Raw genomic sequence first — 115,343 nt, 5'->3', positions numbered from 1 at the left:
AAATTATTTGCTAATTTTTGTTGTTTGATATTTCTAAACATAAAATACGCCAACAAACTCATCAATAAAAAACCACCTATTAAACTATAAATAATTAATCGTTGTCTTTGATTACTTTCTTCGGATAATTTTTGATCTATATACGCCAAACTAATTTTACTTTCTGCCAATTCTTTGTCTTTTTCTAAACTAGAAATTCGGTTTTGATTGTCTGAAATTTTCTTAGAAAAACGTTTTACTTGCTGAATTTCTTGCTCTTTTTGTATGTAAGATTCATCTACCAATTGTACATAATCTTGGTAACTTTTTAATGCTTTGTCATAGTCACCAACCGTTGCATACACTTCAGATAATTTTCTAGTAGCATCTTTTTCTATAGTAATATCCTTTTTTTCATCCGCATCTTTTTTACTTTTTTCTAAAAACGGAATTGCATTTTGATAGTCTTCTTTTAAAATATAGGCGTTACCAATTTTATAGTTTATTTTTTGAGAAGTAATAGAATCTGGTTCATAATTTAACTTTTTTTCTGATGTTTTGTTTTTCTCAGCTTTTAAAAGACTTTCTTTTCGTAATTTAATTTCATCATCAAATTGATTTGATTTATTATAAAAATCGGCTACTTTTTCTTCTTCTTCTAAAGCTCTATTTACGTTTTCTTTTGTAGCTAGATCTAACGAGTTTTTAAACTGAATATTTGCTTGAGTAATATTTCCTTCGGATGCAAAAACAGTTGCCAACTTAGAGTTTAAATCTGTAATTTTTGGAGTTACTAAGTTTTCTTTAGCAATATTTAAAGATTGCTGATAATACTTTTTTGCCTCTGAATATTTTTTCAATGAAAAAACAACATCTCCCAAACCTTCTAAAACAAGAATCCGTTCATAATTACTCAGTTTTTGCTTTTCTAATTCAGCGTATGTTTTTTTACTTTCACTAAAATCTTTTAATAAAAACTGAGCATTAGCCAATGCGATCTTTGTTGCCGTATTTTCATTTATCTGAATAGAAAGTTTGTAATTATTTACAGCTAAATCATATTGTTTCCAATACAAATAAATATCTGCTAGTGTTTTATAAGAAACTGAATTTCGTTGCTTAGATTCCTTATTTTGTAACGTTTTTTCTACAAAAGACAAACTTAGATCGATGTCTTTTTTCTTATAAAAATTAGCTGAATCTAAATATTGATGATAATAATCTGGTGCTTTTATCGATTTCTCTTTTCGAGAACTTTTACTCATAATAAGTTCTCTTTGTGACTCCAAGCCTTCTACCAAAATTTTAATTTCTTCATCCGATTTTATCGTATAATAAACCGTTTCAAAATCCGGATTCGAAACTCTTAGTTGGTCTCCTACTCTAGCTTTAATTAAATAACAACTTCTAACTTCATCATAATTAAAATACTTTCCGCTTACAAAAACCTCTGCATTTTTAATATAGTCTCCAGAATCTTTATTTTCTACAACAACCTTTACATCGAATTGATTGGTTTGGAAATCTGTATTTATTTCTTGTGCAGAAACAGCTACAAATAAGCAGATAAAAAGTCCCGTTATGTAATTTTTTAAAATCATTCTGTTATTTAATACTGTAAACATACACACAAAAAAGCATCCAAAAAAATGGGAATTCCTTTAATATGTCCATTTTCTCAATTAAAAATAAAGTGTTACTCAATTTGTATTCTCATTCACTCAATCAAAAGGAGGTTTCACTCATTATCGGTTTTATAAGAAGAAAGTTGGTGTTAATATTGACCTATCAAACGCAACCAACCTTTTAATCATTTATAAAACCTAAAAACAAATCTATTATGAAAAATTCAGTATTAAAAGTCGTATCAGTGCTACTCTTATTTGTAACCACAAATTATTTTGCAACAGACAAACCATCAACAGAAAAAGTAGAAAAGCAAACCATTAAAGTTGCATTATTGCTAGACACCAGTAGCAGTATGGATGGATTGATAAACCAAGCAAAAGCACAACTTTGGGAAATTGTAAACGAGCTTTCTTATGCTAAATATGGCGTTCAGAAACCTAATTTAGAAATTGCTTTGTATGAATATGGTAATTCTAGATTATCCTCTAGAGAAGGGTATATAAAACAAGTACTACAGTTTAGTAACGATTTAGATGAAATTTCTGAAAAACTTTTCTCTTTAACCACAAATGGCGGAAACGAGTTTTGCGGACAAGTAATAAAGACGTCCTTAAACGAACTATCTTGGGGCGAAAATAAAAACGATTTAAAGCTAATTTTTATTGCTGGTAACGAACCTTTTACACAAGGAAAAATCAATTATAAAGAAGCTATTACAGATGCAAAAGAAAAAAATGTAATTATCAATACCATTTTTTGTGGTAATTATTCAAACGGAATTTCTGGAATGTGGAAAGATGGTGCTGATATAGGTGGTGGCGATTATATGACAATAAATCAGGATAAAAAAATTGTACATATTGTAACTCCTTATGATGACGATATTCTTATTCTAAACAAAAGATTAAACAAAACCTATATTTATTATGGCAACAAAGGATATTCTAAATTTTCTTCTCAGAAAGAACAAGATATGAATGCGGAGTCTTTAGACGAAGTGGTTATTGTAAAAAGAGCAGTTAGTAAAAGTTCTCGTTTGTATGATAACTCTAGTTGGGATTTGGTAGATGCTGATAAAAAACAGCAAGTAGATTATGGAAAAATTAAAAAAGACAAACTACCTAAAGATTTGCAAAATAAATCGGAAGCCGAAATAAAAAGTTATGTAAAAACCAAAGCTAAAGAACGTACCGAAATTCAGCAAAAAATTAAAGAACTAGATACTAAAAGAAGAAAATTTATTACTAAAAAACAAAAAGAAGGCACCAAAAAAGATGAATTGAATAACGTTATGATAAATGCCATTAAGAGACAAGCTAAATCTAAAAATTATTCTTGGTAAAAGGTAATACTGTAGTTATTTAGCGGAGCCACACAGAGCATTCCACAGAGATTCACAGGAAAAAAACAATGACTTTCTCTGTGAATCTTTGTGTAATAATTATTTTGTTTAGTTTAACAAAGAATTTTAGATAGTTATAGAAACCACCAAACCTTCATTACTCCTAACATTAAAAACAGTCTCGTCTTCAAAAATTAAATACTGTCCTTTTATTCCAACTAATTTACCTTTATAAGTTGGTGTTTTAATCAAGTTTAAACTTTTAGGCTTTTCTGGATATTTTATAACTGGAAAATTAATATGTGTTTCAGAATTATTTTCGATAAAGTATTCTTTTGCTTCTTCTGGTATAAATTCTTTTAATTTTTCTCGCCAAGCTACCAAATCCACATCTTCAATATCATTTTTTAGCATTTTACGCCAATTGGTTTTATCGGCTACATGGTCTTTTAAAGCAACCTCGGTAATACCTGCTAAATATCTATTGGGAGCTTCCAGAATTTCAATTGCTTCGTGTGCTCCTTGATCTATCCAACGTGTTGGCACTTGCGATTTTCTTGTTACGCCCACTTTTACATTGCTAGAATTTGCCAAATACACAATATGTGGCTTTAATTGTACCGCTTGTTCATACGCTAAATCTCTATCTTCTATCCCTAAATGTGCTTTGCTTAATTCCGGCTTCATAATCCAATCTGCGGCACTCGGAATTTCAAAAAAACAAGATTTACAAAAACCTTGTCGATAAATTTTCTTTTCTAAACCACAGTTTAAACATTCATAAGTTACAAAATTGATGGTTATTTCTTTATTTATTAACTGATTCATGTTTATAAAATCAGTTTTCATATCTAAATAATACTGAATTTGTTCTGCATTTTCAGTCATCATTTTTTTTAAAACTCCTTGGTAAATCATCGCACAAATTTTAGTATTTTTAAACTTTGGTTTTAAAACAGTACTTGTTCTAAAATCCTTTAAAACAAACTTACGATTTTCTATGGCTTTTCAAATTATCAATTCTATAATTTCTTGGTTTTTAAAGAAACGAAAACATCAAATAGAGTTATTTTTAAAATATCCTATTGATGTTCAAAATGAATTACTTCTAAAGCTTGTAAATTCTGCAAAAAACACAGAAATTGGTAAAAAATATAACTATGCCAACATAAAAAACCATAGAGATTTCACTAAAAATGTTCCTATTCAGAAATATGAAACTTTTGAACCATTAATAGAACGTTGTAGAAAAGGCGAACAAAATTTATTCTGGCCAACAGATATTAAATGGTTTGCAAAAAGTAGCGGAACCACCAACGCAAAAAGTAAATTTATACCTGTTTCTGATGAAGCTTTAGAGTATTGCCATATGAAAGCCGGTAAAGATATGTTGTGTTTATACATTAATAATAATGAAGACACACAACTTTTTACAGGTAAAGGATTGCGCCTAGGCGGAAGTTCGGATGTTTACCAAGACAACAATTCTTATTTTGGAGATTTATCTGCAATTATTATAGAAAACATGCCTTTTTGGGCAGATTTTAGCTCTGCTCCTAGTCAAGAAGTGGCTTTAATGAGTGACTGGGAAACAAAAATGGATGCCATTATTGATGAAACTATCGATGAAGATATTACAAGTTTAGCAGGTGTACCAAGTTGGATGTTGGTACTGCTAAACCGTATTTTAGAAAGAACTGGAAAAGAGCATATCTTAGAAGTTTGGCCTAACTTAGAAGTGTATTTTCATGGAGGTGTAAATTTTAATCCTTACAGAGAACAATACAAAAAAATCATTCCAAAAAAGAATTTTAAATATTACGAAATTTACAATGCCTCAGAAGGTTTCTTTGCGATTCAAGATAGAAATAACTCCAAAGAATTATTGCTAATGTTAGATTACGGAATCTTTTATGAATTTATTCCGATGAGTTCATATAAAGGAGAAAATTCTAAAACTATAACACTTTCTGATGTTAAAAAAGACATCGATTACGCTTTAATTATTACTACAAACGGAGGCTTGTGGCGTTATTTAATTGGTGATACCATTCGTTTTACCTCTTTAGAACCTTATCGAATTAAAATTACGGGACGCACAAAACATTATATAAATGTTTTTGGGGAAGAACTAAATATAGAAAATGTTGAAGATGCCTTAAAGCTAGCCTGTGAAAAAACAACAGCTACTATTTCTGATTATACCGTAGGTCCCATTTTTATGGAAGGTAAAGAAAAAGGTGGACATGAATGGATTATAGAATTCAGTAAAAAACCAAAATCTATTGGTTATTTTTCTGAAATACTAGACAATGCATTAAAATCTATTAATTCAGATTATGAAGCTAAACGCTATTTAAATATGACTTTAATGGCTCCAAAAGTGCACCAAGTAGAAGATGGTTTATTTTATAGTTGGTTAAAACAAAAAAACAAACTAGGAGGCCAACATAAAGTACCTAGATTATCTAATACAAGAGATTTTGTAGAAGAATTATTAGTCTTAAAAAATTCTTAATATTATTTTTCATTCTTAGCTGATAGGCATGATTTTTGATGATTAAATCAAAAAAATATCTATACCTAAAAACATAAAATGATTAAAAAAATTACTTTTATTTTTTTCCTTTTGTTTCTAAACTTTACTGCAAGTTCCCAAATTCTTACTATTCTAAACAAAGAGACTAAAGAACAATTAGAGCAAGTAACCATATTTAACAAGTTAACCAATGACTACGTTACTACTAATGGAAAAGGACAAGCGGATATTAGTGATTTTGAAAGCGCTGAAAAATTAGAAATTCGATTTTTAGGTTTTAAAACACAATTTAGAAGTTATCAAGCTTTAAAGAAAAATAACTTTATAGTAAAACTTACTCCAACTATTTTAAAAATAGATGAAATTGTTATTTCAGCTACAAGATGGAAACAAAAAACATCTGATTTAGCCTCTAAAGTTAGTGTTATATCGCCAAAGGCAATACAATTAATGAACACACAAACGGCAGCAGACTTACTTACTGTTTCTGGTAAAGTTTTTATGCAAAAAAGTCAACAAGGAGGAGGAAGCCCAATGATAAGAGGTTTTGCAACCAACAGATTATTATATACGATTGATGGAGTTCGAATGAATAACGCCATTTTTAGAGCGGGTAATCTTCAAAATGTAATTTCTTTAGACCCTTTTGCTATTGCAGAAACCGAAATAATTTTTGGGCCAGGTTCTGTAATCTATGGCAGTGATGCTATTGGAGCAGTAATGAGTTTTAAAACTTTATCTCCAAGTTTATCTTTAGATGATGAAACTCTAATTACAGGAAATGCGTTTACCCGATTTTCTTCTGCAAATGAAGAAAAAACCTATCATGCCGATTTTAATTTAGGCTATAAAAAATGGGCATTTGTTACCAGTTTGAGCTATAATGATTATGGCGATTTAAAAATGGGTAGTAATGGTCCGGATGAATATTTAAGAAATGTATATGTAGAAAGGCAAAATAATGAAGATATTGTAATTACTAATAAAAATCCAAAAATTCAAACGCCTACTGGTTACACACAAACCAACTTGATGCAAAAAGTGAGGTTTAAACCAAGTGAAAAATGGAACTTCGAATATGGTTTTCATCTATCGGAAACTTCTAGTTATTCTAGATATGATAGACATTTAATGACTAAAGACGGAAATCCTAAATATGGAGAATGGAGCTACGGCCCACAAAAATGGATGATGAATAATTTTGAAATCAACAAAAAAGGAAATAGTACTTTTTATGATGATGTTACTTTAAGACTAACCTATCAAAAATTTGATGAAAGTAGAATAAGTAGAGATTTTAATGACGATCAAAGAGAAACAAGAACAGAAAGAGTAGATGCTTATTCTACTAACCTCGATTTCTTTAAAAGTTTAAATAGAAAAAGTAAATTATTTTACGGAGCAGAATATGTTTATAATGACGTAAACTCTACAGGAGTTAATACAGATATTTCTACTAATATTTCTCAAGCTGGACCAAGTAGATATCCAGATTCTAATTGGTCTTCTTTAGGTTTTTATGTTTCTAACCAGTATAATTATTCTAAAAAATGGGTTTTACAATCTGGTTTGCGTTATAATTTTTACAGTTTAAATGCAACTTTCGATACTACTTTTTACGATTTTCCTTTTACAGATGCAAATATAAGTGATGGCGCTTTAACTGGTAGTTTAGGTTTGGTTTTTAGACCTGAAGATGATTGGTTATTAAGCACTAATTTCTCTACAGCTTTTCGCTCACCCAATGTAGATGACGTTGGTAAAGTTTTCGATTCGGAACCTGGTTCTGTTGTGGTACCAAACCCAGACTTAAAAGCAGAATATGCTTATAATATCGATGTTTCTGCAGTAAAAACATTTGGCGATTACTTAAAAATTGAACTTACCGGTTTTTATACTAATTTAAAAGATGCCATGGTACAAAGAGATTACACTTTAAATGGTGAAACTGAAATGATTTATGATGGTGAATTAAGTACAATACAAGCAATTCAAAATGCTGCTGTTGCTAATGTATATGGTTTTCAAACAGGCTTTGAGGCTGAATTAGGAAATGGAATTGGTTTATCTTCTACAATTAGTTATCAAAAAGGAGAAGAAGAATTAGACAACGGAGACACCAGTCCTTCTAGACATGCTGCTCCTTGGTTTGGTACCACACGTCTTACGTATAATGCTAGTAAGTTAAAAGCCCAATTATACGCAGATTATAGTGGCTCTGTTGCTTATGAAGATTTACCTGATAGTGAAAAAGCAAAAGATTATATCTACGCAATTGATAAAAACGGAAACCCATACTCTCCTTCTTATATAACATTAAACTTAAAAACGTCTTATAGATTTACTGATAATTTACTAATATCTACAGGATTAGAGAATATTACAGACAAGCGTTACAGACCTTATAGTTCTGGAATTGTTTCTCCCGGTAGAAATTTTGTAATTTCTTTAAAAGCTAATATTTAAAAGTATAGTAAACTATATTTTACGTTCTACTACGTAATCTATCATGGTGAAAAGAGACTTTTTATATTCAGATTCTGGATAGTTTTCTAAAATAGCTAATGCCTTATTTTTATAATCATTCATTTTAGCGGTGGTATATTCTATTCCTCCATTACCTTTAACAAAAGTAATTACCTCTTTAACTCGTTTTTTATCTTTATTGTGCTTTTTAATCGAATTGATTAACCATGCTTTTTCTTTTTTAGAACAAGTATTTAAGGTATGAATTAAAGGTAGCGTCATTTTCTGCTCTTTAATATCAATTCCTGTAGGTTTTCCAATTTTTTCATCAGAATAATCAAACAAATCATCTTTAATCTGGAAGGCAATACCAATATATTCTCCAAATTTCCGCATTTGTTGTACTGTATCATTATTAGCGCCAACAGAAGCTGCACCAATACCACAACAAGCAGCAATTAAAGTCGCTGTTTTTTTACGAATAATATCAAAATAAACATCTTGTGTAATGTCTAACTTTCTTGCTTTCTCTATTTGAAGTAATTCGCCCTCACTCATTTCTCGAACGGCAATAGAAATTAGTTTCAGCAAATCGAAATCTTCATTATCTATGGATAATAATAATCCTTTTGAGAGTAAAAAATCTCCAACCAGAACCGCAATTTTATTTTTCCAGAGTGCATTAACAGAGAAAAAACCTCTACGTCTATTGCTATCATCTACCACATCATCGTGCACCAAAGTTGCCGTATGTATTAGCTCTACTACAGAAGCACCTCTATAAGTTCTCTCATCAAAACCTCCATCAGAAACCATTTTTGCTACCAAAAAGACAAACATTGGTCGCATTTGTTTTCCCTTTCTACGAACAATATAATAGGTAATTCTGTTTAAGAGTGGAACCTTAGACAACATAGAATCTTTGAATTTTTCTTCAAAGAGTTCCATCTCATTCTTAATGGGAAGTTTTATAAGTTCTACTGGTTTCATTTTACGAAAAATAATTTCGAAGCAAAAATAATAGATTAATAATAAAAACACTGTTTTAAATAAAAAAACAATAATTTTACAACAAAATTCACCTATTTATTAAGACTAAAAAGACAATGAGAAAAGCATTTATCTATTTAATTATTTTATTTCTATTTCAAAACGTAATTTTTTCGCAAGAAACAATGCTTTGGAGAGATATTGACATTCAAAAATTTGGAAAAGAAACTATCTACAAAAATTTAAAAGGCGACAAATTAAAAGGTACATTTAAAATTGCTAAACGAGATGGATCTTATTCTAAAATTTCATTTACTGATGGAATCATTTTTAATAAGCGAATAAATTATGACAGTAATGGCAATTTAATTTCTGAAGTAAATTATAAAAATGGTCTTAAAGATGGAGATTTTACTACTTATTTTGAAGATAAATCTATAGAACAAAAAGGAAATTTCTCTTCTGGAAAAAAATCGGGAGAATGGATTACCTATAATAAAGAAGGAGAAAAAATAGCTAAAGAAAACTATAAAAATGATTTAAAAGATGGAATCTTTTGGAAAAAATCTAAATATAGAAGAAACACAGAAAAAAATATTATCAATCAAGAAGAATATCAAAATGATATTCCTAAAGGTACTTGGTTTAGTAAAATTGAAGGAAAAAACCTTCTTTTTGAAAAAAAATATACGACTCCAAAAACGTATACTTTTAAAGCATATCATACAAATGGAAATATAAAATATATCCAAAATTATAAAGAAGGTAAAAAGGATGGTTATTGGTTTGAAAAAAATGATGAAGGTATCTTAAAATGGGAAAAAACATATCTTTCTGAAGGAGACTATACAGAAAAAAGGTTTTATGACGATGGTACTTTACAATCTAAAAAAACTTATAAAGATAGACGTGTAGATGGTGAATATGTTCAATATAATAAAGAAGGAGAAAAAACAAAAGTAGAGTTTTTTAAAAATAACAAAAGACACGGCAAGTGGTTTAGACAGTATTCTAGAGGTAATGTTTACTTAGAAGAATATAATTTAGGAGAGCCTAGTGGAAATTGGTTTGAGAAAGATAAAGATGGAAACATTACCTACGAAAAATCTTACAAAGACCCTAAAAGTTATTCTTATAAGAGATATCATATAACAGGAAAATTAAAAGAATCTGGCACCTATGTAGACGGAAAATTAGAGGGAGATTATTTTAAATATAATGTTAACGAAATGATTTTGGTAAAGCGATTCTATGAAAAAGGGAACCCAATTAATTTAGAATCTTATTTCGAAAATGGAAATAAAAGAGAAATTATAAAAAGAATAGGGAAATCTGACAATGCTACTGTAGAAATATATAATAGTGATGGTATATTAATTAAAAGCGGTACTTTTTTTAAAAAATACAAGAATGGATTGTGGAAGTTTTTTGATTCTAAAAAAGGTAGATTATTAGAAGAGATTACGTACGAAAATAATTACAAACATGGACTTTACAAAAAGTATAACGCAGCAAATACCGTTTCTATAGAAGGTAATTACGCTAATAATGATAAAGATGGTATTTGGAAATATTATAGTTTGGCAGGAGATGTAACTCAAGAAATTCTTTATAAACTAGGCAAAAAAATATCAACAAAAACTTTTGATTAAATTTAGTTCTAAAAAAAGACAAGAAAATTAAATGTAGTTTATTGTATTTTTAGTTGGTAATTTTAAGCACGTAATAATTATAAATCGACCTATTTTTCTAGACAAATTAAACTTATTTAATAAGTTCTAACTTTTAAATTTCTATTATCTTCGAATTTAAAACTTACAAACTAAATTACTATGCAAGACATTAATTTTCCGGTTACTTTTGAATTTAAAATATCTACACTAGCCAATGATTTTACTGCAAAAGATAGCAGCGGAAAACCTATTGCTTATGTGCGTCAGAAAATGTTTAAACTTAAAGAAGACATTAGCATTTATGAAAACGACACAAAAGCTAAATTAAACTACAAGATTAAAGCGGATAAATGGTTAGATTTTTCTACCGCATATTCCTTCTATGACAAAAGTGATAAAGAGTTTGGAAAAGTAGCAAGAAAAGGATGGAAATCTCTTTGGAATGCTCATTATGAGATTATCGATCAGCATCAAAAAAAACAATACGTTATAAACGAGAAAAACCCTTGGGTAAAAGTTTTAGACTCTATGCTTGGTGAAATTCCTGTTTTAAGTTTTTTTACTGGGTATCTTTTTAACCCAACATATTTGGTAAAAAACCAACAAGGTAAAACTGTTGTAGAGCTTAAAAAATTAAAATCTTTCTTTGGTAAAAACTTTGAAGTTTCTAAAATAGGGGAACTTGATAGTGATGATGACGACAGAGTTATGTTGTCTTTAATGATGTTTGTTTTATTAGAAAGAAGAAGAGGTTAGACATAATATTTTAAAACATAAAAAAAGAGCTAAACAGATTATAATATCTATTTAGCTCTTTTTTATTTTATTTCTTAATGATATACTCTAAATAAAATATTAAGATTTATTTGCCAATTGCCCACAAGCTGCATCGATATCTTTACCTCTACTTCTTCTTACATTTACCGTAATATCATTCATTTCTAAATTAGAAATATAATTGTTAATTGCAGACGGACTTGCTTGTTGAAACTCTCCGTCATCAATTGGGTTGTATTCTATTAAGTTAATTTTACAAGGCACCGCTTTACAAAATGCTACCAAGGCTTTAATATCTTCTTTTCTATCATTAATGCCTCCCCAAACAATATATTCGTAGGTAATTGCTCTTCCTGTTTTTTCATACCAATATTCTAAAGATTCTTTTAAATCTTTTAAAGGAAAATTGACATTAAATGGCATAATAGAAGTTCTAACTTCATCTATTGCAGAGTGCAAAGAAACCGCTAAATTGAACTTAGCTTCTTCATCTGCCATCATTTTTATCATTTTTGGCACTCCAGAGGTAGAAACGGTAATTCTTTTAGATGACATGCCTAAACCTTCTGGAGATGTAATCATCTCTATAGATTTCATTACGTTTTTATAGTTCATAAGAGGTTCTCCCATACCCATAAAAACAATATTTGTTAGTTTTTTGTCATAATACAATCTACTTTGTTTATCAATTACCACAACCTGATCATAGATTTCATCTGGGTTTAGATTACGCATTCTTTTTAAACGTGAAGTTGCACAGAATAAACAATCTAAACTACACCCAACCTGACTAGAAACACAAGCTGTTGTTCTTTTTTCTGTAGGAATTAAAACTGACTCTACAATTAAACCATCGTGTAATTTAATTCCGTTTTTTATAGTTCCATCCTTACTTTTTTGCATAGAATCTACTTTGATATGGTTAATTACAAAGTTAGCTTCTAACATTTCTCTAGTTTCTTTAGAAATGTTTGTCATAGCCTCAAAGGTATGTAAAGACTTACTCCAAAGCCATTCATAAACTTGATTTCCCCTAAAGGCTTTGTCGCCATTTTCTACAAAAAAATCGCGTAATTGTTCTTTGGTTAAGGCTCTTATGTCTTTCTTTTTATCCAAGTTTTCTAGTTTTTAAAGTAACGTTGCAAAAATACAACATAATTTGAAGTAATTACTATTGTTAACTAATAGGCTGCGTTAGCGATTGAAGTGGCATCCTTTTTATAACCTTTTTAAATATGCGTCATTGCGAGGCACGAAGCAATCTCTTTCGGATAATGAGATTGCCACAGTTTACAAAAAAGTAAACTTCGCAATGACAGTTATAAAAAGATATAGTGTAAAGCGCGACCTTTTTAGGGAACGCCAAAAAAAAACTGACAATTGTAATAACTGTCAGTTTTAGTTTTTCAATTTATAATTGAATTATATAATTAACATAGCGTCTCCGTATGTAGAGAATCTATATTTTTCTTTAATTGCTACTTTATATGCTTCCATTACAAAATCATAGCCTCCAAAAGCGGCTGCTTGCATTAATAAGGTAGATTTTGGTGTATGAAAATTAGTAATCATTGCAGTTGCAATACTAAACTCATGAGGAGGGAAAATAAATTTATTTGTCCAACCTGTAAACCCTTTTAACTCACCTTTAGAAGAAACAGAAGATTCTATAGCTCTCATTACAGTTGTACCTACAGCACAAACTCTTCTTTTTTCTTTTTTAGCTTTGTTAATTTTATCTGCAGTTGCATCTGAAATATCAATTTGCTCAGAATCCATTTTATGCTTAGACAAATCTTCTACCTCTACGGGGCTAAAGGTACCTAAACCAACATGTAACGTAGTTTCTGCAAACTCAACTCCTTTAATTTCTAAACGTTTAATTAAATGTTTAGAAAAGTGTAAACCTGCAGTTGGCGCTGCTACTGCTCCTTCATGCTTTGCATAAATGGTTTGGTAACGTTCATCATCTAACGGTTCTACATCTCTACCAATTGCTTTTGGTAATGGAGTTTGACCTAATTCTAATAATTTTGCTCTAAACTCATCATAAGGTCCATCAAATAAGAAACGTAAAGTTCTTCCTCTAGATGTTGTATTGTCTATTACCTCAGCAACTAAACTATCATCATCACCAAAAAATAATTTGTTCCCGATTCTAATTTTTCTTGCTGGATCTACTAAAACATCCCACAATCTATTTTCTGCATTTAGTTCTCTTAATAAGAAAACTTCTATTCTTGCACCTGTTTTTTCTTTGTTACCATACATTCTTGCAGGAAAAACCTTGGTGTTATTTAACATCATAACATCACCTTCATCAAAGTAATCTATAACATCTTTAAATAACTTATGCTCTATAGTTTGTTCTTTTCTGTTTAAAACCATTAAACGAGACTCGTCTCTATGTTCAGCAGGATATTTTGCTAACAATTCTTCTGGCAATTCAAATTCAAAGTGCGATAATTTCATATATATATTTGCTTATAACCGCGCAAAGATACGATATCGGAATAGGCGTTGTCAAGTGTTTGACCGTTTATTTATAGTTTATCTATTTTAATACCAATTTGTTGCATGTCATCCCAAAACTTTTGATACGATTTTGTAACCACTTCTGCATTTAATATATTGATAGGAACTTTAAAAGCTAAAGGTGCAAATGCCATAGCCATTCTATGATCGTTATAGGTTTTTATAGAAATATTTGAGTTTATTTCTGATGAAACTTCTAAATGCAAACTTGTATCTGTTACAGAAATTGCAGCTCCTAAATTGGTTAACTCATCATGTAAAGCGACTAACCTGTCTGTTTCTTTTATTTTTAACGTGTGTAAACCTGTTAAATTACACGCAATATTTTCTGCAAAACAAGTTACTGCAATAGTTTGTGCAATATCTGGAGCATTTTTTAAATCTATTTCTAAAGTCGCTTTCTTAGTTTCTGTTATTTTTTTCAGGGTGATAAAATTCTCGCCGAAAATAGTTTCTACACCAAAATGTTGATAGATTTCTGCCAAACAAGAATCTCCTTGTAAGCTTTCTTTTTTATAGGCTGATAAAGAAATTTCTGATCCTATTTCTGCCAAAGCAGCAATAGAATAAAAGTAACTTGCAGACGACCAATCTGATTCTACTACAACGGTTTGTTTTTTGATTGCTTTTTTAGGCAATACTTTAATAAAGTTTCCTCGAAAGCTTGTTTCTATTCCTAATTGATTTAACAAACTCAAGGTCATGTTTATGTAAGGAACTGAGGTGATTTTACCGATTAACTCAATTTCTAATCCGTTTTCTAGTTTAGAAGCAATCAATAACATCGAAGAAATATACTGGCTACTTACGTTACCATTAATTTGTACTTTCTCTTTTGTAATTTTAGATCCTTTAATTCTAATTGGAGGATACCCTTCTTTAGCTTCGTAAGAAATAGTTGCTCCTAAATCTTGCAAAGCATTTACCAAGATTTCAATAGGTCTATTTTGCATTCTCTCAGAACCCGTAAGAACCACTTCTCTACCTTCCTTAACAGCAAAATAAGAAGTTAAAAAACGCATTGCGGTACCTGCATGACCAATATTTACAACTTCTTCTTTTGTAGAAAGTGCATGTTGCATGTGCACAGAATCGTCTGAATCTGATAAATTTTCTATAGAAAGTTCTGGAAATAAATTTTGAAGAATTAACAGCCTATTCGATTCACTTTTAGAACCCGAGATTGTTATTTTCTCATTAATCTTTTTATTATTTACAACATTTAATAATATATCCATCTCCGTGAGTTCTATAAATTGATTTTTTTAACAAAGTGCCAAAGTTACTACTCAAAAGAGTTTTAACAAAGCTTCTTTGCAAGAAAAAATTAGTCTCCCGCAGATTGCGTAGATTTAAGCAGATTTTTCTTTTCTGTGCTAATTAGCAAAATCTGCGGGAGAAATTACATACTAACTTTAAGAATCAATAGAAATATCACTCTTTAAATCCAATTCGATTGCATTTTCTAAATCTTGTAAATGTTGTTTCCTTACTTTTAACTTTGTTTCTGCATGTGCTTTCTTATTTAGTTTAGCAAACATACCTGCTACTTTAATTGCGGTTGGTAATAAATGACTTTCAGGTGCAATCATGTCTAAAAACCCAGCCTTTACAGCATCTTTAGGATTATAAATTTCAGCATTATTTACACTTCTATTTACATACACTTCAGACAATCTAGCTTTTGCAATTGCAATACCAGCATTATGCATGGTCATACCAATCATCACTTCATTTAATCCGATTTTAAAATCGCCTTCTACCCCAATTCTATAATCTGCAGAAAGCAATAAAAAGGCTCCTTTTGCAATGGCATGACCAGAACACGCAATAATAATAGGCTGCGAAAAAGACAACATTCGCAATGATAATTGAGACCCTTTTGTAACCAACTCTTTAGCTGCTTCTGGTGATTTTGTCATCACTTTTAAATCGAATCCTCCAGAGAAAATTCCGTTTCTACCTGTAAGAATTACTACTTTATTTTCTGTTGCTGCTTTGTCTAAACTCGCATTTAACCCTGCTATTACTCCATGAGAAATGGCATTTGCTTTTCCGTTATTTATCGTAATTAAAGCATAATTTTCTTCTGATTTATAATTGACAAATTCGTTCATTCTTTTGATTTTGAAACAAGTTACAATAAAATTTATAATTGAACATTAATTCTATTTTCAGGGCTCCTTTCAGGTCAGATTTTATGCTTACCTCTTTTTTAAAACTATCATTGCAAAATTTACTTTTTAGTAAACTGTAGCTATCTCATTTTAAGAAAGGGATTGCTTCGTACCTAGCAAAAACGACAATTAAAAAAGAATTTGCAGATTAAAATGTAAAGTAATTACGATTTCGATAAAATATTAAAGCATAAGTAATATCACTTGTAGCTATCTAGATACACTAACTACATTTTAAACGAACGGTTTTAGGTATACTAAAATTTTGTCTTACTAACATTCTCTAATTCATTAATTATTAGCTATTATTTGTTTATTTTTGCCGAATTAAACAATTTAAAGACTTCTTTAACCGTTTTACGAAACACAAAATATCATACTATCTTTCACTTAAGAAGTAGTAAAATATATGGATAAAATTAAAAAACTATTTTTTTCTTTTCAGCAAGGATTTTCTTTTCTTTTTCTACTAAAATGGACATTTATCTGCTTACTTATAGGCGCATTAACGGGTAGTACTTCTGCTGTTTTTTTGTGGTCTTTAGAATGGGCAACAAATTATAGAGAAGCAAACCAATGGATTATTTGGCTACTACCTGTTGGGGGTTTTATTATTGGTTTATCTTATCATTATTATGGAGAAAGTGTTGTAAAAGGAAACAACTTATTGTTAGAAGAATTTCATTCTCCTAAAAAAGTAATTCCTTTTAAAATGGCTCCTTTGGTTTTTTTAGGTACTGTACTTACTCATTTATTTGGTGGCTCTGCAGGTAGAGAGGGAACTGCTGTACAAGTTGGTGGAGCCATTGCAGATCAGTTTACAAAAGTTTTTAAACTCTCTGATTTAGATAGGAAAATTGTATTAATTGCGGGTATAAGTGCAGGTTTCTCCTCTGTCTTTGGAACTCCTTTGGCAGGTGCTATTTTTGCATTAGAAGTAATGGTGATTGGAAGAATAAAATTTGATGCCATTTTACCTAGCTTTCTTGCAGCTGTTTTTGCAAATTATTTTTGTGTTGTTTGGCAAATTTCTCATCACACACATTATACCATTTCTACCATTACTGCTTTAACTCCAGCAAGTATCTTATGGTCTTTATTAGCAGGTATAATTTTTGGGTTGGCAGGTATGTTGTTTTCTAAATCTACGCACTTTTGGGGTGTTTTATTTAAAAAGCAGGTTAAATATCCTCCGCTTCGCCCAGTAATTGGTGGTGTCATTTTAGCTGTAATTGTATTCCTTATGGGAACCACAAAATACATTGGACTAGGTGTACCAACTATTGTAGATGCTTTTCATATAGATATGAATTCTTATGATTTTTTATTAAAAATACTATTCACATCCTTTACTTTAGGAGCAGGATTTAAAGGAGGTGAAGTAACTCCGTTATTTTATATTGGTGCTACGCTAGGAAATGTTTTAATATGGTTTATACCTTTACCAATGGGCTTATTAGCAGGAATGGGATTTGTTGCAGTTTTTGCAGGCGCAACAAACACACCTATTGCTTGTACAATTATGGGAATTGAATTATTCGGAATAGAATCGGGAGTTTTTATTGCCTTGGCTTGTACAACCTCTTATTTATTTTCTGGACACTCCGGTATTTATAGCGCTCAAATTATTGGAAGCCCAAAAAATATGTTTTTTAACAACGAAAAAGGACTAACCCTTACTGAAATTGATAATCAACACAATAAAGATTAGTCCTTAAAAACTTATTAAAAGTAAATAAATTACAACTCTAACTCATCTACATCTATCCAATTTTTCTTTTGTACCACAATTCCTTTATCTAGAATAACAACTCCGGGATTTGCTCTAATTACAGTTTTTAAGGTAGTTTCATCACAGAATAAAAAATCAAACGGTAAGTTATATTTCTCTTTAGTCAGAATTAAATCGTCTGTAAATGATGCAGACACTCCGTAAACAGTATATCCTTTTTCTTTTGCCTTCGTAGCTGCTTCTTTAATTGCCGGAAACCCATCTTTATCTACTTTATCTAAGTTATAAATAATCACCAACATTACTTTTTCTTTCTTCAATAACTCAGGAGCTAAATCTGCTTGTTCATCTTCTAGCATAAAATCATGTACTGGCGGAATTTCTCCATCCTCTTTATACTTCATTCCCTCCGGAATACTTTTACCAATTGCATATGGTCTAAAATCTATAATAGGCAAATGCGTTAAAACATGTTGCACAATAAATAAGAAACCGGCCAATGATAAAAATGTAATTACTTTTGGAATTTTCCCAGCAAAAATAGGCTTTACGTGTTTTGCTCCTACTACTAAAATAAGTACCAATCCAATTAAAACTATATTTTTATAGAAGGTTCCCCAAGTAGATAATTTTACAGCATCTCCAAAACAACCACAATCGGTTACTTTATTATAATACGCAGAGTACCAAGTTAAAAACAGAAAAACGAGCATTAAAGCGAACAAACTAAAAATAGTGATTTTTGGTTTGTAACCAATTAAAATCATAACACCCAATAATATTTCTGCAACTATTAAAAGTATTGCAAATGGCAATGCATACGGAATTAAAAACTCCATATTTAAAACATCCGCAGAAAAATACTCTTGAAACTTATATTGAGAACCTATTGGATCTACCAATTTTACAAAGCCTGAAAACACAAATAAGGCTCCTACTAAAATTCTTGAAATTTGAACTACTATTTTTGAAATCATAATTTCTCTATTTTTAATTGATGTTGTTTATTTTCATTAATTGTTAAATAATAAATAGCAAAAAAAAGTCTTCTTGTAATACTTGCATACTCTTTTGGTGTAATCTTATAGAGAGATGAAGCTGCTACAGCAAAATTTATACTATTAGAAATATACGCGCTTTTATATGTTTCTTTAAAATACTCATCTTTACTGCTATTTTCTTTTAAAAATTGAAAATATTTTCCCAAAACATTTATATTATAATGTTCTTCTTTTATAAATTTAAAACCTTTAGAAACCCGGTTTTCTTTTGGTACAATTACCCAAATTTCTTTAAAGAATGAAGTGTCTATATTTTTATATAATTTTTGTTGATTGGTATAATTAATTTTTAGTTTACTTCTAGAATCATCCAAAAAATTCTTTACACTTTTTTTTGTAAAAGCTTGATAATTTTCTGGTTTAGTTAAACTATTATCTAAACAAATTTCGCTTTCAAAAAAATCAACAATTTTAACCAAATCTTTTAATTCATTGTCTGTAAAGAAATTTGATAACATTTCATCGGATTTCATTTCCTTATAAGTTGGAGATTCTTTTTCAGAACAACTTATAAAAAGTAAAATAGATAATAAGAAAACTAACTTTTTCATAAACTTACATTTAAAACTTCTCGATACAAATACTCACTTTTCAATAAAGGGATTACTTCGTTACTAGCAATGAAGAGAACTTTGTTACTTTTAACTTTTTTTACCCCAAATGAATCAATGCAAAAACTGCGTAATTAATCATGTCTTGGTAATTCGCATCAATTCCTTCAGAAACCAATGTTTTACCTTTATTATCTTCAATTTGCTTAACGCGTAATAATTTCTGTAAAATTAAATCTGTTAAACTAGAAACACGCATATCTCTCCAAGCCTCTCCATAATCATGATTTTTATTCATCATTAATTCTTTGGTAATTTTGGCATGTTTATCATACAAAACTGTGGCTTCTTCCGTATTTAAATCGGGGTTAGCAACTACTCCATTTTCTAACTGAATTAACGCCATTATAGAATAATTGATGATTCCTATAAATTCAGATTTCTCCCCTTCATCCACTTTTCTAACCTCATTTTCTTGTAATTGACGAATTCTTTGCGCCTTAATAAAAATCTGATCTGTTAAAGATGGTAACCGTAAAATTCGCCACGCAGAACCATAATCACTCATTTTTTTTATAAATAAACTCCTGCATTCTTCAATTACAGCATCGTATTGTTTAGATGTATCTTGCATTTTCTCTTGTTAAAAAGTATTTGTTCAAAAATACTAAATCCTATAGGCATTTCATTAATTTTACCAAAGAATTTTAAAACGTATAAAGTTGAAAAAAATTGTTGTTTTTTGTGGCTCAAGCTTAGGTTTTAACCCAATTTATAAAGAAGCCGCCGTAGCATTAGGAAATCATTTTGTAAACAACAAAATTGGTTTGGTATATGGAGGCGGTAAAATAGGAATGATGGGCGCCATTGCCGATACAATTCTAGCTCATAACGGCGAAGTTATTGGTGTAATTCCTAAATTATTAGAAAAAGAAGAAGTTGCTCACTCTGGTGTTGAAGAAATGATAGTTTGTAATACAATGAGCGAACGTAAAGTAATAATGAGCAAATTAGTAGACGCTTACATTGCATTACCAGGAGGTTTTGGCACCTTAGACGAGTTGTTTGAAGCACTTACTTTAGGACAACTACATATTGAACAAAAACCTGTAGGACTCTTAAATGTAAACGGTTTTTTTGATGCTGTTTTATTGCAATTAGATAAAATGATAGCAGAAGGTTTCTTAAAACAAACCAATAGAGACATGTTAATAATTGGTACTTCCGTAGAAGATTTAATGCAAAAAATAAACACTTACAAAGCACCAAAAATTAGTCACATAATAAATAAAGTAGTTAGTTAGCATGACGATAAATTGCAAAGGTACTTTAGTCGATTTAGCCACCCCAAAAGTGATGGGGATTTTAAATATTACTCCAGATTCTTTCTTTGACGGTGGTAAATATAAAAACGAATCAGATTTTCTAAATCAAACTAACAAAATGATATCTGATGGCGCTACTTTTATAGATGTAGGCGCCTATTCTTCTAGACCTGGTGCAAAACATATTTCCGAAGAAGAAGAATTACAAAGAATTGTTCCTGTAATTAATTTATTAGTTCAAAATTTTCCAGAAATCATTATTTCTGTAGATACATTTAGAAGTAAAGTTGCCCAAGAAACCATAAATGCGGGTGCAGCCATTATAAATGATATTTCGGGTGGTAAAATGGACGATACTATGTTTACCACCGTTGCAAATTTACAAGTTCCTTACATTTTAATGCACATGTTAGGTACGCCACAAAACATGCAACAAAACCCCGTTTATAAAGATGTAACTCAAGAAATCATTTCTTTTTTCGCAGCACAAATACACAAATTACATCAACTTAAATTAAACGATATTATTATAGATGTTGGTTTCGGGTTTGGTAAAACAAATGTCCATAATTTTGAAATCTTAAAGAATTTAGAACTTTTTAAAAGTTTAGATGCACCTATTTTAGCCGGAATTTCTCGTAAATCTATGTTGTATAAAACGTTAGATATTTCTGCACAAGAAGCCCTAAACGCAACAACCTCTGCCAATACAATTGCCTTATTAAATGGCGCAAATATTTTACGTGTACATGACGTAAAAGAAGCGGTAGAAGCTGTAAAATTGGTAAATCAGATTTCCTTTTAGAAGCTATTTCCTGCTTTCCACTATATCTTTTTTTAAAAAAAATAAAAAAAGGATGCCGTTTCAATCAGGGCTAGACATATTTACGAACAAACTTCCCAAACAAAAAGCAACGTATCATTTAAAAATAATCACTTTTTAGCAATTAAGAAATCTCATCAAGATTAAATTATTGAGATTCTTCTTCATGTTCCATAAAGAATAACATCCTTTCTAAAAATAAAATATTTGGCATTCTTTTTGTTAAATATATGTTAACGTCAAAAACCAATCTAGTCAAACTTTAATAAATCAATTCGAAATAACTCGAACTGAAAACCATTTATTAACTTTTAAAAACTAGAAATTATGAGTAGAAAAGAATCTCCAGAAATTAATGCGGGTTCCATGGCAGACATCGCCTTTTTATTATTAATCTTTTTCCTTGTTACCACAACAATGAGTGTAGATGCAGGAATATCGAGAAAAATTCCGCAAAAACAAGAAAACCCCACAGATTTAGACATCAATGAAAGAAATATATTAGAAATAAACATCAACAAACACAATGCATTATTAGTAGATGGAAAAATAATTGAAGTAAAAGAGTTAAAACAAATTGCGATTAACTTTATAGACAATGGAGGTGGACTTGATATTAATAAAAACACTTGCAGTTGGTGCACAGGAAAGCGAGACAAACTATCTTCAGATCATCCATCAAAAGCAATCATATCAATAAAAACAGATAGATTAACAAATTATGGAACCTATCTTTCTACCCTCGATATTATAAATTCGGCTTACGCACATTTACGAAATAAATTGGCTATTAAACTGTACAAAAGAAATTATAAGAATCTTTTAGAAGAGTTAAAAGCATCAAACAACTCCGATAATAATCTTTTAGAAAAAATTAAATTAATTAGAGAAAAATACCCTTTATTATTATGCGATGCAGAAATTAATATCTAACATTGACTTTTGCCAATTTATTAGTACTTTAGCCTAAAATCAGTCAATTTTCATGTTCGATTTTATTGAGTTTTCTTTATTAGATGTATTAGATATTTTATTAGTTGCAACACTACTATACTACATATACAAATTATTAAAAGGTACTGTTGCTATTAACATTGTTATTGGTATAGCCTTTATTTTCTTAATCTGGAAAATTACACAAGCCTTAAAAATGGAAATGTTAAGTGGTATATTAGGCTACTTACTTTCTGGTGGAGTTATTGCATTAATCATTGTTTTTCAGCAAGAAATACGTAAATTTTTATTAATGATTGGTACTACAAACTTTACCAACAAACGTAATTTTTTAAAACAATTAAAATTTTTACAAACAGATATTAGTTCAGAAATTGAAACAGAAACAATTTTAGAAGCTTGTAAAAATATGTCTAAAACAAAAACTGGTGCTCTAATTGTTATTGAACGCACCAATTCTTTAGACTTTCTAATAAATACTGGCGATAGCATGAATGCTTTAGTAAATGTAGCTATTTTAGAAAGTGTTTTCTATAAAAACAGCCCTTTACACGATGGAGCACTAATTATTAGGGATAATTATATTGTTGCTACAAGGGTAATTTTACCCGTTTCTGACAGTACAAAAATTCCTGCAAGATTTGGACTAAGACATAGAGCTGCAATTGGAGTTTCGGAAAAAACAGATGCTGTTTGCTTGTTAGTTTCTGAAGAAACAGGAGAAATTTCTTATATAAAAGATGGTGGTTTTGAATTGTATGCTGATTATAATGACCTCGATGAAAAGCTTAAAAAAGACTTAATGTAAAGGTATTTATATTATGAATAAATTACTTTGGAAATTTTCAGGAGCTATTTTAGGAGGATTTTTAGGATGGCTGATAAGCTATAGATTGAGCCTTTTACTTTTAGGAAATGATAATTCTGGGTTTATAGTAATTGTTATAATGGTGTTTATGGGCATCCTCCTTGGAACAATTCTCGGTTTTGTTATAGCTGGAGAAAAATTTAAAAAACATCAAAAAAAAGTATAAAAAAAAGGTCCTCAATATTGAGAACCTTTTTAAATTTTAAAAATAACTTTCCTTATTTAGAAGGAGCCATTTTAGATTGAATATTAGATAATACACTTTTGTATTTCATTAATTCACTTGCATCTAATTTAGATGCTAATTTTTTTCCTTCTGCTAATAAAGCAGCTCCTTTAGGTGCTAAAGCAGCAATTTTACCTAAATTACCGTTAGCAGCAATATAATCTTTTGCATAAGTAGCGTATTCAGTTAAGTTTTTTGTTACCGCTTCATTTGCAAAACTAGGAATAGTAATTCCCGCTAATGCAGAATCTTTAGCTCCAGAAACAGCTTCTTTTGCTCCTTCAACAGCACTTTCAGCACCTTCTACAACTGCATTTGCTGCATCAGTAGCTCCATCTTTAACTTTAGTAGCAGCTTCTTTTGCTCCATCAGCTACTGCGTTAGCAGCATCACTTGCTCCTTCTGCAACTACATTTGCTGCATCTTTTGCTTCATTTGCAACTGTACCAGCCGCTTCTGTTGTTGCATCTTTTAATTCTTTAGCTCCTTCAGTAGCTTTTTTACAAGAAGAAAACATTAATGCTCCAACTACGAAAATTGATAATACGATTTTTTTCATTTTTTTGATTTGTTTTGTTTGTACCACAAAGGTAAATCAAAAATATTGATTTTAAGAAGCTTTCTTGATGCTAAATTGTTTATCGTATAAGTTTTTATAATACCCATTATCTCTGTCTAACAACTCATTATGAGTTCCTTCTTCCACTATTAAACCTTTATCCATCACAATAATCTTATCCGCTTGTTTTATAGTAGCTAATCTATGTGCAATAACAATAGAAGTTCTCCCTTTTGTAATGGTTTCTGTGGCGTATTGAATCATTTGTTCTGCATGAGAATCAACCGAAGAAGTCGCTTCATCTAAAATTAAAATACTTGGTTTACTTACATAAGCCCTTAAAAAAGCAATTAATTGTCGTTGTCCAGAAGATAACATAGCTCCACGTTCTTTTACGTTATATTGATAACCTCCTGGAAGTGTCATAATAAAATCGTGAATACCAATTTGTTTTGCCGCTTTTTCTACTTCCTTTAAAGTGATGTTTTCATCCTTTAAAGTAATATTATTTAAAATTGAATCTGAAAACAAAAAGACATCCTGTAAAACTACCGCTACTTGATTTCTTAAACTCTCTAAAGCATATTCATTTATCGAAATATTATCAACACTAATAGTACCACTATCAATCTCATAAAAACGATTAATTAAGTTGATAATAGTCGATTTACCAGCACCTGTAGCACCTACAATAGCTACTGTTTGTCCTTTTTTAACATTTAAAGAGATGCCTTTTAACACTTCTTCTCCTTTTATATAGCTAAAATGAACATCTTTAAAACTAATATCTCCTTTCAGTTTTTCTGCTTTTTGTGTTCCGTTTTTAACAATACTACTTTGTGTATCTATCACTTTAAAAACACGTTCTCCAGAAACGATACCCATTTGTAATTGGTTAAATTTATCTGCAATCTGGCGTAACGGTCTAAATAACATTTGTGCCATTTGCACAAAAGCCATTACGGTACCAGGACCAGGAACAGACCCTCCAATAATTTGTTTACTACCAAACCAAACAATTAAACCAATACCAATTGATGATAAAATTTCTGCAATAGGAAAGAAAATAGAAAAATACCAAATGGTTTTTACATACGCTTCTTTATGTTTATTATTAATCTCTTTAAAATTTTTATACTCTATGTTTTCTCTGTTAAATAGCTGTACAATCTTCATTCCTGTAACACGTTCTTGCACAAATCCATTTAAATTTGCTACTTGATTTCTTACTTCTTGAAACGTTGCTTTTATAGCTTGCTGAAAAACTCTCGTTGCATAAATTAAAATTGGTAAAACAGCCAATGCAATTAATGCTAACTTCCAATTAAAATAAAACATTAAAGCCGCTATTGCAAACATCTGTAAAACATCACTTACAATTGTAAAAACACCACTACTAAAAAAGGCGGCAATAGTTTCTATATCAGAAACCACTCTTGTTACTAATTTACCTACAGAATTGGTATCAAAATAAGACATTTTAAATTGTAAAATATGCCGAAATGTTTTTGCTCTAATATCTCTAATAATATGTTGCCCAACCCAGTTAGCATAATAAATAAAAGTAAAACGTAGCAATACTTCTATTAGCACTACTCCAAACATTAAAAGTATATTGTTAATAAGACCTTGTGTGTCTTTTTCTGTGATATATTTATCTACCGTTTCTTTTATTAAATAAGGGTTTAACAAAGCTACAAAAGCTAATAAAATAGTAGAAGAAACAGCTATAAAAAAGTTTAATTTATAGCGTTTTGCAAAAGACATCAGTCTTAAAAAGATTTGTAAATCGAAAGCTTTTCCTGTTTTATCTGCCAAAACCTAATATTTAATATTTGTTAAAAACAACCCTTTTGCAGGAACTGATAAGCCCGCATTTCCTCTATTTTTACTCTCTATAATTTTTCTAAAATCGTCTTTTGTAATTTTCCCCAAACCAACATCTACCAAAGTACCCACAATGGCTCTCACCATATTTCTTAAAAAACGATTTGCCGTAATATAAAACACCAACTCCTTTCCGTTTTGTTTCCAAACAGCTTCGGTAACATCACAATTATAAGTATACACATCTGTCTTAACTTTAGAAAAAGTCTGAAAATCGGTATACTCCAATAATAATTTTGCGGCATCATTCATTAAATCGATATTTAAATCCTGTGAATGTATTTGCCAAGAAAAGTCTAATAAAAAAGGGTTTCTACCCAACCATATTTTGTATTCGTAACTTCTGCTAAGTGCTCCAAATCGTGCGTGCATTTCATCATCAACCGAAAACACATTATACACAACAATATCCATTGGTAGTAATGAATTTAACTTATGCGGAATATCTCCCTTCAGTTCTTTTTCGATATCGAAATGAGCAAACATTTGAGAAGCATGTACTCCAGTATCCGTTCTTCCTGCTCCAACAACTTCTATCTTTTCTTGAAGAATGGTACTAACAGCTTTGTTCAATTTTTCTTGTACAGAAATAACATCTGGTTGAATTTGCCAACCATGATAAATTTTTCCGTTATAAGAAAGTTCTATAAAATACCTCAAGAAAGTGTGTTTTTGTAGCTGTCAAAATTACGGAATTTATTTTGTTATGATTACATTTGAAGCTAATAGAGACGTTAATCTTTTCTTACAATTACTTTTGATGAAGAAAATCTTATTATTATCTGATACTCATAGTTTTATTGATGCTCAAATTTTAAAGTTTGTAAAACAAGCTGATGAAGTTTGGCATGCTGGCGATATTGGCAATTTAGAAGTTACCGACACCATCAAAAAACTAAAACCTTTACGTGCTGTTTTTGGTAATATTGATGGAGCCGAAGCAAGATCTGAATTTACATTAGATTTAAAGTTCGAAATTGAAAATGTTTCAGTTTGGATAACCCATATTGGCGGTTATCCTAATAGATATGATAAAAGAATACGTGAGGAAATAAAGTTAAATCCTCCAAAAATATTTATTTCAGGGCATTCACATATTCTAAAAGTACAATACGATAAAAAACTAAATTTATTGCACTTAAACCCAGGTGCCGCAGGAAACCATGGTTTTCATAAAGTAAGAACCATGTTACGTTTTGCTTTAGAAAACGGAGAAATAAAAAACATGGAAATTATAGAATTGGCTAAACGAGGTTAATTGCCTCTTTTTCTAAAATAGGCAATACTACTTTAATAACAGTACCGTTCTTTAGAGTAGAATCTATTAGAAAATCTCCTTTCATCATTTGTATTCTTGCTTCAATTTGATTTAAACCAAGACCGTCTTTATTGATGATTTTGTTTTTATCAAAACCAATGCCATCATCTGAAATTCTTAAATACAGTTTGCTATCTGCTTCATTTAAATGAATCATCGCTTTTTCAGCTTTACTGTGCTTTAAAATATTATTAACAAATTCTTGAATAATATTATATACTTTTATTTCAAAGTTTTGTTCATACCTCCTAGTTTCGCCTATTCTTGTATCAATCTTAATTTGAGAGTTAGAGTACTTATCTGCCATATCTTTTATAGCGTATTTTAACCCAAATTTTAACAAAACGGAAGAAACTAAAGTATGAGATAAGTCTCTAATTTTTTGAGAAGCTTCTGTAATAATCTCTTGAGTTTTATCTATCTCTATAGGAATTTCGCCATTTAACTGGCTTCTTGTAGCTTGTAAGTGAAGATTTGCTGATGATAATAAAGCACTAACACTATCGTGCAAAGTTTCTGCTATTTGTTTCCTTTCAGACTCTTTACCATCTATTGTAGCATTTAAAATTCTTACTTGCGATTCTGATCTTATCTTTTCTATATTTTGATGCTGGAGTAATTGGGTTTGAGAAAGTTGAAGCCCAAAATTCTTTTGTCTTAATTTATACACATTAACCCAAAACAATAAAGATAATATAATTACAAAAGCACTAATAACAATCGCCAAAAAAATCCTTTGATTTTTAAGACGTTTATTTTCTGCCTCTTTTAAAACTAATTTTTTAACAGTATCAACATCATATTCTGCATTAATTTTTTTTACGATACCTCTAAATTCAGTGTCTCTTAAACCATCTTTTATATCATAAGACATCTCTTGAAATTCATACGCTTTATAATCTTTTAATTTATACATAGACCAAGATAGATTGGCATATAAACTTGCTTTAAACCTTATAGCTTTCGCACTATTATCATTCCTTATTAATGCTAACCCCTCTAAATAAGTTTTTTTAGCTAACTTATAATCTTCTTGAATTAAATAGATACTCGCCAAATTTCCTAAGGCTGCAGCTTGATTTACTTTATCATTTTTCAATTTATGAATACTTATTGATTTATTTGCAAATTTTTCTGCTAAATCATATAAGGAATCATTGATGTAAAAAGCTGATAAATTACTATATACTTTCGCTTTCTCTTCTGAAAAATCATCACTTAACTCATTAATATCAATAATTTTACCATAAAAATACAAAGTACTATCTCTATACTTTTTTAAGAGCTCTTTATCTTTTAGGAGCTCCCTTTCTTTAAGCTTGTGATAAGAACTACCTAAACGAAGGTAATTTTGAATTAAAAATTTTTTATTAAAATTATTGTTATTAACATCTAATAAGAGAGAGTCTTTTAGAATATCATTTACATTAACTCTAAAATATTTGATACCATCTTTAAAGCCTAAGGTTTCATAAAAAATATTACCTATTAAAAAGTTTGTTTTATAAAATATTTTCCTATCCTTATTTTTTGACCTATCCAATAATATAAAAGCTTTTTTTAATGCTAAATCAAATTTTTTATCCTCATATAATTTGTTAACATTTCGAAAATTTTTAATTAAAAGACTATCATTTAATTGCATATAAAAAGAAGCTGTATGAAATACAGCTTCTTTTTTATTAGGTAGTGCCTTAAATACAACCGACAAAAAAAATATTAAAAATATCTTATTTAAAGTTTTCAATACTTCTTATATTATTATTACCTCAGGTCTTCTTTCTTTTGTATAAGAATAAGACTTAGAATTTGTTTTGGCAGCAGTAGTATTATCCTCTTTAAGAATATGATTTACAAAATCAATTTCTAGAGCTTCACCATCTATTTTATCAAAAACTTTAGAGAAAGTTGTTACATCTGTTTTTCCTTCTTCTAAATGAACTTCATAAATATTCAACTCATCATTATAAACAAAATCTACTTTTACTTTGCTGTTTACTGTAAAATCTAAAGTGTATGTTCCATCTTCATTTCCAGAAATACTATACTCAGAAAGCATATCTTCATTTTCATCTTTAGACAAAGAAGCATTTTTATCTTTAATAGTAATTTGGGGTTGATGACTAGAATTAGTATCTACAAAACCTACTTTAAGCTGATTTCCATCAATAGTAAGATCTTGCGTAACTTTACGGCTTAACAGATTCTCTGATGAATATAAATAAATATAATTTGTATTTGTAGTGTCATCAACAACGTTTTCCGTTTTTACATTACCATTTACGTTGTAATCTAAAAAATATCCTCCGTTAGCATCTCTATTAATCGTAAATGTTTTTAAAAGATCTAAAGATTGTTCTTCTTGTAAAAGTGTTTCGTTGGTAGAACAAGAAGAAAAAACTAGTACTACTGATACTAATAAGGCAAATAAGTTGAAATTTTTCATAATGTGAAGGGGGGATTAAGATTTAATACTTTGTTTAATTTAATTATTTTCGAGAACTATTATTATATTATTTAATTAGCTAAGGCAAGAATGTATGCAACAATTAGGGGTTCTAGGGGTTTAACTATAAAGCCTTTTAGGGGAATGATTTAAAAAAATCAAAGCTTATGAATAATTATTTTTTGGGGGATAAGAACTATACTATATTGTTTTTTACTGCATACATTGCCAAGCCTACTGCATTTTTTACATTTAATTTTTTTAACAAACTCTTTCTATACGTTTCTATTGTATTCTTACTCAGATGCATTATATCAGCCATTTCTATAGTGCTATGTTCCTGTGTAATCAATTTTAAAACATCCAATTCTCTTTCTGTTAAACTATCTAACAAAAATTTCCCTGGTACTTCTCCCTTAGGAACCATTTGACCAGATAAAGATTGTAACAATATCTTTTGAATATCATTACTAAAATATTGTTCTCCTTTAGCAACCGCTTTTATAGCATTTATAATATGCTCGCCAGCATTGTTTTTAGAAATATATCCCATACAACCAAGATTTAAAACTTCTTGAACAATTTTAAGATCATCATAACTAGACAATATTATAACCTTTTGGTCTACTCTCTTTTCTCTAAAATATTTTAACACTTCAAAACCATCTAAAACTGGCATGGTAATATCTAATACTAAAACATCTGCGGTGTTTTCTTTTTGACTAAACCAATCAATCACCTCTTGTCCTGTTAAAGAATATCCTTTTATTTCAATCTCTTTATCAGTTTTTATTACAGCGATGATACCTTCTATTAATATTTTATGGTCATCAGCTACATGAACGTATATCTTTTCTTTCATTTTTACATTACAAATTTAATTCACAAATTAAAACTATACAATACCCATTTACAGTGAAATTTTCACCTCCCTATTTTCAGTTAGACGCCTCACTGAAAACAGTGAGACACTTATTTTATGACATTGATTTTCAACACATTAGATCCTCGTAAGATTTTAATATATTCGTCTCTAAAAATACAAATTAAAAACTCAAATTAGATTTAAACTCTGAAAACATATAGAAAACAAAAAACCGAGAATTAAATTCTCGGTTTTTTTTCGCACTAAATATACTAATATGATAGGTTTATCGCAATCTATCTACAGATTTCACAAGATCTTCATCCTTTTTAATAGCCTTATTTGCCAAAACAATAAGCAAAACAACTAAAATCGGTAAGAACATCCCAATACCCTTCTCCGAAATCGAAACTTCTCCAGGTAAAGTTAGAGATACATAAATCAATAATCCTAATAAAAAAAGATTGATCAAAATAACTAAACGTCCTACAACAAACTGTAACTTTCTATTTTTAAATAAAAAAATTGTTACAAAAGAGACTATTGCAGAAAGCAAATATAACAAAGGAATTACTTTTAAAAGCATAGAATCTCTAAAAAATAAATCTAAAGCAAATATTTCTTCCTTAAGATTACTCCAAATATTGAATACAAATATCAACCCTCCAGAAACTGCGGTTGCTAATAATAAATATATACTCTGTATTCTTTGAATCATCTTAAAAAATAGGTTTACAAAAGTAGAACTTTCTTTTTTAAAAAGAAAACCTAAAACTTAAAAATTTTGTATATATTTGTAATATAGTAACCACCCAATAAATATTGTATAGTACTATATACAATACATAAACTCTAAAAAAAAATTATAATTAATCTTATCTAAGATAAGGTTTCCAATTTAACTTAACATATAACGAATGTTCGAAATCTCAGAACTAAAAGCAAAAACACTTGCTGATTTACAGGTAATTGCAAAATCTATTGGTCTATCAAAGACGAGTCAACTTAAAAAACTAGATTTAGTGTATCAAATATTAGATACACAAGCTGCAAACCCTGTAGATACTTCACCAACTGTAACTGAAGTAAAACCAAAAACAGAAAAACCTAAAAGAAAAAGAGTTTCTAAAGTTGCTACACCTGTAAAAACTAAAACCGAAATAGAAACACCAACACCTGCTGTAGAAACAAAAGAAGAACCAATAAAACAAGAAAAGGTACCTCAACGAAAACCTATTGCTAGAAAAACTGCGGCTAAAGAGACTCCAGCAAAGACAGAAAACAAAACGGAAGCAACTAAAGAAAGAGTTGTTAAACAGGTTGAGAAAAAAGAGCCTAAACCGGCTAATAATCAAAATAAACCACAAACAAATAAGCCACTACCAAAGAAAAACCCAAATCAAAATAGAGACAAGAACAACTCTAATAGAAATAATGGTAATAAATCTGGTAATCGTTATAAAGATCCAGATTTTGAATTTGATGGAATTATAGAAAGTGAAGGCGTATTAGAAATGATGCCTGATGGATATGGTTTTTTACGTTCTTCTGATTATAATTATTTATCATCTCCAGATGATATTTATGTTTCTCAATCTCAAATTAAATTATTTGGCTTAAAAACAGGTGATACCGTAAGAGGAAATGTTCGTCCACCTAAAGAAGGTGAAAAATATTTTCCTTTAATTAGAGTATCCAAAATAAACGGATTAAACCCTAACTTAGTTAGAGATCGTGTTTCTTTTGAGCATTTAACACCTTTATTTCCTCAAGAAAAATTCAATTTAGCAGAAAGAGGTAGTTCTTTATCAACAAGAATTATCGATTTATTTTCTCCTTTAGGAAAAGGACAAAGAGGTATGATTGTAGCACAACCTAAAACGGGTAAAACCATGTTATTAAAGGATGTGGCAAATGCAATTGCAGCTAATCACCCAGAAGTTTATCAAATAGTATTATTAATTGATGAGCGCCCGGAAGAGGTTACAGACATGAAACGTAATGTACGTGGAGAAGTTGTTGCTTCTACCTTTGATGAACCAGCAGACAAACACGTAAAAGTTGCCAACATTGTTTTAGAAAAAGCAAAACGTTTGGTAGAATGTGGGCATGATGTTGTTATTCTTTTAGATTCAATTACACGTTTGGCAAGAGCTTACAATACCGTTGCACCTGCATCTGGTAAAATACTTTCTGGTGGTATCGATGCAAACGCATTACACAAACCAAAACGTTTCTTTGGTGCAGCAAGAAACATAGAAAATGGTGGTTCTTTAACCATTATTGCAACAGCACTTACAGAAACTGGTTCTAAAATGGACGAAGTAATTTTCGAAGAATTTAAAGGAACAGGTAATATGGAACTTCAATTAGATAGAAATATTTCTAATAGACGTATTTATCCTGCTATCGATTTAATTAAATCTTCTACAAGACGAGATGATTTATTATTAGACGCTAAAACCGTACAAAGAATGTGGGTTTTACGTAAATATCTTGCAGACATGAACCCTATAGAAGCGATGGAATTTATTAATGACAAAATTAAATTCTCTAAAAATAATGATGAGTTTTTAATTTCTATGAATGGTTAGAAATAACAATTAGACATTAAAAAATACTTTACACAAAACCTTTTTGAGCAATCAAGAAGGTTTTTTTTATTGGAAGCTATTTTAACATTAGAATTTTTACCACTTCTTTTATGTTTTGTAGATTTATCAAAACTAATTCACCTTTATATGAAGAAACTTTTACTTTTATCATTTTTAAGTCTTTTTTTACTCAACTCTTGCAACTCTACCGTAAAAAAAGAAGCCAAAAAAGACACTTTTGTATCCGATAATTACTCAAAAAAAGAAGTAGATATTATAATGCGAGATGGTACAAAACTGCACACCACCATTTATTCTCCGAAAGATACTAGTAGAAAATACCCTATTTTAATGCAAAGAACACCTTATAGTTCTAAGCCTTACGGAGAAGGTAAAATGAAAACTAAAATTGGTCCTAATATTCATCTAATGAAAGAATTGAATATTGTAGTGTATCAAGATGTTCGTGGCCGTTGGATGAGTGAAGGTGTTTATGACAATATGCGCGCTTATATTCCTAATAAAACGGCAACACAATCTGACGAGGTTTCTGACACCTACGACACGATTGATTGGTTGGTAAAAAATGTAGAAAACAATAACGGAAATGTAGGTACTTGGGGAATATCATATCCTGGGCATTATGCTACAATTTCTACAATTGATGCGCATCCTGCCTTAAAAGCAGCTTCACCACAAGCGTGTATTGGCGATTTTTTCTTTGATGATTTTCATCATAATGGAGCTTTTATGCTAAGTTATTTTAGAGCAATTTCTTTATTTGGCACCTACAAAGACACGCCAACAGATACGGCTTGGTATTCGTTTCCTAAAATGGATTCCCAGGATCAATATCAATTTTTCTTAGATAAAGGGCCTTTAAAAAACTTAAACGAATATTTTCAGTATGATCGATTAGATGTTAAAACAGCTGAAAATAAAGATAGAATTGATGATTTTTTCTGGAAAGAAATTGTAGAACATCCAAATTATGATTCCGTTTGGCAAAGTAAAGGCATTATTCAGCATTTAGACAAAGTGCCTTCTACGGTTGCTACTATGATAGTTGCAGGAGAGTTTGATGCAGAAGATTTATATGGACCTTTATCTACTTATAAAGCCATAGAAAAAAACGAAAAAGACAATTATAACACCTTGGTTTTTGGACCTTGGGATCACGGAAAATGGGCTAGTTCTAAAGTTACAAGCTCTGTTGGAAATTATTATTTTGGAGATTCTATTTCTTTAAAATTTCAGTCTGATGTAGAAACAAAATTCTTTAATCACTTCTTAAAAGGAAAAGGCGACAAAAATTCTGGGTTACCAGAGGCTTATGTTTTTGATACTGGTAAAAAAGAATGGAAGTCTTACGATGCTTGGCCTCCTAAAAACGCATTTAAAGAAGATTGGTTTCTGTCTAAAAACCAGAAATTGACTTCAGACAAAAAATCAACAGAAAAAATAAATTTTATTAGTGATATTAAACATCCTGTTCCGTATTCCGAAGATATAAAAACGGTTTTTACGCCACGTAAATACATGACAGACGACCAACGTTTTGCGGCAAGAAGACCAGATGTTTTGGTTTTTGAAACGGATGTTTTAACCGAAGACTTTACTTTAGCCGGAGATATTTTAGCAAAATTAAAAGTAGCAACTACAGGTTCTGCAGCAGATTGGATTGTAAAAGTAATTGATGTTCATCCTGCGGATGCAGAAGAAAATAACGAAAAACTACAAGATCATTTAAAAATGAGCAATTATCATTTAATGGTTAGAAGTGAAGTTTTAAGAGGTAGATTCAGAAATAGTTTTGAACATCCAGAACCTTTTATACCAAACAAAAAAACCGATGTAAATATAAAATTACAAGATGTTTTTCACACGTTTAAAAAAGGACATAAAGTACAAATACAAGTTCAAAGCACTTGGTTTCCTTTAATAGATTTGAATCCGCAAACGTATGTAGACAATATTTACAAAGCAGACGAAAAAGATTTTAAAACACAAACACATATCGTTTTTACAGATTCTAGTATTGAGTTTACAGTATTAAAATAATCATTCTAAAATAAAACGTAAACAATCCATCAATAAAATTTGATGGATTGTTTACCTATAAATCTTCCTTTTTTAATACTCGTAAAAGATATCCTAAAATTAAAACGCCTACAAGCGCAAAAATTGTCATGGCAAACCAAGTGGTATCAAAACCATATTCAGCAACCATTTGCATACCAACATTATGACTAAAAATATGTGCTAAAGAAAATGAAATACTATACAAAGCCATATATTCTCCTTGATTTCCTTTTGCAGCACGTTCTATTGCAAAAGCATTCGAAAACGGAAAAGCAATCATCTCTCCAATAGAAATTAATAAAACTCCAATAATTAAAATACCAACCCAACCTGTTAAATTTAGAATAATAAAACTTAAGGCTACCAAAAAAAGTCCTGAAGCTATTAATTTAATTTTAGACATTTTTAAATCTTCCAACCATTTTATCAAAGGCATTTCTAACAAGAAAATAAAAAGTCCGCTTAACCCCATTAGCAAACCAATATCAAACTCTGATAAATGACGATTTTCACTATAATACAGAGGAATTGTAGAGAAAAACTGCATAAATACAAATCCAAAAATAAACATCGCTAAAAAGAAAATCCAAAAAGCTTTATCGTCATAAGCAGAAACAGGGTTTTCTACTTTTACCTCATCTTGTATTTTTGTTTTCTTAGGATGCAATACTTGTAGCAATAAAAAAGCGGCTAATACACAGGTAATTCCATCCATCCAAAATAAGCCTACATACCCAATACCTGTAATGATTAAACCTCCAATTGCGGGTCCTGCAGAAAAGCCTAAGTTAATTGCCAAACGAATTAAAGTTACAGAACGTGTTTTATTTTCTGGTTTACTATACGCACTTAAAGCAACAAACATGGCTGGTCTAAAAGCATCTGCAACTAGCATTACTGTAAAAATACCAAAGCAAAACTCATTAAAAGTTGCTGCATATTGCAGAAAAACAAATAGAATTCCCGTGAGCACAAGACTCACTAACATAACTTTGTAATAACCAATTTTGTCTGTTAATTTACCACCAATCCAAGTACCAACTACAGAACCTAACCCAAAGAAAGACATGATCCAACCAACATCTGCTAAAGAAAAATGAAGACTTTTTGTAAGATATAAGGATAAAAAAGGGATTACCATTGTACCAGATCTATTAACAAAAGTGATTAATGATAACCACCAAACTTCTTTAGAAAGCCCTCTAAAAGTGTTAATGTAATTGTTATATAATTTTATCATTTTGGTTTATGTTAATATTTAATCATTGAAATAAGTTCAGTATAATTACTACGAATCATTTTTTTTAAACATTGAAATACTAGTAAAAATATAAAAGTCCGACTGTGAAGTCGGACTTTTATAATTATTTGATTTTATATTGAAATCATCAAAACATATAAACATACCGACTACTGTGGTTTATCCACGATAACTTGGTAATATATGTTAAGACTCTGTTCATTTCTGTTTTTATTAATGATTCAAAACTACATAAAAATAATTGAATATTGTATTTTTGAATTGTAAATAAATTATAATGAAAAAAATAGTACTTATACTCTATGTAGCTTTTCTATTGATATCTTGTAATTCTCAAGGCAAACGCCCTTTAATAGGAAAAACTATATATCAACAAGAATTAAACGCTAGTTATAAAGACGCTTCAAAATCCCCCTTAAAAAAGAAAGATTTAAAGAATTTTAAAGGATTAAACTTCTTTGAGGTTGATTCTACTTTTATAGTAAAAGCGAATTTTATAAAAATAGAAAATGCGCCTACGTTTAAAATGGCAACTACCACAGATAGAAAACCATTATATAAAGAATATGGTTTACTAAACTTTGCTTTAAAAGGAATAAATTGTCAATTAACCATTTACCAAAGTCAAGATGATTTAGATGATGAAAAATATAAAGACTATTTGTTTTTACCTTTTACAGATGATACTTCTGGAGAAACATCTTATGGTGGTGGACGTTATATGGATGTAATGATCACAGATATTACGCCAGAATTTACTGTTATCTTAAATTTTAACAATACTTACAACCCTTATTGTGCCTATAACGACAAGTATTCTTGCCCTATTACACCAAGAAAAAATCATTTAGATTTAGAAATAAAAGCCGGAATAAAGGATTTTAAAAAACACTAAAATATTATACCATTTTTTTATTGGTCATATAAAAACCATAAACAGCACTAAAAACAACCTTAAACCCAAAAAAGTTTTTCCATTTATCATTTGCAAAATTGGTTTCCGAAACTTTAGCAAAATCGCCAGAAAACAAATCGCTAGAACTAGCTATTAATAAAGAAACTACTGTTACAATAACAAAAAAAGGAATGGCAACTTTTGCAAAATTAATCCAAAAAAGAGGCTGTTTTATTTTTTCTAATAAACTCATTATTTTAATTTTTGATTGTTGTGATGACGATCGTGATCACGTTTGGTTTTAATATCTAATTTCTTTTCAAAAGCATCTTGTAAATCAATTCCGGTTTGGTTTGCCAAACATAAAACCACGAACATAACATCTGCCAATTCTTCTCCCAAATCTTTATTTTTATCAGATTCTTTTTCACTTTGCTCTCCGTAGCGTCTTGCTATAATACGTGCAACTTCACCAACCTCTTCTGTAAGTTGTGCCATGTTGGTTAACTCGTTAAAATAACGAACTCCATGAGCTTTAATCCAATCGTCTACTTGTTTTTGTGCGTTTTCTATGTTCATTTTTTTTATTAAAAGATTGAAAAATTAAAGACTCAAAGGTATAGTTTCTAAATTTATTTGGTTTGTTTCTAATGGTAAAAAAACTAACCTCGCTTACTTCTGATAAAAGTCATTAAAACAGACGTTATATAATTATAGAAAGCGAAACCTTTTCTTTTACTTCAAAAACTCAGAAACCTCTGCATAAAACTGCTTCGGATTTTCTGCATGCAACCAATGACCTGCATTTTTAATTTCTACAATTCTAGAATTAGGAAAATGAGCTTCTATAATTGGTTTTTCCTCTTTTGTGATATACTCAGATTTTTCTCCTTTTAAAAACAATGTCTCCTTTTCGAAAACAGTAAAAGAAGGCAACGCTTCCCCAATCTCTGCATTATTTTCTGTTAACGATTCTAAATTAAACCTGAATGCTAATTGTCCTTTTTCTTTCCAATACACATTTTTTAACAAAAACTGACGCACACCAAAATCTGGAATTAATCCTGATAACTTTTTATCAACCAAAGTTCTAGTATTTTCTAAAGAAAAATCAATAGAATTTAATGCTGCCAAAATAGCATTATGATGTGGTTGATACATTCTTGGAGAAATATCAACAATAATTAATTTATCAACCAATTCTGGATACGTAACAGCGAACAACATTGCTGTTTTTCCGCCCATAGAATGCCCAATGATATCTACTTTTTCTAATTGATAGTGTTGTATATAATTATACAAATCTTCAACTAAAACCTCATAATTAAATTCATCTTCATGAAAACTACGTCCGTGATTTCTTTGGTCTATAAGGTGAACTTGATAATCTTTGGCAAACTGATTTCCTAACGTTTTCCAGTTATCTGACATTCCAAAATAGCCATGTAAGATTAATAATGGTTTTCCTTCTCCTTTTATTGTTGAATGTAATATTGGATTATTAGACATTTATATGAATTGATTATTATATAATTTGTCAGGTCAATCGTGTTCGAGACCTAAGTTTTATTCTTGAGATTTCTCAATCGCTAAAAAAGCTCATTTCGAAATGACACTGTGACTGAAAACGGCAAATGAATACCGTTAACTTACTTAAGTCGATGCAAATACATATTTACAACATTCTCTAAACCTAAATACAAACTTTCTGCAATAAGCGCGTGGCCTATAGAAACTTCTGCCAAATGAGGTATATTCTCTTTAAAGAATTTAATATTATCTAAACTTAAATCGTGCCCAGCATTAATACCTAAACCTAATTTGTTAGCTAAAACAGCCGCTTCTGTATATGGTTTTATAGCATCAAAATTCCCTAAATCACATTGAGTTGCAAAGTCTTCCGTATATAATTCAACTCTATCTGCACCCGTTTTTGCAGCTGCTTCTAGCAACTTAGCATCTGTATCTATAAAAATAGAAGTTCTAATTCCGTTTTGTTGAAATTCTCTAATAACTTCTTGTAAAAAAGATTGATGTGTAATAGTATCCCAACCCGCATTAGACGTAATAGCATCTAAAGCATCTGGCACCAAAGTAACCTGCGTTGGCTTTACTTCTAACACCAAATCCATAAAAGATTTTATCGGATTTCCTTCAATATTATACTCTGTAGTCACAATATTTTTTAAATCTCTTGCATCTTGATAACGTATATGTCTTTCGTCTGGTCTTGGGTGAATTGTGATTCCCTGAGCACCAAATTCTTCAATATCGCTGGCAACTTTTAATAAATTAGGCACATTTCCGCCACGAGAATTTCTTAAAGTTGCTATTTTATTAATATTTACACTTAACTTTGTCATTGTCTAAAATTAGGCTGCAAATATAATTTATTAAATCATTTTATCCTATATTCGTAAAGCATGAATATGAACGACTATATATTAGAAGAAATAAAACCACTTCGCTTAAAAGATGCTGTAAAAAGCGCTCAAAAAGTGTTTAAAAATTATCCTATAACACATTTTCCTGTTATTGAAAACAATAAGCTATTAGGTTCTTTTGCGGAAGATGACCTACAAACTATAGAAAATAATGAGGATGAATTAGTTGAACATGCTTATTTATTAAATTCTTTTTTTGCTGATGAAAAAGCAACTGTTTTAGAACTATTAAAAAATTTTGCAGACAATGACACCAACATCATTCCTGTTTTAAATGAATATAAAGATTATATTGGTTATTTTGATCTAAGAGACGTTTTAGATGTTTTTTCCACAAGCCCTTTTATGGTTGAAGAAAGCGAAACTTTAATTATAGAAAAATTGAGCAATGATTATTCTATGAGTCAAGTTGTACAAATTATTGAAGCTAGCGGCGGAAAATTATTAGGTTTGTATATCTCAGAAAAAAATACAGACACTATTCAAGTTACTATCAAAGTAATTTCAGATGAAATAAATGAAATTATGCAAACCTTTAGAAGATATGATTATAAAATTATATCTATGCATGAAAATGATATTTATTTAGAAGATTTAAAAAGTAGGTCTGAATATTTACAGAAATATTTAGAAATGTAAACCTTTTAAAAGGCTTTTACAAAAAAAACAAAAAGTGAAGAAAGCAGCAATTTACGGTCAGTCTTACGCCATTTCATCAGAAAAGGAAATTAAAACATTATTACACGTTTTAGAAAAAAAACAGATTGATTTTTATATAGAAAGTGAATTTTATACCCTTTTGGTAGAAAATAACGTTTTAAAAGATGTGTATAAATCTTTTGTTAGTTTTAACGATTTAGATAGTTCTTTTAATATTATGATTACCATTGGTGGAGACGGAACATTTTTACGTTCTGCAACACATATTAGAGATTTAGACATCCCTATTTTAGGTATAAATACGGGTAGATTAGGTTTTCTAGCTATTGTTCCCAAAGACCTTATTGAAGAAAGTATAGATCTTGTTATTAAAGGTGACTACACCCTTCAAGAAAGAACACTTGTATCTATAAGGACAGAACCAAAAACCAAGGATTTTGCAGAACTTAACTTTGCATTAAACGAAGTAACCATCGCTAAGAAAAACACCACTTCTATGATAGGTGTACAAACGTATTTAAATGGTGAATATTTAACTAATTATTGGGCCGATGGGTTAATTATTTCTACGCCAACAGGCTCTACGGGCTATTCCTTAAGTTGTAATGGACCTGTTATTTTACCAGATTCAAAAAATTTAGTTATCACACCTATTGCTCCTCATAATTTAAATGCGAGGCCTATGGTAATTTCTGATGAAACTAAAATAGAATTAAAAGTAGATTCTAGAGAAAAAAGCTTTTTAATCTCTTTAGATTCTAGAGTATCTAGTGTACCAAACAACACGACCATTTTTATAGAAAAAACCGATTTTACAATAAAAAGTATACTTCCAAAAAACCAATCTTTTTTAAAGACATTAAGAAGCAAACTTTTATGGGGAGAAGACATTAGAAACAAAACAAATGTTTAACAAACTCCTTACAATATTTCTTTAAAAAAGTTGTTATTCAAAAAAGACTATATATTAACTTTATAAAGCAATTTGAAATCTCTATATTTGCCCACTATTTTTAGAATGAAAAAAAGAATATTATTTTTCGTATTTGTAGGTTTTACCTCAATTTTCTTTGGCCAACTTCATGAAGTAGGCCTTACTATTGGCGGCACAAACTATGTTGGTGATATTGGTAAAAACTACTATTTCTACCCAAACAAACTAGCCGCAAGTGTTTTTTATAAATACAATTGGAACCCTAGAATTGCACTAAGAGCAAGCTATAGTCTTTTACCTATTTCTGGTAATGATGCAGATGCAGACACTGGTTTTAGAAGAGACAGATTAGACCCAACTGGAAAAACATACAAGTTTTCTAACACAATAAATGAATTAGCGGCAGGAATAGAATATAATTTTTACGAGTATGATTTATCTTCAGATGATAAAACATGGACACCTTACCTACTATTAGAATTGGCTGTATTTAATTATACAAACGTTAAGACATACTTACCAACAGGAAAAGTAGACAAATTAGGTAAGAAGACCTCTTTGGCTATTCCTTTCGGTTTTGGTTATAAGTCTAAATTATTTGGTACTTTAGCGTTTGCAATTGAAGCAAAATTTAGATATACTTTTGAAGACGATTTAGACTACCTTTCTACAGATACACCAAATGTAAATTTAGAAGGCACCGGAAATGATTGGTATATGTTTACAGGAGTTTCTTTAATCTACACCTTTGGTAGACCAGCTTGTTACACAAACGGATTATAAAAATTATGGACAAAAAACTACTTATTGACTTACAAAGAACACCAAAACATGTTGCCATAATAATGGATGGTAATGGGCGTTGGGCAAAAGGTAAAGGGATGAATAGAATTTTTGGACACAGAAACGCCTTAACAGCGGTTAGAGAATCTGTTAGTGCGGCATCTAACATCAATGTAAAAGCAATTACTCTTTATGCTTTTTCTACAGAAAACTGGAACCGTCCTAAATTAGAAGTAGACGCTTTAATGAGTTTACTAATCAATTCTTTAAAAAAAGAATTACCCGGTTTTATGAAAAATGGAGTTAAAGTAAACGCCATTGGTCTAATTACTAGTCTACCCCAAAAAGCTCAAAAAGTACTAGCTGATGTAATTTCTAAAACAAAAGACAATACAGATATTGTATTAACTTTTGCACTAAGCTATGGTTCTAGAGAAGAAATTGTTAATACTATTAAAAACATATCCAAAAAAGTTGTTAATAATGAGCTCAATATCGAAGAAATTGATGAAAATACTATAAATAACCATTTATATACGTTTAATTTGCCCGACGTTGACCTAATGATAAGAACTAGTGGAGAACAACGCATTAGTAATTTCTTATTATGGCAGATGGCATACGCCGAATTATATTTTACAGATATACTTTGGCCAGACTTTAGAGAAGAGCATTTTTACGATGCAATCATAGATTATCAGAATAGAGAACGAAGATTTGGAAAAACAAGCGAACAAATTACAGAATAAATTTTTTATGAAATTATTTTCTGCTACAATAATGCTAACGGCATTATTTTTTACTTTTAGTGCCAAAGCACAAAATGAAAAAGATAGTTTATCAATTGTAAAAAAAGATACTACTGCTACAAAAGATCTTTCCTTTGAAAAAGGGAAAGAATATATCTTAGGAGGCATGAGTGTTACAGGATTAAAAAAGTTTAGCGAAGAAACCGTAAGGGTTTTTACAGGCTTAAGAAATGGTCAACCCCTAAAACTTCCGGGAGACAAACTTACAAGTGCTATTAAAAAGTTGTACGAAAGTAAGCAATTTAGTAACGTAGACGTATACCTAGCCAAACTAGATGGAAATACCATATACCTTCAGTTTGATGTATTAGAATTACCTCAATTAAACAATGTAACCATTACAGGTATTAAAAAAGGAAAAGCCAAAGACCTTAAAAAAGATGCAGAGCTTAAAAAAGGTGCTATGGTAACAGATAACCTTATTGTTACCTCTAAAAATTACTTTACCAAAAAATATACAGATAAAGGATATCTTAAAACCAAAGTTAATTTAGATGTTAAAAAAGACACTAGTGATATTAACATTGTTAATATGGCAATTTTTATTGATAAAGGAAAAAAAATAAAAATTAAGGACATTATATTTAAAGGTAATAAAGCGCTTTCAAGTAAAAAACTTAGAAAAGCGATGAAAAATACCAAAGAAAAAATAATTGGTCGTTTTTGGAAAGGCTCTAAATACATCGAAGAAGATTTTCAAGAAGACTTAGAAAGTATTTTAGATAAATACAGCCGATTAGGCTATAGAGATGCACGTATTCTTAGTGATAAAATTAGTTGGAATGATGATAACACCATTAATATTAATTTAGATTTAGAAGAAGGTAGACAATACCGATTTGCAGAAATATTATTTGTAGGTAATAAAGAATATACGGCAGAACAACTTCAACAATATTTAAAAATTGAAAAAGGAGATGTTTATAACGGCGCTGTTTTAGAAGAACGTGTTAAAGGTGACGGTAGCCCAACATCTCAAGATATCTCTACTTTATACCAAGATAGTGGTTTTTTATTCTCTTCTGTGAATGCCGTAGAAACAAAAGTAAAAAATGATTCTATTACAGTAGAAATTAGAATTAGAGAAGATGAAAAAGCGCGAATCAGAAAAGTAACAGTTTCTGGTAATGAAAAAACAAATGACCACGTATTATTTAGAGAACTTAGAGTAAAACCAGGTGATTTATTTAGTAGAAGTGCCATTATTAGATCTATTAGAGAAATTGGTCAATTAGGGTTCTTTGACTCTAATGTTACTCCTGATGTAATACCAGATTATCAAAATAAAACAGCTGACATAGACTTTACGGTTGTAGAAAAAGGTGGAAGCCAAATAGAACTACAAGGTGGTTATGGTGGAGGTTCTTTTATAGGTACTTTAGGTTTATCTTTTAATAACTTTTCTATCAGAAATATTTTTAATAAGGAAGCTTACAAACCATTACCAATGGGAGATGGTCAAACATTATCTTTAAGACTACAAACCAGTAGAACATATAATACGTATAGTTTTTCTTTTACAGAACCATGGTTAGGTGGTAAAAAACCAAAATCATTATCATTTTCTGTATACTCATCTAATCAATATCAATTAGATTATACTACTTATGATGTAGACAAAAGCAAAAGTTTAGGTATAATTGGTGCTTCTGTAGGATTAGGACAACGATTAAAATGGCCGGATGATTATTTTCAATTATCTCAATCTATTAGTTATCAAGCATTAAAATCTAATGATTATAATTTTGGTTTGGCAGGTTTAAACTTAAACAACGGTACTCTTAATAATCTTTCTTATAATATTTCTTTAACAAGAAATTCTGCAGGACCAAGTTTAATATTTCCTACTTACGGATCTGAGTTTACAATTGGAGCAAAAGCCACATTTCCATATTCTTTAGTGAATAATAAAGACTATAATGATAGTAACTTAGATGCTATAGATAAATACAAGTGGTTAGAATACTATAAATTAAATTTTAAAGGAAAATGGTACACTTCTTTTACAGATAAATTGGTTTTAATGACCAATGCAGAAGGAGGATATTTAGGCTCTTACAACAAAGATCTAGGAGCAACACCAGTAGAACGTTATTTTGTGGGTGGAGATGGTATTGCAGCTTACCAATTAGACGGTAGAGAAACAGTTGGTTTAAGAGGTTATGAAAATAGCGGACTTTCTTCTAATTATGGTGGTACAATTTATAATAAATTTCAGTTAGAACTGCGCTACTCTATTACAGACGCTCCATCGGCATCTATTTATACTTTAGGATTCTTAGAAGCAGGTAATTCTTATGATACTTTTAAAGAATTTAATCCGTTTGACTTAAAACGTTCAGCAGGAGTTGGTGTAAGAATTTTTATGCCAGCATTTGGTTTATTAGGAATTGATTTTGCACATGGATTTGATCCATTGCCTGGGGAAACTGAAAAATCTGGTTGGCAAACACACTTTATAATTGGAAAACAATTCTAAAAAAACGATAGCTTTGTAAAGAAAAAGTTTTTTTGGCACGGTTTTTTCTAAATACATAATACAAATGAAAAAAATATTTTTATTAGTCTTTCTTACACTTAGTGTTAGTGTATCTTGGTCTCAGAGAAATCAATTAATTGCTTATATAGATATGGAGTATATTCTAGAAAATGTTCCAGAATATCTAGAAGCACAAAATACACTTGATGGCAAAGTTGCTAAATGGAGAAAAAAATTAGATGAACAAGCTAGACATATAGAAATCTTAAAAACAGATTTAGCAAATGAAAAAGCAATTCTTACAAAAGATTTAATTGAAGAAAAAGAAGAAGAAATTAGTTTAAAACAAATAGAATTAAGACGTCTAGAATCTTTATACTTTGGGCCAAATGGAGATATGTTTTCTGTAAGAAAACAATTGGTTAAGCCAATTCAAGATCAAGTTTACAATGCAATTCAAAGTATTTCTAAAAGAAAAAAATATGACTTTGTTTTTGATAAATCTACTGATTTAGTCATGCTATATTCAAATAAAAAATACGATATTAGCGACCTTGTTTTAGCCACAATAGACCGTAGTAGATTAATCGGTGAAAAATATAAAAAAAGACAAGAAAAAATGCTTACTCCTAAAAAGGAGTTAACAGATAGACAAAAAGAATTAATTAGCAAAAAAGAAGACGCACAAGCAAAGAAAATTGCTGATGTTGAAGCAAAAAAGAAGCTAATAGCAGAAAAAAGAGAAAAACTCTTACAACAACGAGAAGAAAAAAGAGAATTGTTAAGAGCTAAAAAAGAAGCTTTAAGAAAGAAAAAAGAAGCTCAAAAAGAAGAACAAGAATAAGAATAATAATTAAATCAAAACAAGAATGAAAAATTTAAAATCGTTACTATTAATCGCTGTATTTACTTTAGGACTAGCAGGTGTTGCAAATGCACAAAAAATAGGTCATATAGACTTTGAAAAATTAGTAGCAGAAATGCCTCAAACAAAAACCCTAAAATTAGACATGGAAAAGCTTGGTAAAACTTACCAAGATGAGATTACAGGAATGGAAAAGAAAATTGAAGCAACAAGACAAAAATATGTTGCCGAGTCTAAAGGTCAAACGAATGAAACGAATGACAAAAGAGCTCAAGAGCTTCAAGCTGAAGCTGCAAAAATTGAACAAGCAAGAAGATTTGCTTACCAAGACATGCAGAAAAAACAAAACGAAGGTTTACAACCAATTATACAAAAAGCACAAACAGCTATTGATGCTGTAGCAGCTTCTAAAGGTGTATTATATGTCTTAGATGCTTCTGTAGGAAAAGGTTTATTAGTTAAGAAAGGTGAAGATTTATACGGAGCTGTAAAAACTAAATTAGGTTTTTAATATAAACTAAATAAGATTACAAACTAAAACCTACTGAAATTTCAGTAGGTTTTTTTATTTTTACAAGTATATGGTAAAAGAAAACAAATTTCCTATTGGTATATTCGACTCTGGTGTGGGGGGCACATCGATTTGGAAAGAAGTTAACGCACTTTTACCCAAAGAGAATACTATTTACTTATCGGATAGTAAAAATGCTCCGTACGGAGAAAAAAGCAAGCAAGATATTATAGACCTATCTATTAAAAATACAAAATTTTTAATTCAACAAAACTGTAAAATAATTATTGTTGCATGCAATACAGCAACCACAAACGCCATTAAAGTTTTAAGAGAAAAATATAGCATTCCTTTTATAGGAATAGAACCGGCAATTAAAACCGCTGCTTTACAAACTAAAACAAATACAATTGGTATACTTGCCACCAAAGGAACTTTAAACAGTGAGTTATTTGAGAAAACAGCTCATTCTATCAATCAAAAAATTACACGTAAAGAGATTATAGGAACAGGCTTAGTAGACCTTATAGAAGGTGGTAAATTGCACTCTAAAGAAATGACTGCATTATTAACCTCTTATGTGCATCCTTTAATAAAGCAGAATGTAGACTGCTTGGTTTTAGGTTGTACACATTATCCTTATTTAATTCCTCAAATAAGAAAGCTTGTAGGTACCAAAATTCAAATTATAGATTCTGGTGAGGCTGTTGCCAGACAAACCAAAAATATTTTAGAAAAACATCAATTAATTAATAGCAGTACTAAAGAAAGCGTGCATCAATTTTTTATAAACAAAGATAAAGAAGTCTTAAAAATGTTGGTTTCAAACAAAGCCAAAAGAATAAAAATTACTGAAAAGGATTTTTAGAAACCAATAAACGAATTATTAATATTTGGAGTACTACGCCAAGTTTTATTTCGAGTCCACAAATTAATACCTAAAGTAATTTGATGAAAACCAGATTTTGTTAAAACTACATCACCTATTTGATTTGTATAGGTATAAGAAAACATGACATTTTTATAATTTAAACCAAATATAGGAGATATAAATTGCGAATTCCCAGCAACATCGGCTCCAAAAGTTACTCTATAAGACAATGCTAACCATAATTGATAATTATTAAGTGTTTTATATCCTTTTAAATTAAAATCTGATATTTTTTGGCCTGTGCCTTCCTTTAGTTGTAGCATAAAAGAAGGTTCTAATTGAAAATAATAATTTTTATCATAATAATATCCAACAGAAAAAACATAATTCCTTAAATTTAAAGGCTCAAGAACATTCAAATTATTTTTAGCTGTTAAAAATAAATTCTTCACAGTAAAATACGAAGAGAATCCACCTCTATGATAAGCAGCACTAAAGTCTGAATTATAATAACTAGTGCTTTCAATAATTGCAGCTACATCATCATTACCAAATGATCTTTGATCCGATTGATTTTGAATAAAAGAAAAAGACAATCCAAACGAGAGTTGTTCAAAATAATGACCATTATCATTTAAAGGTAAGTGATAAGCATAAGTAGCCTGAACCCCTTTTTGAGAATGATACCCATTTTTATCGTTAAATAAAACAAAACCATAGGCTGCATTTGTCTCTTCTCCAAACCTTGAATGAAAACTTATAGTTTGTAAAGCAGGTGCATCTGCTATACCAGACCATTGTTGTCTTGCTGTAAAACGTAATTTACTAGAATTACCAATACCTGCTGCAGATGGATGCACCAAATACACATTATCAGATAAATAATCTTGATAAATTGGCAATGTTTCTTGGGCAATATTCTTAAAAGAAAAAAATAAAGCAAATAGAGAACAAAATTTTAGATATTTTAATATCATTAATAAGGGATAATTACAAGTTATCAAATATATTCCTTTTCTTAAAACAAATACTTTATAATACAAATATTTAATAATGTAGTATATTATTTATGTTAAGAAAGCTAATCTTTATTATTACAATAAAGATAGTGATAAAAAAGGAACCTAGTGACAAGAACTATTTGCAGAGACAACATCTACTAAAGGAGCTGGAGATACATAAGGAATACCTAAACCTAAACCTCGTAATACAAATAAGACTCCTATAAAAACAACCACAATGGGTATTAATTTTTGTATTTTTTTTCTAAAATTCCCTTTTGTAAAATTTCCTAAGTATACAACTGAAGTCATTAAAGGAATTGTACCTAGACCAAATAAAAACATATATAAACTACCGAAAAAAGCATTTGTTGTTGCTAAAGCTCCAAAAACAGCCATATATACCAAGCCACAAGGTAAAAATCCATTTAAAAAGCCTATGGTAAAAAAGGTGTCATTTCTCTTCTTCTTCAATTCTTTACCTAAAGCATTCTTCACTTTAAAAATGACTTTATTAATACCTTTAGAAAAGTTTACTTTTGAAAAAAATTTAGGAAAGAGAACCATCAAAATCATACTAACACCAACGATTATAGATAACTGTTGTTGAAATCCGAAGAAATAAAATCCTTTACCAAGAAAACCGAATAACAATCCTATAAGACTGTAGCTAAATAATCGTCCAAAATGATAACTTAGTATTTGAAAAAAACCTTTGGTAGTGTTTTGTCTATCAATGGGCAACATAAAAGCTATGGGTCCACACATACCTACACAGTGAAAACTACCTAATAACCCAAATATTATTGCCGATAAAAACATTAATATTGTATTTCTTTTTTAATTAAGTATTCTTTATTGTTATATTTGAAAGATAAATTAATGTTCCAACGACCATCTAATAAACGTTTCTCAGGCACGAGCAAATATGTATTAGAGATTGAAATAGGTATTTCAAAATCTAATTGTTTATTAGACGGTCTATATAGGAACACTTTACCTTTAATTTTTTCTGGAGAAAATTCTTCTGGAAATGTTATTTTTAAACCTTCTTCTGATCTTTGAATAGTTATTTTGTCTTTTAATTCTAATGCATTTTTTTCTGCATTAATTTCATCTTGAAAACCTAATTCTTCTTGATAGTATTTTTCTGTAACCAAATCATAACTATATGTCTTATCGGTACTCATAGTAATAACCATGTATAAAATAAAACTCATAAAAGCTACAATTGCAATAACAATACCTGTTCCCCAATTAAATTTCATAATATTATAATTTTTATTTTATACTCTGTCTTCAGAAGTTTAGTTTATAATCATCCATGACGGAATGCAACTTTCTAAAAACTTCATTTATCGATAAAAAATAACCTGTAGATTTATTTATAGTTCTTTTTGGTATACTTTAATAATCGATAAAAAGTATTTTAAAACCTTGCAGTAAGCATATTTGTAAACATACTTACACTACTTATAACTTCTTGGTCCTAAAAAATTTGTTATGGTAGTTTCAATTAATTTATCACCACTATAAACACCAATTTCTAATTTAATTTTATCTTTTTCTAAGGTCGCTGAATTTATTTCTATAAATAAAGTACCTTCTGCTAAACCTTGTTTTGGCACCGCAAAATTATGATTAGAAACTAATTTTATGGTCCCTTTATGAGAAAGTAATTTATAACTTACATCATTTATATCTTTTGTTGTTTTATTAATTACTTTAAAGGTATAAACATTACTAATAATATTATTTTCTTTATGTTGATACAACTGTCCAGGCAACCTTAAAATTGTAGCTTCAACATCATTTCTTAAAAATAACATTCCTATTAAAATACCTATTAAAATAAATAAGACAGCAGAATATCCTTTAATTCTAGCGTTTAATTTAAAAGGCTTCTTTTTTTCGATGTTATCTTCACTTTCATATCTAATTAATCCTTTTGGCAAGCCAACACTATCCATTATATGATCGCATTCATCAATACAGGCAGTACAATTTACACACTCTAATTGTGTACCGTTTCTAATATCTATACCTGTTGGACAAACAACTACACATTGTTTACAATCTATACAATCTCCTTTACCTAAAGCTTCTCTATCCTCATTTTTCTTAAATTTAGATCTTCCCTCTTCTCTTTCTCCTCTCTTATAATCGTACGCAACATTTATCGTTTTGTTATCTAACAAAACACCTTGTAACCTACCATAAGGACAGGCTATAATACATACTTGTTCTCTAAACCAAGCAAAAATAAAATAGAAAACACAAGTAAAAATTGTTAATGAAATAAGTGTACTAATATTATCAAAAGGGTTCCCCGTAATGTAACTGATAAGTGTATCTCCACCAATTAAATACGCTAAGAACACATTGGCTATTATAAAAGAAACCACAAAGAAAATAAACCATTTTAAAAGTCTTTTTCTAATCTTTTCTGCATTCCAAGGTTGTTTATCCAAACGAATTTGTTTCCCTCTATCTCCATCAATCCAATATTCTATCTTTCTGAAAACCATTTCTAAAAAAATGGTTTGAGGACAAATCCATCCACAGAAAATACGTCCAAAAATTACTGTAAATAGAATGATAAATACAACACCCACAATCATTGAAATGACTAATAAGTGAAAATCTTGTGGCCAAAACGGAAATCCAAAAATATTAAATTTACGTTCTAAAATATTAAACAATAAAAACTGGTTCCCATTTATCTTAATAAAGGGTGCTGATAAAAGAAAAATTAACAGAAAATAACTTACGTACGATCTATATTTATAGAATTTACCGCTAGGCTTTTTAGGAAAAACCCAAGAACGTTTTCCAGATTTATCAATGGTACCAATACTATCTCTAAATTTTTCGCTTTCTGGAGTTTCCATATTTACTAATTAGCTTGTTCTAAAACCTGACCAACTTCTTCTGTTCCTGTACTTTCTTTTCCTTCTTTAAGTTCTGTATCTGGTTGTACTTCTGCCCCTTCATCTACCCATTTTTCTCCTTGAGGAGCTTTTGGGTTTGCTGGTGAAGTTCCTTGTAAAGAAAGTACATAACTACCAACTTTAGCAATATCTGCTGCTTTTAATGTTTTATTCCAAGCAATCATCCCTTTACCATCTCTACCTCCATTAGAAATAGTTGTAAAAACATTTTTTATTCCTCCTCCTAAAATCCAGTATTCATCTGTTAGATTTGGACCAATAGCCCCACCACCATCTGCTATATGACAAGATGCACAGTTTAATTTAAAAATTGCTTTACCTCTTCCAAGGTCTTTAGCATCTGTTAATAAAGTTACACTTTCTGCAGTAATTAAATCTGTTGCTGTAGACTTGTATTTTTTTAACGATATTTTTGCTTCTGCAACTGCTTTATTATATTCTACTATTTGGTCGTCTCCATCTAAAACCTCAAATCTCACCAAATATACTACAGCAAAGACAATTGATGCATAGAACAAATACACCCACCAAGGTGGTAAAGTATTATCTAGTTCTCTAATTCCATCATAATTATGATCTAAAATAATCTCTTCTTCACTTTCAATACCTTTAGTTCTTGTCCAAGATTGTAGTAACTTTTTAATCCAAGCATCACTTTCTTCAGGAACAATTCCTAGTTTTTCATTTTGTAATTCTGTTGCTTTATTAATGGCTATTACGTTTACCATTTCTTTTAAAACAACAACCAAAACAAAGCCTATAATTGCAATCCAAACTAAAGGATTCTCATAAACATTAAATGGTTTTTTGTACACCATAAACGACTTTGCAAGCGCTAAAAACGTAACAATTACAAAGATTATATATACCGTAGATTGAAAATATTTTTTCATTTTTTTTCTTTTTAATTATCTAAAGGTAAATTACTTACCTTATTTATATATTCTTTTTTTGCTGTAAAAACCCACCAAAACAAGACCATGAAGAAAGTGAAGAATATGATTAATGATATTAAAGGATATATTTCGACACCTGAAATAGTTACCATATAATTTTTTACAAATTTTAACATCGCCTTAGTTTTTAGTTATTTTTTGTTCGTCTTTCACTTTTATATCCGTACCTAAACGTTGTATGTATGCAATAACGGCAACAATCTCTCTATTTTTCATTTCTATAAAAGGTTCTCCATTCTCTTGAGCGTACTTTTTATCAGCTTCATAATTTTTTGCAAAATCTGGATCTGAGTGTAAGTTGTCCTCAATTTCTGTTCCTTGCGCTAACATACTTTGTTGGGCATTTGCTATTTCTTCTTCAGAATAAGGAACTCCTAAAGTAACCATCACTTTCATCTTACTTTCTATATCTCCTGTATAAAGTTTGTTAACAATTAACCATTTATAAGAAGGCATAATAGAACCTGGTGAAGTACTTTGAGGATCATACATGTGGTTTAAGTGCCAGCTATCAGAATATTTCCCTCCAATTCTATGTAAATCTGGTCCTGTACGTTTAGATCCCCATAAAAATGGATGATCATATACAAACTCACCTGCTTTAGAGTACTCTCCATAACGTTCTACCTCACTTCTAAAAGGTCTAATCATTTGAGAGTGACACCCTACACAACCTTCTCTAATATAAATATCACGTCCTTGTAATTCTAATGGTGTATAAGGTTTTACACTACTTATAGTAGGTATATTAGATTTTACTAATATTGTTGGAATAATTTGAACAGCTCCTCCAATTAAAATTGCAATCGTTGCATAAATTGTTAATTTGATTGGTTTTCTTTCCAACCAAGTATGCCAACCTTCTCCTTTAGTTCTATACGTAGGCACTGCAGATAATGGAGCTGCTTCTGCTAACTCATCTGTAACATCACTACCAGACTTAATCGTTCTAATTACGTTGTACAACATTATAAATGCTCCAATGATATACATACTTCCTCCAATAGCACGCATCCAATACATTGGTATAATTTCGTGTACAGTTTCTAAGAAGTTTCCATAAGTTAAAGATCCATCAGGATTAAATTGTTTCCACATAGAAGCTTGTACAAAACCTGCAACATACATTGGTAACGTATACATTATAATCCCTAAAGTACCAATCCAGAAATGCGCGTTTGCTAATGCTAAGGAATGTAATTTTGTTTTAAACAATCTTGGTATCATCCAATATAACATACCAAAAGTTAAGAAACCATTCCAAGCTAATGCACCAACGTGTACGTGAGCAATAATCCAATCACTATAATGTGCAATTGCGTTTACATTTTTTAAAGCCAACATTGGTCCTTCAAAAGTTGCCATACCGTATCCAGTAATTGCAACTACCATAAATTTTAAAACAGGGTCTGTTCTAACTTTATCCCAAGCTCCTCTTAATGTTAATAAACCGTTTATCATCCCTCCCCAAGAAGGTGCTAATAACATTATAGAAAACACAACTCCTAAGTTTTGTGCCCAAGATGGTAATGCTGTATATAATAAATGGTGAGGTCCTGCCCAGATATAAATAAAAATCAATGACCAAAAGTGAACAATTGATAATCTATATGAATATACAGGTCTGTTAGCTGCTTTTGGAACAAAGTAATACATTAAACCCAAAAAAGGTGTGGTTAAGAAAAATGCTACGGCATTATGTCCGTACCACCATTGCACCAATGCATCTTGTACCCCTGCATACACAGAATAAGATTTTAAAAAGGTAACAGGTAACGCTAAACTATTAAAAATATGCAATACTGCAACTGTTACAAATGTTGCTAAGTAAAACCAAATTGCCACGTATAAATGACGTTGTCTTCTTTGTAAGATGGTCCAAATCATATTGGCTCCAAATACAACCCAAACAACTGCAATGGCTATATCTATTGGCCACTCTAATTCGGCATATTCTTTAGATGAAGAATACCCTAAAGGTAAAGTAATGGCTGCTGCAACAATAATTAACTGCCAACCCCAAAAATTAAAGTTACTTAAAAAGTTACTTGCCATTCTTGCTTTTAACAATCTCTGAAGCGAATAATAAACCCCTGCAAAAATTGCATTACCTACAAAGGCAAAAATTACAGCATTGGTATGTAATGGTCTTAAACGCCCAAAACTTAACCAAGAAATTCCTTCTGTATAATAAGGGAACAAAAACATAAATGCGAGCATTAACCCCACAGAGAACCCCACTATTCCCCAGAATAACGTGGCATAGATAAATTTCTTTACGATCTTATTATCGTAATAAAATTGTTGCATTTCCATAATTTAATATTTAGTCTTTAGTTGATTTTTCTTTTTTATCTTTTACTAACTCATCATCAAACAACATGCGCACAGATGGCGTATAAGAATCGTCAAATTGCCCAGTTCTAACTGAATAAATAAATGCGATAAAAAATAAGATTGCTACTAGTATACTAATAGTTAGTAGTAGGTATATTACGCTCATATCTTGCCTGATAATAGATTTTCAAAAATAGTATTGGTCACTTTCTTAAAACATGACATTTATCATGTTTAACAAATATCTTAATTTTTTGTTAAATAGTCATAGAAAAAAGCTGTGTTTTTGGTTTATTTTTTAATAAATGCACATCAAAAGCCATACAAACGTTTCTAACATAGGGTCTTGCCTCTTCTGGGATGGATAAAGACTTTGACTTTACATCAATTTTAACCAATCCATCTTGCTCCATTTCTTCTAATAATCCTAAATGCATTTCAATATTATTGATTTTCATAGTTTTTTCTTCCCACGAAGTGGAAAAATGACACATAATATTTAAAATATGTTTTCTGATAACTCTATCTTCTTCAGATAATAAATGACCTCTAAAAATTGGAATCTCTCCTTCATTTACAATTTTTTGATATTCTTTTACCGTCTTAACATTTTGTGCAAACGCATACCAAGAATCGGAAATTGCAGACATCCCTAAACCAATCATTAACTGGGTTTTATTAGCGGTATAGCCCATAAAATTTCTATGTAATGTTTTGTTGATGGTTGCTTTATATAAACTATCTGTCTTTAAAGCAAAATGATCCATACCAATTTCTACATAGCCTAACTCTGCAAAAAGTTCTTTCCCTATTTCATACAAAGCTCTTTTTTCATCATCCTTAGGTAAATCATCTTCATTAAAACCTCTTTGTCCTACTCCTTTTACCCAAGGGACGTGTGCATAACTGTAAAATGAAATTCTATCTGGCTGTAATTCTTTTGTTTTGTTAATGCTATAAATGACGTTTTCTTTTGTTTGATGTGGTAACCCGAAAATTAAATCGTGACTTACAGAAGTATATCCAATTTCTCTAGACCATTTGGTAACTTGTGCTACGGCTTCAAAAGGCTGAATTCTATGAATTGCTTTCTGTACTTTTTCATTATAATCTTGTACACCAAAACTAACCCTAGTAAAACCTTCATCAAACAACGTTTGTAATTGTTCTTTGGTGGTATTATTTGGATGTCCTTCGAAACTAAACTCTGCTTTTGGATGCCTTTTTGCGATTTCAAAAATACCATCCATTAAATATTTTAAATTTTCTTTTGAGAAAAAAGTTGGAGTTCCGCCACCTAAATGCAATTCTTTTACAACAGGAATTTCATCTACTAACGCAACATATAATTTCCATTCTTTTAAAACCGTTTCTATGTATTCATCTTCTACTTCGTGACGTTTTGTAATGTGTTTATGACATGCACAAAATGTACACAAACTCTCACAGAAAGGCAAATGAATATAAATGCTAATTCCTTCTGATGAATTGCTTTCTTTAAAAGATGTTTGAAAAGATTGTATCCAATCTTGTTTGTCAATACCTTCCTTGTTCCAATAAGGTACCGTTGGATAACTGGTGTATCTTGGCCCAGGAATATTGTATTTTTGTACTAGTGATTTCATGTATTATCGTTTTGTCTGGTCTAGTGTGGTCAAGGCCTAATTAACTTCTAAAGAAATTGCCTTTAGCCCTTTCAATTATTTATTTTGAGTTCAGCAATACGCAAGGCAAAATTTTATTCTCCTAACTCTAAAGCAATTTCTATCATTTCTTTAAACGTCTGTTCTCTTTCTTCTGCAGTAGTTCTTTCTTTGGTAACCAAACTATCAGAAATAGTTAAAATAGACAAGGCATTTACATTGTGTTTTGCAGCAACGGTATACAAACCAGCAGTTTCCATCTCTACACACAAAACACCATAATCTGCCCATTCTTTATAACTATCAAACTCATCTGCATAAAACTCATCAGAACTTAAAATCCCTCCAGCTTTTACGGTTATATTTTTCTCTTTAGCCACTTCTATTGCTTTTTGAAATAACTTAAAACTTGCTGTTGGCGCATAATCTGCTCCGTTAAAACGGATGGTATTTAATCCCGAATTGGTAGAAGCCGCCATGGCTAAAACAATATCTCTAATTTTTACTTCCTTTTGATAAGAACCTGCAGAACCTACTCTAACTAAATTTTTAACTCCATATTCTGTAATTAATTCTGTAGCATAAATTAAAGTAGACGGAATTCCCATCCCTGTTCCCTGTACCGATATTTTTTTTCCTTTATATGTACCTGTAAAGCCCAACATTCCTCTTACATCATTGTATTGCTTAATATCTTTTAAAAAGGTATCTGCAATCCATTTTGCTCTCATAGGATCTCCTGGTAATAAAACCGTTTCTGCTATTTCTCCTTTTTTTGCTTCGATATGTACACTCATAATTATTTTATATTTTTTCCAATTAAATTAGTAGAAATAGTTGTAAAAACCACAATACTAATAGAACTTAAAGGCATTAAAATTGCCGCCATAACTGGTATTAGTTGCCCTGTTACAGCAAAATACAATCCTATTACATTATAGCATAAAGATAATATAAAACTGTATTTAATAACTTTTATAGCTTTTTTTGACGCACTTATATAGCTCCCAATTTTATTAAATTTTGATGCATCTAAAATTCCATCACAAGCAGGAGAAAACACATTAATATTTTCTGACAAAGCGATACCAACATCACTTTGTGCCAATGCCCCTGCATCATTTAAACCATCGCCAATCATGGCTACTTTTTTATTCTTTTTCTGAAAACCTGCAACAACCTTTAATTTATCTTCTGGTTTCTGATTGAATAACAAGTCTGTTCCTTTTGGTAAATTTTCTTCTAAATAAACTCTCTCTCCTTCATTATCTCCAGAAACTACTGCTAAATGATACATGGTTTTTAAAGAATCAAACAATGCTTTTACACCTTCTCTATATGAATTTTTAAATATGAATTTCCCTTTATAAACCTTATTAAAACTAACATAAACCGAGGTATCTAATATTGATTTATCTTCATTATTTTTAACAAAGGAAGACGAACCTAATTTTAAATTAACATCTTTATAACTCACCTCAATACCTTTTCCTAAGATTTCTTTATAATTAGAAATAGTGAGCACCTCAACCTCTCCTAAATCGTTATACAACGTTCTACTTAACGGATGATTAGAAGCTCTTAAAGAACTTTTTAAAATACTTTTTTCTTGATGATCTAATGGAGTTCCTTCATAAGAACTCGTATTTTCTTTATGTGTTGTAAGGGTACCTGTTTTATCAAAAATAATGGTATCTATTCCCGCCAATTGCTCTACAACCGTGGCATTTTTTAAATAAAATTTTTCCTTACCAAAAATACGCAGCATATTACCTAAAGCAAACGGAGCTGCCAAAGCAATTGCACAAGGACAAGCAATAATTAAAACCGCAGTAAATACATTTAGCGCCTTACTAGCATCAAAAAACAACCAATAGGATGTAGACAAAACAGCAACTAACAACACTATAATCGTAAAATTTTTACTAACGTTATCTGTAATGGTTTTAAAATGCGATTGATTATCTTTATTAAAAATATCATTACTCCACAATTGTGTTAAGTAACTTTGAGAAACGGAGGCTAAAACTTCCATTTCTAAAACTCCAGAAAGTTGTTTACCACCTGCAAATAATTTATCTCCAGACTTTTTAGACACTGGCACTGCTTCACCAGTAACAAAACTATAATCTATATCTGCTTTTCCATTAATGAGAATACCATCTGTAGGAATTAATTCTTGGTTTCTAATCAGTAATCTGTCCCCTTTTTCAATATCATAAATAGCAACATTCTCTTCCTTTCCTTCTTTAGACACCCGAGTAACAGCAATTGGAAAATAAGATTTATAATCGCGCTCAAAAGACAAGAAATTGTACGTTTTCTGCTGAAAAAACTTTCCTAATAATAAAAAGAATACCAAACCGGTTAAACTGTCAAAAAATCCTGTTCCTAAATCTAAAATAATTTCTGTAACACTTCTTATAAATAAAACCGAAATTCCGAGTGCAATAGGCACATCTATATTTAATATCCTAGAACGCAATCCTTTATAAGCAGATATATAATAATCTCGTCCAGCATAAAAAACAACAGGTAAAGAAAAAGCAAACATTAACCATCTAAAAACATGTTTGTATTTCTCTATCCAAAAACCATCTACTTCAAAATATTCTGGAAAAGAGAGAAACATTACGTTTCCAAAAGCAAAACCTGCAATACCTAATTTATATATTAAACTTCTATCTACTGATTTTTTTCCGCTTTCATAATCTTCTAAACTTATATACGGTTCATACCCAATAGAACTCATTAAAAGAACAATTTCTTTTAGAGAAGTTTCATCAGAATTAAAAGTAATTCGTACTTTTTTCTTTGGAAAATCTACTTGAGAAGAAGATACTTTAGGGTTTAATTTATGTAAGTTCTCTAATACCCATATACAAGAACTGCAGTGAATATGCGGAATATATAGTGTTACTATTTGCGTACTACCATCATTAAAATCTAATAATTTTTCCGCAATTTCTACGTTATCTAAAAAATCATATTTCCCTTGAATTTCAGTCGGAATTGCCCCAGGGTTGTCTTGAAAATTGTAATAACAAGTTAAATCATTCTCAGAAAAAATCTCATAAACAGTCTTACAACCATTACAACAGAAACTTTTACCATCAAATTCAATTAAATTATCATCACAAGAATCGCCACAGTGATAACATTGTGTAGATTTCATATTTACTCTTTTGCCTTTTGCAAATTTACAATAAGAATAGCACTTTAAAACATGATATATATCACTTTTTTAATATCTTTGACACCCCAATACCATTAGTCATTATGAGTAAATGTGAGCAATGTATTATTCGTCAACTTAATTCCTTAAAACACTTAACTAAAGAGGAATTGGTAAAGATGTCTAATTGTAAAACATCTAGAATTATAAAAAAAGGAGAAGCTATTTTTGAAGAAGGAGAACGCTTAAAAGGTATTTTCTGTATCAAAGATGGTGTTTGTAAGGTTTCTAAAATGAGTGAAAATGGTAGAAATCAAATTATTGGCTTAGTAACTAGAGGCGATTTATTAGGAGAAAGAAGTTTAATTTCTGATGAAGCCTCTAACCTTAAAGCAGTTGCTTTAAATGATATGGAAGTTTGTTTTATTCCTAAAGAAGAAATTCTAAAGGATTTATCTAAAAACTCAAACTTTACAATGAATGTGCTTAAAGACATGGCTCAAACCCTAAAACAAGCAGACAATGTTATTGTTGATATGGCTCAAAAAACCGTTAAACAACGTTTAGCAGAAACTCTTTTAAGACTGCACAGCAAATTTGGCACAAATGCCGAAAACACCATTAACATCCACCTTTCTAGAGAAGATATCGCTAATATTATAGGTACTGCAACAGAATCTGCAATTCGTTTGCTATCTGACTTAAAAAAGAAGAAAATTATTGAATTTAAAGGAAAAGATATTTCTATACTAGACAGTAGTGAATTAGATAAAATTGCTCAGGGATTTTAATATAGAAAGATACAATTTTCATATATAAAAAAAACACATCTATTGATGTGTTTTTTTTTGTGATTTATATTTTTTAAACATCATTCCTATCAAATATTATTTGTTTGAAACTTAAAAAAAATCACTAAACGAAAAAAGCACCTCATAAATGAAGTGCTTTTCGCGGTCTGGACGGGACTCGAACCCGCGACCCCCTGCGTGACAGGCAGGTATTCTAACCAGCTGAACTACCAGACCGTTGCTTTAAGCGGTTGCAAATATAACATCTTTTTTATAAAAAAAAAGCTTTATTTCTCTTTAAATGTAAAATTATTTACAACACAATCTTAAACACCACAATTGATGGACTTTATCTAAAAATTTATTTTTAAAACTCAAATAAAAAAAGTCTTTAAACGAAAAAAGCACCTCATAAATGAGGTGCTTTTCGCGGTCTGGACGGGACTCGAACCCGCGACCCCCTGCGTGACAGGCAGGTATTCTAACCAGCTGAACTACCAGACCGTTGCTTTAAGCGGTTGCAAATATAACATCTATTTTTAAATACACAAACATAAAATGAAAAAAATTATTTATTTTTTCTTCTACTAATTAAATAGGCGGTTAAAATGGCGTTATACCCTTTATGTATATCTACAGGTATATAATCAATCTTATACTGTAAACATTTATTTTTCAACTCGTTAAAATAACTTCCAACTAATTCCGTGTACTTTTCTCTAATATTTTCGGCATACACATTAATCTCCTCCCCCGTTTCAACATCTACAAATTTTTTCGGAGCATTGTCAAAATTGAAGTTAAATTCTGTTTCACCATCATAAGTATGAAACAAAACAACCTCATGTTTGTTAAATTTAAGGTGTTTTAGCGCTTCAAACAGTACTTCATGATCTTTATTTGGCTGAAACATATCAGTAAAAACAAAAATTAAAGAGCGTCTGTGTATTTTCTCCGCAATTTCATGCAAATACTTATACGTTTCTGTTGTAGATTTAGAATCTGAAACCATCAATTGCTCTAATTGATGTAATAACATCTTTCTATGGCGTTCACTCCCCTTTTCTGGAGCATAGTATTCATAAGTATCCGAATAAACACTTAAACCAACAGCATCTCGCTGTCTTTTTAAAATTTCCATTAAAGATGCTGCTGCAACCGCAGAGAAGCCTACTTTATTTAAACTCTCTACTGTCTGCTTTTTTACTATAGGATAATGCATAGAAGCAGAATTATCTATAATAATATGGCACCTTAAATTGGTTTCTTCTTCATATTTCTTTGTGTACAACTTTTCTGTCTTTGCAAACAACTTCCAATCTATATGGCGCGTACTTTCTCCTTTATTGTATAATTTATGCTCTGAAAACTCTACCGAAAACCCATGAAACGGACTTTTATGAATTCCGGTAATAAACCCCTCTACTACTTGTTTTGCAAGTATGTCTAAGTTTTTTATTTCTGATTTAACTTCTGAAAGATCTATCATAAGTATCTAAAATAAAAAAAGGTTTGACATTAGCCAAACCTTTTACGTTATCTTTTGTAAATTGATACTTATATAGCAGCATCAATTTTACCTGTATAAACATTTTTAGGTGCAACACCTACTTGTTTGTCTACTACTTCTCCGTTTTTAAAGATTAAAACAGTTGGTATGTTACGTACCCCGTATTTTGCTGCAAATTCTTGGTTAGCATCCACATCTACTTTACCTACAACAGCTTTCCCTTCATACTCAGTATGAATTTCATCAACAATTGGTCCTACCATTCTACATGGTCCACACCAAGCTGCCCAAAAATCTACTAATACTGGTTTGTCAGATTTTAATACTAATTCGTCAAAGTTTGCGTCTGTTATTTCTAATGCCATTTTTTATATTTTTAAATTGTTATTTCTGTATTGAGTTACAAAAGTAATCATTTTATTTACTTACTTGTTTTCTAAAAAATTACTTTTTCTTATTTGTCTATAAATAGTTGTTATGCTTACAAATAAAAAAGAGGGACACTAATTTCACTGATGCTTACAAATTACAAAAAACTTCACTTCTTTTTAAACGTATATTCGTGGAATTCGTATCTAAAATAACTTCGATGCAATTGCATGTATATTATCACTCTTACCCATAGAGTAATAGTGTAAAAATGGCACACCAGCTTCTTTTAACTCTTTAGATTGCTGAATTGCAAACTCAATACCAACCTGTCTTACGGCTTTATTATCTTTACAACTTTCTACAGCATCAATTAAATCTTCTGGCAAATCTATTTTAAAAACCTGAGGTAAAATTTGTAAATGTCTTTTTACTGCAAGTGGCTTAATTCCTGGTATAATTGGCACTGTAATGCCTATTTCTCTCGCTTTTTTAACAAACTCAAAATATTTATTATTATCAAAAAACATTTGAGTTACCACATAATCTGCTCCCGCATCTACCTTTTGCTTTAAACGTTTTAAATCTGTATTTAAAGACGGAGATTCCATGTGTTTTTCTGGATATCCTGCAACACCCACACAAAAATCATAATTATGCTCTACCAAAATATCATCATGCAAGTACTTTCCTTTATTTAAATCAGATATTTGCTGTACCAAATCGCTTGCAAAAGCATTACCACCTTCGGTTGCTTTAAAATAAGACTCATCTTTTCTAGCATCTCCTCTTAAGGCAACTACGTTATCCAAACCTAAATAATGGCAATCTACCAAAACATATTCTGTTTCTTCTTTGGTAAAACCTCCACACAATAAATGCGGAATTGCATCTACCTGATACTTATGCATAATAGACGCACAAATACCCACAGTTCCCGGTCGCATTCTGGTAATTCTCTTGTCTAAAAGTCCGTTTCCTTTGTTTACATAAACATACTCCTCTCTAGACGTAGTAACATCTATAAAAGGCGGATTAAACTCCATTAATGGATCTATATTATTATATAAATCTTGAATGTTTTTTCCTTTCTGTGGCGGAATTACCTCAAAAGAAAATAATGTTTTTCCGTTCGCTTTTTTAATATGATCTGTAACTTTCATAGAACCTAAATCCTAAAGAGGATTTTTATTTAATTAATTATAATATTTTTTTGGGCGTTACCACAAGGGTCGCGCTTTACACTATATCTTTTTGTTAAAAAAACAAAAAGGATGCCGTTTCAATCGCTAACGCAAAACTTACTCTTGCGTTAAAATAGAACTGTCAATAATACTTTTTTCTGAATATTTTTTACCCTTTTAAAGTTTGGCTAAAGCCAATATTCCTTTCATAAATTTTAACACAGGCTAAAGCCCATGGCAATTCAACAATAAAAAACAACTCTTTTCTTTATCCAAATTTATTTTCACCAACACTCTTTCTAACCAATTGGCTTCCATCTGAGTGTTCCTTCCCTTCGGGAAGGTTAGGATGGGCTACTTAGCTGCTTTTTTACATCTTCGTAATCTTCTTTGTATTCCCAATATATATACCTACCATCAACATAATCTGTTAAGACATATTTTTCGCTTAAAGATTTAATTCTAGAAACAGCAATTAATTTTTTACCAAATTTCTCTGCTGTAACCTGAGTCATGATCTCCTTGTTATTTTTATCATAACCATGAGAAATAACATAATTTCCTAAATGTAATTCTATAAAATCCATACTAGCCTCCCTTAATCCCTCCGAAGGAGGGAAACTATTGCGGGATATTTTTTTTATTAATATTTATTTTCCAATCAAAAAATAGTCTTCCAAAAAAATGGTTTCCATCCAACTGTTCCTTCCTTTAGGGAAGGTTAGGATGGGCTTTTTATTCTTCAGCTAAAATAGGATGCAACCATTTTCTAGCTTTCTCCTTTGTAATTCCTTTTCTTGTTGAATAATCTGTTACTTGATCATCTGTAATTTTACCCAAACCAAAATATTTCGATTCTTTATTTGCAAAATAATACCCAGAAACTGCTGCTCCTGGCCACATAGCCATACTTTCTGTTAAAGTAACACCTATCTTTTCTTCAACTTTAAGTAAATCCCAAATGGTTTCCTTTTCTAAATGATCTGGACACGCAGGATATCCTGGTGCAGGACGAATTCCGTTATAACTTTCCTTTATTAAATCGTCGTTTGTTAAACCTTCATCCGTATCAGCCCCCCAATGCTTGGTTCTAACTTGTTTATGCAAGTATTCTGCCATAGCTTCTGCAAAACGATCTGCAATTGCTTGCGCCATAATTGCATTGTAATCGTCTTCTTTTGCTCTATAACTTTCTGCTAATTCTTGTGCTCCAAAAATACCGACACAAAATGCGCCCATATAATCTGTTCTACCAGTTTCTTTTGGGGCTATAAAATCTGCCAAAGCATGATTCGGAATCCCTTCTCTTTTCTTTAATTGCTGACGTAAAGTTCTAAAAATAAATTCTTCTCCTCCTTTTTTCTTTACAGAAATATCATCGTCATTAATAGTGTTTGCTTCAAACAAACCAAAAATTGCTTTTGGTTTTAACAATTGCTTCGCAATAATATCTTTAATCATTGCTTGTGCTTCTTCGTACATAATTGTTGCTTGCTCACCAACAACTTTATCTGTTAAAATAGCTGGAAATTTACCATGTAAATCCCAACTTCTAAAAAACGGACTCCAATCTATAAAAGGTACTAATTCTTTTAAACTTAACTGTTCTAAAGTCTGAATTCCTAATTCATTAGGTTTTACAATCTTAGAAGTTTCCCAATCAATTTTATATTTACGCTTACGTGCCTCTTCTATAGAAATATATGATTTTTCTTTCCCTCGTTTTAAAAACTTAGTTCTAAATTCATCATAATCTTTCTTCATTTTAGCAACATACTCATGTGATGTTTTCTTATTTAATAAATCGCCAACAACAGTTACTGCTCTAGAAGCATCATTTACATGCACAACCGCATTGGTATATTGCGTATCTATCTTAACCGCTGTATGCGCTTTAGAAGTTGTTGCACCACCAATTAACAATGGCAACACAAAATTCTGACGTTGCATTTCTTTTGCCAAATACACCATTTCATCTAAAGAAGGTGTTATTAAACCAGACAAACCAATAGCATCTACACGCTCGCTAATTGCCATTTCAATAATCTTTTCTGGCGGAACCATGACTCCTAAATCTACAATTTCGTAGTTATTACAAGCCAAAACAACGCTTACAATATTTTTACCAATATCATGCACGTCTCCTTTTACAGTTGCCATTAAAATTTTACCAACAGGCTCTTGCTTGTCTCCTTTTTCGGCTTCAATAAAAGGGTTTAAATAACCTACCGCTTTTTTCATTACACGTGCAGATTTTACTACTTGTGGCAAAAACATTTTTCCTGCTCCAAATAAGTCTCCAACCACATTCATACCAATCATTAAATGACCTTCAATCACTTCAATTGGTGAGGTTGCTTCTTGTCTTGCTGTTTCTATATCTTCTAAAATAAAAGCGTCAATTCCTTTTACTAAAGCATGTGTAATTCTATCTTGTAAAGGGTTTTCTCTCCAAGATAAATCTACGGTTTTTTCTACTTTAGAACCTTTTACAGTATCAGCAAAATCTAACAAACGTTCTGTTGCATCTTCTCTTCTATCAAGAATTACATCTTCTACACGTTCTAATAGATCTTTTGGAATATTATCATACACTTCTAAAAGTGCAGGATTTACAATTCCCATATTCATACCTGCTTGAATAGCATAATACAAGAAAACTGAATGCATCGCTTCACGAACACCATCATTTCCTCTAAAAGAAAACGACACGTTACTTACACCTCCACTAACACTTGCGTTTGGTAAATTTTGTCTTACCCAACGGGTTGCTTCAATAAAATCGATAGCATTTCTTCTGTGCTCATCCATTCCTGTAGCAACAGGAAATATATTTAAATCGAAAATGATATCTTCACTAGGAAAACCAACCTCATCCACCAAAATATCATATGATTTTTTAGCAATTTCAATTCTACGATCATAGTTATCTGCCTGTCCTTCTGCATCAAAAGCCATTACAATTACAGCAGCACCATAACGTTTTATTTGTTTTGCTTCCCAAACAAACTTTTCTTTTCCTTCTTTTAGTGAAATTGAATTTACAACGCATTTTCCTTGCACAACCTGTAGACCTGCTTCTATGATTTCCCATTTAGAGCTATCAATCATAATTGGAACTCTACAAATATCTGGCTCTGCAGCAATTAAATTTAGAAAGCGCACCATGGCTTGTTTTCCGTCAATTAAACCATCATCAAAATTAATGTCGATAATTTGTGCGCCTCCATCTACTTGATGTCTTGCAATATCTAAGGCTTCATCAAATTGCTCGTTTTTTATCAATCGTAAAAACTTACGAGAACCTGCAACATTTGTACGCTCACCTACGTTTATAAAATTGCTATTTTCATTCAAGACTAGAGGTTCTAATCCTGATAAACGCATATATTTTGTTTGTTTCACTTTCATCTTCAGGCTATTTATTATCTAAAACAGTTGTTACTATTTTTGTGATTTCTTCCTTTTTAGGCAAATATAATTCATATTTACTTGCTAAAATTGTAGTATTGTTTTTTGGCAACGCATACTCTACCATTGTGTCGTTTTTATCGGTACAAAGGAGTATACCTATGGTATTATTCTCATCTTCTTGTTTTTCAGTTCTATCATAATAATTCACATACATTTGTAACTGACCAATATCTTGATGAGAAAGTTTTTGTGTTTTAATTTCTATGATTACAAAACATTTTAACAATCTATTGTAAAATACTAAATCTATAAAATACTCATCATCTTCTATTTGTATTCTTTTTTGTCTTGAAACAAAAGAAAAACCATTTCCTAACTCTAAAAGAAAAGCTTGTATATTAGTAATTAGTGCTTTTTCTAAATCTTTTTCGTAATAACTTTCTTGAGGCTTTAAACCTAAGAACTCTAAAATCATTGGATCTTTAATAATGTCTTTAGGGTGCTCTATTTCCACTTCCTTTTTAGCAACAGCCAACACTTTTTCTTTATCATTACTTAAAAGTAAACGTTCGTACAATTGACTATTTATTTGCCTTTCTAGTTGTCTGGCGCTCCAATTATTATTACAAGACTCTTCTATATAATATGTTCTTTTGTCCTCATTTTCTATACGAAATAGCAACTTGTATTGCGTCCAATTCAATTGCGAACGCAGTGCGTTCGTAATTGGAAAAACAGTATAAAACTGTCTACACAATTCTAATTGTCTAATAGAAAATCCGCTTCCAAAATCTTTTATCAGTTCTTCAGCGAGTGTTTTTATAAGATAAGCACCATAATCTGCACGCTCTTTTCCTTTTTGTTCTTCTTCAATTATATGTTGTCCAATATGCCAATACATCAAAACACGTTGTTGGTTTACAGACCTTATTGCGTTTTGCTGCGCGGTAACAATAAGTTCCTTTACAGAATGTATAAATGTTTTTGAAAGAAGTGACATTTTGTTATTGATTATTAGTTGTTAAACATAATGTTCTACAATAGGAAAAGGATCATAAAAATGATGTAATAATTCTTTCCATTCTTTATATTCATCAGATTTTCTAAACCCAATTTCGTGATCTTCAATTGTTTCCCAATTTACGAGTAAGATATATTTATCTTTTTGCTCTACACATTTTTTCAACTGATGAGAAACATATCCTTTTTTAGAAGAAATGATACTTTCTGCTTTCTCAAAACTAGCTTCAAAATCTTTAGACAGACCTTTCTTTATGTTTAAAACGGCTACTTCTAAAATCACCCTACTTATAATTTATTTTTAATAATTCTGCTTACGCAGGATTGATCTTTTTTTTATTTAAAACTATTTATTTACTACAAATTCTCTCGGTTTGTATTTTGCTGCAATTTTAGCAATCTCGCTTATATGAGCAGGACTTGTACCACAACATCCACCAATAATATTGATTAAATCTTTCTTTAAATACTCCTCTATTTGCTCACCCATTTCTTCTGCAGTTTCATCGTACTCACCAAAAGCATTTGGCAATCCTGCATTTGGATGTGCAGAAATAGCAAAATCTGTTTTATTGGCAATAGCTTGTAAGTGCGGTTGTAATAAATTGGCTCCTAAGGCACAATTAAATCCTACAGATAATAATGGAATATGAGACACAGAGATTAAAAAAGCTTCTGCAGTTTGCCCAGATAAAGTTCTACCTGAAGCATCTGTAATGGTACCACTTAACATGATTGGAATCTCAATTCCTCGTTCGTCTTTTACTTCTTCAATGGCAAATAAAGCTGCTTTTGCATTTAAAGTATCAAAAACCGTTTCTACAAGCAATATATCTACACCACCATCTATTAAAGCTTCTACTTGTTGTTTGTATGCAATTCTTAATTCATCAAAAGTAACGGCTCTATAACCAGGATCATTTACATCTGGAGACATGCTTGCCGTTCTATTTGTTGGACCAATAGAACCTGCTACAAAACGAGGTTTGTGTGGTTCTTTTGCTGTAAACTCATCGGCAACTTCTTTGGCAATTTTTGCAGATTGATAATTTAGTTCATAGACCAAATCTTCCATCTGATAATCTGCCATGGCAATTGTAGTACCAGAAAAAGTATTGGTTTCTATAATATCTGCACCAGCCTCAAAATATTTACCATGAATGGTTTTAATAGCTTCTGGTTGCGTAATAGATAATAAGTCGTTATTACCTTGTAAAGGTGTTGGATAGTCTTTAAAACGTTCTCCTCTAAAATCTTCTTCTGTAAATTTATAGGCTTGTAGCATGGTACCCATTGCACCATCTAAAACCAAAATTCTTTCTTGTAAAGCTTTATATATATTTGACATTCCTGAAAATTATTTTTTGCGTTATCAGGAAAAGAAGAATTGATACTTTTTCCGTTATCTCTCTGAGAGGTTCTGAAACTAGTTCAGAAAGAATCAGTAGAAATTAGCACCTTCTTTAAAGTTAAAGGGTTGCCAAGGCTTCCTCGGGTCTAATCCCTCAACCTTTCTTGATAACAATATTAAATAAATGAACTAAATTACGTTACAAAGTAACGAACTTTTTTCTTGTTTTTATAATTTATTCGTAGATATCTGATGATAAATAACGGTCTCCCCTATCGCAAATAATAGCAACAATAACACCTTTATCTATAGAATTAGCTACTTTTAAAGCGGTTGCAACAGATCCTCCAGAACTCATTCCTGCAAAGATGCCTTCTTCTTTTGCTAAACGAATGGTCATTTCTTTTGCTTCTTCTTCACTTACTTCAAATATTTGATCTATTTTTTTTCGTTTAAAAATAGCTGGCATATATTCTTCAGACCATTTTCTAATTCCAGGTATTTTAGCACCATCTTTAGGTTGTGCTCCTATAATGGTGATGTTTTCGTTTTGTGATTTTAAATAATCAGAAACTCCTGTAATGGTTCCAGTAGTTCCCATGGCAGAAACAAAATGAGTTACTTCCCCTTCTGTATCTCTCCAAATTTCTGGTCCCGTTGTATTAAAATGTGCTTTCGGATTATCAAAATTATCAAATTGATTTAAGCGAAAATATCCTTTTTTATATTTCAATTTTAAAGCATAGTCAATAGCTCCTTCAATCCCTTTATCTGCAGGAGTTAAAATAACTTTTGCTCCGTAAGCACGCATCGTTTTAACTCGCTCTATTGTAGAATTTTCTGGCATTGTAAGCACCATATTTACACCTAAAACTTTTGCCATTAAAGCCAATGCAATACCAGTGTTACCACTAGTTGCTTCTACCAAAGTATCTCCTTTTCTTATATTTTTTCTTTTGATGGCTTCAGAAATCATATAATAAGCAGCTCTATCTTTAACACTTCCACCAGGATTATTACCTTCTAGCTTTAACAATAAAGTTACCCCTTCTTTTTTAAAGATGTTTTGCACTTCTACAAGTGGTGTGTTTCCAACAAAATCTATGATACTTTTGGTCTTCATCTTAATTTCTTTTTTGAAAAATATTATTTTCTGATTGCACGGTTACCACCGAGTTTTCTGGAACTGATTCCGTAATACAAACATTGGCTCCAATTACAGAGTTTTTTCCTATTACCACGTCTCCACCTAATATGGTAGCATTTGCGTAAATAACAACACCACTTTCTATGGTGGGATGTCTTTTGGTAGATGCTAAACTTTTCTTTACTTGAATTCCGCCTAAAGTTACTCCTTGAAAAATCTGAACATTATCTTTAATAACAGTCGTTTCTCCAATAACAATACCCGTTGCGTGATCTATAAAAAACGAATCTCCAATTTCTGCTCCTGGGTGAATATCTGTACCGGTTTTACTGTGTGCAAATTCACTCATTATTCTTGGAAATACAGGAATACCTTGCTTTAATAATTGGTGACTTAAACGATATACAGCAATTGCGTAAAAACCTGGATATGCCAAGTAAATTTCTTCTAAACTTTTAGCAGCAGGATCATTTTTTTCTGCAGCAGTAGCATCTAAATCTAATTTCTGACGGATAGTAACAAAAGAACTTTCAAAATCATTCCAAAAATCTTCTCCATTTTCAACAGATAATCTTTCTAAAATTTTTAAAAACTTTAATCTTGTTTCTGCACCACTTTCAGACAAATGACGTTCATCAAACAAGTTATTAATTAACTGTTTGGTGAAAATTTCTACGGCATCTCTTAAACACATGCTGTAGTTTTTAAATGTAACTATTTGTGCTGTTTCTTTCATTCTTGCCGTTTACATTTCTGGTGCTAAAGTAACTTCTAACCCTTCCATTGCTGGCGTCATTTGTATCTGACAACCTAACCTACTATTATCTTCTACATTAAATGCTTCTGCTAACATAGCGTCTTCATCATCTGACATTTCTGGTAATTCGTTATCTGAATTTACATAACACTGACAAGAAGCACACATAGCCATTCCGCCACAAATACCAATAGTTCCTTCTTCTGCTAATTCGTAAGAACGAACTACTTCCATAAGGTTCATTGCCATGTCTGTAGGTGCTACAACTTCATGCATTACACCATTTCTATCAGTTATTTTAATGTTTATATCTACGCTCATTTTACATTTTTTACCAACGCCAAAAGTAATGAATTTGGTTGATTAGACCTCAAAGGTTTTAAAAAGCTTTGAGGTCTTTGTTAATCTCTTTATTAATATTGTCTACTAAATTAAGTAAACCTAACAATTATATACCTACAAGGTTTTTGAAATCTTGTCGATGAATGATTAATTTATCGCTTTTACAACTGCTTTTGGAGCTTCTTTTTTAGTTCCGTCAAATCCTTCTACACCACCAACGGTTGTGTATTTCATTACATATTTTTTATCTGGAAAAATTCTTTGATATGCACTCTGGCACATTAAAGTAGCTTCGTGGAACCCACATAAAATCAATTTTAATTTTCCTGGATAGGTGTTTACATCACCAATAGCATAGATTCCTGGAATATTTGTTTGATAGTCTAAAGCGTTATTTACTTTAATTGCATTTTTTTCAATCTCTAATCCCCAATTACCAATTGGACCTAATTTTGGAGACAAACCAAATAAAGGAATAAAATGATCTGTATCTACAATAAAAGCATCTTCACCTTTTTTCTCAACAGCAACACCTGTTACTTTATCTGTACCGATAATTCCTTTTACTTCCGCAGGAGTTATCATTCTAATTTTTCCTAAATTCTTTAATTCCTGCACTTTTTCTACAGAATCTAAAGCGCCTCTAAATTCATTTCTTCTGTGAATTAAAGTTACTTCAGACGCTACGTCTGATAAGAAAACAGCCCAATCTAAAGCAGAATCTCCACCTCCAGAAATGACTACTTTTTTGTCTCTATAGAATTCTGGTTCTTTAATGATATATTCTACTCCATTATCTTCATACTTCTCTAAGTTATCAATTTTTGGTTTTCTTGGTTCAAAAGAACCTAAACCACCTGCAATAGCAACAATTTTAGCATGGTGTTTTGTTCCTTTATTTGTAGTAACAATAAAAGTACCATCATCTTGCTTATCTATCGTTTCCGCTCTTTCACCTAAGGTAAAACCAGGCTCAAATTGCTTTGTTTGTTCTATTAATTTATGTGTTAAATCTCCGGCTAAAATCTCTGGATAAGCAGGAATATCATAAATTGGTTTCTTAGGATAAATCTCAGAACATTGCCCACCAGGTTGTGGTAATGCATCAATTAAATGACATTTTAATTTTAATAAACCAGCTTCAAAAACTGTAAATAACCCTGTTGGTCCTGCTCCAATAATAAGTATGTCTGTTGTAATCATTTTTTTGTTTTGCTTTTTGCTCTTGGCTTTTAGCTTTTCGCCAAAAGCGAATTACCAAAAGTTAATAGCCCTTTTATTTCTCTACCAAACTCTTTGTAAATTCGTTTAGCTTTTCTACTTTTTCCTCAAAGTTTCCTTTGATTGTTTTTCTATATTCGTTTAAATTCTTAACTAAATCATCTACGTTTTCAGGAATTACATCCTCAAAAAACTGACGTAATCTTTTAGCTGTTGTTGGCGATTTTCCGTTGGTAGAAATGGCTACTTTTACATTTCCTTTGGTAACAATGCCACCCATATAAAAATCACAAAAAGGAGGGTTATCAGCTACATTTACTAATATACTTCGCTTTCTACAGTGTTTATAAACCTTTTCGTTTACCTCTGGAAACTCTGTTGTTGCCACAACAATATGCTTTCCTTTTAAATACCGTTTATTATATTTTTCGTTGATCAGTTTTACGTTTCCCTTCTTTGCTAATGCACTTGTGCCTTCTCTAAACATAGGAGAAACCATTGTTACATTTGCATCTGGACTCGATTTTAATAAGAACGTCAATTTTTCTTCTGCTACAAAACCACCTCCAACAATTAATACTTGTAAGTTTTTTGTTTTTAAAAAAATAGGGTATAAATTATTTCTTTCCATAAACCTATCCTTTTAACACGTTTGCATACTGTTCTTGAATATCTAAGATTCTTTGACGATGTTTTACAACTTCACCTAAAACAATAATTGCAGGATTTTTTAAATCATTCTCTTCTACTATTTTTTCTATGGTATCAACCGTACCAATTCCTAATTTTTCTCTAGGTGTTGTTCCTCTTTGAATAATAGCAACAGGTAAATTATTTTTACCTTCTGCTTGAAATAATTTTACAATTTGAGGCAATTTGCTCATCCCCATTAAAACAACAATAGTAGCGTTAGACTTTGCAGCCAACTCTATATCATTAGAAATTTTATGATCTTTTGTGGTTCCTGTAATTACCCAAAAACTTTCTGCGCTACCGCGTTTTGTTAAGGGTATATTTTGATAAGCAGCTACTGCCAACGAAGATGAAATTCCTGGAACAACCGCAACCTCTAAACCTAAATTTGCGGCATATTCCATTTCCTCTGCACCTCTACCAAAAATAAATGGATCTCCACCTTTTAAGCGTACTACATGTCCGTTAGATTTTGCTCGCTCAACAATTAACTCATTAATTTGTTCTTGTTGATAAGTATAACACCCTCTACGTTTTCCTACAAAAACCTGTTCAGCTTCGGGGTTTATATACTCTAATAATTCTTCATTCACCAAAGCATCGTATAATACTACATCAGCAGCTTTTAAAACTTTAATAGCTTTTACTGTGATTAAGTCTATGTCTCCAGGACCGGCACCTACAACCGTTAATTTTGGTGTTTTTAAACTCATTTTATTCTTTTATAACTTACCCTGCAATAGCAGTTTCAGCATTTCTATAAGCCCTTACTTTCTGTAAAAACGTATTTGCATCGCTAATATACTTCTTTGCAAATTCTTCTGTTGGAGCAAATTTATTAATTTGATAAATTAAATCTGCAAAAGAACCTCCCAAATCTATTTTTTCTGAAGAAATAAATACTTCATCAAATTGAGAAATAATACTTGCATGCGTATTTGTTTTCTTATCTGCCGCTAATAATGATGCTTTAGCTGAGTTTACAATAGATTGGTATGCATAGTAAATAGCTCCTGAATATACTTTGTTTTCAAAAGCTTCATTTGCATTTTCAATTTTTTCATCACTTTCTAAAAATAAAGTCGCAATTAAATCGATCACAACACCTGCACATTCTCCAATTCCTATTTCTTTTAAATATTTCTCTTCTTCTCCCCAATCGATAAAATCTTCTTGAGTTAAATTAGTAACATCTTGCAAATCGTTTAATAAATCATAAAAATAACGTTCTCCGGTAACTTTATAATATTCTACAAAAGATTTTCCATTAGCATTTGCTTCAAAATCATTAAAGATTCTGCGTAATGCTTCTGGACCTCTTTTACTTGGCACTTTTACTACTTTATCTGCAAATAATGCATTTCCGTTTCCTAAATTTCCTCCACCTAATAAAACTTGTAACGCTGGCGCCACTAATTTATCTGGAGTTCTAACCGTCATTCCTTGAAAACCAATGTTTGCCATATTGTGCTGCCCACAAGCATTCATACAACCACTAATTTTTATAACTAGATCTTCGTTTTTTAAATACTGAGGATATTCTGCTTTTATAACTCGCTCTAATTCGTCTGCAATACCAGTACTACTTGCAATACCTAAGTTACATGTGTCAGTTCCAGGACAAGCAGTAATATCTACGGCCTTATTATAACCTGCTTCTACAAAACCTAATTTTTCTAATTCTTGATAGAAAAATGGAACTAAATCTTCTTTTACAAAAGGAATAACAATATTCTGACGCAAGGTTAAACGAACTTCACCTGCTGCATATTTATCAACTAAATCCGCTAATAAACGAGCTTTATCTGTATAAAAATCTCCTAATAAAACTTTAATTCCGATTGCAACATAACCTGCTTGCTTCTGAGGAATTAAGTTGGTAGATTTCCATAAATCAAATGCTTCTTGATTTTTTATCTCTACTTGAGGAGCATCAACAGAAACTGGAGTTGACGCAACATAACCATCAGCATCTATTGCAATCGATTTAAATTCAATGGCATTTTGTTCTTCTTCAATTAAATTTTTAAAAGCTTCTAAACCGATATCTTTTAGTAAGAATTTCATTCTTGCTTTGGCTCTACTTTTACGTTCACCATAACGATCAAAAACTCTTAAAATACCTTCCATTACTGGAATAATTTTATCTGAAGGCAAAAACTCATATAAAGTTTCTGCATGTCTAGGCTGAGAACCTAATCCTCCTGCAACCATCACTTTAAAACCTCTAACTCCGTTTTCTATTTTAGCAATATATCCGATATCATGTAAATAGGATAGGCCTGTATCTTCATCCGAAGAAGAAAAAGAAACCTTAAATTTACGTCCCATTTCTTGACAAATAGGGTTACGTAAAAAGAATTTAAAAACAGCATCTGCGTACGGAGAAACATCAAAAGGCTCGTTTACATCAATACCAGCAGTTTCTGAGGCAGTTACATTTCTTACAACATTACCACATGCTTCACGTATAGTAACTTCATCTTTTTCTAATTCTGCCCATAATTCTGGCGTTCTTTGTAAATCTACATAGTGAATTTGAATATCTTGACGCGTTGTAATATGTAATCTTCCTCTAGAATACTCATCTGAAACTTCAGAAATTCTACGTAATTGATTACTCATTACTTTACCGTAAGGCAATTTTATACGAATCATTTGAACGCCTTCTTGACGCTGACCGTAAACACCTCTTGCTAAACGTAAACTTCTAAATTTCTCTTCGTCTATTTCTAGATTATTGAATTTTGCAATTTTATCTGCTAAATCAATAATATCTCTTTCTACAACTTGGTTTTCTATTTCTGTTCTAAAACTTTGCATGATTTAATATTGATGGTTGGTAATGGCTGCTAGTTGGTTGGTAATTGGTTTATTTTATAAAACCTACACCTACTGTATTGTTGCTTTTAGGATCTATTAAAATAAATGATCCATTTGATTTGTTATTCTTATAAGAGTCAAAAGCTAATGGTTTACTTAACTTTATTTGTATGTCTCCTATTTGATTTAATACCAATTCTGATGGATTTTCTTCAATACCAGAAAAATCTGTTTTTATAATACTAGACAATTGTGTAATTTTTGCTTGTGCATCATTTACACCATGTTTTATATAATATTTTTGTGAAGCTTTTAAAGGCTCTTTATCCATCCAACAGATAGTTGCTGTTAATTCTTTAGCAATGGTTGGCTCTTCATTTACTTTTACCAACATATCTCCTCTACTTACATTTACGTTATCTTCTAACGTAATGGTAACAGAACTTCCTCTTTTTGCTTCTTGAAATTCTTTATCGAAAAAATTAATTGTTTTAATCTTAGATTTTGTTTGCGATGGTAACACTGCAACTTCATCTCCAACCGCTAAATCTCCTCCATACAATTTACCTGCGTAACCTCTAAAATCGTGGTATTCTTCTGTTTTTGGCCTGATAACTGTTTGTACAGGAAAACGGGTTTGAGAAGCATCATTAATATCTTCTACATCTAATTTCTCTAAGTGATGCATTAACGTTTCTCCTTTATACCAAGGTGTATTTTCAGATTTATGTACAACATTATCTCCTTGTAAAGCAGACATTGGAATAAACGTTAAATTCTGACCTTTATATTCACTTTTACTCGCTAAATACTCAATTTCATTTTTGATTGTATTGTATTTCTCTTCAGAAAAATCAACTAAATCCATTTTATTAATTGCAATTACAACATCTTTAATTCTCAATAAATTATTGATAAAAAAGTGTCTGTATGTTTGTTCTATAACTCCGTTTCTTGCATCAATTAAAACAATAGAAGCTTGTGCCGTAGAAGCACCAGTAACCATATTTCTTGTATACTCAATATGACCTGGAGTATCTGCAATAATGAAACTTTTTGATGGTGTAGAAAAATAAATATGTGCTACATCAATAGTAATTCCTTGTTCACGTTCTGCAACTAAACCATCAGTTGCTAAAGAGAAATCTAAATAGTCAAAACCTCTTTGTCTACTTTTTTCTTCTATCGCTTCTAATTTATCGTCTGTTAATGATTTTGTATCGTATAAAATACGACCAATTAAGGTACTCTTACCATCATCTACACTTCCTGCTGTTGCTATTTTTAATACTTTCATTTTTTATCAGCTGTTCGCTATTGGCCTTTGGCTTTTAGCTTAATTTGTATTCATTTTTAATACTTACAAAGCGATTAAATTTTGTAAGGTGTTTGCAAATAGTTGCGTTAGGGATTGAAACGACATCCTTTTTTTGTTTTTTCAAAAAAAGATATAGTGGAAAGCCCGTTAAAACGCCCAAAGTATTCTAAAAATACCCTTGTTGTTTACGTTTTTCCATTGCTGCTTCAGAACGTTTATCATCTATTCTTGCACCTCTTTCTGAAATGGAAGAATCTCTAATTTCTTCTACAACTTTTGCAATATCGACTGCGTCGGATAAAACTGCCGCTGTACAACTCATATCTCCTACAGTTCTAAAACGAACCATTCTTTCTTCTACAACTTCTTCTTCATCTCTAAAAACAACAGCATCATCTGCAGACCAAATCATTCCGTCTCTTACAAATATTTTTCTCTTATGTGCAAAATAGATTGATGGAATTTCGATGTTTTCTTGTTCTATATAAGACCAAACATCTAATTCTGTCCAGTTAGAAATTGGAAAAACACGTACATTTTGTCCTAAATCGATGCGTCCGTTTAACATATCGAAAACTTCTGGACGTTGGTTTTTTTCATCCCACTGACCAAAATCATCTCTTACAGAAAAAATTCTTTCTTTAGCTCTTGCTTTTTCCTCATCTCTTCTTGCTCCACCAATACAAGCATCAAAACCAAATTCTTCAATAGCGTCTAATAAAGTTTCTGTTTGCAACATATTTCTACTGGCATATCTACCAGTTTCTTCTTTTACTCTACCAGAATCTATATTGTCTTGTACATTTCTTACAATTAACTCAACACCTAATTCTTTTGCTAATCTGTCTCTAAATTCAATCGTTTCAGGAAAATTATGACCTGTATCGATGTGCATTAAAGGGAAAGGAATTTTTGCTGGATAAAATGCTTTTTGCGCTAAACGCACTAAAGTTATACTATCTTTTCCTCCAGAGAATAATAAAACAGGCTTTTCGAACTGCGCTACTACTTCTCTAAAAATATAAATTGCTTCACTTTCTAAAGCATCTACTTGTATTGTTGTATTACTCATAATTATCTTTTTAGATGTGTAAACCACATTCTCTGTTACTTTCTACTTTTGTTGGATCGAAATATGTAAACTCGTTTGGTAAATTTTGTTCTACTAAATAAGCATCTAATTGTTCATCTGTCCAATTATAAAAAGGACTCACTTTTACAATTCCATCCTTACTTACAGAAACAACATCGATACTATTTCTAAATGCAGTTTGACCTTTTCTTAAATTTGTAAACCAAACATCTGGTTGATGCTCTTTCATTGCTCTTGTAAACGGCTCTAGTTTTACCTGTTCTGTAAATAAAACATGTTTTGGATCTTCTATAGAAGGAACTCCTAAAACTACATTTCTGTGAGCAGCTGTTTGTTTTGGTGTATATAACTGAATGTTTAAATCCAGTTTTTTGATAATTTCTTCTGCATGCTTATAAGTCTGCATTGTATTATAACCGGTATCACACCAAATTACTTTGATATCTTTTTGCACATCCGTAACTGCTTTTAAAATAGCAACTTCATATGGTCTGAAGTTGGTAGTAATTACTGGATTTTTCGCAAAAGAAATAGCCCAAGCTATAATTTCTGCTGGACTTTTACCTTTTAATTCTCCGTTTATTTGTTCTAAGTCTAAACTCATTACTTTCCCCATTTTACTTTATTCCATACTCTCTCGTGTAAGAAGTATAAAACTAATTTTGTTAAAAAATCTACCGAAGCAATTGATGCTGCTAACGTAAACTCACCAGTTACATAATAAGATACCACTAAAGTATCTACAGTACCAACAACCCTCCAGCTTAGTGCTTTTAGCACACTTCGTAAAGGTTTTTCAGAAGACTTATCTTCTTCAAAACCTTTACTCTGTGCTTTTTTGCTAAAAATGATTTGGTCTAAAATCATAAAAAAAATTAATTCAAATAATTATCCTACTGCTTTAGTAGGGTATGCAAACATACTTCAAAACTTTCTAATAGGTCGAGAAAAATTGTTAATAATTTCTAAAACCCTACATAATTAGTAGATTAATAAAAAAAAGGTAAAAAATTTAAAGATATTTCACTACTACAAGGTTGTAGTACTAATATATTTTCAAAACACTTTAAAAACATATCATTTACCAAGTGAATTTAAAAATTATAATCATCTTATAAACCTCAAAAAGTAATGAATCACGGTATCAATTATAAAAAAACCAAGAAACCTATTTAGAATTTAAAAAACTGGTATAAGCAGTAAGAGTAACAGCATAATATATCATCCTATACATCTACAAAAAACAGTTGGCATTCATTGAGGAAAACCAATAATCGAATAAACTCTACAGATAATTAAATGACACTTTATAAACATTTACTAAAAAATACATTTGAATAAGCAGGGGAAAAACTTATTAAAAAAGGAGGAAAACACCGTTGTTATAAATTTAAAATAATCTTTAATTAGCAACTATGAAAAATCAAAATACTTCCAAATTGAAAAAACTGTTTTCTATCATCACCTTATGTTTTATGTTTTTTAATCAACATTCATTTGCACAAGACATTAAAGTGCAGCTCATGAGAGTAACTAACAGCAAAAATAATGATCACAGTAAACTACCTTATTGGAGAGATTCTGGTGTTAGCAAAACTGGCAGACAAGATACCTATATCTCAATAATAAGTGAACCTGCAAAAGACAAGGTTAAGAGAGTTGTTTTTATCGCTGCTGGTCAACAAAGCGATGACCCAACGGGTAGTGATGGATTAACCACGGGTAATTACGGAAATGGATACACAAATGTACTTACAGGACAACCAAACAATTATAAAGAAGGTCTTAGACATAGCGATAACTTAGAAACTACAAGTAACTTAAATAACTCATCATTAGCTTCTAAACTCATCAAATCAGGAGAATTCCCAGAAGAATCAACACTTTTTGTATTAGCTTTTGACGCAAGACTTGGTTACTTCCAATCCGAGAATGAAACAAAGCGCAGAGAGACTGCGTTCTTTAATTTACTAACTTCAAAATTTAACCCTTCAAATGTGGAAGTCATTGTCTTGTCGGGGCAAAGTAGAGGTGGTGCACTTGCATTTCGACTTGGCAGCCGTTTAAGAAGTAATTCCACCTACACTAATATACCATTAATTGTGCAAGGTTATGATCCTGTAGCCGCAAACCCCGTATTGGCAAAAACTCCAAATTTACTATTCAAACTTCCTAACCTGATATTTAAAAGACAAATTGAAGAATATCTTCCTATTAATAGCAAAAATGACAAACTTAAAAACCCTAACGATTATAACAATAAATATTGTTGGAAAGTAAATATGGATGTAACATTTCCAACAGAAAAAAGAGATAATTTAAAAGTGTATATTGTTCATTCTGGAGACAAAGTTAGTGGAATTATAAGCGAAAGTATTCGTGCATTTGCATGGAAAGAAGAAAATACAGATCTTGGTTGGTACAAACAACATTGGCTAAATTTTGGGCACGAAGAAATGGGTGGATGTAATTTTTTTAATAATAGTGATTGTCTCTTTAAAACTGTAGAGTCCGGTTATCAGCATATTATTTATTCAATACCTACATTTAAATATGAGTTAAAAGAGAAAATTTATTCCTATCATTCTAAGCCAGTAGTTGGATATTTTAATACTGATTTGGAAGAATTAAAACCCATAAAGAAAATTGAGGGTTTAAAATCTGCTAAAAAAACCACAATCAAAAATGTTCAAAATAGAACAATATCAACGAATAATAAAACAAAATTAAAAAGCCTTAAAAGTAACACTATTACCCAAACAAAACCACATAGTTTAACAAGAAAAAAATATTTAGATATTATCTATTACGGTAAATGCGGTAATGGTAGTGATTGTTGGAGGACACATTTAAACGATAAAAACGGGAAATTTAATATAACTTCTTATGGTGATGATATGTGGTTTCAAGGAGATAAACCAGTTAATGCACCAGTTGCTGGTGATTTCAATAAAGACGGCTATACTGATATTGCTTATTATGGTAAGTGTAATAATGGTAGTGATTGTTGGAGAGTACATTTAAATGATAAAAACGGAAAATTTACTGTTACTTCTTACGGCGGTGATATTTGGTTCAAAGGAGACAAACCTGTTAGTGCTCCAGTTGCTGGTGATTTCAATAAAGATGGCTATACTGATATTGCTTATTATGGTAAGTGTAATAATGGTGATGATTGTTGGAGAGTACATTTAAATAATAAAAATGGAAAATTTACTGTTACTTCTTACGGTGGTGATATGTGGTTTCAAGACAACAAACCTGTTAGTGCACCAGTTGCTGGTGATTTCAATAAAGATGGCTATACTGATATTGCTTACTATGGAAAATGCGGTAATGGTGATGATTGCTGGAGAGTACATTTAAATGATAAAAACGGAAAATTTACTGTTACTTCTTACGGTGGTGATATGTGGTTTAAAGATGACAAACCAATCAACGCTCCAGTAGCAGGTGATTTCAATAGAGATGGTTATACCGATATTGCTTACTATGGAAAATGCGGTAATGGTGATGATTGTTGGAGAGTAAATTTAAATGATAAAAACGGGAAATTTACTGTCACTTCTTATGGTAGTGATATGTGGTTTAAAGGAGAAGATCCTGTTAGTGCTCCAGTTGCTGGTGACTTTAACAGAGATGGTTATACTGACATTGCTTATTATGGAAAGTGTGGTAATGGTGATGATTGCTGGAGAGTACATTTAAATGATAAAAACGGGAAATTCACTATTACTTCTTACGGCGGTGATTTGTGGTTTAAAGAATGAAATAATTATATATAACCTAAGTAAAAAAAGTTATTCAGAATTGAAATTTAATAAAAAATCTCAGATCATTTATTGACCTGGGATTTTAATTATTTAACAGACCATATAAATATCAAAAACAAACTTAAGCCGTATATCATTAATAACAAATCTTCGTCTACTTACAAAAATACAGTTGAAATAGGTATTCTTGTTTCGATAAACAGAGAAAAATTAAGCGTTAACAAAAATAAAATAGCAAGAATTTACTTGTTTTATTTGAAGTTGCATAAATCTGCAAGTGTTGTATTTTTAAAAATCTGTAAAGAACTATCTCTTACTTTAGCCATTAATTTATGAACAGCACAAGCATTTTCATCAGGACAATCAGCACACTTTTCATAAAAATTTAAACTAACACAGGGAACCATAGAAATAGGACCATCTAAAATTCTCATAACTGTAGTCATTTGTATTTCTGCAGGTTCTTGTAGAAGATAATAACCTCCACCTTTTCCTTTTTTAGAGGCTAACAATCCGTTTTTACGTAGAATTAACAAAATACTTTCTAAAAATTTTAAAGAAATACTTTCACTTTTAGAAATTGTGGCAATAGAAACAGGTGTTTTATCTTCTTGTCTTGCCAAATAGGTAAGCGCCTTAATTCCGTATTTTGTTTTCTTTGATAGCATATAACAAAATTACATAATTTAATGTAATTACCATACTAAAATAGTAGGATAAACTTCTAAGAGTAAAAAAAAAGGATGAATTCAATAAATAAAATTACACAAATCTTTAATTGTTTTAATTTATTAAATGTTCATATGTATTCTCAAAGAGAACATTTGTTCCCCTAAAAATAGTTTAAGATATAGATATTTACATAAATCCAAAATTCTAAACGTATGATTAAAAAAATTACAATTCTTTTTTTTATTTCCTTTCTTATTTTAATAGGAATGAATAAAACAAATGCCCAAAGTAATATTAAATATGGAGATGATTATATCGTTTTTGAGGCAGAAGACACAAATACACCTCTTGGAAATAACTGGAAAGTTATAAAAGAAGGAGACACCAATTATTTAGATGAAGATTTTTACAATGTAAAAGCAAGTTCTCCTTCACCAATGAACAAAACTTATTTTCAATATACTGGACCTTGGCAAGGCGCTAATAGCGAATTAGAATATAATTTTACATGCCCTAAAACAGGAACATATCAACTAGCTATGCGCATGAGTTCTCCTTTAGAAGAATATACCGGAACTGGCAAAAAGTTTACAATACGTACACTTCCAGATGGAACTGAAGTAAAGTGGGAGCTAGCTGATGCCAGAAATGATATTTACGTAAAGATGGAAGGAAACTTTACCAGTGGTAATGCTAAACATACAGAATCTGATTTAAGAACTTTTCATAAAATGTTTGGTAGAGGACCTAATAGATGGGGAACTTGTATAAACCTAGAACACAATGGTAGTAATGGTGCTTTTTATAACTTTATAGAAGGTGAAACATATACTTTCTATTTAAAAGGAAGATCAAACAGTACTATTATAGATTATATCGCTTTTTATGACACCTCATACTTAGCACACAATATCAATAACCAAGGTCCGGATTTAGCCATTCAACTGCCAGAAGAAATTCGTCCTTACGAAACTCTTATAGCTTTAAGTTTAACCCCAAATCCAGGAAACGTTAGAGCCGGTACAAACACAACAAAATTAAACGTAATTACAACCCCTACAAATGCAAACAATAACGTAACATGGTCTTCTTCGAATGCTGCAATTATTTCTATTGATGCTAATGGAATATTAACTGCTAAAGGCAACGTAGCCGAAAAAGCTACAATAACTGCAACTAGCTTAGTTAACAATACATTAATAGCAACAAGTGAAATAACAATTATAGACTTTTTTGACGTAGATGTAGCATCGCTTAATGTTACACCATCAGCAGCTAATATTGTTGTTGGAGGAACTATAACTTTTACAACAGCAGTTCTACCAAATAATGCAGATGATAAGTCTATTACTTGGTCTAGTTTAAATGAAGAAATAGCAACAGTAGATCAAAATGGAGTAATTACAGCTCTTTCAGCTGGTATTGTAACTATTAGAGCAACTTCTAATGAGAATACTTCTATTTACGGAGAAGCTACGCTACAAATAGGAGAGAACATTCCGCAATCAATTGCTTTTGATGATATTGATAAATATAGAAATAGGACTTATAGAAGCGAAGGAACTATGGAGGTTACGCTAAACTATCATGCAGGTTCATTTAAAACAATTAAAGATCCAATAATTCTTAAATTAAGACATATTCATAAAGATAACGGCTGGAATATAGTGAAAGATATTACCTTAAACTTAGATGAAACAGTAGGTAAAGAATCAGGAACAATAACTGTTGACATTCCATTAACCGGTGTTACACCCACAGCAGATTTATCAACTGACGATTTTTATTATCTTTTTGTTAAAGCTACAAATAGCAATGGTGACAAAAAAACACAAGGAATAGAACCAATTATTATATTAGAAAAAACACTTTCAACTAAAGATATTTTATCTAGTACAATATTTAGAACATACCCTAACCCTACTAAAAATGCTGTGTTTATTGAAACTAATTTTGCTGAAAATTTATTTGCAAATATTTATAATATCAATTCTAAACTTGTAAAATCTAAAGAAATTTCAAAAATAGACAACAAGATAAATACATCTAACTTTAGACCTGGAGTCTACTTTATTCAATTAAAAAGCAAAAATAAAACGATTGCAACTAAAAAATTAATTATTTTAAAATAACCATCGCTTAAAAATGAAACATACAATAAATATCTTTTTCATCGTTTTTACATTCTATTTTTCTCCAATTTTTGGACAATCAAAAATTACAATAGATTATAAAACTAAACGATTTGTAGGAGAATCATCAAGCTTTAATAGAGACAAATATTTTAATATTCACTCTAAATTTAATAAACCAGACAAAGAACTTTCTGAGTTTATTAGTACGTATAATATTAGATCCGATTATAGAGGTTCTAGGGGATTAGGAAATCCTATTGCAAGAATAAAAAAGGGGAAGTTTCCGAAAATTAAAAAATTGCATAGCGGAATTAGAGATGTAAATGGCCATGTAGATTCTGGTAGAGCTAAATATGTTTTTTATCAAAAAGAAATAGATTATAGCCTTACGGATGTTACAGAATTTTCTAATAATGCCGCAGATTTTGCAGTTGATTATTATCGCTATCAGGAAGATAATGTACCTAAGTATTTTGAACCTTTTAATGAGCCAATGGTGCATGCAAATGATTTTTATCCAAAGAAAAACAATAAAAAATATGATAAAGAAAAGATTGATAAGATCATTACCAAAATGTGCGAATTTCATAGAGATTTAGGTAAAAAGGTACATGCTGCATCAGAATTAAAAAACATGAAAATAATGGGTTATGCTTCGGCTTTTCCCGAATTTGAAAGCAAAGACTTTTATGTTTGGAATACACGTTACAAAAAGTTTATTGACATAGCAGGTGAAGAAATGGACTTATTTTCTGTGCATCTTTATGATGGAAGTGGAAATGTTAACAATGCAGGTGGTCGTAGATCTGGCTCTAATTCAGAGGCCATTTTAGATCTAATTGAAGCATATAGCTATAAAAAACTACATGTTGTAAAACCAATTGCGGTAACAGAATTTGGCCGTTTGGTACAAGATCAACCTAATTTTCCAGATACACGTAATTTTGAACCTGTAGAAAATTCGCAAGCGGTACGTTCTCAAATTCACATGCTTATGAATTTTATTGAAAGAGGTGATGATATTGAACTTACCATACCTTTTTCTACTGGTAAAGTAAAACCTACTTTCCGTTTTTCTAAAGCTTCTTTATGGAATAAAACGGAATCTGGTGAGTGGGAATTTACCCCAAGAAAATACTATTTTGAAATATGGAAAGACGTAAAAGGAGATAGAGTTGCCTTTAATTCTGCAAATATTGATGTACAAACGCAAGCTTTTGTAGATGGAAAAAATTTATATGTGGTTTTAAATAATTTAAATGATGAAACGCAACAAGTAAATTTAGAAGTAGTGAATTCTAAAAATTTAAAAAATACGGAAATTAAGAGGTTAAATATTTTTAGAGATAAAGTACCAGAATTAACTATTGAAAAGCAAAAAGAGGCTCCAAAGAACATTAAGATTGCTTATGGAGAAACCATAGTTATTACCTATAACTTTAAAAAGAAAATTAAATTTGAGAATACGATACATAGTAAAAAATACTATACAGATACTTATTTAACAAATATTAAAGCAAATACATTTTCTAATTTTACTTTTAAGAATGTAAAAAAAGGTAAAGGAAAAGCTACATTAAGAATTAGTATTGGAAGAGATAAAAATGCATCGTTAATGCCAATTGTAGAGGTTAATGGAAAACCAGTAACTATAAATACGGATATTATTAGAGGCTACAATCAACATAATAGAAAACAGTTTTTTGGAACTTTAGAAATACCTGTTGATATTAATATCTTAAAAGAAGGTGAGAATAAAATTGCTGTAAAATTTACAGATAATGGTGGGCAAATTAGTTCTGCTATTCTTCAAGTTCAAACTTTAGAAAAATAAATCTTTAAACGAATAAAGTCAAACTCAAATTTTTATTACTGAGTTTGACTTTTTGTTTTTATTCAGCAAAAATATTAATCTGTAGTATGTGATTTTTCTAAAGCATAAAAAGTAGCTTGTACATAATCATCTGCATCTCCAGTGTTATTCTGATTATAAACTCCTGCTTTAAAATACATGTATTGTCCGCCATTATTATAACCGCTATTTAGCATATTTACGGTTTTAACAACATCTGCTTTACCTTCTCTTATAATTGTAACCGTTAGATCATCTCCAACAACTTTAATGGTATAGCTAAACTTTTCATTAAGTGCAATTCCATCAGAAGGATTTGAAGCAGAACTATCTTTAGAACCAATCATTTCATGCCATTGTTCAGTTCCACTTCCTTCTGCAGGTTCGTGTGCAAAATAAATAGAACCCAAAGTATTACCTGCTAATTTCCTATAATAAAGACGGATAGGTTCATCATCATTTGCATGAATTTGGCCAACAATAACACGTCCTTGTTGACCAGAATCACCTGTAGTTGTTACATGATTTACAGCAAGTGTTGCAGACATTTCTCCGTCATAACTTGCAGCGGCAGTTATATCTGCTTGCGGAGCAGTACTAAAAACCCAATTATTTTTATTAACTCCTTTGGTATCTATGCTTGTATTGGTTCCTCTTAACATTTCGCGAAACTCAACTCTAGTATAACTTGTACCTGTAGATGTTTTAAACCCATTAACCGGACACTTAAAAACCATTCCTCCATCATCTGCAGTATAAAAATATTTACTATTTTCATATTCGCTATTAATTTCGCTTACCGTAATTGTTTTTGCAGTTCCATTCCCTTTATTCTCTGGTATACTTAAATTCCAAGTAGCTAAATCAAAATTTTGTGAAGGTGCTTTACTTGCATCTAATTCTCCTGAAGTTTCTTCTCTAGCAGCTTGTGTAATTGTTAAAGATTCTGATAAATCACCGCTAACTACAGTAATAATGCCTGTACGCCTATTAAATGCGGTATTTGTAGCTACAGAAACCTGTATAGTTCTATTATTGGTTCCGCTTGTTGGTGTAATAGTAATCCAGCTATTATTATTACTCGTGTACCAATAGGCATTCGCAGTTACCTCAACGGTTTGTGTTTCTTGACTTGCAGAAAATTCAGAAAGCGTAGATAATGACAAAACATCTAATACCTCCTCTTTGGAATCTGCGGAGCTGCAAGAAAAAAAAGATAAAAATAATGAACCAAGAAACAATAATCTGAAAGAAATTTTCATAAAAATAATGACATTAATAATTGAATTTTTAAAAGTACAAAATTGGTTAACCAATTTAAGGTAATTTTAAATAAAATTATTATTTAATTAAATAAAGAGATTAAAACCAACTCTTTAAACAATTAAAATATCTATTATTAATTATTATCTAAAGCTTGTTTTAAATCAGCAATAATATCATCTGCATGTTCTAAACCAACAGAAACTCTTACCAAACCATTTGTAATACCAACTTCTAATCTATCTTCTTCAGACAAACGTCCGTGAGTTGTAGAAGATGGATGCGTAACAATAGTTCTTGTATCTCCTAAATTAGCAGACAATGAACACATTTTTATAGCATCTAAAAATTTTCTTCCGGCTTCAATTCCCCCTTTTATTTCGAAAGCAACAATGTTTCCACCTAATTTCATTTGGTTTTTAGCTACTTCATATTGAGGATGTGATTTTAAAAACGGATATTTTACAAACTCTACATTTTCATTATCTTCTAAAAACTGAGCAACTTTTAAAGCATTTTCGCAATGTTTTTCTACTCTTATTGATAGTGTTTCTAAACTTTTAGACAACACCCAAGCATTAAAAGGAGACATTGCTGGACCCGTATTTCTTGCAAACAAATAGATTTCTCTTAATAAATCTGCTCTACCAACCGTTACACCACCTAAAACTCTTCCTTGACCGTCAATTAATTTTGTTGCAGAATGAATTACTAAATCTGCACCAAATTTAATTGGCTGTTGTATATAAGGTGTAGCAAAGCAATTATCAACAATAAAAATAAGATTGTGTTTTTTAGCAATTTTCCCAATCAACTCTAAATCTAAAATATCTACAGCTGGGTTTGTTGGCGTTTCTATATAAAGAACTTTTGTATTTTCTTTAATCAAACTTTCAATTAAATCTACTTCATCAACTTTAAAATAAGAAGTTTCAATATTCCATTTTGGTAAATATTTAGTAAACATTCCATGTGTTGATCCAAAAACAGATCTACAAGAAACAATATGATCTCCAGCACTCAACAAAGCTGCAAATGATGAAAAAATAGCAGCCATTCCTGTAGCAAAAGCATACCCTGCCTCTGCTCCTTCCATTGCCACAATTTTGTCTACAAATTCTGTTGTATTTGGATTTGTAAAACGACTATATAAATTACGTTCTTTTTCTTCTGCGAAGGATGAACGCATGTCTTCTGCATCGTCAAAAACAAAACTAGAGGTTAAATATAAAGGTGTAGAATGTTCAGAAAACTGACTTCTTTCTGTTTGACTTCTAATTGCTTCTGTTTCGAAATGTTTGCTCATTGTAATTATTAGATTGTTAGACCGCTTTCGCTTTTAGAATCAAGAGCCAAGACAAAAATTGATAATTCTCTTATTTTTTCGTCTTGATTCTTGTCTCTTTTTAATATTGTTTCTTTTTTTAAATCGTGATTGACTGAAATACTGCCAACTGAAAACTGCTTACTATTATTTAATTATTATGTTTTGCTAATCTTAATATATCTCCAAAAACCCCTCTTGCAGTTACACTTGCTCCCGCTCCTGCTCCTTGAATTACAATTGGCTGTTCTCCGTAAGATTCTGTGTAAATTTCAAAAATTGCATCAGAACCTTTTAAAGAACCTAAAGGAGTACTTTTATCTGTAGAAACTAATTTTACTTCTAATTTCCCTTTATTTTGAGATAAATCTCCACTTAATTCACCAATATAACGTAAAACATGGTTTTCCTCTTGATTTTCTTTTAATTTTTGATATTCGTCATTCAATAATTCTAAATTCCCTAAGAAATCTTTAACAGAACCGTTTCTTAAATTCTCTGGAATTAAATTCTTAATTTCAACCTCATCAAACTCATTTTCTAATTCTAGTTCTCTTGCTAAAATTAATAATTTTCTAGCAACATCATTTCCTCCTAAATCTTCACGAGGATCTGGCTCTGTAAATCCTTTATCAATTGCTTCTTGCAAGGTTTTAGAAAAAGGAACATTTTCCGCAGAAAAAGTATTGAATAAATAACTCAAACTTCCAGAAAACACCCCTCTAATTTTGGTGATATTCTCTCCTGATTCATGTAATAAACGAATCGTATCAATTAATGGTAAACCTGCACCAACATTGGTTTCGTACAGATATTGTTTTTTATATTCTTTTAACTTCGCTCTTACTTCTTTGTAAAAATCGAACGATAATGTATTGGCTATTTTATTACAAGAAACCAAATCGAAACCAGCTTCTATAAACGGAATGTAATTACTTACAAAATTGACACTTGCGGTATTATCTACTGCAATTAGATTTTCGAAATGATTTGCTTTTGCAAAAGCGATGATATCATCTACAGTTACATTTTCTTCTCCGTTTTCTAATAGATTTTGTTTCCAATTTTTAGAAACCCCGTTTTTATTTAGCAATACTTTTTTAGAATTTGCTACGGCAAAAACATTCAGTTGAATTTTTCTACGTTCTAAAACAGATTGTGTATTTTCTATAATTTGATCAATTAACGTTCCGCCAACCAAACCTTTCCCGAAAACAGCAATGTTTATTTTTTTAGTAACTCCAAAAACCTGACCATGAATTACATTTACGGCTTTGTGTAATTCGGTTTTTTTAACCACCAAACTCACATTTTTCCCAGTAACCGTGTTATTGAATAAAAGTGGTACTATTTGATTTTTGATTAATGCATTATAAGGGTGATGAAATTCGCTTAAATCTTGACCAATAATAGAAATCACCGCAACATTGCTTACTATAGAAATATGATTTACATCTTGCGAATAAAAATCATTTTCAAACTCTTTTTCTAAAGCAGAAACTGCTTCAACCGCTCTATCTGCATCAATAATAAAACCGATTCCTCTTTCTGACGAACCTTGAGCAATAATACTTACACTAATATTACGATCACTTAAAACCTTAAAAATACGAGCATCAACACCTACTTTACCCAACAAACCTCTACCTTCAAAATTTAGTAAAGCAACATTATCTATGGTAGCAATTGATTTTATTCCTTTTGCTGATGAAGATTCTGATGTAATTAAAGTTCCTTTATCTTCTTTATGAAATGTATTTAAAATTCTAAGGTTGATATTCTTCTCTAATAACGGAATAATGGTTTTTGCATGTAAAATAGTTGCTCCAAAATTGGCCATTTCATTCGCTTCTGAGAAAGATAGTTGCTCTATTTTTTTAGCATCTGCAACCAAATCTGGATTTGCTGTAAAAATACCACTAACATGTGTATAGTTTTGTAATTCATCTGCATCTAAATAATTAGCTAATAAAGCAGCAGTATAATTACTACCATTTCTACCTAAAGTAGTGGTTTCTCCTTTTTTGTTAGCTGCAATAAAACCAGAAACAACATTTATGGTATCGTTATTTTCTTTAAAATAGGTAATTACATTTTCTTTAGAAACCGCAGTAATAGGTTGTGCATTTCCAAAGTTTTCATCCGTAATAATTAAAGATCTAGAATCTACGGCATTTGCAGCAATATTTTCTTTCTCTAACAAACTTGCTACCATCTTTACAGATAACAATTCGCCTTGAGCTAAAACTTCATCCTTTATTTTATGACTATAATCACCCAATAAAGAAACACCTTCAAAAATGGTTTTTAATTTAGAAAATTCATCTAAAAAATCTACAGAACTATTTGGTTCTAATTGATATGCTTTAAACTTTTCAAACTTGGTTTTATACTCTTTTTTTGACGCTGCCTTATCTAAAATAGCTTCTAGCTCGTTTGTAGAATTCCCTCTTGCAGAGGCAACAACAGTTACCTTTATTCCGGCTTTATATTTACCTGCAATAATTTCTATTGCATTTTCTAATCCTTCACCATTGGCTAAAGATTTTCCTCCAAATTTTAAAATTTTCATCTTCTTTTCTCTATAATCTTTATTAAAAATAGGCTCAATAATTTTTTGCAACTGGTCATACTCCATCAAAAAAGCATCATGACCATGCACAGAATTTATTTCATTATACGTAACATTCTCTTTTGTTAACGCTAACTTTTTATGCGTTTCTCTGTTTTCTTCCGCAGTAAAAAACAAATCTGAATCCACACCTATAATATGAATATTGGCATTAATTTTATCTAAAATCTCAATATCTTTTTGTCCTCCAATAGTAACATCAATCGTTTTTAATAATTGATTCATTAACTTATATGAAGATAATTGATACCGTTCTTGCAATGATTTTCCGTGATGCAACAACCAACTTTCTACATCAAAAATATCTGAATCTTCTTTTTTAGATCGATGAAAACGCTCTTTAAAACTTTCTGGCGTTCTGTAACACAACATTGCGTGCATACGTGCATCATGCACAGGATTGCTAGAATTTACCAAAAATTGTTCTTGAATTTGACAATTGGCAATCAACCAATCTGTAGATTTCCAATCGGTTGCAATTGGTAAAAAATGTTGCGTTAAATTGTTGTTTAACACCATCATTTCCCAAGCAATTCCGCCACCTAAAGAACCTGCAATTAATGCAAATAATTTATCAATTTTTAAAATTGATAAACCTTCTAAAAATATCTTTGCAACATCTCTAGCGATAAAATCCTTGTAATTATCTATTAAAAATCTATCGAAACCGTTACCAGGAATATTAAATGATAAAATAGTATAAGTTTTAGTATTAATAGCCTTTTCATCTCCAACAATATCTCGCCACCAACCTTCTTTACCTGCAACATAAGAGTTACCAGTAAGTGCATGATTTACCAAAATAATAGGAGCTGTCCCTAAATCTTGACCAAAAACTTGATAGCTTAAATTCATTTCTGAGATTAAGGCACCTGATTCTGTAGTAAAATCTTTTATTTTGATATGTTGTAATGGATGTTCCAATTATAATTAAAATTAAACCTACAAGGTTTTAAAAACCTTGTAGGATTTTGTGTTATTATATTTTTGAAAAAGCTGCTGTTAAATCTGCTTTTAAATCTTCTAAATCTTCAATACCTACAGACAATCTAATTAAATCTTGACTTACACCTGCACTTGCTTGTGCTGCTTCATCTAATTGTTGATGCGTTGTACTTGCTGGGTGAATAATTAATGATTTTGTATCACCTATATTTGCTAATAAAGAGAATAATTTGGTATTATCAGCGATTGTTTTTGCTGCTTCAAAACCACCTTTTACTCCAAAAGTTACCAAACCACTTTGTCCTTTAGGCAAGTACTTATCTGCTAACGTTTTGTATTTATTACTTTCTAAACCAGGATAGTTTACCCAAGTAACCTCTTCTTGAGCTTCTAACCAAGTTGCTAAAGCCAATGCATTTTCTGAATGTTGCTTAATTCTAACTGGTAAAGTCTCTAAACCTTGAATGATATTAAATGCATTTGTAGGACTTAAAGCTGCACCAAAATCACGCAATCCTTCTAAAATTAATTTAAAAGTAAATGCTGCTGCACCTAAAGCTTCATGATATTTTAAACCATGGTACCCTGCAGAAGGCTCTGTAAATTCAGGGAATTTTCCGTTTGCCCAGTTAAAAGTTCCAGCATCAATAATTGCTCCTCCTAAAGAAGTTCCTTGTCCGCCAATATATTTTGTTAAAGAATGAATTACAAGATTTGCTCCATGTTTAATAGGATTTAATAATGCAGGTGTTGCCACAGTATTATCAACTATAAAAGGAACTTCTGCTGCTTTAGAATGTTCAGCAATTGCCTCTAAATCTAACACATCTAACTTCGGGTTTCCTAAAGATTCTACAAAAAATGCTCTTGTGTTCTCTTGAACTGCAGCTGCAAAATTATCTGGATTATCAGCATCTACAAACGTAGTTGTAATACCTAATCTTGGTAAAGTTACACTTAATAAATTATAGGTTCCACCGTATAAACTACTTGAGGCCACAATATGATCTCCTGCTTTTAAAAGCGTTAATAAACCCGTTGCAATTGCTCCTGTACCAGAGGCAAAAACTACGGCTCCAATTCCGCCTTCTACAGCCGCTAAACGATCTTGTAAAATTTGGTTTGTTGGGTTGTTTAATCGGGTATAAATAAAACCTAATTCTTTTAATGAAAAAAGGTTTGCAGCATGTTCTGAGTTGTTAAAAACGTATGATGATGTTTGGTAAATAGGAACTGCTCTTGTTCCTCCATTTTGTGTTACATCATGCCCTGCGTGTAGTGCGTTTGTTGCTAATTTGTGCGTACTCATTTTTCTATTTTTTTTGAGTTAATAAATAATTAAACCAAAAGTCGAATGCATCAAAAATTTGATGTACTTACTAGAAAAATGTTATTAAGAATTTTACAAATACACGGAAGTATAGTTGTTTTTTGGGTTATCTATCCAATTTCTGATAAATGAATCTGAAATTAAGTAGAATTTAGCACCTTCTTTTCCTCACGAAAAGGGTTGCTAAGGTTTCAACGGGTCTTTCCCTCCACCTTTCTTGATAACATTTCGATAAGTTATTGAACTTTCTGAATGCAAATATATGTTTAGAAAAATTTAATATCAAAGAAAAAAGCCATTTATTTTTTAGAAATATAAATATCATACTAAAAAGCCTTTGTTTAATAATTATCAAACAAATAGCAAACGGTAGTTTTACTTTTATTGATGATACCATAATAAAATATTATGCTGAAAAATTATGTTATTAGAATTTAAGCTGTAACTTTGCAAAGAATTTTAGAGGAAAAATTTGAACTGATTGCAACCTCTGACGCTGATTTATTTTTCAGCTGAAACAAAAAATGCTAAAGCAGTAATTTTCTACTACTTTTAGCGACTCATGCAATCTCTTTTTATTTTTCTTTAACCCTGTATTTACAGGAAAGACAAATTTTAAAGAAACCTTTTTACCTTGTATCAAGGAATCATTTTTAATATTATAAAAAAAGATTTATTATGTCATATTTATTTACCTCAGAAAGTGTTTCTGAAGGACACCCAGACAAAATTGCCGATCAAATTTCTGATGCTTTAATCGATAACTTTTTAGCATTCGACAAATCTAGTAAAGTTGCTTGCGAGACCATGGTTACAACCGGTCAAGTATTTTTAGCAGGAGAAGTAAAATCTAAAACGTATTTAGATGTACAGAAAATTGCTAGAGATGTAATTAACAAAATTGGGTATACCAAAGGTGCCTATATGTTTGATGGAAACTCTTGTGGAGTTTTATCTGCAATCCACGAACAATCTCCAGATATTAACCAAGGTGTTGATAGAGCAAACCCAGAAGAACAAGGAGCAGGAGACCAAGGAATGATGTTTGGTTATGCTACTGATGAAACTGAAAACTACATGCCTTTGGCGTTAGAACTTTCTCATAGATTGTTAATTGAATTAGCAGCTTTACGTAGAGAAAATAAAGATATTCCTTATTTACGTCCAGATGCTAAATCTCAAGTTACTATTGAGTATTCTGATGACAATGTACCGCAAAGAATTGATGCTATTGTAATTTCTACTCAGCATGATGATTTTGACAAGTCTGATGACGTAATGTTAGCAAAAATTAAAAAAGATATTGTAGAAATTTTAATTCCAAGAGTGGTTGCAAAATTACCTGAGCATCTTCAAAAATTATTTACAGACAACATTACCTATCACATTAACCCAACAGGTGTTTTTGTAATTGGTGGACCTCACGGTGATACTGGTTTAACTGGTAGAAAAATTATTGTAGATACGTACGGAGGAAAAGGTGCACATGGTGGTGGAGCTTTCTCTGGAAAAGATCCTTCTAAAGTTGATAGATCTGGAGCGTATGCTACAAGACATATTGCTAAAAACTTAGTTGCTGCCGGACTTTGTAAAGAAGTTTTGGTACAAGTTTCTTATGCAATTGGTGTTGCAAAACCAACAAGTATAAATGTTGAAACGTATGGTACAGCTACTGTTGATTTAACTGATGGAGAAATCAGCAAAAAAGTAGAAGCTATTTTTGATATGCGTCCTTATTTTATAGAAAAACGTTTAAAATTAAGAACACCTATTTATTCTGAAACCGCTGCTTATGGTCACATGGGAAGAACCCCAGAAGTAAAAACAGTTACATTTACAAATCCTATGGGAGAAACTACGAGCGAAGAGGTAGAAACTTTTACTTGGGAAAAATTAGACTATGTAGATGCAATTAAAGAAGCTTTCAAGTTGTAAAAACTTCTAAATAATAATTTAAAAAGCCTTTAGAATTTATTTTCTAAAGGTTTTTTTTATGCCCGTTTTATACCAAATAAACATCAAAATAACTGATTAAATTCATTTGGTATTACATGAACTATTTAAACTAAAAATAAAAAAAACCGCCTTGTAAATATTACAAAACGGTTTTATTAAAAAATATAAAATATAATTGAAAAAACTTTTTAGATACCTAATGCCTGACCACCACCAACTTGGATAGTTTCTGCAGTAATAAAAGCAGCATCTTTACTTGCTAAGAAAGCAACAACACCAGCAACATCTTCTGGCTGACCTAATCTTCCTAACATAATACTATTTGCCCAAGAAGCAAAAACTTCTGGCTTAGTAGCTTTAATTTGCGCATGGAAAGGAGTATCAATTGTACCCGGAGATACTGCGTTTACTCTAATACCATATTCTGCTAAATCTTTAGCTAATGCTCTTGTAATTGCATGAACTCCTGCTTTAGAAGTACCGTAGATTCCAGCTCCTGGTCCACCAGCGTTCCAAGCTGCATTAGACGTATAGTTAATAATAGAAGCATTATCACTTTTCTTAAGAAAAGGAATTGCTGCTCTAGAAGCAAAAAATGCTGAATCTAAGTTTAAAGCCATCACAAATCTGTAAAATTCAGTTGTCATTTCTTCAAATCTAGATCTACCACCTAAACCACCTGCATTATTAACTAACACATCTATGTGACCATATTTTTCACCAATTTTAGTGATGTTTGCTGTTACCTCTTCATCTTTTGTAACATCAAAACCGTAGTACTCAGCAGTAATCCCTTCAGCCGTTAATTCCTTAACTCTTTGTGCACCTGCTTCATCTTCTATACCGTTTAATATTACAGTATAACCATCTTTTCCTAATCTTTTTGCTACTGCAAAACCAATTCCTCCTGTTGCTCCAGTAATTACAGCAACCTTATTGTTTAATGTGCTCATTTTTTATTATTTTTAATTATTTTTTTATTTTTAGTCTTTACTTATTAACACTTAGAAATATTGTCTTTATTCTACAGATTTAATTTCTTTAGCGAAGTAATAGATTGCGCCTACTCCTAATGGAACAAAAATTGCAATCCCAACAAATACAGGTGTATAAGAAACTTTAGTTACTAAAGGAACAAGAAAGTTCATAATAATAACAGAAAATACACCAACCATACCACCTAATCCGGCTAACGAACCAACGTTTTTACCATTAAAGAAATCACTTGGTAAAGTTTGCACATTACCAATTGCAAATTGGAAACCAAATAATACTACAAATACAATACCTACAAAACGTTCTGGTGTATTACCAAATAATATGGTTGCTACTAAACCTAAGAACATTATTACACCACCAATTAAAATGGTATACTTTCTACCTTTATCTAAAGAGTTTGTTCTAGAAATAATTTGCCCAGAAACATATCCTCCGGCAATACTACCAATAGCAGCACCCACATAAGGTACCCAAGCAAACATACCTACTTCTTTTACATCAAATCCATAAACATCGAATAAATAGATAGGCATCCAACCTACAAATAACCACCATATTGGCTCTAAAAAGAAACGACCAACAACGATAGACCAAGCTTCTTTATGAGATAAAATTTCTTTTAACGTTAAACCTTTATCATCTTCTTTCGCATCACGATCTGCTTGACTTTGACCATCTAAAATGTATTTTTGCTCTTCTTTAGTTATCCAAGGATGTTTCTTTGGTCCTGCTTTATTAATAAGAAACCAAGGAATAATCCATAAAAGACCAAAAGATCCAACCACCATAAATGTAGTTCTCCAACCATAAGCTACAAAAATCATTGCAATAAATGGCGGTGCAATAACAGAACCAATAGAGGCGCCTGCATTAAACAAACCTTGTGCAATTGCACGTTCTTTAATAGGAAACCATTCTGCGTTACTTTTAACTCCACCTGGCCAGTTCCCTGCCTCAGACAAACCTAATGTACTTCTAAAAAATGCAAGACCTATAAAACCTCTAACTGTAGAATGTAAGAAAGAAGAAAGTCCCCAAATACCAATACTAATAACATAACCAATACGCGTACCTACTTTATCAAACAATTTACCAGAAAACAATTGCCCTAAAGCGTATGCTACCATAAAAATGTTAAGAATGTAACCGTAATGTTCTTTTGTTAAGCCTAAATCGTAAGAGATTGAACCTGGTAAGTTTTCGTTTCCCCACATTACAGCTAATGCACTTCTGTCAATGTAGTTAATTACCGAGGCTAAAAATATCAACCCAATAATAAACCACCTTAATCCTTTTACTTTCATATTTAATTATTTTAAGGTTAATCCTATTTAATTTTGGTTAACCAGTTTGGTTTACCAAATTTAACGCTTTTATACTAAAATCCTACTATTTAAACATTTATTTTTAAAATAAACACCTAAACAGTCTAATATCAAGTCATTAAGAGCAAAAAAATACTACTCTATATTATAACAATACATGTAGAGTTCTCTAAAGTGCTCTTTCATTTTTTGTTTTGCTAGTTGCGGGTTCTTGTCTTTGATTGCATCAAAAATAGCTTGATGATCCGTTATACCTCTTTGTGATAAGTTTGCATCACAGACATGATGTTTCTTAAAATTAGTAATAATCTCTGGAGTAATAATTAGCATAAAGGTATTCATTGTACTGTTACCACTGGCTTTTGCTATTGCCAAATGAAATAATAAATCCTCCTGAACAGCTTCTTCCCCATTATCTACTTTATTTTTATATGCTTGAAGCGCTTCATTTAACTGAAGTAAATCATCATCTGTTCTTCTTAAAGCTGCTAATCTTGCTGTTTTTAATTCTAATAATATTCTTGTTTCTACTAGTGATTTAAAATCTGATTTTTCTAAACGTAAGATATCATCTATCATTCCGTTCATTGCTACAACACCAATGTTTGCTACAAAGGTTCCACTTTGTGGAATTGACTTAAGAAGACCATAAAACTCTAGTTTTTGAATTGCTTCTCTTACATTACTTCTACTTACTTCAAATTTTTCTGAAAGCATTCTTTCTGAAGGCAACTTATCTCCAGGTTCTAAATTTTTATAATTAATAAGCTCTTTGATCCCTTTAATTATTAAATTTTGAACTTTTTGATTTTCATTTTTAGTAAGTACATCTAATTTCATTAATTGCTAATTTTATAGGTATATATGATTTTGAAATGTTAAATTAAAGAAAATTAATTCTAAATATTGATTTTTTTTGCGAAATTAAGATTTTATCCGAACTAATAACAGTTCGGATAAAACTTTAATTATATATTAACTTAATTACTATTTGAATACAAATATTAGTAACCAGGGTTCTGAGTTAAATTAGGCATTCTTTCTAATTCATCTCCAGGTAAAGGCATTAAGTAATCGTCTGCAGAAAAAGCAGCCTTAGCACCTTCTAAACCAGAAGCACTAAATGTAGTGGTACCAATTTTTCTTCTAGCAATGTCGTACCATCTTTTACACTCAAATGCTAATTCAAGTCTACGTTCTTCTAAAACATTATCAACGGTAACAGTTCCAGTAATATCTGCTGGTACAGAACTTGCTGCTACAGTAACAGCTGGTAAACCACCATATTCGGCTATACTTCCACCAGATCTTGCTCTAGCTCTAACTTCATTTAAATATGTAGTTGCTGAAGAGTTATCATTTATTTCTACAGCTGCTTCAGCAGCAATTAATAATACTTCTGCATAACGCATCATAGAATAGTTATGACTTGTTGCTCTACCATTACCACGAGCAAAGGCTCCAGGAAAACGACCGTATTTTGCAATGTAAGGACGCTGTTTAGCGAATTTGTGAAGAGAACCAGGAGCAATACCAAATTGAGTATAATCATATTGCATTTCTGTATCGGCTGTATCTGGATTATCATCATGATCTCCTTTAAAGACAGCCTTGTCTTCCATACTTACAGCTCTTCTGTAATCATTTGCATCCCAAGTATCATAAACCTTTAAAGCAGGAACTGCAACAGACCAACCTCCACCGTTTAAGATATTACCTCTAATACCTACCATTGGTGCTATTTGATCATATCCATTATTTGGAGCTTCAAAGTTATTGTAATCTAAAGCAAATATTGGTTCTTTTGAAGCATCTATTTTAGTAGCATCGAATAAGTCTTGAAAATTTGGTTCTAAATCTAATCCATAAGTTCCTTTCTTATTTATAACATCCTTAGCTTCTGTAAAAGCTTTTTGGTATTCACCAATTGTTAAATAAACTAAAGCTAAGTATGAACTTGCTGCAGATTTGGCAGGTATTGCTCTAGAAGCTTGTGTATTTGGTAACCATTGTTTTGCATATTCTAAATCAGAAATAATATTAGTATATACTTCAGAAACTGGAGTTCTACTTAAAGCAGTTGCGGCAGCTGCATCTGAAATAGGTGCGTCAATATAAGGAATGGCCCCAAATTGTCTTACTAAATGAAAGTAATAAAAAGCTCTAATAAAATATGCTTGAGCAGTAACAGGGTTTTTAAGTTCATCAGCAACATCTACATAAGAAGCTCCGTCAATTGCTAAATTAGCAGCTGCAATTCCTTGATATGTTTTTAACCAAAATTCACTAATCATTCCATTATCGGTTAAAGTAGTCATTTCATTATGCTCTCTTCTTCTTGATTCATCAGAAGCAAGATCTACCATATCAGAACGTAACATTAAGGCTATAGACAATTTTCTACCCCAAAACTTTTCATTAATAGCGTGAGTAAATGCACCGTCTACGGCTGTTTGTATATCTTTTGGAGTTTGAAAGAAACCATCTGGAGCTAATACTCCTACGGGTTCTTCAATTAAATCTGAACAACTTACTATTGATAAACTCATCAATAACAAGAATAAATATTTATATGTTTTCATATTCTATGTTTTTAAGTGATTGATTAAAATTTAATATTAAGACTAAAGTTTACAGATTTTACTGTTGGATAGTTTCCAAAATCAAATCCTGAAACTGTATTAGCAGACTGATTTGCGTTTCCAGAAGAAGAACCTGCGTAGTTGACTTCAGGATCTAAACCAGAATAGTCTGTAATAGTTAATAAGTTTTGTGCACTTACTGACAATCTTAAATTATCTATACCTAAATTTTCAATAACTTCACTAGGGAAATTATATCCTAAAGCAATATTTTTTAATCTTATATAACTACCGTCTTCAACAAAACGAGAAGAGAATTCTCTATTACTATTGTTACCAATACGTGGTATATTTGTATCTGTATTTGTTGGTGTCCAAGCATTATTTAAGTTGTCTCTTGTAGTATTTGCATCACCATTATACAGTACAACATTTGTCATATTAAAAATTTCACCACCTTGAGAACCTTGGAAAAAGATACTCAAATCGAAATTTTTATAGCTAAAGTTGTTTGTAATACCAAAAGTAAAATCTGCGTTAGGGTTTCCAATAATAGTTCTATCTTCTGCATTAATAACACCATCTGCCTCTACATCTCTAAACAATGGGTCTCCTGCAACACTTCCGGCAGTTACTGCTGTACCTTCTGGCAAAGCACCACCTTGGTAAACACCTGCATAATCATAACCATAAAACAACCCAACTTCTTCACCTTCTCTTAAAACATTTGTTCTTGTAGTTCCTGAACTACTTAAATAACTAGGCGCACCGTTGTTAAATACATCTGCTCCTTTTACTAATTTAATTACTTTATTCTTGTTAGCAGATAAGTTAAAATCAGTATTCCAGCTAAAGTTATCGTTAGAAATATTTCTAGTATTTAAAGCTATTTCAATACCACTATTATTAATTTCTCCTAAATTAGCTAAACTTGCAGTATTTGTATTTCCAAAAATTTCTGGGATACCAGCATTGGTTAAAATTAAATCTTTAGTATCAATATTATAATAATCTAAAGATAGTTTTATTCTATTATTTACTAAACCTAAATCTACCCCTAAATTTGTTTGGTAAGAAGATTCCCATTTTAAATCTGGGTTTGCAGCTTGATCTGTAGAAATTGCATTTACAGTTTGTCCGTTACTAGAAGCATACAAACTAGATAATTTTGCTAAAGACCCATAAGGAGGAATTGATGGATTACCAGTAATACCATAACTAGCTCTTAATTTTAAATTAGAAATTGTTTCATTTTCTTTTAAAAAGTTTTCATTAGAAACTTTCCAACCTAAAGCAGCAGAAGGAAATATTGCATATTTATGATTTGCAGCAAAGTTAGAAGCACCATCTCTTCTTACAGTTGCAGTAATTAAATATTTATCATCATAATCATAATTTACCCTACCAAATTGAGATTGAATCTCGTATTCCTGTAAATAAGAATCTGGTTGTAATAATGTAGTTGCTTTATCTAAAGCATAGTAAGAAAAACTATCAGAGATAAAACCATTACCTGCAGCTCTAAAATATTCTGCAACATTTTTTTGGTAAGAAATACCTGCTAATAAAGTTAAGTCACCTTTTCCTATTTCTTTCTTATAGGTTAAATAGTTTTCATTTAAAAAGTTTGTTGTTCTTGTATTAGCTAAACTAGCTTTTCCACCTTCATTAGATGCTGTAATAATTAATGATGACGGCTGATAAATACCTCTAGTAGCATTTTTAGTACTTAAACCAAATGTTGATTTAAATGCAAGATTTTCTAAAATATCATAATTCCCATAAAAATTTATTCTAAAATTATCTGTTTTAGTTTCATCTTGTCTTTCTGTTGCTACTGCATATGGATTATCTACAGGGTCACCAACACTATTTGTTGTAAATACACCTTGTGAATCTGTTACTCCTAAATCTGGAGCAAATCTCATTGCTAAAGAAATCACATCATCTCCACCAACTGTAACAGAACCATCAGATTGAGTTGCAACACCATTTTTAGTACCTCTACTTCCAAAAAGATTCATTCCTAATTTTAATTTATCAGAAATCTGAGCATCAATATTAGATAAGAAAGTCATTTTTTCAAAACCAGAGTTTACAATAATTCCATCTTGTTTAAAATAGTTACCAGAAGCGTAAAAATTTATTTTATCTGAACCTCCTGAAAAAGAAAATTGATGATTCTGAGTAGCACCTGTAGTGTAAATTAAATCTTGCCAATCTGTATCAGCAGTACCTTGAGTATATAAAGGGTCAATGATTTTTTGGTATGTTGCAAATTCATCAGCATTTAAAAGATCTAATCTATTTGCAGTGGTTTGTACAGCAAATGTAGAGTTGAACTCTACAACCATTTTACCATTTCTACCTTTTTTAGTTGTAACCATTATTACCCCATTAGAACCTCTAGAACCATAAATTGCTGTTGCAGATGCATCTTTTAAAATTTCTAAAGATTTAATGTCATTTGCTTGAGGCATACTAGCTCCAATAAAACCATCAACAACAATAAGTGGATCACTACTTGCACCAATAGAAGTGTTACCTCTAATTTTAATACTAATAGGAGCTCCTGGCTCACCACCATTATTAGATTGTACAACAACACCAGCTGCACGACCTTGCATTGCTTGTGCTGCGTCTAACACAGGAAAAGCATTTAATTCATCTGCTGTAACTGATGATACTGAACCAGTAATATCGCTCTTTTTTCTAGCACCATACCCTACAACCACAATCTCTTCTAACAAACTAGCATCTTCATCTAACGCTACGTTTATTGTTTTTTGATTTGTAAATGTCACTGATTTTGAAGCAAAACCTACATAAGAAAATTGTAAAACGTCTCCACTTTTTACTTTTAATTGATAATTACCATCAAAATCTGTACTAGTTCCTGTTGTGGTACCAGCAATGATAATATTGGCCCCTAAAATAGGTTGTTGATCTACTTTGGAAGTTACACTTCCGGTTACTGTTACACTTTCTTGTGCATAATTAACTGCACTTACAAAAAGCATTAACATGAGTACTAACTTAATTTTTAAGTTCATCGTTAATTGTTTTGAATTATTAGACTTAATTTAAATATTAAATTTTAGAGAAAACTAATAGCGCAATTCTTAGGTTAAAATACTGCTATATTTAATTCTTAAAATTTCACTGCCCTAAAGCATCTCTAAAACAAACACATTCTGGTCATCCAAACTGGTTTACCAAATTGGTTTACCAAAGATATGTTTTTTTCTCACATAAAAAAATTGTTTGTTAATTATTTCCTAAAAAAAACGTTTCGGCTACCTGAAGTTTCTTAAAAAAGCTCATTATAGTACAAATAACCTCACATATAAACATTGATTAACTTCCTGATATTTAATAAACATCACAAAAAAAACGTTGTTTATTCTAAATAAAAAGAACTGCTTTTACAAATTTAGAATGAAAGAAAATGAATGAGGCACTAATAAATATGATATAAATCATTTTTTGTGAATCTTTAAGATGAATCCTAAAACAGCTTTCTCATTCTTGCTAGTGGACTTAAAAGTTGTACCTAATAAGAATGTAGTGGGCATAAAAAAAATTACACACATTATTTAAAAATATAATGTGTGTAATCTATTTTATTATAAACTTTTTTAATAATGTCTATATATAATATATCATTTGAAAGAAAATTATTACTTCAAATAGTAATCTTCTATCTTGTGTTATATTAAAACCCAGGAGTAATAATATCTATATTATCGATAAATACTTCATTACTACTATCTACAGCTTTTAATGCTCTTGCATAAATTACAACAATATTTGATGTAGCTTTAAAAGTAAATGTGCTCGTTGTAAATGTATTATCACTTGCAGATCCTTTACTAGAATTATAATCATTTGTAATATTTAAATAAGCGTCTACATTACTATTATTTGCAGGATCTGTATTGATATCTTCTTCTGAAGTAATTTCATTATTTAAAATAAATACCTCGGTATTTATTCCTTCTGCTTCAGAACGAGTATCAATTGTAAAAGAATACACAACACCCGCTTCTACTTCTACAAGTTGGTATAAACGTCTAGAATCATTAGCAAGTTTAACTGACCTTGTTTTTTCTCCATTCACATAAGAACCATCACTAGATGAACCTGGTTGCTCATTTGTTCCAAAAGCTGTGTCTATATAACTATTTAAATCTGAATTATTCCATAATGCTCTATAAGGGCTATCTGATTCTACACCATTATCTGCATCTAATTTCACTTTACTATTTGGGGTCATATCCCACGCATCAGCATTATCACCAGTTTCTCCCTGAAAATCATCTGCAGTACCGTTTTGAACAATTGCTTTAAAAGTAGGTTTTACAGCCCCTACAGGAACCGCTTTAGTTTCAGATTTAGAAACACCTGCTTCATTGGTTGTTGTTAAAGTTACGTCATAAGTAGCTTCAGCCGGAAAAGTATGCATTGGACTAACTTCTGTAGATGTAGTTCCATCTCCAAAATCCCAAGTATGTGTAGTTGCTAAAAGCGAAGCATCTGTAAACTGAACAGTAAGACCGTTTACATCAAAAGTAAAATCTGGCACTGTAGATAAAACCAATCCTTCTATATTTTTTGAAACAGAAACCTGAACATCTAAAAAGTTAGTTGCTGTTAAAGTAGCTCCAAAAGTATCTGCCGTTTTATATATATGAGATGGATTAAAACTTGGATCTAACTCTGTATCTTTTTCAGAGTCCCATGTTAAAGTTTCTCCGTCTCCAAAATCCCAAACTAATGATTTTGCACCAGAAGTTAAGTTTTCGAAAGTAACTTTAGAGTCTATATTTGAAAAATTAAAATCTACAGAAATAGGTGATACTATTACTGAATCTATTGCTTTTAACCCATCTGAACTCGTAGTAGTTAATTTTACATTATACTTACCACCTATAGTGTATTTATAATCTGGATTTGCCTCTTCTGAAGTTGTTCCATCACCAAAATCCCATAAGTAAGAAGCAGCATCTGTAGAATAACTTCTAAATACAATAGACATATTATCATCTGCACTTGTACTTGTAGTAAAAAGTGTACTAGGTTGTATGTTATTTACATTACCTGTTGGCGGTACAAAAGCTTCGTATCCATTATCAACACAAGATACAAGCCCTAAAAGGATAAAAGGTATTATAAAAATACTTTTATTGATTTTTTTAATTAATTTATAAATCATAATATTTAATTTTAAAATCTGTTATTGTTTAACTATTATATCAAATGCATCAAGTCTACATTCCGTATTCGAATTTGTAAGTAAAATAATTACAGACTCATTTACACCTGCTTCAAAAGTAATAGCATGTTTTTTAAATACATCATCTACACGCCCAACACTACTGTCTGTTCTAGATGCAATAATATTAGCTTCTAATTTAGACTCTGCAAGTGTTTTAGCATTTGTACTAATTAAAGAAACCGTTACGTCTCCTACATTATTGGTATCTAACTCACTAAAATACGTTAACACATACGTTGCTCCAGGAGTAACCTCAATTTCTTGATAGCCTGTTCTAGACCCATCTGCAGGAAATTTAGCCGCCTGTAAACCAGAAGGTAAAACACCTAACTCAGATTTTGAATTGATTTGAAATACGCTTCCCCAATCTTTACTGCTTGGTGCTCTCCAAGAATCTCTACCATCTCCTGTACCATCAAATAAAGTACCATCATCAAAACCTGGCTCTCCAATTTCTGGTGTTGCTATTGTAGGTATTGCTTGGTTTACGGTTACCGTTTTTTCTGTATAAGCAGATTTACCAAGGTTATCTGTTACTGTTAAACCAACAGTATACGTCCCTGGATCAGGAAAAGAAAAAATTAATTCTCGATCTTGTAAAGTTGCAGCTGGTAATTCTGAAATTTGTGTATTTAAAGCAGCTACATTTTGCGTAACCTCTTCTGACACCTCATCTTTAGCGGCTTGCAGTTGCACTTGTAAATCTGCAAGAGTTGCTTCTAAAACTGTTTTTTTATCTTGGTTTGATTCACAAGGTAATTTAAACTCAATTTTAGCAATCTCCTTTTCTAAAGCAACAACCGTTGCTAATTCTCCGTCTATAGATTGCTCTAGTATTGGCAAATCTTTATTAATAAAAGTGACTCCTTCAGCTGGTGTTACTTCCCAATCGTATTGCGTACCATTTACAGCCAAATTAGAACCTGCCTGAAAATTATACTCATATTTTGCCCATAATTCCACATCATTACAATCAAATTCTGAAGATGTAACGTCTGTAAAACTGTAAAATGGTGTTGGACTCGTAAAGTCTTCTAAATCACCAACTCCTGGTAAATCATTACTGACACAAGAGCTTAGAGTAATCATTGACCCTAAAACAATATATTTTAAATTAAACAAATATTTTTTCATAATTAGGTGTTTTTTAGTATCCATCATTTTGATTATAAAAATTAGGCAAATTATCTCTTTCTCTTTGAGGGAATGGTAAGTATTTCTTTCCACTAGAATAGTTTAAACTATTATCTGTAGAAAACTTAGATAAAACATTATCTGCTTCTCCAAATCTTACTAAATCATATAATCGTTGGTTTTCATATACAAACTCAACTCTTCTTTCATCTAACAATCCTTGTTTTGTTAATACAACAACTTCTTCTAAACCAGCTCTACGTCTCACTTTATTAAATGCTTCAATTGCTCTGGTGTCTGTTGTAGAATCTCCACCAGATAAAATTGCTTCTGAATACAATAATAATACATCTGCATATCTTAAAACAATCCAATCGGTATCTCCAATCTCTCCATCATTTGGAAATTTAGCATTAAAAACATCTATGGTATTATTAGATAAAAAAGCATTGTAATCTAAAGCCATCACAGAAGCAGGAAATCTTACCGGTTGTAATTCTGGTGTCATTACTTTTAAGAAATCTAATGTTGCAATATTTACACCATTAGAAGGTCCTTGTAATGTCATAGCAAAACTATGAGATTCTGAGTCTGTTTCTACTTGGTCATTTAAACCACTATCACTAGTTACATAATTATCACTACTAACTAAATCGTAAGCAATTGAAAAAATAACTTCGTCGTTAATTTCTAAACCTGAGTTATTAGACCAATCTCCATCTAACACAGGATCTGATGCTAAATCTGATTCTGAAAAACTACCTGTAAACTGATTACCAAATACATGTCCATAATCTATTGATAAAGTAGCAAAATAATCACGATCTGATAAACCAGCAGCTCTATCTGTAGATAACAAGTCATAATTATATGCTCCATTATTTTCTACAACAGAAGCTAATAATAATTCTGCTTCTACATAATTAGGATTTGGTTGACTTAAATATGCTTTTGCAGCTAAACAAATTGCAGCTCCTTTAGAAGGACGATATCTATTTATTGCAGCATCATTTAAATAAGCAATTGAGGTTTTAAAATCTTCTATAATTTTTGCATACACTTCTGCTTCCGGTAATTGAGGATAATCTAACGCTTCCTTTTGGGTAACATCTAAAACTTTGTCTATAAAAGGAATATTTTGATATGCTCTTACCAAATTAAAATGACTTAGAGCTCTCATAAAATAAGCTTCTCCAACTGTGTATTGTTGGTTTTTTGGTGCTAAGAACCTATTATCAATAATGGTATTTGCATGTTTAATTACATGCATATTATTAGAATAATAAGTTGCCACATCTCCATTATTAGGATCTACGTTATAGGAATTTATTGCTGGAAAATTTCCGTTCTCTGAATTTGCTCTAACATTATCTGATCTTAATTCTGTTAATAAAAATTCATTTGCCGGAATTTTTTGATACGCATCTAAAACTCCATTTGATAACGCTAAAAAACCATCATTTGTTTGCAACAACTCTTCTAAAGAAAGCGCTGTTGGGTTACTAAGGTCTAGTTCTGTTTCACAACTTGATAATAAAGCTACGAAAGAAAAACCAACGATTATACTTTTATATATATTTTTCATAATTTATTAAAATTGAAAGTTAATACCTGCAGAAATTGTTTTCACAACAGGACCATCTCCTCTTTGATAACCAGCTGTTAACGGTGTGTTCGCATTGTCTGATGTTTGACCTGCTGCTTCTGGATTAAACCCTTCATACCCTTTAGCGGTAAGAAATACTAAATTTTCTCCTGTTACATAAAGTCTTAATTTATCAAATTTATATTTTGTAGTAAAAGACTCTGGTAATGTATATCCTAAAGTTAAATTTCTTAAAGCTACAAAAGAGGCATCTTGTATATGGTCATCTGTATATCTTCTGTGAACTGTCATATCTTTATCTGGAAAATTAGACATTTCATTTACCGCAGACTCACTTGCATAATACAATTGATCTAAATCTGCAACTCTAACTTCTGCGCCGTGAGAACCTTGTAATTGAAAAGAAAAATCAAAATCATATAAGGTAAAATCTGAATTAAAACCCCATTCGAAATCTGGATATGGGCTTCCTAACTCTGTTCTATCATCTCCATCAATAATTCCATCTCCATTTAAATCTTTTACATAAACGTCTGCATAATCATTATTAAATCTATTAAAAGGATTATCTACCCATTCTAATGGAATTTCTTTATCATATACCCATCCGTAAAAAGAAGTAATTGGCTGCCCTACTTTTGCAATAAATTCTGTTGGTCTTGTGTCTTGATCAATTCTAGAAATAATTTGTTCATTATTACCTAAATCTGTTACTGTATTTCTATTCATAGAAAACTGACCAGAAACACTCCAACGGAAGTTTTCTTTAGACATAACTCTAGAAGTTAATTCTAATTCTACACCTTCATTTTTTACGGCTCCAAGGTTTTGTAACCAGTTATCTGTACCATAAGCTGCAGCTGACGGTGCAAAAAGCAATAAATCTTCACTTGTTCTAATATAGTAATCTGCTGTTAAACTTAAAAGACCTCTACCAAATGTAACATCTACTCCTGGATTAAATTCTTTTAATTTTTCCCAACCTAAAATTTGATTTGCTAAAGTAGTTGCCTTAACTCCGGTTGTTCCGTTATAGCTAATAGTGCTGTATGCTTCTTCAAATCTATAAAGAGATTCGAATATATTACTAGATATTTGGTTAGAACCAGAAAGACCATAACTTGCTCTTACTTTTAAAAATGATATTAAATTACTATCTGATAAGAATTTTTCATTAGACATTACCCAACCAACAGATGCCGCTGGGAAAAATCCATTTTTAGAATCTGGTCCAAATCTGGTACTTGCATCATTACGAACAGATAATTGAAATAAGTATTTTTCATCATAATTATAATCTAACCTTCCAAAAAACGAAACCAATTTTTCACTGGCATTATCTGTATACGTTGTTCCTCCGTCTGCAAGTGCAATGTTGTTATTAAAGTCATTAGAATAACCAACAGCCTCAGATTCTTGTCTGTAGTTATCACTTTGCATATACTCAAAACCTAATACTGTGTTAAAGTTATGTTTTTTATATTCTTTATTATATTTAATTAATGACTCAAAAGTATATTGATTTAATTCATCTCTTCTTTCTAATCGATACGATTCTGAATCTCTATTTTCCTGACCTAAAAGATAGTCTGCTTCATTACTTTTATTATGTCTAAAAACACCAGAAACCGTTTGTTTAAAATTAAGTCCTTTTGCTAATTTAAAATCTATATAAGATGAAGCATTTAAACTTAACTTCTTTTTAGTTCTAGATCTTTCTAAATAATGTACTAAAGGGTGTACGTTTTTAGTAGTAGATAAAGTTAACCCACCTGAAGTTAAACCACTAGCTACTGGAACTCCATTTGCATCTCTAAGTATATCTCTTGGGTTATCTGGATCTTGCGTAAATGTATGATCAAAAGCTCTTGAAAATCCGTAACTACCTACACCAAGATTTTCAAATAATTTACCTGCATCTGTAGAAACGCCTACGTCTGTAGAAAATTGAGTTACATATTTTAAATGCTCTTCGTTTAAGTATAATGGCACATGCCCCATTTGTCTTAATGGATCTGTAAACCTTGCAGGCACTTTAACTTGGTCGTTATAATTTACACGAATACTTGCACCGTATTTAATTTTTTTGTTTTTAGATTTACTATCAATTTTAACTCTGGCATTGTATTTCTTAAACTCATCACTTAAAATAATCCCATCATCTTCTAAATACCCTAAAGACGCCGAGTAACTTGTTAACTCTGTACCACCTCTTACTGCAAAAGAGTGACTTTGAATAAAACCTCCTTCAAAAATTTCATCTTGCCAATTTGTTTCACCACCTCCTAAGGAAGCTATAAAATCCATTGCTTCTAACTCTGCATAAGCAGTATTGTAATCACCTATAATTCTATCATAGTTTGTACTACCTAGAGATATTGCATCAACTTGACTTTTTAAACCATCTAATCTTGCTCTTTCTTGCGCTATAGTAGTATTAAAATTATCATTATTGTCTGCATATTTATACCCCGTAAATGTGTTATAAGAGAATTTTGTTTGACCAGAAATTCCTTCTTTAAGGGTAACTAAAATAACTCCATTTGCTCCACGAGAACCGTAAATAGCAACAGAAGAAGCATCTTTTAAAACACTAATAGATTTAATATTATTATTATCAATAGAACCTAAAATATCTGTATCTGTACCTAGAATTACACCATCTACAACGATTAAAGGAGAAGAAGAACCAGTAACAGAACCAGGTCCTCTTAACGTAATTTTTGGATCTCCACCTGCTTCAGAAGAAGTTACTTGAATTCTTAAACCCGCTACTCTACCTTTAAGTGCATCCTCTACACGAGCAACTGCTTGGTTCTGAATTTTTTCACCAGCCACTTTAGTTAAAGCACTTGTTACGTTTTTTTGTTTTTGATTTCCATAACCTACAACCACAATTTCATCTAAAGTATTAGAATCTTCGTCTAAAGCTACGTTAATTGTTTTTTGATTTGTAAAGGATACTGTTTTCGTTTTGAATCCTAAGTAAGAAAACTGAAGCACATCTCCAGACTTAACTTGTATTTTATAATTACCATCAAAATCTGTACTTGTTCCTTTTGTTGTTCCTACAATAATAATATTAGCCCCTAAAATAGGCTCATTATCTGCTATAGACTTAACATTCCCGGTTACTGTAACACTTTCTTGTGCAAAACCGATTGCACTAAAAAGAAGCATTGCAATAAATACTAACTTAATTTTTAAGTTCATTGTTAATTGTTTTGAATTGTTTTTCTTTAAAAAATATGTAACCTTACGATACTTTTAAGATTAAATACTGCTATATTTATGGAGTAATAACAAGGTTTATTACTCCATAAAATCTTTTCTAAGGGCTTTCTTATTTTTACTTCTTATCTCCAAAATAAGATGGTCCATCACCAGTTAAGAAATCTTCTCTTACAGGACTAAAGGTATCTATCAATTGGCCTTCTTCTAAACATATGGCACTATGTAATAAATTAGGCTCTATATACACACCATCTCCTGCTTCTACAATTTGCTTTATACCATCAATTTCAAATTCAAATTTACCTGAAACACAATAGGTAGCTTGCGTGTGAAAATGTTGATGTGGAGAACCTAATGCTCCTTCTTCAAATTTTACGCTTACCATCATAATTTGATTATCATACCCTAAAAACTTTCTTGATACTCCTCCACCAAGTTGCTCCCATTCCATGTCTTTAGAAATAATGTACTTTTCGCTAAGTCTATTCATTTTTTTATTTTTTTATGATTAATTTATTTGTAATAATAAGAACCTTTCCAATTATACTCCTTATTATCTATTTTAACTGTATGCTTACTCTCTGCAGAATTATCTTTATTAGAGATAATTAAAATTTTGGTTGTATCCTTCTTTGTTTTAATTTCTACAGCTGTATAACTTTCTGTATCTAAAACTATTTTTACGTTTGCAACACTACTATAGGCATTTAAAGCCAATTCTGTAACATAACTATAACTTCCGTGAGATTCTATTACAGAGGCAAAAGTGGTGTTTTGTGTGTTTTTTCTTCTTACAATAAAAGAAGGTTCTTTACGCAAATTATAATCTGGATCCTGTGCTCCTATTCTGGCTAAAATTAACTCATCTGTAGTATTAGAAGTGGTTGTTAACGTATAAAACTTATTGTTATTCTTCCAAGAAAACACCGTATTATCTGTAGATGGTTTCCCTGCAGCCTCTTTCCATAAATGTTGATACCCATTCTTGGTACCTAAAGCATTTAATTGAGGGTATGATTTATAATCAAAATTAGTTTTCATAATATGACCTAAATAATAATAAGGCAAATCGTATTGATTTTTTTTATTAGATTTTATTTTAAAAAGGTCTATTGTAAATGGTCTTTGAAAATCTTTGTCTTTTATTAAGGCAAAAGTTCTAAGCATTTCTGTACCTGGATATGCGTTTGTTTCTGTAGCACTTATTATTTGAACATTAGGATTTTTATCATCATAAAAATACAATTCTGGATGATGCTTACTACCTATATCAAATTTACCTTCATAATGATTCTCTCCATTTACAGAAAGTGTATTATGAGCAATCGTTTGTTTTGCCCAAGTTTTATTTTCTTTTAAGTAATTACCACCACCTTTTTGTTCAATATTTACAAAACGAGCTAAACCATAATCTTGAATAACTTCATTTCCGTCTTCATATAAAGAAAAAGATAATTTATCATAATGCCCATGGCTAGAGCCTTGTGAGGCATATTTATAAACCAATTCTATGTTTTCATTTCTTAAAATCCCTACACCTCCTTCATCTCCATTCTTACCATCAGATAAATTAATAGATTTTTTTGTAAATGGTTTTTCTAAACCTTCCTTAAGACCTATTGCAATTGCCAAACCAGTGTCGTCTAAAACAACTCTATCTTGTTTTTTTGCAATACTTAATAATTCTGGATTTTCACCTCCATATTCGTAAGCAATATCTACTGCAGAAACTAACGCTGCTGTATAATAAGACATTCCTTTTTGACCGTCATTTAAAGGAAAAAAATCTCCTTTTGCATCCGTTAAGTTTATCAATGCATCCACTGCTTTTAACAAAACACCGTCTTTATATTCAAATATCTTTAATTCTGGTTTTACATTGTGCAATGCTTCTGCAAAAATTAAAAAAGGATACATCGCATAACGCTGGTAATATGGTCCTTCGTTATAATAACCATCAGGAGAAAAAGGTTCATCTAAATTACCAAAAAAACCTAATCTTTGTCCTTTAACTTGAATAAGACCTCCATCGTTATCTTTCATCCCTTCCTTTAAATCATCTATTTTTAAACCATTTAAAGCATTTTCTAATAACTCATCATTATCCATTACCAAGGCAATCATACCAACGGCAACATTACCCCAAGTACTATGGTTATGAACTCTATTAAAAAATTGTGGATTTTCTACAGATATAAAATTTGCAAAAGGAATAAACAAATCTTTTTCTAACGTATCTCTTTCTTCTTTTGATAACCAATCATAAACACAATCATACGCTTGTGCAGAATACACTA

General features: G+C 30.8%; 96 protein-coding genes, 2 tRNA genes, 1 pseudogene and 2 riboswitches (2 of these 101 only partly in view). Of the genes and pseudogenes, 29 read left to right on the top strand and 70 right to left on the bottom strand.

Translation table 11 applies throughout. The features are described from left to right. On the bottom strand, nt 1-1,580 hold the 5' portion of the coding sequence (locus tag JOP69_RS15390) for a histidine kinase (RefSeq protein WP_203391792.1). 625 nt of this gene lie to the left of the window's left edge; only the first 1,580 of its 2,205 coding nucleotides appear in the window; its start codon is at nt 1,578-1,580; its stop codon lies off the left edge, out of view. A 239-nt stretch (nt 1,581-1,819) separates the two neighbouring features. On the opposite strand from JOP69_RS15390, the gene JOP69_RS15385 reads away from it, so the two are divergent. Then, on the top strand, nt 1,820-2,950 hold the full coding sequence (locus JOP69_RS15385; RefSeq protein WP_203391791.1) for a vWA domain-containing protein: 1,131 nt from the start codon (nt 1,820-1,822) through the stop codon (nt 2,948-2,950). 126 nt (nt 2,951-3,076) lie between these two features. On the opposite strand, the gene JOP69_RS15380 is transcribed toward JOP69_RS15385, so the two are convergent. Beyond that, entirely contained in the window at nt 3,077-3,868 is a 792-nt protein-coding gene (locus JOP69_RS15380; RefSeq protein WP_203391790.1) for a DUF2797 domain-containing protein, read from the bottom strand. Between the two features lie 82 nt (nt 3,869-3,950). Between JOP69_RS15380 and JOP69_RS15375 the strand changes: the two genes are divergently transcribed. Together JOP69_RS15375 and JOP69_RS15370 are read left to right on the top strand one after the other, a co-directional pair. Next, the gene (locus JOP69_RS15375; protein WP_203391789.1) at nt 3,951-5,468 is read left to right on the top strand and encodes a GH3 auxin-responsive promoter family protein; all 1,518 of its coding nucleotides are present in this window, start codon (nt 3,951-3,953) and stop codon (nt 5,466-5,468) included. A 78-nt stretch (nt 5,469-5,546) separates the two neighbouring features. Further along, nucleotides 5,547-7,955 carry a TonB-dependent receptor gene (locus tag JOP69_RS15370; RefSeq protein WP_203391788.1) on the top strand — a complete coding sequence of 803 codons (2,409 nt, stop codon included), beginning with the start codon at nt 5,547-5,549 and terminating at the stop codon, nt 7,953-7,955. Nucleotides 7,956-7,967: 12 nt separating this feature from the next. On the opposite strand, the gene JOP69_RS15365 is transcribed toward JOP69_RS15370, so the two are convergent. After that, complete coding sequence (locus tag JOP69_RS15365) at nt 7,968-8,945, bottom strand: polyprenyl synthetase family protein (protein WP_203391787.1); 978 nt, start codon at nt 8,943-8,945, stop codon at nt 7,968-7,970. 116 nt (nt 8,946-9,061) lie between these two features. Here JOP69_RS15365 and JOP69_RS15360 point away from each other — a divergent pair, with 116 nt between their 5' ends. Both JOP69_RS15360 and JOP69_RS15355 read left to right on the top strand, forming a co-directional pair. Further along, nucleotides 9,062-10,597 carry a toxin-antitoxin system YwqK family antitoxin gene (locus JOP69_RS15360; protein ID WP_203391786.1) on the top strand — a complete coding sequence of 512 codons (1,536 nt, stop codon included), beginning with the start codon at nt 9,062-9,064 and terminating at the stop codon, nt 10,595-10,597. A 180-nt stretch (nt 10,598-10,777) separates the two neighbouring features. Continuing rightward, the gene (locus JOP69_RS15355) at nt 10,778-11,374 is read left to right on the top strand and encodes a hypothetical protein (RefSeq protein WP_203391785.1); all 597 of its coding nucleotides are present in this window, start codon (nt 10,778-10,780) and stop codon (nt 11,372-11,374) included. 99 nt (nt 11,375-11,473) lie between these two features. Here the strand turns inward: JOP69_RS15355 and rlmN are convergent, their stop codons facing one another. The 4 genes from rlmN to JOP69_RS15335 form a co-directional block, all read right to left on the bottom strand. Further along, complete coding sequence (gene rlmN, locus JOP69_RS15350) at nt 11,474-12,511, bottom strand: 23S rRNA (adenine(2503)-C(2))-methyltransferase RlmN (protein ID WP_203391784.1); 1,038 nt, start codon at nt 12,509-12,511, stop codon at nt 11,474-11,476. A 306-nt stretch (nt 12,512-12,817) separates the two neighbouring features. Then, nucleotides 12,818-13,867: a tRNA preQ1(34) S-adenosylmethionine ribosyltransferase-isomerase QueA gene (gene queA / locus JOP69_RS15345; RefSeq protein ID WP_203391783.1), complete on the bottom strand. Its 1,050-nt coding sequence runs from the start codon at nt 13,865-13,867 to the stop codon at nt 12,818-12,820. A 71-nt stretch (nt 13,868-13,938) separates the two neighbouring features. Further along, nucleotides 13,939-15,168, bottom strand: a complete 1,230-nt coding sequence (locus tag JOP69_RS15340; protein WP_203391782.1) for a 3-phosphoshikimate 1-carboxyvinyltransferase — start codon at nt 15,166-15,168, stop codon at nt 13,939-13,941. Nucleotides 15,169-15,345: 177 nt separating this feature from the next. Then, a complete protein-coding gene (locus JOP69_RS15335) occupies nt 15,346-16,047 on the bottom strand; it encodes a crotonase/enoyl-CoA hydratase family protein (protein ID WP_203391781.1) in 702 nt (233 codons plus the stop codon). Between the two features lie 469 nt (nt 16,048-16,516). Between JOP69_RS15335 and JOP69_RS15330 the strand changes: the two genes are divergently transcribed. After that, on the top strand, nt 16,517-17,818 hold the full coding sequence (locus tag JOP69_RS15330; protein WP_203391780.1) for a voltage-gated chloride channel family protein: 1,302 nt from the start codon (nt 16,517-16,519) through the stop codon (nt 17,816-17,818). Between the two features lie 29 nt (nt 17,819-17,847). Here JOP69_RS15330 and JOP69_RS15325 read toward each other — a convergent pair whose 3' ends face one another. The 3 genes from JOP69_RS15325 to JOP69_RS15315 form a co-directional block, all read right to left on the bottom strand. Further along, nucleotides 17,848-18,816 (bottom strand): BT_3928 family protein, encoded by a 969-nt coding sequence (locus JOP69_RS15325; RefSeq protein ID WP_203391779.1) that lies wholly within the window; start codon nt 18,814-18,816, stop codon nt 17,848-17,850. Beyond that, on the bottom strand, nt 18,813-19,451 hold the full coding sequence (locus JOP69_RS15320; protein WP_203391778.1) for a hypothetical protein: 639 nt from the start codon (nt 19,449-19,451) through the stop codon (nt 18,813-18,815). The genes JOP69_RS15325 and JOP69_RS15320 overlap by 4 nt, the downstream gene beginning before the upstream one ends. A gap of 100 nt (nt 19,452-19,551) precedes the next feature. Further along, the gene (locus tag JOP69_RS15315) at nt 19,552-20,085 is read right to left on the bottom strand and encodes a DUF1599 domain-containing protein (RefSeq protein ID WP_203391777.1); all 534 of its coding nucleotides are present in this window, start codon (nt 20,083-20,085) and stop codon (nt 19,552-19,554) included. An 88-nt stretch (nt 20,086-20,173) separates the two neighbouring features. On the opposite strand from JOP69_RS15315, the gene JOP69_RS15310 reads away from it, so the two are divergent. The 6 genes and pseudogenes from JOP69_RS15310 to JOP69_RS15285 all read left to right on the top strand — a co-directional run bounded on the left by JOP69_RS15310 (nt 20,174) and on the right by JOP69_RS15285 (nt 23,587). Next, the gene (locus JOP69_RS15310; protein ID WP_203391776.1) at nt 20,174-20,755 is read left to right on the top strand and encodes a TIGR00730 family Rossman fold protein; all 582 of its coding nucleotides are present in this window, start codon (nt 20,174-20,176) and stop codon (nt 20,753-20,755) included. Nucleotide 20,756: 1 nt separating this feature from the next. After that, nucleotides 20,757-21,581, top strand: coding sequence for a dihydropteroate synthase (folP, locus tag JOP69_RS15305; protein ID WP_203391775.1), 825 nt, complete (start codon nt 20,757-20,759; stop codon nt 21,579-21,581). Between the two features lie 176 nt (nt 21,582-21,757). After that, nucleotides 21,758-21,865: pseudogene (locus JOP69_RS18855) on the top strand (hypothetical protein); the annotation flags it as partial. Between the two features lie 61 nt (nt 21,866-21,926). Further along, nucleotides 21,927-22,532, top strand: coding sequence for a biopolymer transporter ExbD (locus JOP69_RS15295; protein WP_203391774.1), 606 nt, complete (start codon nt 21,927-21,929; stop codon nt 22,530-22,532). Between the two features lie 52 nt (nt 22,533-22,584). Continuing rightward, entirely contained in the window at nt 22,585-23,361 is a 777-nt protein-coding gene (cdaA, locus tag JOP69_RS15290) for a diadenylate cyclase CdaA (RefSeq protein ID WP_203391773.1), read from the top strand. A 13-nt stretch (nt 23,362-23,374) separates the two neighbouring features. After that, nucleotides 23,375-23,587 carry a hypothetical protein gene (locus tag JOP69_RS15285; protein WP_203391772.1) on the top strand — a complete coding sequence of 71 codons (213 nt, stop codon included), beginning with the start codon at nt 23,375-23,377 and terminating at the stop codon, nt 23,585-23,587. A gap of 52 nt (nt 23,588-23,639) precedes the next feature. Here the strand turns inward: JOP69_RS15285 and JOP69_RS15280 are convergent, their stop codons facing one another. From JOP69_RS15280 to truA, 3 genes are read right to left on the bottom strand one after another with little or no spacing between them, the layout of a single operon-like run. Further along, on the bottom strand, nt 23,640-24,206 hold the full coding sequence (locus tag JOP69_RS15280; protein ID WP_203391771.1) for a hypothetical protein: 567 nt from the start codon (nt 24,204-24,206) through the stop codon (nt 23,640-23,642). Nucleotides 24,207-24,257: 51 nt separating this feature from the next. Next, nucleotides 24,258-26,024, bottom strand: a complete 1,767-nt coding sequence (locus tag JOP69_RS15275; protein ID WP_203391770.1) for an ABC transporter ATP-binding protein — start codon at nt 26,022-26,024, stop codon at nt 24,258-24,260. 3 nt (nt 26,025-26,027) lie between these two features. Further along, nucleotides 26,028-26,753: a tRNA pseudouridine(38-40) synthase TruA gene (truA, locus tag JOP69_RS15270; protein WP_203391769.1), complete on the bottom strand. Its 726-nt coding sequence runs from the start codon at nt 26,751-26,753 to the stop codon at nt 26,028-26,030. A gap of 100 nt (nt 26,754-26,853) precedes the next feature. Here truA and JOP69_RS15265 point away from each other — a divergent pair, with 100 nt between their 5' ends. After that, complete coding sequence (locus JOP69_RS15265) at nt 26,854-27,351, top strand: metallophosphoesterase (protein ID WP_203391768.1); 498 nt, start codon at nt 26,854-26,856, stop codon at nt 27,349-27,351. On the opposite strand, the gene JOP69_RS15260 is transcribed toward JOP69_RS15265, so the two are convergent. From JOP69_RS15260 to JOP69_RS15245, 4 genes are all read right to left on the bottom strand, one after another. Then, on the bottom strand, nt 27,338-28,954 hold the full coding sequence (locus JOP69_RS15260) for a tetratricopeptide repeat-containing sensor histidine kinase (protein WP_203391767.1): 1,617 nt from the start codon (nt 28,952-28,954) through the stop codon (nt 27,338-27,340). The genes JOP69_RS15265 and JOP69_RS15260 overlap by 14 nt on opposite strands. Nucleotides 28,955-29,164: 210 nt before the next feature. Further along, on the bottom strand, nt 29,165-29,857 hold the full coding sequence (locus JOP69_RS15255; protein WP_203391766.1) for a hypothetical protein: 693 nt from the start codon (nt 29,855-29,857) through the stop codon (nt 29,165-29,167). A gap of 196 nt (nt 29,858-30,053) precedes the next feature. After that, a complete protein-coding gene (locus tag JOP69_RS15250) occupies nt 30,054-30,719 on the bottom strand; it encodes a response regulator transcription factor (RefSeq protein WP_203391765.1) in 666 nt (221 codons plus the stop codon). Nucleotides 30,720-31,008: 289 nt separating this feature from the next. Beyond that, nucleotides 31,009-31,440, bottom strand: a complete 432-nt coding sequence (locus tag JOP69_RS15245; protein WP_203391764.1) for a DUF4293 domain-containing protein — start codon at nt 31,438-31,440, stop codon at nt 31,009-31,011. A gap of 199 nt (nt 31,441-31,639) precedes the next feature. On the opposite strand from JOP69_RS15245, the gene rho reads away from it, so the two are divergent. Together rho and JOP69_RS15235 are read left to right on the top strand one after the other, a co-directional pair. Next, the gene (rho, locus tag JOP69_RS15240) at nt 31,640-33,316 is read left to right on the top strand and encodes a transcription termination factor Rho (RefSeq protein ID WP_203391763.1); all 1,677 of its coding nucleotides are present in this window, start codon (nt 31,640-31,642) and stop codon (nt 33,314-33,316) included. Between the two features lie 147 nt (nt 33,317-33,463). Continuing rightward, nucleotides 33,464-35,377: a CocE/NonD family hydrolase gene (locus tag JOP69_RS15235; RefSeq protein ID WP_203391762.1), complete on the top strand. Its 1,914-nt coding sequence runs from the start codon at nt 33,464-33,466 to the stop codon at nt 35,375-35,377. A gap of 55 nt (nt 35,378-35,432) precedes the next feature. Here the strand turns inward: JOP69_RS15235 and JOP69_RS15230 are convergent, their stop codons facing one another. After that, nucleotides 35,433-36,638, bottom strand: a complete 1,206-nt coding sequence (locus JOP69_RS15230) for an MFS transporter (RefSeq protein WP_203391761.1) — start codon at nt 36,636-36,638, stop codon at nt 35,433-35,435. 298 nt (nt 36,639-36,936) lie between these two features. On the opposite strand from JOP69_RS15230, the gene JOP69_RS15225 reads away from it, so the two are divergent. After that, nucleotides 36,937-37,554 (top strand): DUF1684 domain-containing protein, encoded by a 618-nt coding sequence (locus JOP69_RS15225; RefSeq protein WP_203391760.1) that lies wholly within the window; start codon nt 36,937-36,939, stop codon nt 37,552-37,554. A 4-nt stretch (nt 37,555-37,558) separates the two neighbouring features. Here the strand turns inward: JOP69_RS15225 and JOP69_RS15220 are convergent, their stop codons facing one another. From JOP69_RS15220 to JOP69_RS15205, 4 genes are all read right to left on the bottom strand, one after another. Then, a complete protein-coding gene (locus tag JOP69_RS15220; protein WP_203391759.1) occupies nt 37,559-37,807 on the bottom strand; it encodes a hypothetical protein in 249 nt (82 codons plus the stop codon). Continuing rightward, nucleotides 37,807-38,133, bottom strand: coding sequence for a nucleotide pyrophosphohydrolase (locus tag JOP69_RS15215; protein WP_166387013.1), 327 nt, complete (start codon nt 38,131-38,133; stop codon nt 37,807-37,809). The genes JOP69_RS15220 and JOP69_RS15215 overlap by 1 nt, the downstream gene beginning before the upstream one ends. Before the next feature lie 156 nt (nt 38,134-38,289). Beyond that, complete coding sequence (locus tag JOP69_RS15210; RefSeq protein ID WP_203391758.1) at nt 38,290-39,063, bottom strand: alpha/beta fold hydrolase; 774 nt, start codon at nt 39,061-39,063, stop codon at nt 38,290-38,292. Between the two features lie 140 nt (nt 39,064-39,203). Continuing rightward, nucleotides 39,204-39,917, bottom strand: coding sequence for a pyridoxine 5'-phosphate synthase (locus JOP69_RS15205; RefSeq protein WP_203391757.1), 714 nt, complete (start codon nt 39,915-39,917; stop codon nt 39,204-39,206). Nucleotides 39,918-39,983: 66 nt separating this feature from the next. Here JOP69_RS15205 and JOP69_RS15200 point away from each other — a divergent pair, with 66 nt between their 5' ends. From JOP69_RS15200 to murI, 8 genes are all read left to right on the top strand, one after another. Further along, nucleotides 39,984-40,637 carry a CBS domain-containing protein gene (locus JOP69_RS15200; RefSeq protein ID WP_252191129.1) on the top strand — a complete coding sequence of 218 codons (654 nt, stop codon included), beginning with the start codon at nt 39,984-39,986 and terminating at the stop codon, nt 40,635-40,637. Between the two features lie 34 nt (nt 40,638-40,671). Then, nucleotides 40,672-41,571 (top strand): NAD kinase, encoded by a 900-nt coding sequence (locus tag JOP69_RS15195; protein ID WP_203391755.1) that lies wholly within the window; start codon nt 40,672-40,674, stop codon nt 41,569-41,571. Between the two features lie 105 nt (nt 41,572-41,676). Further along, nucleotides 41,677-42,375, top strand: a complete 699-nt coding sequence (locus tag JOP69_RS15190) for a DUF6089 family protein (RefSeq protein ID WP_203391754.1) — start codon at nt 41,677-41,679, stop codon at nt 42,373-42,375. 5 nt (nt 42,376-42,380) lie between these two features. Continuing rightward, nucleotides 42,381-43,124: an isoprenyl transferase gene (locus tag JOP69_RS15185; RefSeq protein ID WP_203391753.1), complete on the top strand. Its 744-nt coding sequence runs from the start codon at nt 42,381-42,383 to the stop codon at nt 43,122-43,124. A gap of 7 nt (nt 43,125-43,131) precedes the next feature. Beyond that, the gene (gene bamA / locus JOP69_RS15180) at nt 43,132-45,663 is read left to right on the top strand and encodes an outer membrane protein assembly factor BamA (protein ID WP_203391752.1); all 2,532 of its coding nucleotides are present in this window, start codon (nt 43,132-43,134) and stop codon (nt 45,661-45,663) included. Between the two features lie 64 nt (nt 45,664-45,727). Continuing rightward, nucleotides 45,728-46,507, top strand: coding sequence for an OmpH family outer membrane protein (locus JOP69_RS15175; RefSeq protein ID WP_203391751.1), 780 nt, complete (start codon nt 45,728-45,730; stop codon nt 46,505-46,507). A 25-nt stretch (nt 46,508-46,532) separates the two neighbouring features. Next, nucleotides 46,533-47,039, top strand: coding sequence for an OmpH family outer membrane protein (locus JOP69_RS15170; RefSeq protein ID WP_203391750.1), 507 nt, complete (start codon nt 46,533-46,535; stop codon nt 47,037-47,039). Nucleotides 47,040-47,109: 70 nt separating this feature from the next. After that, on the top strand, nt 47,110-47,907 hold the full coding sequence (gene murI, locus JOP69_RS15165) for a glutamate racemase (protein WP_203391749.1): 798 nt from the start codon (nt 47,110-47,112) through the stop codon (nt 47,905-47,907). Here murI and JOP69_RS15160 read toward each other — a convergent pair. The 11 genes from JOP69_RS15160 to JOP69_RS15110 all read right to left on the bottom strand — a co-directional run bounded on the left by JOP69_RS15160 (nt 47,904) and on the right by JOP69_RS15110 (nt 59,973). Continuing rightward, the gene (locus tag JOP69_RS15160) at nt 47,904-48,887 is read right to left on the bottom strand and encodes a type IX secretion system membrane protein PorP/SprF (protein WP_203391748.1); all 984 of its coding nucleotides are present in this window, start codon (nt 48,885-48,887) and stop codon (nt 47,904-47,906) included. The two genes, murI and JOP69_RS15160, sit on opposite strands and share 4 nt — an antisense overlap. Nucleotides 48,888-49,034: 147 nt before the next feature. Beyond that, entirely contained in the window at nt 49,035-49,733 is a 699-nt protein-coding gene (locus JOP69_RS15155) for a sulfite exporter TauE/SafE family protein (protein WP_203391747.1), read from the bottom strand. Further along, nucleotides 49,733-50,179 (bottom strand): FixH family protein, encoded by a 447-nt coding sequence (locus JOP69_RS15150; RefSeq protein ID WP_203391746.1) that lies wholly within the window; start codon nt 50,177-50,179, stop codon nt 49,733-49,735. The genes JOP69_RS15155 and JOP69_RS15150 overlap by 1 nt, the downstream gene beginning before the upstream one ends. A gap of 201 nt (nt 50,180-50,380) precedes the next feature. Further along, entirely contained in the window at nt 50,381-51,802 is a 1,422-nt protein-coding gene (gene ccoG / locus JOP69_RS15145; RefSeq protein WP_203391745.1) for a cytochrome c oxidase accessory protein CcoG, read from the bottom strand. A 5-nt stretch (nt 51,803-51,807) separates the two neighbouring features. Continuing rightward, nucleotides 51,808-52,755, bottom strand: a complete 948-nt coding sequence (locus JOP69_RS15140; protein ID WP_203391744.1) for a cbb3-type cytochrome c oxidase N-terminal domain-containing protein — start codon at nt 52,753-52,755, stop codon at nt 51,808-51,810. A gap of 11 nt (nt 52,756-52,766) precedes the next feature. Then, nucleotides 52,767-52,934 (bottom strand): CcoQ/FixQ family Cbb3-type cytochrome c oxidase assembly chaperone, encoded by a 168-nt coding sequence (locus tag JOP69_RS15135; RefSeq protein WP_203391743.1) that lies wholly within the window; start codon nt 52,932-52,934, stop codon nt 52,767-52,769. 4 nt (nt 52,935-52,938) lie between these two features. Beyond that, nucleotides 52,939-55,134 (bottom strand): cytochrome-c oxidase, cbb3-type subunit I, encoded by a 2,196-nt coding sequence (ccoN, locus tag JOP69_RS15130; RefSeq protein WP_203391742.1) that lies wholly within the window; start codon nt 55,132-55,134, stop codon nt 52,939-52,941. A gap of 10 nt (nt 55,135-55,144) precedes the next feature. Then, entirely contained in the window at nt 55,145-55,321 is a 177-nt protein-coding gene (ccoS, locus tag JOP69_RS15125; protein ID WP_203391741.1) for a cbb3-type cytochrome oxidase assembly protein CcoS, read from the bottom strand. 91 nt (nt 55,322-55,412) lie between these two features. Beyond that, nucleotides 55,413-56,780: an oxygen-independent coproporphyrinogen III oxidase gene (gene hemN, locus JOP69_RS15120; RefSeq protein ID WP_203391740.1), complete on the bottom strand. Its 1,368-nt coding sequence runs from the start codon at nt 56,778-56,780 to the stop codon at nt 55,413-55,415. Between the two features lie 113 nt (nt 56,781-56,893). Then, nucleotides 56,894-57,595 (bottom strand): purine-nucleoside phosphorylase, encoded by a 702-nt coding sequence (gene deoD / locus JOP69_RS15115; RefSeq protein WP_203391739.1) that lies wholly within the window; start codon nt 57,593-57,595, stop codon nt 56,894-56,896. A gap of 2 nt (nt 57,596-57,597) precedes the next feature. Then, nucleotides 57,598-59,973, bottom strand: a complete 2,376-nt coding sequence (locus JOP69_RS15110) for a heavy metal translocating P-type ATPase metal-binding domain-containing protein (protein ID WP_203391738.1) — start codon at nt 59,971-59,973, stop codon at nt 57,598-57,600. A gap of 104 nt (nt 59,974-60,077) precedes the next feature. Here JOP69_RS15110 and JOP69_RS15105 point away from each other — a divergent pair, with 104 nt between their 5' ends. Continuing rightward, nucleotides 60,078-60,764: a Crp/Fnr family transcriptional regulator gene (locus tag JOP69_RS15105; RefSeq protein WP_203391737.1), complete on the top strand. Its 687-nt coding sequence runs from the start codon at nt 60,078-60,080 to the stop codon at nt 60,762-60,764. Between the two features lie 163 nt (nt 60,765-60,927). Here JOP69_RS15105 and JOP69_RS15100 read toward each other — a convergent pair. The 21 genes from JOP69_RS15100 to JOP69_RS15000 all read right to left on the bottom strand — a co-directional run bounded on the left by JOP69_RS15100 (nt 60,928) and on the right by JOP69_RS15000 (nt 79,873). Next, a tRNA-Asp gene (locus tag JOP69_RS15100) sits at nt 60,928-61,001 on the bottom strand. A gap of 193 nt (nt 61,002-61,194) precedes the next feature. Next, nucleotides 61,195-61,268: transfer RNA gene (locus JOP69_RS15095), tRNA-Asp, on the bottom strand. Nucleotides 61,269-61,332: 64 nt separating this feature from the next. After that, entirely contained in the window at nt 61,333-62,253 is a 921-nt protein-coding gene (locus JOP69_RS15090) for a DUF58 domain-containing protein (protein ID WP_203391736.1), read from the bottom strand. A gap of 68 nt (nt 62,254-62,321) precedes the next feature. Then, a complete protein-coding gene (gene trxA, locus JOP69_RS15085; protein ID WP_165733121.1) occupies nt 62,322-62,639 on the bottom strand; it encodes a thioredoxin in 318 nt (105 codons plus the stop codon). A gap of 210 nt (nt 62,640-62,849) precedes the next feature. Continuing rightward, nucleotides 62,850-63,806: a methylenetetrahydrofolate reductase [NAD(P)H] gene (gene metF, locus JOP69_RS15080; protein WP_203391735.1), complete on the bottom strand. Its 957-nt coding sequence runs from the start codon at nt 63,804-63,806 to the stop codon at nt 62,850-62,852. Nucleotides 63,807-64,171: 365 nt separating this feature from the next. Continuing rightward, a complete protein-coding gene (locus JOP69_RS15075) occupies nt 64,172-64,414 on the bottom strand; it encodes a hypothetical protein (RefSeq protein ID WP_203391734.1) in 243 nt (80 codons plus the stop codon). Nucleotides 64,415-64,562: 148 nt separating this feature from the next. Next, nucleotides 64,563-67,238: a methionine synthase gene (gene metH, locus JOP69_RS15070; protein WP_203391733.1), complete on the bottom strand. Its 2,676-nt coding sequence runs from the start codon at nt 67,236-67,238 to the stop codon at nt 64,563-64,565. Nucleotides 67,239-67,245: 7 nt separating this feature from the next. After that, nucleotides 67,246-68,241: a YhcG family protein gene (locus JOP69_RS15065; protein WP_203391732.1), complete on the bottom strand. Its 996-nt coding sequence runs from the start codon at nt 68,239-68,241 to the stop codon at nt 67,246-67,248. A 21-nt stretch (nt 68,242-68,262) separates the two neighbouring features. Next, entirely contained in the window at nt 68,263-68,544 is a 282-nt protein-coding gene (locus JOP69_RS15060) for an antibiotic biosynthesis monooxygenase (protein ID WP_203391731.1), read from the bottom strand. A gap of 63 nt (nt 68,545-68,607) precedes the next feature. Continuing rightward, nucleotides 68,608-69,609, bottom strand: a complete 1,002-nt coding sequence (locus JOP69_RS15055) for a homocysteine S-methyltransferase family protein (protein ID WP_203391730.1) — start codon at nt 69,607-69,609, stop codon at nt 68,608-68,610. Between the two features lie 51 nt (nt 69,610-69,660). Beyond that, a riboswitch (SAM riboswitch) is annotated at nt 69,661-69,786 on the bottom strand. 61 nt (nt 69,787-69,847) lie between these two features. After that, nucleotides 69,848-70,735: a cysteine synthase CysM gene (cysM, locus tag JOP69_RS15050; RefSeq protein WP_203391729.1), complete on the bottom strand. Its 888-nt coding sequence runs from the start codon at nt 70,733-70,735 to the stop codon at nt 69,848-69,850. Nucleotide 70,736: 1 nt separating this feature from the next. Further along, the gene (epsC, locus tag JOP69_RS15045; RefSeq protein ID WP_203391728.1) at nt 70,737-71,495 is read right to left on the bottom strand and encodes a serine O-acetyltransferase EpsC; all 759 of its coding nucleotides are present in this window, start codon (nt 71,493-71,495) and stop codon (nt 70,737-70,739) included. Nucleotides 71,496-71,504: 9 nt separating this feature from the next. Beyond that, on the bottom strand, nt 71,505-71,837 hold the full coding sequence (locus tag JOP69_RS15040) for a 2Fe-2S iron-sulfur cluster-binding protein (protein ID WP_203391727.1): 333 nt from the start codon (nt 71,835-71,837) through the stop codon (nt 71,505-71,507). A gap of 168 nt (nt 71,838-72,005) precedes the next feature. Next, the gene (locus tag JOP69_RS15035; RefSeq protein WP_203391726.1) at nt 72,006-73,061 is read right to left on the bottom strand and encodes an NAD(P)/FAD-dependent oxidoreductase; all 1,056 of its coding nucleotides are present in this window, start codon (nt 73,059-73,061) and stop codon (nt 72,006-72,008) included. Between the two features lie 73 nt (nt 73,062-73,134). Next, on the bottom strand, nt 73,135-73,710 hold the full coding sequence (locus JOP69_RS15030) for a bifunctional precorrin-2 dehydrogenase/sirohydrochlorin ferrochelatase (RefSeq protein WP_203391725.1): 576 nt from the start codon (nt 73,708-73,710) through the stop codon (nt 73,135-73,137). A 4-nt stretch (nt 73,711-73,714) separates the two neighbouring features. Then, nucleotides 73,715-74,485 carry a uroporphyrinogen-III C-methyltransferase gene (gene cobA / locus JOP69_RS15025; protein WP_203391724.1) on the bottom strand — a complete coding sequence of 257 codons (771 nt, stop codon included), beginning with the start codon at nt 74,483-74,485 and terminating at the stop codon, nt 73,715-73,717. A gap of 16 nt (nt 74,486-74,501) precedes the next feature. After that, nucleotides 74,502-76,595, bottom strand: coding sequence for a HEPN domain-containing protein (locus JOP69_RS15020; protein WP_203391723.1), 2,094 nt, complete (start codon nt 76,593-76,595; stop codon nt 74,502-74,504). Nucleotides 76,596-76,644: 49 nt separating this feature from the next. Continuing rightward, nucleotides 76,645-77,892: a sulfate adenylyltransferase subunit 1 gene (locus JOP69_RS15015; protein ID WP_203391722.1), complete on the bottom strand. Its 1,248-nt coding sequence runs from the start codon at nt 77,890-77,892 to the stop codon at nt 76,645-76,647. A 187-nt stretch (nt 77,893-78,079) separates the two neighbouring features. Then, nucleotides 78,080-78,985 (bottom strand): sulfate adenylyltransferase subunit CysD, encoded by a 906-nt coding sequence (gene cysD, locus JOP69_RS15010; RefSeq protein ID WP_203391721.1) that lies wholly within the window; start codon nt 78,983-78,985, stop codon nt 78,080-78,082. 10 nt (nt 78,986-78,995) lie between these two features. Beyond that, the gene (locus JOP69_RS15005; RefSeq protein ID WP_203391720.1) at nt 78,996-79,610 is read right to left on the bottom strand and encodes a phosphoadenosine phosphosulfate reductase family protein; all 615 of its coding nucleotides are present in this window, start codon (nt 79,608-79,610) and stop codon (nt 78,996-78,998) included. Further along, a complete protein-coding gene (locus JOP69_RS15000) occupies nt 79,610-79,873 on the bottom strand; it encodes a DUF2061 domain-containing protein (protein WP_203391719.1) in 264 nt (87 codons plus the stop codon). The genes JOP69_RS15005 and JOP69_RS15000 overlap by 1 nt, the downstream gene beginning before the upstream one ends. Before the next feature lie 656 nt (nt 79,874-80,529). Between JOP69_RS15000 and JOP69_RS14995 the strand changes: the two genes are divergently transcribed. After that, nucleotides 80,530-82,776 (top strand): VCBS repeat-containing protein, encoded by a 2,247-nt coding sequence (locus JOP69_RS14995; RefSeq protein ID WP_203391718.1) that lies wholly within the window; start codon nt 80,530-80,532, stop codon nt 82,774-82,776. A 254-nt stretch (nt 82,777-83,030) separates the two neighbouring features. Here JOP69_RS14995 and JOP69_RS14990 read toward each other — a convergent pair whose 3' ends face one another. Continuing rightward, nucleotides 83,031-83,447 (bottom strand): Rrf2 family transcriptional regulator, encoded by a 417-nt coding sequence (locus tag JOP69_RS14990; protein WP_203391717.1) that lies wholly within the window; start codon nt 83,445-83,447, stop codon nt 83,031-83,033. A gap of 216 nt (nt 83,448-83,663) precedes the next feature. Between JOP69_RS14990 and JOP69_RS14985 the strand changes: the two genes are divergently transcribed. Both JOP69_RS14985 and JOP69_RS14980 read left to right on the top strand, forming a co-directional pair. Beyond that, nucleotides 83,664-85,583: an Ig-like domain-containing protein gene (locus tag JOP69_RS14985; RefSeq protein ID WP_203391716.1), complete on the top strand. Its 1,920-nt coding sequence runs from the start codon at nt 83,664-83,666 to the stop codon at nt 85,581-85,583. A gap of 13 nt (nt 85,584-85,596) precedes the next feature. Then, entirely contained in the window at nt 85,597-87,420 is a 1,824-nt protein-coding gene (locus tag JOP69_RS14980; protein WP_203391715.1) for a hypothetical protein, read from the top strand. A 74-nt stretch (nt 87,421-87,494) separates the two neighbouring features. On the opposite strand, the gene JOP69_RS14975 is transcribed toward JOP69_RS14980, so the two are convergent. From JOP69_RS14975 to JOP69_RS14960, 4 genes are all read right to left on the bottom strand, one after another. Continuing rightward, complete coding sequence (locus JOP69_RS14975) at nt 87,495-88,700, bottom strand: polysaccharide lyase family 7 protein (protein ID WP_252191128.1); 1,206 nt, start codon at nt 88,698-88,700, stop codon at nt 87,495-87,497. A 137-nt stretch (nt 88,701-88,837) separates the two neighbouring features. After that, nucleotides 88,838-90,007 carry an O-succinylhomoserine sulfhydrylase gene (locus JOP69_RS14970; protein WP_203391714.1) on the bottom strand — a complete coding sequence of 390 codons (1,170 nt, stop codon included), beginning with the start codon at nt 90,005-90,007 and terminating at the stop codon, nt 88,838-88,840. Between the two features lie 169 nt (nt 90,008-90,176). Continuing rightward, on the bottom strand, nt 90,177-93,581 hold the full coding sequence (gene thrA / locus JOP69_RS14965) for a bifunctional aspartate kinase/homoserine dehydrogenase I (protein ID WP_203391713.1): 3,405 nt from the start codon (nt 93,579-93,581) through the stop codon (nt 90,177-90,179). A gap of 55 nt (nt 93,582-93,636) precedes the next feature. After that, nucleotides 93,637-94,911, bottom strand: coding sequence for an O-acetylhomoserine aminocarboxypropyltransferase/cysteine synthase family protein (locus JOP69_RS14960; RefSeq protein WP_203391712.1), 1,275 nt, complete (start codon nt 94,909-94,911; stop codon nt 93,637-93,639). Between the two features lie 124 nt (nt 94,912-95,035). Next, nucleotides 95,036-95,159, bottom strand: a riboswitch (SAM riboswitch). A 451-nt stretch (nt 95,160-95,610) separates the two neighbouring features. On the opposite strand from JOP69_RS14960, the gene metK reads away from it, so the two are divergent. Then, nucleotides 95,611-96,867, top strand: a complete 1,257-nt coding sequence (metK, locus tag JOP69_RS14955; RefSeq protein ID WP_203391711.1) for a methionine adenosyltransferase — start codon at nt 95,611-95,613, stop codon at nt 96,865-96,867. 209 nt (nt 96,868-97,076) lie between these two features. Here the strand turns inward: metK and JOP69_RS14950 are convergent, their stop codons facing one another. From JOP69_RS14950 to JOP69_RS14900, 11 genes are all read right to left on the bottom strand, one after another. Then, on the bottom strand, nt 97,077-97,841 hold the full coding sequence (locus tag JOP69_RS14950; RefSeq protein WP_203391710.1) for an SDR family NAD(P)-dependent oxidoreductase: 765 nt from the start codon (nt 97,839-97,841) through the stop codon (nt 97,077-97,079). Nucleotides 97,842-97,907: 66 nt separating this feature from the next. Further along, nucleotides 97,908-99,191 carry an MFS transporter gene (locus JOP69_RS14945; RefSeq protein WP_203391709.1) on the bottom strand — a complete coding sequence of 428 codons (1,284 nt, stop codon included), beginning with the start codon at nt 99,189-99,191 and terminating at the stop codon, nt 97,908-97,910. Between the two features lie 156 nt (nt 99,192-99,347). After that, the gene (locus JOP69_RS14940) at nt 99,348-100,052 is read right to left on the bottom strand and encodes a FadR/GntR family transcriptional regulator (protein ID WP_203391708.1); all 705 of its coding nucleotides are present in this window, start codon (nt 100,050-100,052) and stop codon (nt 99,348-99,350) included. Between the two features lie 164 nt (nt 100,053-100,216). Continuing rightward, nucleotides 100,217-101,794, bottom strand: a complete 1,578-nt coding sequence (locus JOP69_RS14935; protein ID WP_203391707.1) for a RagB/SusD family nutrient uptake outer membrane protein — start codon at nt 101,792-101,794, stop codon at nt 100,217-100,219. A 23-nt stretch (nt 101,795-101,817) separates the two neighbouring features. Continuing rightward, nucleotides 101,818-104,847, bottom strand: coding sequence for a TonB-dependent receptor (locus JOP69_RS14930; protein WP_203391706.1), 3,030 nt, complete (start codon nt 104,845-104,847; stop codon nt 101,818-101,820). Nucleotides 104,848-105,509: 662 nt separating this feature from the next. Then, nucleotides 105,510-107,009: a PKD domain-containing protein gene (locus JOP69_RS18760; protein WP_203391705.1), complete on the bottom strand. Its 1,500-nt coding sequence runs from the start codon at nt 107,007-107,009 to the stop codon at nt 105,510-105,512. Nucleotides 107,010-107,030: 21 nt separating this feature from the next. After that, nucleotides 107,031-108,206 (bottom strand): PKD domain-containing protein, encoded by a 1,176-nt coding sequence (locus JOP69_RS14920; protein WP_252191127.1) that lies wholly within the window; start codon nt 108,204-108,206, stop codon nt 107,031-107,033. Nucleotides 108,207-108,219: 13 nt separating this feature from the next. Further along, nucleotides 108,220-109,791 carry a RagB/SusD family nutrient uptake outer membrane protein gene (locus tag JOP69_RS14915; RefSeq protein WP_203391704.1) on the bottom strand — a complete coding sequence of 524 codons (1,572 nt, stop codon included), beginning with the start codon at nt 109,789-109,791 and terminating at the stop codon, nt 108,220-108,222. Between the two features lie 6 nt (nt 109,792-109,797). Next, nucleotides 109,798-113,025 carry a SusC/RagA family TonB-linked outer membrane protein gene (locus JOP69_RS14910; protein ID WP_203391703.1) on the bottom strand — a complete coding sequence of 1,076 codons (3,228 nt, stop codon included), beginning with the start codon at nt 113,023-113,025 and terminating at the stop codon, nt 109,798-109,800. 136 nt (nt 113,026-113,161) lie between these two features. Continuing rightward, nucleotides 113,162-113,536, bottom strand: a complete 375-nt coding sequence (locus JOP69_RS14905; RefSeq protein WP_203391702.1) for a cupin domain-containing protein — start codon at nt 113,534-113,536, stop codon at nt 113,162-113,164. Nucleotides 113,537-113,559: 23 nt separating this feature from the next. Next, a protein-coding gene (locus JOP69_RS14900) for an alginate lyase family protein (protein WP_203391701.1) crosses the window boundary here: on the bottom strand, nt 113,560-115,343 show its 3' portion. The gene runs 484 nt beyond the window's last position; the window shows 1,784 of its 2,268 coding nt (coding positions 485-2,268); its start codon lies off the right edge, out of view; it ends in the stop codon at nt 113,560-113,562.

The sequence above is a fragment of the Polaribacter sp. Q13 genome (assembly GCF_016858305.2).
Lineage (GTDB): Bacteria > Bacteroidota > Bacteroidia > Flavobacteriales > Flavobacteriaceae > Polaribacter.
Note: the sequence above shows the minus strand (reverse complement) of the source record. Positions and strands in the feature narration are given on the sequence as shown.

What these genes read in the sequence shown, in the direction of transcription:
- JOP69_RS15250 (WP_203391765.1), bottom strand. Translation starts at nt 30,719, where the DNA reads ATGAAAGAAAAGATATACGTTCATGTAGCTGATGACCATAAAATATTA.
- JOP69_RS15335 (WP_203391781.1), bottom strand. Translation starts at nt 16,047, where the DNA reads ATGAACGAATTTGTCAATTATAAATCAGAAGAAAATTATGCTTTAATT.
- JOP69_RS15205 (WP_203391757.1), bottom strand. Translation starts at nt 39,917, where the DNA reads ATGACAAAGTTAAGTGTAAATATTAATAAAATAGCAACTTTAAGAAAT.
- JOP69_RS14995 (WP_203391718.1), top strand. Translation starts at nt 80,530, where the DNA reads ATGAGAGTAACTAACAGCAAAAATAATGATCACAGTAAACTACCTTAT.
- JOP69_RS15315 (WP_203391777.1), bottom strand. Translation starts at nt 20,085, where the DNA reads ATGCAAGATACATCTAAACAATACGATGCTGTAATTGAAGAATGCAGG.
- JOP69_RS15035 (WP_203391726.1), bottom strand. Translation starts at nt 73,061, where the DNA reads ATGATTACAACAGACATACTTATTATTGGAGCAGGACCAACAGGGTTA.
- JOP69_RS15150 (WP_203391746.1), bottom strand. Translation starts at nt 50,179, where the DNA reads ATGAAATTTAATTGGGGAACAGGTATTGTTATTGCAATTGTAGCTTTT.
- JOP69_RS15230 (WP_203391761.1), bottom strand. Translation starts at nt 36,638, where the DNA reads ATGATAAAATTATATAACAATTACATTAACACTTTTAGAGGGCTTTCT.
- JOP69_RS15325 (WP_203391779.1), bottom strand. Translation starts at nt 18,816, where the DNA reads ATGATTTCAAAAATAGTAGTTCAAATTTCAAGAATTTTAGTAGGAGCC.
- JOP69_RS15255 (WP_203391766.1), bottom strand. Translation starts at nt 29,857, where the DNA reads ATGAAAAATTTCAACTTATTTGCCTTATTAGTATCAGTAGTACTAGTT.
- cdaA (WP_203391773.1), top strand. Translation starts at nt 22,585, where the DNA reads ATGTTCGATTTTATTGAGTTTTCTTTATTAGATGTATTAGATATTTTA.
- JOP69_RS15040 (WP_203391727.1), bottom strand. Translation starts at nt 71,837, where the DNA reads ATGAGCGTAGATATAAACATTAAAATAACTGATAGAAATGGTGTAATG.
- JOP69_RS15330 (WP_203391780.1), top strand. Translation starts at nt 16,517, where the DNA reads ATGGATAAAATTAAAAAACTATTTTTTTCTTTTCAGCAAGGATTTTCT.
- JOP69_RS14950 (WP_203391710.1), bottom strand. Translation starts at nt 97,841, where the DNA reads ATGAGCACATTAAACAATAAGGTTGCTGTAATTACTGGAGCAACAGGA.
- JOP69_RS14970 (WP_203391714.1), bottom strand. Translation starts at nt 90,007, where the DNA reads ATGAGCAAACATTTCGAAACAGAAGCAATTAGAAGTCAAACAGAAAGA.
- JOP69_RS15375 (WP_203391789.1), top strand. Translation starts at nt 3,951, where the DNA reads ATGGCTTTTCAAATTATCAATTCTATAATTTCTTGGTTTTTAAAGAAA.
- JOP69_RS15320 (WP_203391778.1), bottom strand. Translation starts at nt 19,451, where the DNA reads ATGAAAAAGTTAGTTTTCTTATTATCTATTTTACTTTTTATAAGTTGT.
- JOP69_RS15015 (WP_203391722.1), bottom strand. Translation starts at nt 77,892, where the DNA reads ATGAAAGTATTAAAAATAGCAACAGCAGGAAGTGTAGATGATGGTAAG.
- JOP69_RS15340 (WP_203391782.1), bottom strand. Translation starts at nt 15,168, where the DNA reads ATGGATATATTATTAAATGTTGTAAATAATAAAAAGATTAATGAGAAA.
- queA (WP_203391783.1), bottom strand. Translation starts at nt 13,867, where the DNA reads ATGAAATTATCGCACTTTGAATTTGAATTGCCAGAAGAATTGTTAGCA.
- JOP69_RS14915 (WP_203391704.1), bottom strand. Translation starts at nt 109,791, where the DNA reads ATGAAAAATATATATAAAAGTATAATCGTTGGTTTTTCTTTCGTAGCT.
- JOP69_RS15215 (WP_166387013.1), bottom strand. Translation starts at nt 38,133, where the DNA reads ATGAACATAGAAAACGCACAAAAACAAGTAGACGATTGGATTAAAGCT.
- JOP69_RS14920 (WP_252191127.1), bottom strand. Translation starts at nt 108,206, where the DNA reads ATGAAAAAATATTTGTTTAATTTAAAATATATTGTTTTAGGGTCAATG.
- JOP69_RS15105 (WP_203391737.1), top strand. Translation starts at nt 60,078, where the DNA reads ATGAGTAAATGTGAGCAATGTATTATTCGTCAACTTAATTCCTTAAAA.
- rho (WP_203391763.1), top strand. Translation starts at nt 31,640, where the DNA reads ATGTTCGAAATCTCAGAACTAAAAGCAAAAACACTTGCTGATTTACAG.
- JOP69_RS14905 (WP_203391702.1), bottom strand. Translation starts at nt 113,536, where the DNA reads ATGAATAGACTTAGCGAAAAGTACATTATTTCTAAAGACATGGAATGG.
- JOP69_RS15160 (WP_203391748.1), bottom strand. Translation starts at nt 48,887, where the DNA reads ATGATATTAAAATATCTAAAATTTTGTTCTCTATTTGCTTTATTTTTT.
- JOP69_RS15020 (WP_203391723.1), bottom strand. Translation starts at nt 76,595, where the DNA reads ATGCAAAGTTTTAGAACAGAAATAGAAAACCAAGTTGTAGAAAGAGAT.
- JOP69_RS15200 (WP_252191129.1), top strand. Translation starts at nt 39,984, where the DNA reads ATGAACGACTATATATTAGAAGAAATAAAACCACTTCGCTTAAAAGAT.
- JOP69_RS15210 (WP_203391758.1), bottom strand. Translation starts at nt 39,063, where the DNA reads ATGTCTAATAATCCAATATTACATTCAACAATAAAAGGAGAAGGAAAA.
- deoD (WP_203391739.1), bottom strand. Translation starts at nt 57,595, where the DNA reads ATGAGTGTACATATCGAAGCAAAAAAAGGAGAAATAGCAGAAACGGTT.
- JOP69_RS15170 (WP_203391750.1), top strand. Translation starts at nt 46,533, where the DNA reads ATGAAAAATTTAAAATCGTTACTATTAATCGCTGTATTTACTTTAGGA.
- cobA (WP_203391724.1), bottom strand. Translation starts at nt 74,485, where the DNA reads ATGAGTTTAAAAACACCAAAATTAACGGTTGTAGGTGCCGGTCCTGGA.
- bamA (WP_203391752.1), top strand. Translation starts at nt 43,132, where the DNA reads ATGAAATTATTTTCTGCTACAATAATGCTAACGGCATTATTTTTTACT.
- epsC (WP_203391728.1), bottom strand. Translation starts at nt 71,495, where the DNA reads ATGAAAGAAACAGCACAAATAGTTACATTTAAAAACTACAGCATGTGT.
- JOP69_RS14940 (WP_203391708.1), bottom strand. Translation starts at nt 100,052, where the DNA reads ATGAAATTAGATGTACTTACTAAAAATGAAAATCAAAAAGTTCAAAAT.
- JOP69_RS15385 (WP_203391791.1), top strand. Translation starts at nt 1,820, where the DNA reads ATGAAAAATTCAGTATTAAAAGTCGTATCAGTGCTACTCTTATTTGTA.
- JOP69_RS15360 (WP_203391786.1), top strand. Translation starts at nt 9,062, where the DNA reads ATGAGAAAAGCATTTATCTATTTAATTATTTTATTTCTATTTCAAAAC.
- trxA (WP_165733121.1), bottom strand. Translation starts at nt 62,639, where the DNA reads ATGGCATTAGAAATAACAGACGCAAACTTTGACGAATTAGTATTAAAA.
- JOP69_RS14980 (WP_203391715.1), top strand. Translation starts at nt 85,597, where the DNA reads ATGAAACATACAATAAATATCTTTTTCATCGTTTTTACATTCTATTTT.
- JOP69_RS15140 (WP_203391744.1), bottom strand. Translation starts at nt 52,755, where the DNA reads ATGAAAAAATATTTTCAATCTACGGTATATATAATCTTTGTAATTGTT.
- JOP69_RS14910 (WP_203391703.1), bottom strand. Translation starts at nt 113,025, where the DNA reads ATGAACTTAAAAATTAAGTTAGTATTTATTGCAATGCTTCTTTTTAGT.
- JOP69_RS15065 (WP_203391732.1), bottom strand. Translation starts at nt 68,241, where the DNA reads ATGTCACTTCTTTCAAAAACATTTATACATTCTGTAAAGGAACTTATT.
- JOP69_RS15175 (WP_203391751.1), top strand. Translation starts at nt 45,728, where the DNA reads ATGAAAAAAATATTTTTATTAGTCTTTCTTACACTTAGTGTTAGTGTA.
- cysM (WP_203391729.1), bottom strand. Translation starts at nt 70,735, where the DNA reads ATGAAGACCAAAAGTATCATAGATTTTGTTGGAAACACACCACTTGTA.
- JOP69_RS15090 (WP_203391736.1), bottom strand. Translation starts at nt 62,253, where the DNA reads ATGATAGATCTTTCAGAAGTTAAATCAGAAATAAAAAACTTAGACATA.
- ccoS (WP_203391741.1), bottom strand. Translation starts at nt 55,321, where the DNA reads ATGAGCGTAATATACCTACTACTAACTATTAGTATACTAGTAGCAATC.
- JOP69_RS15110 (WP_203391738.1), bottom strand. Translation starts at nt 59,973, where the DNA reads ATGAAATCTACACAATGTTATCACTGTGGCGATTCTTGTGATGATAAT.
- JOP69_RS15280 (WP_203391771.1), bottom strand. Translation starts at nt 24,206, where the DNA reads ATGAAAAAAATCGTATTATCAATTTTCGTAGTTGGAGCATTAATGTTT.
- JOP69_RS15005 (WP_203391720.1), bottom strand. Translation starts at nt 79,610, where the DNA reads ATGAGTTTAGACTTAGAACAAATAAACGGAGAATTAAAAGGTAAAAGT.
- JOP69_RS14960 (WP_203391712.1), bottom strand. Translation starts at nt 94,911, where the DNA reads ATGAGTACGCACAAATTAGCAACAAACGCACTACACGCAGGGCATGAT.
- JOP69_RS14975 (WP_252191128.1), bottom strand. Translation starts at nt 88,700, where the DNA reads ATGAAAATTTCTTTCAGATTATTGTTTCTTGGTTCATTATTTTTATCT.
- cysD (WP_203391721.1), bottom strand. Translation starts at nt 78,985, where the DNA reads ATGAGTAATACAACAATACAAGTAGATGCTTTAGAAAGTGAAGCAATT.
- folP (WP_203391775.1), top strand. Translation starts at nt 20,757, where the DNA reads ATGACGATAAATTGCAAAGGTACTTTAGTCGATTTAGCCACCCCAAAA.
- metH (WP_203391733.1), bottom strand. Translation starts at nt 67,238, where the DNA reads ATGAAAGTGAAACAAACAAAATATATGCGTTTATCAGGATTAGAACCT.
- JOP69_RS15355 (WP_203391785.1), top strand. Translation starts at nt 10,778, where the DNA reads ATGCAAGACATTAATTTTCCGGTTACTTTTGAATTTAAAATATCTACA.
- hemN (WP_203391740.1), bottom strand. Translation starts at nt 56,780, where the DNA reads ATGAAATCACTAGTACAAAAATACAATATTCCTGGGCCAAGATACACC.
- metK (WP_203391711.1), top strand. Translation starts at nt 95,611, where the DNA reads ATGTCATATTTATTTACCTCAGAAAGTGTTTCTGAAGGACACCCAGAC.
- JOP69_RS14985 (WP_203391716.1), top strand. Translation starts at nt 83,664, where the DNA reads ATGATTAAAAAAATTACAATTCTTTTTTTTATTTCCTTTCTTATTTTA.
- JOP69_RS15295 (WP_203391774.1), top strand. Translation starts at nt 21,927, where the DNA reads ATGAGTAGAAAAGAATCTCCAGAAATTAATGCGGGTTCCATGGCAGAC.
- JOP69_RS15000 (WP_203391719.1), bottom strand. Translation starts at nt 79,873, where the DNA reads ATGATTTTAGACCAAATCATTTTTAGCAAAAAAGCACAGAGTAAAGGT.
- ccoN (WP_203391742.1), bottom strand. Translation starts at nt 55,134, where the DNA reads ATGGAAATGCAACAATTTTATTACGATAATAAGATCGTAAAGAAATTT.
- JOP69_RS14930 (WP_203391706.1), bottom strand. Translation starts at nt 104,847, where the DNA reads ATGAACTTAAAAATTAAGTTAGTACTCATGTTAATGCTTTTTGTAAGT.
- JOP69_RS15030 (WP_203391725.1), bottom strand. Translation starts at nt 73,710, where the DNA reads ATGGAAAGAAATAATTTATACCCTATTTTTTTAAAAACAAAAAACTTA.
- JOP69_RS15185 (WP_203391753.1), top strand. Translation starts at nt 42,381, where the DNA reads ATGGACAAAAAACTACTTATTGACTTACAAAGAACACCAAAACATGTT.
- JOP69_RS14990 (WP_203391717.1), bottom strand. Translation starts at nt 83,447, where the DNA reads ATGCTATCAAAGAAAACAAAATACGGAATTAAGGCGCTTACCTATTTG.
- JOP69_RS15220 (WP_203391759.1), bottom strand. Translation starts at nt 37,807, where the DNA reads ATGAGTTTATTAGAAAAAATAAAACAGCCTCTTTTTTGGATTAATTTT.
- JOP69_RS15245 (WP_203391764.1), bottom strand. Translation starts at nt 31,440, where the DNA reads ATGATTCAAAGAATACAGAGTATATATTTATTATTAGCAACCGCAGTT.
- murI (WP_203391749.1), top strand. Translation starts at nt 47,110, where the DNA reads ATGGTAAAAGAAAACAAATTTCCTATTGGTATATTCGACTCTGGTGTG.
- JOP69_RS15370 (WP_203391788.1), top strand. Translation starts at nt 5,547, where the DNA reads ATGATTAAAAAAATTACTTTTATTTTTTTCCTTTTGTTTCTAAACTTT.
- JOP69_RS15235 (WP_203391762.1), top strand. Translation starts at nt 33,464, where the DNA reads ATGAAGAAACTTTTACTTTTATCATTTTTAAGTCTTTTTTTACTCAAC.
- JOP69_RS15380 (WP_203391790.1), bottom strand. Translation starts at nt 3,868, where the DNA reads ATGATTTACCAAGGAGTTTTAAAAAAAATGATGACTGAAAATGCAGAA.
- JOP69_RS15055 (WP_203391730.1), bottom strand. Translation starts at nt 69,609, where the DNA reads ATGTCAAATATATATAAAGCTTTACAAGAAAGAATTTTGGTTTTAGAT.
- JOP69_RS15225 (WP_203391760.1), top strand. Translation starts at nt 36,937, where the DNA reads ATGAAAAAAATAGTACTTATACTCTATGTAGCTTTTCTATTGATATCT.
- JOP69_RS15365 (WP_203391787.1), bottom strand. Translation starts at nt 8,945, where the DNA reads ATGAAACCAGTAGAACTTATAAAACTTCCCATTAAGAATGAGATGGAA.
- JOP69_RS14935 (WP_203391707.1), bottom strand. Translation starts at nt 101,794, where the DNA reads ATGAAAACATATAAATATTTATTCTTGTTATTGATGAGTTTATCAATA.
- ccoG (WP_203391745.1), bottom strand. Translation starts at nt 51,802, where the DNA reads ATGGAAACTCCAGAAAGCGAAAAATTTAGAGATAGTATTGGTACCATT.
- JOP69_RS15075 (WP_203391734.1), bottom strand. Translation starts at nt 64,414, where the DNA reads ATGGATTTTATAGAATTACATTTAGGAAATTATGTTATTTCTCATGGT.
- JOP69_RS15265 (WP_203391768.1), top strand. Translation starts at nt 26,854, where the DNA reads ATGAAGAAAATCTTATTATTATCTGATACTCATAGTTTTATTGATGCT.
- JOP69_RS15135 (WP_203391743.1), bottom strand. Translation starts at nt 52,934, where the DNA reads ATGTTAAAATTTGTAAAAAATTATATGGTAACTATTTCAGGTGTCGAA.
- JOP69_RS14945 (WP_203391709.1), bottom strand. Translation starts at nt 99,191, where the DNA reads ATGAAAGTAAAAGGATTAAGGTGGTTTATTATTGGGTTGATATTTTTA.
- JOP69_RS15285 (WP_203391772.1), top strand. Translation starts at nt 23,375, where the DNA reads ATGAATAAATTACTTTGGAAATTTTCAGGAGCTATTTTAGGAGGATTT.
- JOP69_RS15155 (WP_203391747.1), bottom strand. Translation starts at nt 49,733, where the DNA reads ATGTTTTTATCGGCAATAATATTTGGGTTATTAGGTAGTTTTCACTGT.
- JOP69_RS18760 (WP_203391705.1), bottom strand. Translation starts at nt 107,009, where the DNA reads ATGATTTATAAATTAATTAAAAAAATCAATAAAAGTATTTTTATAATA.
- metF (WP_203391735.1), bottom strand. Translation starts at nt 63,806, where the DNA reads ATGAAAGTTACAGATCATATTAAAAAAGCGAACGGAAAAACATTATTT.
- JOP69_RS15190 (WP_203391754.1), top strand. Translation starts at nt 41,677, where the DNA reads ATGAAAAAAAGAATATTATTTTTCGTATTTGTAGGTTTTACCTCAATT.